Source organism: Aquimarina pacifica, assembly GCF_000520955.1.
Taxonomy (GTDB): domain Bacteria; phylum Bacteroidota; class Bacteroidia; order Flavobacteriales; family Flavobacteriaceae; genus Aquimarina; species Aquimarina pacifica.
Window position 1 is genome coordinate 1 of the sequence record NZ_JACC01000007.1, and the last position, 115,343, is coordinate 115,343.

The following is a 115,343-nucleotide window of genomic DNA, read 5'->3' on the forward strand; positions in this document are numbered from 1 at the left end:
TACCAATCGAGTCCTAGTCCTTCTTCTAATTCTGTATTATTGTATTTATAGGTATGGGATCTGCCGTTAATGGCGTTGTTATAGCCACGATGAGACAGCCCAAATGGATAGTAGTTGTTCTCCTCTATAATCTCATCAGCGCTTATGGTACCGCTATTGTCTTTATCTGAATACGCAAGTCTGGTGTTGCCTAAGTGGTCGGTATATTGGTAGATGTAGGTAAACCCTTCCTGATCCGGTTCGATATACCCTTCGGCAGTTGGTATAAACTGTAGTGCTCCGTTTTTATATTGGGCGCCTCCTGCATATTCGGTCTCTGTTATATCACTGCCATTGGTCAGTATCTTTTTGATCTTGCTCCCCGTAGCCGTATATACATATTCGATCTTTTTGGTCGCACTCTGCTCAAAAGTAATCTGGGTAGGCAGCTCAAAATGATTATAGGTAATACTGGTAATTCCTTTGTTACGATCTTCGATTAGACTTCCGCTGGTATTATAGGTATAATCAGTTCCTGCTGTATTGCCATCTGCAAATCCAAAAGTAGTATCTCCAGCATCACTAACACTTTGTAGTTTATGCCCTGCCCCATAGGTATAGGTCAGATCATCCATCACCCCAAAGGCAGTAGCATCGGCATTGGTATGTCCTTGGCGCTCTAAGGAGAGAATATTGCCCATCTTGTCATAGGTCACTTCACTCAGATCATAATTACCCTCACTACTGATGGCTTTGGTAAGCCTATCGGTAGTATCATACTGGTATCCATATGCACGTTTTGTATGGTCATTGGCTGTTTGCCAACTGATCTCACTGATATTACCATTGTATAAGGGAGTGGCACCCAGATTTTCGGTCGTGGTGGTATAATGTACGGCATACCCAAAGAGGTCTCCGTTATCGGTTTTTCCTTCATTAATGCTTTGTAACCATCCTCTGATATTAAAAGCATAGTCTATGGTTTGTAACGAAGAGACTGCCGCGCTACCGCTCGTAGTGACATTGCCTCCTACTTTTTTGGTGGTGGCTTGTCCCATTTCATCATATACATAACTGGCAAGAAGTTCTTCTTGCTGATCATTGATTTGTTGGGTTTGGGTAAGTACACGTCCCTGAGCATCATAGGTAAAATTATCGATCATTACAATCGGTTCATTATTGCCTTTGGTATGTATGCTGGTACTCTGGATCACCTTGCTAGTAAAATCAAGTTGGGTTTCTATAATATCTGTAGTGCTAAGATACTCATTTTTGCTTGCTGCATAGATCCCTCTGGCCTTTTTATCATAGTAAGGCACCGAGGTAATCCAATCATCGGTTCCTAGTACACGTACTTTGCTTCCGGTAGCTAATAATTTGGTGTTTTGGGTAATAGACTCGCCATAAACACTCCCAGGATTAGTGAGCCCTACTATATCAAAATTATAATCATCATAATAACTGATGGTATGTAGTGCTATATCGGTAGTAGGAAATATAGTGTTGGTGTAATAGATATCGGTACCATCAATCACTGCCGCTGTAGCACGCTCTTCGTGGTAGGTGCTCATCTGATCGACCACATCCTGTAATTGTCGACGACTTCGGGTATTGTTATATCTACCCGTATAGACCACTCTACCCAACACATCATATTTGACAAATAACCAAGCGGCTTCTGCTGCCAGTACTGCATTTTGTGTCAATACAGGTTGGTCCAACTCGTTATATACGATCTGATCCCATCCTTTTCCTGGATTTTTACTTCGAATCAGGCGATTGCGCTGGTCATACTGATACTGATACATTAATTCGTTGAGTTCGGTATCCGAAATCCCATCACTGATCACTACCGCTGGAGGAATCACAAAGGTAAGATTGCCAAAATCATCATAGATGTTATAGGTATCGGCAGTTTCTAGGGTGTTTGTAGCGGTCTCTACATAACTACGAGTCATGAGTACTTTTCCGGTTTTATCGGTAAAACTTTCTGCAGTATTGGCATGACCATCGGCCTTGACCCAGTTTTCATTTTTAATAATGCTTTTAGACAATTGTTGTGCTTCATACCTACCATTCTGTACCAAGGTCGGTGTACCATCTGTAGCTACGACCACATCAAATCGAGCAACTTCTGTTGTTGTATTAAGATCTTGAGCTGATTTTACCGTATGACTATCAGGGGTATCATAGTATATATTCTGATAGGTTACATATTCAATCTGAGTCAGATCATAAGTGATATCTACAAACAAGCCTCCGGGGATGTTTGCTGGAGTTGCTGTAGTAGCTGTAATGGTCAAATAATTATCTTCGATCCCAATGCGATAATCGGTATTGTTACCATTGGCATCGGTAAGGATTCCTAAATCGATAGAAGCTATAGGCGATGCGATAGGAAGGTGTCTTATTTTTCCTAAGGGGAGCGGATGCCCACTCTCATCTTCGGTGATGGTACGGATTCGCAAGGTTAATATCCCATCCTCGATAATCAAACGCGCCAGATTGTTAAGCATTAACATCCCCTCATCGTTATAGGCACTAGGCAGGTTATTTTCTCCAGGGATATAAAACAAATCCTGTGCTTCCCAGAACTGATCATAACTCAGCGTAGTCGGGAAATAGGTATATACCGGATCTTCATACTGTATACTTCCTTCTTTATACTTCCACACACTCCCTGGTGCACTTTGTTCTGTCACTCTACCGACAGGAGAGCGATCATAGATCTGCTCTGCATAGGCATTGACCTGCGTCGGATCGGTAATTCCTGCAAAATCATCTGGGTATTTGTTTAAATAATAGGCATTGATATCTTCTACCACATCTACCTCCTGATAACTCCCTGCCGCTCCTTTGCTGGTAATGGGCAGGTATTGTTTTGCTTGTCTACCAAAGTGGTCATATTCGATATGGGCTACAATATCGGCATTGTATATGGTTTCTTGTGTGGTGAGCTCCTCTTGTTTATGAGCGGCACCATCAACGATATGTACGGTGGGATTCCAGAAATACTGGCGTACACTGGTATCGGTACTATAAAACAAATAACTTCTAAAACTAGAAGTGGTGGCCGTACTGATCCATTTGAATTCTTTTCCGTCTAGTATTCGGGTTCCGTTGGTATCATAGACCCCACTAATCCCCTGATCTTCTCCGGTATAGTTATGAGGGTGAATAATACCCACCATTAGATACCAAGTATTTAATTGCGGGAGATCTCCTTCCCAAAAATACGGATTGCTATTGGCATCACCCGATAGATAGGTTACATTACGGGTTCCGTGATAGGTTTTTCCGTCTTGTGATCCGGTACGTTTTACCCAAACCGCATAGCGATAGGTTTTGGTATTATCGATCTCGATATACTGTGCGTTCCAACCCCCATCGGCATCACTGGCTGCATCATTACCACATTGCCATAATAAAGAATTGGCTCCTGTAGGGTCTGTGCCCCATAAAATTTGGTTTTCTGAGGTTTGTCCTTTTTGCTCAAAAAAAGGAGTTCCTCCTGATCCTTCGCTCCAATCCATGGTCAATTGATTGGTGGTAGGTGCCATGTCGGGGCTGACCCCAACAGCTACTTGTTGCTTGGGTCTTCCTAATCCATCGAAATAGGTAATACTGATGGCTTTTTGGTCGATGGCTGCTTGCTCAAATTCTGCAACCGTTTTGAGGGGCTCCTTGGCAGAGACCCGCATCGTATAATTCTCATTGCTTGGCACTACCTGTTGGGCAAACAACAACGATAGCGGTGCTAGTAATAGCAGGTAGCAACTATATATTTTTTTAATATGCATTTGATATTTTTTTTCTTGATTGTACGTTTTCTAACATCAGACTTTCTTAATGTACCGGGTTGGTAGGATCTGTAGGATCAACTATACCACTGCACCAGGAAGGATTAAAATAAAAACTCTTACTCTTGGTGTGTTTGAGTCCTGTGATCTTATCGGTCACGACACATTTAATGGTTTGCTGATCTCTACAGGTACTTTGGTATACGCCATAGGTAGCACCTGTCCAGCTACCATTATCTCCGGTCCACTTATAGGAATAGCTCCCGGATCCCAATGTTGGGGTCACGGTATACTTCTCATTACGCCAATAATTGGTGGATGTATCCGAGGTTTTTGTCCAGCTTTGTCCGAGTTGGGCACCGTTTACCGTAAATTTCTTATTAAAGGTAAAAGTGCGCCCCGTAACAGTATCTGTAGCAGTACAGATCAATGTTCTATTGGTTCCGTAGTAATTAAAGCCCATATTCAGGGTAAAGGATTTACTGGTTCTGTTATAATACCCAGATCTTCCGGATATTTTCCAGGTGTACTTAAAGTATCCTGATCCTCCGCTGGCATTCATAGTAAAGGTGGCAGTATTGTTTACCGTAGTCGTGCTTGGATAGGATGGACTCACATTATAGGCGCCGTGTACTTTTAGTGTTTGTGTACTACTTTTTTGATTTCCGGTTTCATTATCTGTGGTAATAAATCGTATGGTCAGCACTCCTACATGTGCGGCAGTAAATAATACTGAAATAGATCGCCCATTGTAAGTTTGGATCGTTTTATTAGGCAGTTCGATCTCCCATTTATAACTCAGATTATCAGATCCACCAGATACAGCTGCTACAAAATTAGCGGTTTCTGTAGCCACTCCATAACTCGGAAAAGTGGTCACACTGGTGGTCAAAGGGCTATACCCTTGTGCTACTTCTGTTTTGGCATAGTCGTAATAATATCGATCGATGATATTTTGTTCATCATCTCGGGTCTGTAACAAACGTCCTTTGGGATCATACTCATAATAGGCGGTATATCCTCTGGGGTCAGTGGTACTGGTAATGCCTATCAGGGGATCATAGGTGTAGGTAGTAACAAGGGCATCGGGTAATGCTGCTCTTAATGCTGCCAAGCCTGCTCGCAAGGCTCCTTCTTGACCAGATGCATCTTGTGTTCTATCACTATCATCATTTGATAAATCTTTTAAATTTGCTACATAACCGGCAACCTGATCATAAGTGGCATTGCCAATCTTGGCAATGGGGTATAGATCGTTATATCCCCAGATATAGACGGTATGCACGGTACTTTTTCCTTGGGATACCTCTAATGGGTTGGCATTGTTATCATACTTATGATAGATCGTTTGATCTCTTAGTGGACTTCCTTCTTTTGAGGCCTGTATTACTGAAGGCAAATAATGTCCATACTCCCAACTATCAAAATTTACAAGTGCGGTTCCTTGTTTTTGTGCATCGCTATAGGTTTCTGTTTTAACAGGAGATGCAATACGATATTGATTGATTAGGGTCGTATTATTGATCTCAGGATCATAGGGGTAATAATATCTTGATTTTTTTGTAATCCCTTTGGAGTCTGTAGCCGTTTGTGTGGTTACCTGATTATAGTGGTCATAGGTAAACTCCTGAATACTTTCTGAATAGACATTTGGGTTGAGATCAGAATAGGTTCTGCTAATCACTCGCTTTTGACGCGGCAATACATTCATGGTTTTGTAGGTCGAAATTTTATAAAATGCGTTTTCTTGTTGAGAAAAATCATTTCCGGTTTCTCCAACTCCATAGGTGAATTTCATCAAATTATTCCACAGAATACTATTGTTAGGTATTTGCGCAGCTCCCAGAAGCAAGGGTGCATAGGCTTCCATATCTGCTTGGGTACCATTGATATAAATATTATTGAAATTTACCAATGTATAATCGATGGTAGGGTTGACATAGCCATTGCGTTCCATCTGATGGGTCACTTCCCGATCTAGGTGCCAGTACCGTTTTACACCTTCGGCAGAACGTACCTTGAGTCCATAGGGGTAATTAGCTTCTTGTGAATTGCCTTGAGCATCAACCGCCTGAGGTACTTTTTCGTATTCATAGAATTGTTCTGAAATCAGTACATCATTGGCAGGGATTGTTTTGTAATCACTCTTATAGGTACGTACGGATTTCATTTTGATACCTCCCTCGACAATGGCAACAGGAGGTAAGTTGGCCTCGCTTAGGGATTCTGAAAAAGTGATATCTCTAAAGGTATCAGGATTGACAAAGGTATACACCGTTTTTCCGTTTTTGATCAGGCTTCCTTCTTCATCGATGGCAGCACTATATTGACTGACTTGTTCATAGAAAATACTGGCTTGTGCCTGATAGCTATCCCAAACCATGGCGACACCACTAGATGTTAAGTCATCATGGGTATATTCGTATCGTTTTTGGGTACATTCTTCTTCATTTCCCGGGCAGTTTTGTACCCTATGTACACGAATACCTCCATAACTGGTATTCTCTGGGGTGGTATTCTGCTCATAATACAGCTCGGTGGTTCCCCCGGTTTTATAGCCAATGGTTTGTAGGGCACCGCTACGGGTACCGACAAAGCTTCCCAGGGTAGCGGCATCACTGGTGATTTGGTTTGCGCTTTCTTCTTCGGATCCTTTGTAATATCCCCAGGCATCCATACGGGCGGCCACTTCTTGCTGATTGTATTCATACGCAGGAATACCATCTGTTTCCTCCTGACCGTAGTAATCAAAACGTACGGCAAATTCATCGTCTTTATACACATGGGTAAGTAACCTGCGATTACCCGCAGTAGTAAAATCATAGTGGTGAATCAGCTGCTCATGAAAATCCAACAGCTCAATTCCTGAATACTGATGATAGGCGCCTGATGGTACTGTATGGGTATTAAAAAGTAGACTTCCTTCAGCAAAGTTAATTCGTTCTAATACGGGTACCTCGACAGCAACCTCCAGATTGACATGGCTATAGACATAAGGGTCTGAATGGTCAAACAATTCAAAAGAACTTTCTTCTGTTTCTTCATCTACAATTATTTCTCCTAAGTCATCAATAAACTCCGATTGTGTAGATTTACACGAATACATTTTGGGAACAAAAGCGCGAGTAGTTTGTTGATGTGTGGCATACTCAAAGGTAATCTGTCGTGTCGTATTTTTGGGTTGTATGGCTGTTAGATACCAACTACGGGTATAGGTAGGCATTAATATACCCCAACCTAAGACACAACCCATCTCTGCTTCTCGTTGGGGAGCAAAGGTTTCTTTGGCGGTAAAAACATAGGTCACTCCCTCAGAATCAATCACCTCAATATGGTCCCAATCAAAACTTAATTTGATATTATGATGAGACATTAATACGGGCTCTCCATCGAGGCCTAACTTGAATGAAAAATTAAGACGACCCGCACTGACGGTAAATACATCGGGTTCGCCATCAAGTATCCCATTAGCCAAACGGTAGGCATCGTATTCTTTGAGAACTTGTTTGCCATTGGTATCGGCACTATTATTGGCATCAAAAAAATAATACGGATCTAGAATCGTCCCTCTCACATTTTCTGAGCCATGATAACCATAAGGGTGATCATCGGGTAATCCGCGAACTTCGCGAGATACCATACCCGTTCCTGCTAATCCCCAACCCAGTCCTATCGGTGAGGGTTCTTCTAGAACTTTAAGCCCCGAATAGCGGTATTGTAATCCGACTCCCCAGCTTACGCCATCTTGATTAATAGTATACACAGGTACCGAATATTGTGCGGCTCCTGTAGTGAGATCTACTGTAGCACTACTAGCTCTGGTGGCTTGTGCTGCTGTAGGGGTGGCTACTGCTCCGGCAGAGTATCCCCCTTGATAATTTTGTGCTCTACCTGTCTGTACCAGTAACAGCACTACTACGACTATATACAAATAGCGTACTCCAAAATACTTCATAAACATCAGTGTATTAACAATTTATTTTTTTCCCGGCGGCAAACCTACGGGTTTTTTAACTATCCATATGGGTGGATATTCCCCTTTTTTTATTTTTTAGTTCAACGGCTATAAACACCAGATCAATAACACATAAAAAAGAGCTATACTGCATTAATTTTATTGGTTATCAAAAATATTACGCTTGTATGCTACGCTTTTTTACTTGTTAATCTCTTTGTTTTTCCCTGTATAGCAGCTCATATGTATGAACTTTATATAGGTTTATGTCTCAACCCAAAGAAATGTTACAACCGATATGCAACTTTTTTTGTTTTTTTACTGCTAATGAGATCTTTCCCTTTTTGTTAGATCATTACTTCCTCAGTAAAATGCAATATTACAGCAGCGTAGTTTCATTTTTCGGAACTCGAAGATTTTTTTATTCTTTTTAGAAATTTAGAAATGCGGATTGGATGCTCTAATTCACAAAAATTAACATACACCTCTTCTCATTACTGATGCTTTCTTAACTTCTTCAATACGATTTGTGCCTCCCTTAACCTGAAACCCAAAACTAAAAGCAACCTCTGTCTCATAGACAAAACTCTTGATTGATATATTATAAATCAATGGCGCATCTAAGGCTCTCATCAAATGAATCACGCGATAGAGTTTGGTTTTAGAAATTCCCAAATGCGCTGATAAATCATCTGGAGATCCTGTAGCATGCATACGAATAAGCTGGTCAATTCGCTCTATCAATTCGATCTGTTTAATCATCGTGTTCATAATCTTCTTTTTTTGTTGTTATTGTTTTCTACTTATGGGGTATTATGAAAATTTAGCTTGTTTAAATGAGGTTTTTATTCTGGGATATTTTTCATTTTATGCTCTGTTTCTTTTAATCGTTCTTCTTCTTTTTTTAACTCCCATTTGATTTTGTGTTTGATGAGCTCTAGCGTACCATGCCATACAATGACTTCGCCTCCTATTACCTTGATCTGCGGATCCATCATTTCTAATATTTTTTGTATCAATTGCTCCTCCGCTCGGGTATGTTTTATAATTTTATAACAGACTAATGCCTTTTGTACTGTGGTCAATTGTGAATAGGTAGTTCGTATCATGTTTTTGTTTTGTTGTTGTTTGGTCGGGGGTTTGAGGTCCGGGGGCTGGTTTTTTGCTATCATCTCTTCCGTTTTTCGTCTTCCGTCATGAGACTCCTGATACCCCAACTCTATCACCCCACATCGAGCCTCTAATTTCTGACTTCTTACCTCTGATCTCGGTCTTCGAACTTCTGACTTACATCTTTAGTTATCATGCTACCCTCACCCAAAACACCCACTTCGTAAGTACCCCTCCCCACTTGCATATGTACCCTACCGTACTGCAATTGTTAAAGATGCAGGTAACTTTGTCAGTATACCCACATACATACCTCGAGGAGGGTACTTCGAAGCTGGGGGCAACCTGTAACCCTGTCAGTATACCCACTCGAGAAAGTGCATATCCCCACTTCATTACTGCTTGCTTTGGCTAACTTTGCTATTCACCCCATGATTATTGGGGTATGGTGTATGATTTTTGGTGCTTACTGTACGGGATCTGATCCCGTATCCGTAGTACTGGTATTCATGCTTTGTGTAAATCGGGTCTTGAGCAGTTCATGCGCAGTTTGTGCGCCTTCCATCGGCATTTTACGAGCAGCATCGGCAAGGCTATAGACCGATAGGGCAACGCGGTATACTTCGCTTCCTGCTATCATTTGGGTGTCTTTAAGCTGTCGTAGTAGGCTATCGAGCTCTAGAATAATAGGGTCTAGTTGCTCAAATAATTTTAGATCTTTTCTGGCTTCTTCTGCAGTAAGTGCTTCTGGAATCCATTTGGGTTTACCCTCTAGGATATGAATGCTATCTTCGGCAAAAATCTTATTAGAGCTATTGATCTTGGGTAAATTTTTACGCTCCTTTGGGGTTAAGTTTTGTAGAAAGTCTAATGCCCCTCTTAGGGTGGTCATACACTCCTGTACCGTTGTAACCTCTTCTGTAGTTAAGGTCTTGCTAATTCTATTATATTCACTCATTATTTTCAATTTTTGTTATTCGCTGTTTTGTTTTCTATTGTTCGAGGTCAGAAGTCAAAGGTCTGCGGCCTTTTTTTCCCTTAATCGCTTCAGGCTTCTTACTTCGAGCCTCTGATACTCATTTTCATTTCTCTTTTTTAATCCTTACTTTTGGTTTTCTGGTTGTGTGTCGGGTTTGTTTATAGTGACAGACGTACGGCACTTTATTTTGTCCTGCCCTAGCAACCAGAAGTGTCGAGCTCTATAGATTAACTGTATTGCATCATCGACTGATTTCCCTTTTTTATAGAGGGTAAGCATCCAATGGTATAAGATGGTCTCATAGCGTGCCTGATGGGCTACGTTGTATATAAAATCATCAAGCCGTAGGTGCAATGATTGTATAATACCTGCCATAAACAGGTGCTGATCAGGATGATGTTGGTGATCCATAGGTTTCGGTTTTGTTCCGACAAATGTAGGATCGGTTTTGGGTGGTGTGCAAGTGGAAGAAATCGGAATTATAGAATTTCGAGTCGAAATTCAAGAATTTCGATAATATAATTCTTAACTATTTTAAAAATGAAAAAGCTATCTATTCAATTAATGAAGTATTTTTACACCTCTAGATAATACATCTAATTGTTTGATAAAAAAAGACTTATGCTTTACATATTATTAAATTTTAAAAAGAAAAATTCTATAAAGGGATTTTTTATTCTCCTATGTTTTACATTTTTTTCATCCCCTAATTTAATATCCCAATCGTTTAAGGATAGGCTTTCTTTAAAAAGTAATCAAGAACTAAAAGTGCTATTTGAAAACAATAGAAAAAATACAAATGCTGTGATTATAGCAAATTACATTGTAAAAAAAGCTAAAGTAAATCGAGATACGTTTCTGTTAGCAGAAGGATATTACATGATTGCGTCCTTAAAAGACAATCAACATTCCATAGCTTTTTGTGACAGTATAATCAGATTAACTTCAAATCTAAATTTTATTGAATACCCAACAAATGCACATATATTAAAATCTAAGCTTCTAGGAAGAAAGGGGAATCTTGATGGTTCTTTAAAGGAATTAGTAATTGCTAATAAAATTGCACAAAGAAGAGATAATCAGGAACAAAAAACAATGATTAATTATTATATAGGAGCAATTAAACATATGTTAGGTGATTATGATTCGTCATCTAGGATTTTCAAAGAAACGGCAAATTACTATTTTGAAAAGGCCTTAAATACTCAAGATCGTTTAGACCCAAACTATTTTAAATCTGTATTCGCACTAAGCGAAGCATATAATTGGCAAAAAAAATATAAAGAGGCATTTAAACTCAGTTCTGAAAACATCATAAAATCTCTAAAGGAAAAGGATAGTTTTTATTATGGCCATTTATTACTAAGTAATGGTATTACCAGTATGCATTTAAAAAACTATAATGCAAGTATTGATAGTATAAATAAGTTTAAAGAAGTGTATAAAAATAGGATAAAAGATGGTAATCTTATAATCGCTGATTTGACATTAGGTAAAGTGTTCTATAAACAAAAAAAATACTCTAAATCGATACTTTACTTAGAAAAAGTAGATTCTATGGCATCAGGGAAGGATATTTATTTTCCCGAATTAAGGTCCTGCTACGAACTGTTAATAAAATCATACAACATTGAAAAACAAACGGAAAAACAAATATTGTATATTACTAAGCTTTTAAAAGTTGATAGCATAATACAAAAAGATAATAAAAATCTTTATCGAGAAATAAAAAATGAATATTCTACTCCAAACTTATTAATTGAAAAAGAGTTTTTAGAAAAGGAGTTAAAAAAGAAAAGTTCATCTACTTCCTTTTTAGTTGGGTTACTCCTATTTTTTATAGTTTTATTAGGAATCGTGTTATTTATAAATAATAGGAAAAGAAAAATTTATAAGAGAAATTTTTCCTCTTTAATGAACAAGACTGAAGACAAAAATTCAAACAAGGAAGTTGTTAAAAATAAAGGTTTAGATATTGCCGAAGATTTAGTCAAAGAAATACTCGAACTTTTAGATGTTTTCGAAAAAAATGAAGACTTTCTGAAATCTCAGATATCTTTAAGTTCGGTAGCCAAAGAATTTAAGACCAATTCACGTTATTTATCACAGATAATTAATACTTATAAGGAAAAAAATTTTTCCAATTATATTGCCGACTTAAGGATTGAATACATGATTAATAAATTAAAAATAGACAAGAAATTTAGAAATTATAAAATTCAGGTGATAGCAAAGGAAGCTGGATTTAATACTTCCGAATCTTTTTCTAAGTCATTTTTTAAAGCTACTGGGATTTACCCATCCTATTTTATTAAAGAACTGAATAATGAAAATAAATAAAAAACTGATCGTCAAAATATTTACTCGAGAACTCAAAAAAAGATTGCGTTTTAGAATTGTTTTTTAGCAGCGCTGTCACCTTAGAAGATGTATATACGGTTTTGTTAATTTCAAATGCCAAAATGATATCATCAGCCTCTGCAACTTTTTTAAGCATTAAATTATTTAACCTTGCTGCACTCTGATAAGAATTTCTAACCTTCTGCTTCTGCTCATTCCAATGTTTTTTATCAATCCAATATCTATTAGGACGTACGGGTTCAAGTCCCGTCTTCAGTACATTTGCGAAACCCCTTGTTTTTACAAGGGTTTTTTTTGGTTTTATAAAACAACGAATAAATGACCATTTTTTATTCCAAAACTACCTCGAAAAAATATCCTATACTTACAATACAGAATTCAAGAAATCTAAGAAAAAGAGGTAAGAGTAATTTGTCTATCCAAAATAATTTATCTTTGATTTATTATTTTTGAATATGATACGAAAAATTCATTTTTTACTATTCCTCTACCTCCTTAACCACAACATAAGCCACGGATTAACAACAACATACACCACTTTTTCAACGAATTACCAAGTCCCAGAAGCACTACAAGATAGTATTACAAAATATACAGAACTATCCAGAACTGCTTATAGAGAAGGGGATTTAGAATCCTTCAAAAAACATTGTACTTATGTACTTGGTATTGCCGAGGAATATGAACTAAAAGAAGTACAAATTAAATCTTTGGTGTATCTAGCAATTTATTACCAATCTACAGGTGAATACGAAAAATCTTTAACACGATATCTCGAAGCCGAAAAATTAGGTCATTCCTTACCCGAGAATTCCTATTCTAGAATTTTAGTACAAGTCAATTTAGGAAATTTATATAATCATATCGAAGATTATGAAAACGTAAAAATTTCTATGAACAAAGTCATTGAACTTACTACTCATCTAGAAAACCCTGATAATGTTTTAATGTCGGCATATAATTCTATGGGAACCGCTAATCTTAATCAGGGAAATTATTCAGAAGCACTCTCCTATATGCTTAAAGTAAAAGAAATTGCAGAAAAAACAGGTAGAAATGATAAAATAATTGGTGCGCTAATTAATATTTCAGAATGCTATAGGTACTTAGAACAATACAACAATGCGATAAGAAACAGTAAAAAAGCCTTAGAAAGAATAGATGAAAAAGAAGCTGCCGAATTAGAAGGTTCTGCCAATTTCATAATGGGAGTTTCGTATTATTTATCAAATCAACCTCTTAAGGGACTTAAAAGACTTAAAAAAGCAAAAGAAATAGCCACAAAAGGAGGGTTTCTTAGTCTAAAAATGGAGACGCATGAGTACCTAGCACAAACATATGAATCACTAGACAGCATCAAAAACTCTTTAGAAGAACAGAAAGCCTATACACAAACCCGGGAACAATATCTTAAAACGCTATCTAAAGCACAACGCTTAAAACTAGAAAAAGAATCTCAAACCAAATCTAAAATCATTACAGATCAACAAAAGTCTATTGTTTTTTTAAGTAAAGAGAAACAAATTTATTTGTGGATAGGAGGAGGACTATTCATCTTGCTAATAGTTTCTACAATATTGTACAGAAATCGACGCAAACGCCTTGCAAAACAGTCACTACTATTAGAAGGCGACAAAGAACTTCTAAAAAACGAAAACGAACTTTTAAGGGACAAATTAAATAAACTAGCAAAAAAAATACAGAACCAAGAGGTTTCAGATACTATAAAAAGTTCTCTTAAGAATAAAAAAACTTCTTTGACATTAGACGAACAAAAAGAGTATATGGATCGTATCTTAGAATTTATGGAACAAGAAAAACCATATCTCGATCACGAAATAAAGCAATCAGATATTGCCGATAAACTGAATATAAGCGTTCACCTTTTCTCTGAAGTATTAAATGTTTGTTTCCAAAAAAACTTTAATAATTTTATTAATCTATACAGAATTGACAGAGCCAAACAGCTTATGAAAAACCCCCAATATGCCAATTATAAAATCTTGGCAATTGGATATGAAGCTGGTTTCCCTAGTAAAACTTCATTTAATCGAATTTTTAAGAACCTAGTTGGACTTACACCTAGTGAGTTTCAAAAACGAAATATCTACACAGAAGCCTGATTTCTTTTCTACCCCTTTTTTCACTCCAAAAATACAATAAGCCCTTCATAATAATGCACTTATAAAAAAACAGCATTGTTTTTTAACTATCTCAATAGAGGTGCCATATTATAATTTGGCACGTTTTTCTGCATCCTCATAACTAATTTTGATAATAGAACTCAATAAGCCTGACATACACCCTTAGCTATACTAAGTACTTCTTACTTACATACATTTATGAATGACTTCTTGAATTCTCTTTGGTAAACGTAACCATATAGTTTTAGTATGAAAGTAAATGTATTTCAAATCATATTTCTCATTTTACCATTTGCAATTTATGCTACAGAAAAGGATTCTTTGGGCAGTAAACCAACTCGTAAAAAAGAGACTATTACAACATCTATTTCTTATCAGCAATCGCTGAAACTTTCTAAACTCGATAAACAATTTCCAATTCCGAATAGCATACAGACTGTTAAAAGTCCCGAGTTTACTTTTAAGAACATAGCAAAAGAATTTCCTCAAAATATTGAGAGTGTTAATGACTCCCGAAATGAAGCTGAAGCAGGTTTTAAAGAAATTGATAGTACAGGCAGATGGATCTCAAAATTTTCTAATGAAGACATTCAAGTATTACCAGTAGGGATTAAACATAAAATCAATGAAGTAGAATACCAACTTGGTTTTATGAAAGCTGAGTTTACCAAAGATTATACAGAATTAGTTGTATTTGTAAAGGTAATCCTACCACAGACCAAAGATGACGGATTACCTGTAGAACTATTTTTTGGTTCTAATAACGTAAAACTCTCTAATGAAGGAGGGATTATTGGTGGTGGTGATCTGGTATTGTTAGGAGATATGTTTATTCCCTTTGGTGGTGGTAACTGGTTATTACTTCTCAAAGGCGGTTTTGACTATGAAACTGCAGATATCCAAAACCGCTCATATGTAACCATTGATTGTAAGGGAGTAAAGGAAATGGCAATCGAAGGCGAAGTTCAATTCTCTAGAAATGTTGTGCTACCGTTAGACGAAAAAACAGGAGAGGTCGATGTGAATACAACTGTACCATATGACGGCGCTTATAAAAATACAATTCAAATCCCCAATCGAGTTAGAGGAGAATTTAGTACTGTTGCTTCTAGCTGGAATGATCTTATTGTAGAAATTAGTATTACTCCGTTTGTAATTACGGGTCAAGAGGACTTATTTACCTATGCTGCTAATAATGCAGTCTTTGACTTTAGTGATATTCGAACTGAAGGAGTCACTTTTCCTGATATCTATTATGAACGCGGATGGTTACTTAATCAAGAAACATGGCGTGGAGTCTATGTAGAGTCCTTAGAAATTGGTCTGCCAAAAGCATTCAAAAAAAGAAAAGAAAGCGGAAAAAGAGTATCATTTGAAGCGGCAAAACTTTTATTAGACAGTCATGGTGTGTCTGGATTTTTTACTATCAATAATTTAATCCCTATAAACGAAGGAATAACCTCAGCATCTAACGGTTGGGCATATTCTGTAGATAAAATGTCTATCGAATTAGTCGCTAATCGATTAGTTGGAGCAGGTTTTGAAGGAGAATTAATACTCCCAATATCAGATAAAACGGATCAGAATGCCAACGAAAAACTAGGTCTAGGTTATAAAGGTTTAATTTCTGAAGAAGAATTCATGATGTCCGTAGCTACAACAGACACCTTAGATTTTGATGTATTTAGAGCCAAAGCACAGCTCCTGCCCGATTCTGCTATAGAATTAAAAGTAGTTGATAACACCTTTAGACCCAAAGCTACCCTTAACGGAAGAATGGCAATTTCGGCTAGTCAAAAAGCTTCTTTACAAAATGAAGGTACTGAAGGTGAAACTAATGACAATGAAATTGTAGAATTTAAAGGGATTACGTTCCAAAACCTTGTCTTACAAACAGAATCACCTCTTATTACGGTAGATTCTTTTGGATATAATGACAAAGTAGAGTTTGCGGGGTTTCCCGCCTCTATTGCTAATATAGAATTAAGGACGAGTGACGTTACTATTCAATTAGATTTTGATCTGGCTATTAATTTAATGAACGAATCTGATAAAGGATTCTCTGCAAATACTCGCTTAGGTATTAAAGGAAAAAACGACGCCTCTGCATCCAAACAAAAATGGGAATATGATGGATTAGACATATCTGCCATCGAAGTTGAAGCCAATGTAGGTCTTGTATCTTTTGAAGGTAACTTAACAATACGAGATAATGACGAAGTCTATGGCGATGGATTTGTGGGAGAAGTTACTGCAACTTTTGGTAAAGTCAAAAAGGTAAAATCCCTTGCTATTTTTGGTAAACAAGAGTTTAGATACTGGTACGTCGACGCTGCCTCTCACGGACTTAATTTACCACCTATCGGCAATATAAAAATAACAGGAATTGCAGGAGGTGCATTTTACAGAATGACCAGAACCACTAGTTCTAGAGAAGAATTTGCTCCATCTGGATTATCATACATTCCTGATTATAATTCTCGTTTCGGTGTAAAAACTATGGTATTTGGTGCAATAGCCAATGAAAATGTCGTCTCCTTTGGTGCTGGTTACGAAATCGAATTTAATAACAATTGGGGAGTGAATCGACTTGGCCTCTACGGAGAGGCTCAAATAATGAAAGAATTTGGTTTTAGTAACCCCCTTGCCAAAATGAAAGAGAAGCTAAATGCTATGGTTGATTACGAAGTAATTCATCAAATATCAGATACCAAAGTGGGAAAAACTTTCTTAGAAAAAGCGCAAGAAGAATATCCTGCCAAAGAAAAGGATAAAGCCGCAATCTCAGGGAATATGGGAATGGAGTTTGATTTTGTTAATGATTCTTTCCATGCCACCCTAGATGCCTATGTAAATGCAACATTCATAAAAGGAACGGGAGACAAAGGTAGAGCAGGATGGGGAGAAATATATGTAGGAGATGGAGATTGGTTTGTATATCTCGGTACACCTACCAATCGCATGGGTATAAAAATGGGAATAGGTCCCCTTTTTGCCCAACTTGACGGTTATTTTATGACAGGAACCAAAATCCCTGGCAGTCCAGCTCCGCCAGATGCAGTTGCAGAAATTCTTGGTGTTGATGCTAGTAGTCTGGATTATATGCGCGACGAAAATGCATTAGGTACTGGTAGAGGTTTTGCTTTTGGAGCGGGCTTTAATTTTGACACAGGGGACATTAAGTTTTTAATGTTTTATGCACGACTTAGGGCAGGTATAGGTTTTGATTTAATGATGAAAAATTATGGCGATGCCACCTGCTCTAATACAGGTGATGAAGTAGGAATAAACGGCTGGTATACCAACGGGCAAGCGTATGCCTACCTGCAAGGAGAAATAGGGATTCGCGTAAAATTATTTTTTAAGAAAAAGAACATTTCCATTTTTAAAGGAGGAGCAGCTGTATTAATGCAGGCTAAACTGCCTAATCCTTTTTGGATGCGTGGTTATATGTCTGGAGATTTTGAGGTACTCGGCGGATTGGTCAGTGGACGATTTAGATTCAAAGTCACTATCGGAGAAGAGTGCGAATTCGAAAATGATTCTCCTCTAAATGGTATAAAAATGATCACTGATGTTTCTCCCAGTGAGGGAGATGCCGATGTTGATGTTTTTACTGCTCCGCAAGCTACGTTCTCTCTAAAAGTAAATCAACCCATAATTATCCCAGAAGATGATGGCGATCACACCTATAAAGTCCTACTAGAAAAATTTACCGTAACCAATGAAGCCGAAGAAGAAATTAGCGGAACTTTAGAATGGGCCTCTAATTACGATCGTGTAACTTTTATTTCAGACGATATTTTACCTCCGGCAACACCCCTAAAAGCAACAGTAGAAGTAAGTTTTCAGGAAAAAATCAATGGAGTATTTCAGACCATAATGGATGAAGGTAAAAAAGCGCTGGAAACAGAAGAACGAAATTTTACTACAGGAACTGCTCCAGATTATATCCCATTAAACAATATTCAATATTCATATCCTGTCGTTGATCAAGAATACTTCTACCCTGATGAGTATAATACTGGATACATACAATTAAAACAAGGGCAAGATTATCTTTTTGAAGATGACCAATGGCAAAGTAACCTTAAACTAGTAAGTTTTGGAGGAGAAATTAAAGAAACTGACCTTAAATATTTTACTGCCGAAAATAAATTACAGTACACGCTTCCCGATATTGATAGAGAAGAGAAATATACGGTATCCATTACTAGTTTCCCTAAAACGACTGAAGATATTAGAGAAACATCGAACACCACTACAGAAGAACAAAATTATGACGATGGTAACATAATAACGATAACAACTAATCAGGCAGAAGACGCTATTAGTGTTTCAGAAATTGAACGCCTAACCTATAGTTTTAACACCAGTAGTTATAGAACTTTTGCAGATAAAGTAAGCGCTATCGATGTAAACGAAGATAATTGGGGTAAAATTTCCTCTGAGGTAATTTACCTCTCCTCTAGAATACAAAATCATGAAGGATTTGACATTCTAGAATTAATAGGCAACGCATATACAGATCATGAAGCTATGGTTGCTGTAGCCTCTGATTTACAAGATGCATATTTCACTGATGATATTGATCCTATTTTATATCAAAAATATGCGCAAGGAACTAAATATAGTATTCGTAGGGATCCTACGATATATGGATATCGCCCTAAGAAAGCACTACCTATCCTTAGTAATTACATCACGAGTCTAGAAAATCGTATCAATATCGACTGGGTAGCCACCACTTTTCCTTATCGATATAATCTCCCAAAAGAATATCATAGTGATTACATGGATGTTCGAGGGCGAGTAATTAACGACTATGCCAATGGATTGCTGGGTAGCACAGCTCCAGAATTAAGTATTATTAATACTACATATACATTTATGCCTTATGGTAAATATAATGTCATCTTACAGTACACATTACCTGGCGGAATACAAGGAAGCTCAGCAGAATACACATTTAGAAATCCATTATCCATAAGTCAATAAAGAAGCGAACAAAAAATATGTTGATACATATAACAAACATACAACTAAAGATAAAGATTGCGTATCGTGAGACCTTAGTATACGTATTCCTATGCTTATGTATTTTTCAGGGGATTTCTCAAGGAAATCAGTCTGATGAGAATGCTGTTCAGGTAATAGCTCGCGCTCAAGAAAACTCAATGCTATTACGTTGGGCAGTTACTACCCCTTCTGCATGGCAAAAAGCAAACAAATATGGATATACGATTCAGCGACACACAGTGGCTAGAAATGGCGTTTTAGTATCTCCACCAGAAAAAATTACATTAACCCCTACTCCTATACTTCCTAAAGAACTTATGTCTTGGGAGCATATTGCAGATACCGATGACTATGCAGCTATTTTAGCGCAAGCCTTATACGGTGATAGTTTTATCGTAGATGGTTTGCAAAACCAAGATGCATTAACACAAATTGTAAACAAAGCTAAAGAATCAGAACAACGATTTTCATTTGCACTCTTTGCAGCAGATGTGAGTTTTGAAGCCGCAAAAATGGCCGCCTTGGGATATGAAGATACTACAATAACGATGGGAGAAGAGTATGTATATATTATTCATACAGCTATTCCTGATGAAATATTGACCGTAACTCCAGGAAATGTGGTTATCAAAGCGCAAAAACCAGAACCACTTCCTTCACCTATTGACCTTATTGCAGTACCCGATGATAAAACCATTGCTTTGACATGGGATTATGAAATGTTCAAATCTGTATTTACCTCTTATGATCTAGAACGATCCGAAAACGGAAAAGATTTTGTTTCTCTAAATGATCAACCCTTAGTTAATCTTAACAGCCAATCAAAAAGTGGGTATAAAAGAATGCGTTATCTCGATACCTTACCACAAAACAATAAGACATACTATTATCGCGTAAAGGGAATTACTCCTTTTGGAGAAACAAGTACTCCATCTACCATTGTTTCTGCACAAGGAATTAAAAAGTTAACAGCTCAACCTCAAATCACTGCATGTAAATTAAATGATTTAGGAGCAGTTAATATAAAATGGGAGTTTGATCCTACTATTGAAAAAGAAATCCTAGGTTTTCAATTATTATGGTCTGATAAACAAGATGGAAATTATACGATAGTTAAAGATCAATTAGCCTCGAATACTCGGCAAACGAGTTTTTCTAACCTAGAAAACTCCAATTATTTTAAGATTGCCGCTATCGGAAAAAACAAACAAAAAACAGTCTCTCTAGCCAGATTTGTTCAAACCGTTGACGAGACACCACCAAAAGCTCCTGTTGGTTTAGTAGGAGTTATAGATACATTGGGTATCGTACAATTACGATGGACGCCCAATCTAGAGAAGGATGTAATGGGATACCGCATCTATAGGAGAAATCGAGAAAAAGAAGAACTATCTCAAGTAACGATTTCTCCCATAACTCAAAATAGTTATAGGGATACTATACAAATCAAATCCTTAAACAAAACAGTGTACTATCGTGTAGTTGCTGTAGACAAACGGTACAACATGTCAGAGTACTCAGAAATATTAGAATTGGTAAAACCTGATATCATTCCTCCTAACGCCCCAGTTTTTTTAGCCTATAAAATTAAAAAGGACGGAATCTACCTCGAATGGAACAATAGTACCAGTGATGATGTTACTTTTCATCAATTATACCGACAAGATCTAAAACTATCAGACGCTCCATGGGAACTAGTCTTTAAAACAGATACAATATCTTCATATTTGGATAAGACAGTCAAGTCAAAACAAAAATATCGTTACGCCATTTTTGCCGAAGATACCCAAGGGCTAGTTTCAGAACCCTCAACTCCCCTAACATTAATATCCCCAGAATCTATGTCGGATAGTAAGAACCTAATTAGAGGTTTTACAGTTTCTGCAGACAGAGAAAATCTAAAAATCAAGTTGAGTTGGAAAAAAATGCCCGAAGAAGTAAATGAGGTTTTGGTGTATAAATCTATAAAAGAACAACAACCTGTATTATGGAAACAATTACAAGGATCAATCCATTCATTAGAGGATACATCAGTTTCACCTAATAACATATATGTATATCAAGTTGTGGCAATGACAGAAAATGGCAGTCATACATCAATGAAAAAGAAAGAAATAGAATTTTAAAGCTATGAAAAGGAATTATACAATTTTAATATCGCTTATTTTTATTTTATGCTCCTCTGTTCTTTTAGCACAGCAAACAAACATAAAAATAAGTGATTTTCAATACGAATCTATTTTTAGTGGTGAGGCATGTGAAGAGTACCTTATAGTTACAGCTCATTTTTCTACAGGAGAAGATCCTGATATAATCATTAATTATACTGGAGGGAATAACACTGATGTCTTTAATCAGGAATATATTGTAGATGGAATAGTTGAAAAAATTGAGGTTAATATATATGCCCAAAATAGTGATACTGGTGTCGTAGGATGTAGCACAAGTACAGAAATTATTGATGAACTTTATGAGGCCCCTATTACTCTAGACTCTTGTGACGAAAATGTAATTGCACATTTGAACACCCACACAACGGTTATAGAACAATCATTTTCTTTTACATATCAAGTAGCTCCATTTATAGAAGTAACAGCAAATGCAGTCTACGATGTTACTGATGACGATATCAGCTACGAAGGACTGCTTAACCTAACTGCAGACGAAGGTTTTGATGAGAGCATCTATCAATGGCAATATAGTACCGATCATACCAACTGGACTAATTTACCGTTACCCCCAAGTCGTGTCTTAGAGTTTAGACCCATTGACATTCTTGATGAGTCAGTTATAGATCAGGAATTATCCTTTAGAATAGCTTCTTGTGATGATTTTAGTTCATATGGCAGTATTTCTACAACTATCAAAGAACTTGGAGTAATCACAAAAATCGATATTAGTAATTTTGATTATGACCGTGATTTTAGACATGGTAGATGTAAAGATGAGATTAGATTAACTGCATACTTCAGTAGCGGAGAATCCCCTCAAGTTTTTCTTAGATATAGAAATGGTAGTTTCCGAATTGGTAATGGAAATGACAACACTTACTATCTCAATGGTGTACTGGATCACATAAGAGTCTATCTATATGGTAGAGATGATATGCCAAATGGCAAATGTTCTTGGGGAATTTTTGGCAGTAACGGAGGTTCTGAATCAAGTACGACTAGAATAACTCCCACATTAGAACCATGCTACAGTAATTCTTTTTATAAATATCAAACAGATTCTAATGCTATTGGAAATCGTCAATTAGAACAAACCCTAACTTTTGATTACAAAATCACCCCTCTTCCTAAACTTTATAAAGAGATAGAGACCAATATTATTGGTTATGAAGACGTCTTAACACTAAGTGCTTTAGAAGGCTTTGAAGATATCGTTCATGATTGGCAATATAGTTTTTTAGAAGTAGGGCAACCATTAAACTGGATTGATCTACCAGGAACATCGGCACTAACTAGAGATATTGTTTTGGCAGATTATCCTGATCATTTTGATGAATCTATAATTGGTAGAGATATCGTTTTTAGAACCCATTCTTGTGATGGTGATGGTTCTCAAAACGTACTAAACTATACTGTTAGAAGATCTGCTCCACGAATTGTTGATGTTACAGAAGCACCTGTTAGTTGCTATGATTCAGAAGACGGATCAATAACCCTGCAATTCGACAAACCTCTTATCGAAGGTGATGTTTTTGGCTTTGCAGTTTCTGACCTCAACGATCCCGATCTTGCCGTTGTAGCTAATCTAAATAACGTTACTGAGTTTGGAGCAAATAACGAAATTACCATAGAAGGATTACCACCAAGTACAACCAATTTTTTGGTAGAAATGGTAGGAGCATTATATGGTGATATTTATTTCACCAACAGTGATAATCGCAGAGCCGTTTTTACCATAGATAGACCAACACCTGTGGCTTTTGTTGATGAACCTACAGATAACTCTATCAATGTATTTTGTCATGGAGGACAAGATGGAGAAATTACTCTTACCGCAGAAGGTGGCGTTGGTAATTATGATTATAATATTAGTACCAATGACCAAATATGGAATGATGATAATTGGCTTCCTTTTTCAGAAGATACTTCGCACACCATTACAAGCTTATTTCCTACTACTTATTATATTAAAATAAGAGATGGTAATGGATGTATTGCCAAAGAACAGAGTTTAGTGAATGAAGAAATAGAATTAGGAATAGACATCATTAAAGAAGTTGTAATCACTCAACCAGATGCTCCTTTATCCGTTTCTACAGAAATATTGAATCACCCCACCGCCTATGGTTTCTCAGATGGTCGCATACTTGCTATACTTCAAGGAGGAACTCCATTAGCAGATGATTCATATACTTTTGAATGGAGAAATCAGAACAATCAAGTAGTAAACACGGTTAATTCTGAATATGTTAATGGTCAAGGGTATGTCATCACCCTGCATAGTGTAGGAGAAGGAGCATACACGCTTACGGCTACAGATGCTAATTACAATGCTGCTACAGATAAAGAGGGCTGTACCGTAACAACGACCACTATAAATTTAATACAACCGCCACCCATAGAAATAAGTATAGAAGTAACACCTATTTCTTGCAATGCCAATAATGAATATAGCAATAATATAGACACTAACTTTGATGGTATTGCGGATCAATTTCAGGATGGTGTTTTAGTAGCTACCGTTACTGGTGGGGTTCCTTTTGATATAGCCAATCCAGATTATAGCATCACATTACCCTCGAATGCAGATGGAACCCTCCTTCCCTATTTTTATCATTGGAAAATGCAATTGCCCAACGGCGCTTGGCAGGATATAGGTATTAATGACATATTTATAGATTTCTTAGATACTGCAACAACTTATTCTCTAAATGTTACAGATAAAAACGGAATTGTTTTGGGCGATTATGTCATTGCGCTAGAAACAGATGGTTCTCAATCTTATGTATTACAGCAGGCGCAAGATGTAGAAGAATATCTTTCTGTACCAGAGGCCTTAGAAATTACATTTACAAATACAGATGTAACCTGTGCAAATGGTAATGATGGAAATGCCGAGGTTTTTGTTTCGGGAGGTATCGCCCCATATATGTATGAATGGAGTACTGGTGCGACTACCAAAACATTAGATAATCTTATTGCTGGTGTATATCGCGTATTCGTTACCGATGCCAATGGTTGTGAGGTAGAAGGGAATGTGATTGTAGATCAATCTAACAATATAGAAATAGAAGATATCTCTGTAATTTCTCCGACTTGTTTTGAAGGAAATGACGGTTTTATTGATATTAACGTTACTGGTGGTACCGCTCCCTATACCTATTCTTGGAATACTGGAGCTACTACATCTATGATTCAAAATCTATCTGCGGGAGAATATATTATAGAAATCACTGATAATAGCGAATGTAAAGCTTTTAAGACTTGGACACTAGTCAATCCAGAACCTGTGGTAGTAAACCTAGAACAAAACCGATCCATATGTGATAATCAGATCTTAGATATAAACATTACTATAGATGACCCTAATGCCACTTACTCTTGGGCTTCTGAGAATGGTTTTACTAGTTCCTCTGCTAGTGTGAGTCTAATTGAAGCCGGAACCTATACCGCTACGATAACTAATGGTCTAGGGTGTATTGGTATGGGTACGATCGAAGTAGAAGCATTTGATCGCCCTATTGACTCTTATTTCTTGATCACTACTCAGGCATATGCAGATGACGAAATCATACTTATTAATGTCAGTAGTCCTATCGGAGAAAGAATTGAATGGACGCTACCCGACGTATGTGAGATTATTTCACAAACTAATGAAGAATTAATAATCAAGTTTGAGCAAGAAGGTACTTATGAAATAAACCTGAGATCGTATCAAGGGGATTGTTATGAGGATTTTTCTAAAACAATTTTAGTACAACCCGCAAGTGATATTCCTAGTGAATACTATTCATCTACCAACTTTATTGAAGAATTTATCGTATACCCAAGTCCAAATTCGGGGACTTTTAATACAAAAATTACGCTATCTGAAGAATCCAACATTTCAGTAAAAATTATCAGTATGGTATCTGGAGCGATTATGGAAGAAAGACGATTAGAAAACAATATAGAATTTTTACTCGATTATTCGATTTCCCTTCCTACAGGTATGTATTTAATGTTATTAGAAACAGCAAAAGGATCTGATACACGAAAATTAATTATTGAATAAACTATAGAATAATCATTTTTCTAACCCAAAAGAAGGCGCTAGTATTTATGAAAATAAAAAATCTAAATATGCATATAAAAAGGACGCTTTTCCTTGCAATACTCTATACACTAATTGGTTGTGTAAAAGAAGAAGCTATTCCTGTTATTGCTGATTTTGAATATGAAGTAGTTAATGAAGATTTTTCGGTTCCTGTACAGATTGTATTCTTTAACAGAACAGAAGGAGCAGAAACTTATGAATGGCGATTCTGGGGGGGATCGCCATCTGTTTCTATACATCGAAATCCCGGGATTATACGATATGACAAAGAAGGAACTTATGAAATTGAACTTACCGGAACCAATCAGGACGGATCGATTGACAGTAAAATTATAGAGATTCAGATCGATGCCCCGGTAACAGTAGATTTTGAAATTACAAACCTCATCGATAACTTTTCGCCAGCAGTATATACTTTTCAGGAAACTGCTTTAGGTGAAAATTCATATTTCTGGACTTTTAATAAAGGAGTCCCTTCGACCGCAACAGGTCAAGACCCGGGCGAGATTATATTTACTGAACCAGGAGAGCATATTGTAACTTTAGAAGTAAGTAATGGTAGAGAAACCTATACTACACAAAAAACAGTAACCGTAGCTCCTCATCTAAAAAGTGACTTTTTTTACCAACCCAATTTTGATGATGATGATTATCAAGTTCCTGTTAGCATTACATTAGAAAACACTTCAGTAAGTGCCACCTCATACGAATGGAGCTGTTCTGGGGCAACTCCTTCTTTTTCTAATGAAGTTCAACCAGAATTCACCTTTACTACTCCCGGTAATTATACCCTATCATTAACGGCATCGAATGGTAAAGAAACCGAAACGACTTCACAAAATATTGAGGTTTTTGAGAATACAAACCTACGTATATTAACCGATGTTCAACTAGGAATAAATACAGCACATGCTGCCAATACTGTAGGGAGTTTTTTTAGTATTGCTTCACGACAAACATACTATAACTCAGAAATAACAACAACTATCTCTGCAAGTATTGATCTAGTATTCTTTGGATTAAACGAAAATTTCACTCGTAATAGATTTGTCAGTCCCAATCAGTTAGAAAGCACCAACTTCTCCTCCTTGCTACAACCCAAAAACACCATTTTTATCAATTCGCAAGAGTTGTGTAACTGTTCTGCATCACTAACCTCTGACCAATTTGATATGATGACCGATGACACCCTCTTAGATGCTCTAGATATTGAAGAAACCGAAGGAGGATTAGAAGAATTTGATGGCACGCAAAACAATAGAATAGTTCTTTTTGAAACCCAAGAAGGAAAAAAGGGTGCTATTAAAATAAAAGATTTTATAAACGATGGACAAAACTCTTATATCCTTGTTGACATCAAAGTACAGAAAGAAAGTCTGTAACTAAAAAAGGTGTAGAAACACAATATACTCAAACTAATGAAACAATATATAAACCATTTTTTACTCCTATTCCTTCTCTTTCCTTTATTAGGAAATGCACAGGTATTTCCGGTACAGGTGACTCCTCAAATGATTCCTCCATATAGTTTAAAACTATCTGAATATAGCACGTTAAATTCAGAAAAATTAATTCTTAATCTGATATTATCAGATATAGCCGAACCGACTAGACAAGTACGACTAAAACTATATATCGAGAATAACGCTGGGTTATCGGTACAAAGTACAGATGTAGTCATTGGTGCTAATCCTATTTTTATTGATGGTGGAGTTCCTTTGAGGTTGAGTAATAGCGATCTGCAATCCTATTTTTTATTAGAAAATTTAGTCGGAATCACTCCCCAACAATATAGCAGTACGTTACCAGAAGGGTTGTATCGATTTTGTTTTGAGGTATACGATGTTTTATCAGGCCTACGAATATCTCGAAAAAGTTGTGCCACGGCTTATTTGGTCCTAAATGACCCTCCGTTTTTAAACATACCTTTAGAAGGAGAATATGTTTCATTCAAAGACCCACAAAATATTATTTTTCAGTGGACTCCTCGTCACCTCAACGCAACAAATGTATCCTATGAGTTTACGTTAACCGAACTATGGGACAACCAAATGGATCCTCAAGCTGCATTTTTGGCAAGTCAACCTCTATTTCAGACCACCACATTTGCAACGACTCTATTGTATGGCCCTACAGAAACTCCCTTATTAGAAGATAAAATGTACGGATGGCGTGTGCGAGCTATGGTAAATGGAGGAATCAGCGAAACCTCAGTATTCAAAAATGACGGCTATAGCGAAATTTATTACTTTACCTATACCGGTGATTGCCCAGAACCCGAACAAATTATATCTGAAGCTTCTGACACCACTACCGAAAAAATATATTGGCAAGGTGTAAACCATATCCAATACGATGTACAATACAGAAAAAAAGGAAACACAGGAACCAATAACTGGTTTAATGGTGGGACAATTAATGAATATACTACAATTTATAATCTAGAACCAAACACTTCTTATGAGTTCAGAGTAGGCGGACAGTGTATCGAAAACGGACCTTACACATATTCACAGATTTACGAATTCACTACAATACATCCAGAAGATGATGAAACGATGTATAATTGTGGGATCACACCAGAAATTGTTATTGCCAATCAAGATCCATTGCAACAGTTAGTGGCAAATGAAACCTTTATGGCAGGGGATTTCCCGGTGACAGTAAAAGAAGTTACCTCTGGTAATGGTAGCTACGAAATGTTTGACCCAGAAAAAGAAAATACTAACCAAGAATTAGAAACCCCAGTAAATGAGCTTTCAGAAACTTCATTTGGGTCACAAGACAAAACATATTCGGGTTGGGGGTTTATTGAAGTAAAATATCTCAATGACACCCGAATTAAGGTAAGTTTTGAAAATATAAAAATCAATACCGATTATCAACTCATCGATGGTGTTGTAAAAACCGATTATGACAAGAATTGGGGTGGTTTGGTTTCTGTTGATGAAGTATTAGAACCTTTTGAAGGGGACAATGACCTTAGAAATATTGATCTCGACTACGATATCACCATAGAAAATATCAGTATTGCTGATGATGGTAGTATTGTCATCACACATCCCACAAGTGGTGCGACTACAGAATATACAGGTGGTGACGACACAATAATTATGGATACCAATGTAGATGGAACCAGAGATATTTTTCATGTAGATGCAGATGGCAATATACGAGAAGGTGGACAAATGGCTCCTGGCGGAGGCATTAGTCCAGAGAACACCTCGGGGATTACAAGTAACGGAGAAGTTACAGCATTAACCGCCGAAGGAATCAAAGTTGAATTCTTAGAGTATACAGATTACACCTATGGTTTTGATCAGATTCCTAGTAAAGAAGCTAGTACTCTTGCCAAATATTATGATCAAATTAAAGATACACAAGGTAATCCTTATAACATCATAAACAAATCCGTAGGCAATGGCGATACAGATATCATCAGAGCCCGAGTTACGATCACAGATGCTAGCCTTTCAATGAATAATTTAGTCATTAAAACGCTACATGGTGAAAATATAGACTATCAAATCACCGGAGACAACGAAATTACCCTTAACCTAAAAGGCTATTACTCTTTTGAGCATGAAAATATTTATGCAACCCTACAACCTGAAGTAAATAATACAGATAAGCAAACCATTGCAGGGGTTTTTTCTCAATGGCATTTAGCCAATAAAGATGTGAATCTAACAGTGGTAAATGTTAACGGAGCAGACCTACCAAGTGCATCCGCACTACAATCACAAATCAATAGTATCTATAAGCAAGCGTCAGTAACATTTAATGTTTCTATTGAAAATATGAGCTTTTCAAAAAGCCAAATCGGTGTAGGTGATGGTAGTATCTTATCTAATAATTATACTGCAGATCAAAGCGAGATTATTGCACAATATAAACAACTACAATCCACCAATCCAAAATCATATTATGTTTTTGTATTTGGCAATTCGACCAAACCGAGTAAAAATATTGCAGGTTTTATGCCGCTAAAACGACAATTTGGCTTTGTCTTTTCTAGTAATTTATCTGATCAAACCGAAGGAAAAAGTTCTTTAGTGGGTACACTTGCACATGAATTAGGACATGGGGCATTTGCGCTAGAACATCCCTTTAGTAAATTAGGCACAACGCAAGGCAATACCGATTGGTTACAAGATTATGGTAATGGTACAAGATTATCCCACCTAGACTGGGCTCAGATTCATAACCCAGAGTTTAGGTTGTACTTATTTCAGGATAGTGAGGATGCGAGTTTGACACTTTCATTTCTTAATCCCAATTGGCATCCATTTACCTACACAGGAGAAGGTTCAGTGGTGTTTACAGAAACTATACCACAGCAAAGGAATGGGGCCGTCTATGCTATTAAACACAAAAATAAATTGTATGAATGGGTAGCCAATGAGTATAACATACTTAACGGAGCCTACATAAATAATGGGGAACCTTTATCGAATGAATTTATTAAAGAAGCAGAATATTCAGGCAATGATATTCCTGTTCAATTATATTGGAATAAAGGAGATTGTACAAAAAATGAAATCTACGCAACTACCTTTCTTTTTATTGAAAATTACATCGACCAACTTGATTTAAGCAACGGTGTAGATGGGTTAAATTCGGAAGAAAAAGAAAACATTGTTTTCATCGGAACTGCAGGATGCCCTACAAATGCCAATTGTGGCAATATAGTATTGACAGACCTACAACCCGAAATAAACGAATTAATTGCGATCAGTCATGCCATTAATACCACGCCAATAGCAAATATTGAAACAAAAGTAACGGATCTAAGTATTTGTGGACTTAAAGAGTTAGAGTATACAATTGTGCAAACGTTGCTTATTACAATAATGGCTCAAGAGACTTATACAGATAAAACTGAAAGAGCAATTGTAAAGTTGATGGAATGTATTCCTGATAATAAGAGTATTGATTTTTATAACACCCTCAAACAAACCAATGATCGCAAAGTGCTGACTAATGCTATCCAAAAAACAAACAACGTAGCATTTACAGAGTTTTCAGAAGGAGAATTCAGCAGTTTTATAAACATATTAGCAGAGATGGTTGTACAATCAGAGAGTGACACCGAAAAATGGTTCGTTCTAAATACGCTTATCAAAAATAAGTTTAACAACTTAGAAGAAGAAACTACACCATTAGGACTGCAAACTATAATAGCGTCACTTAAAGCTATGCAAGGAGAAGAAAACCAGGTAAAAGTGTCCCGAACATTTACCTTATTTATTGATATGCTCAAAGATTCTTATATAACAAATACTCTTAGTGACTTTAAATTAATATTAGACATTGCCAGTATTCGACATGAAAACAGAGAATTATTTAGACTATTTACCATCTCAGATTTTATAACACTTATTAAAAATCCTAATTACGTCCACCTAGGTTATACAACTCCTTCTGTAGAAAAGACGCAGGATTTGCAAATATCTTCAAAAGAAATCTCCTGGATATTACCCTATTTAAATTTTGAAACTTTTGAAAGTTATAATGAAGAAAGACCATGGGCTGAAGGTGAATATATTCTTGAAGATGACTATTTACAAAACAATTGTCCTTGGTATCGATATATGATCACTAATGATATTAATAAAAGTTTTTGGGATGCTAACCCTCAAGAATTTCTAACAATTTTCCATGAACAATTATTGTATTATTTGAATTTGGGAACAGAAAGTAATGCTGAGTTTTGGGCTAGAACAGTAACGGTAAACTGTGACAATATTGATAAGGTAATTAGACATATTAATTTAAATGAGAATACGGAGTCATTGGGAGTTGTAAGTGAAGAAACTAGATTTTCATTTATACAAGCGTATTTTGATCCGGAGTGTACTTATTTTGAAACAGCAGGTACTGATACAACTACAAATGATTTAGAAGGAGTGGGTAATAGTCTAATGAAAGTTTTAAGTAGTTTTTCCCCATCTGATCCTGCAATTATAGAACTTCTAGAAATTATCGGTTTAGAAAAAATAGATGATAGATTAAGAAATACTCAATTCGAAGAATTTGTTGTTTGGCTCGGCACACAAATTATAGCTTCTGATAGTGGACTCCCATTAGAGAAATCAAATGTAACCCTAAGTAAATCTGGAGATATCGTTACAGCTAACCCTATGAATTTGTTACAACTAGAAGCAAACATCTTTCAAAGACAAAACTTTAGTGGGAATTTAGTTGGAAATAAAATCTTAATAAATGGAACTCCCAAAGCCTATAATCAAATAGTGGCTGTTCATGTTCTTGGTAGTTTTACTTTTTTAGACCAAGAATATAGACATGGAGATATCCTACTCATTCCTCTTATACAGGCTTATGCTATGAGCGAAAGTAATCAACGCATAGTCCGATGGAATTCGGCCTTTTTAGCAGCAGATGTAGTCTCATTTGCAATACCCTTTGTGGGGGGTGGTATTCGGGTATTTAGAGTAGCGGGTTATTATGCAACAAAAGTCATTATGGCAAGTGATATTGTTGCATCTGCGGCCAGTGCTTTAGTAACAGCTTTAAACGCAGATAGTATTGATGCTGACCTCAGGTTTAGAATACAAATGGCAGCAATAGCAACTTCTATACCTGGTTTTTTTACAAAAATGCCAGATACCGATGTACTAAGATCTTTACGAAGTAATATCGATACAGACCTCAATGATTTGGCCAGAACAGGAGGCATCAGTTCGGAAGCTGCAACTATTCTTAAGAAATCCTATGGAGGAAGTATGACAAAAATCCCTGGTGTACCAGACGAATTAGAAGCCGCATTCAGAGCTGATTTTCCAAATCTTAGTAGAGCCGATGAGTTGGATGCTGATTTTTTTAACGGATGGGTAACATATAGGAGAAACCACCCTGACACAAATATTTGCAATTAAATAGAAAAAAATTATGTGGAATAAAATTCGAAGCTATACCGTCTTACTACTCTTAGTTTTTGGGATTAATCAAGGAATTGCCTGCGGAGATTGCTGGATTACAAGGCTAGAAAATATTTTTGAAGCCTCAGGGAATACGGGATTCAAAAATTTTATTAGAAACGATAGTGATGGTTTTGCAAAGTTTGAAAATCTCTATAAAGCTGTTGGTTCAAACAGAATTGATGAACTTTTAGATAGTAAAGTTCTAAATCTTTTCTACAGGTTAGATGATATCGCAAAAACTAGATTGACTAATGAATTGGATGATTTAGAACTATTACTATTTGCTGATGATTTTGTAGATGCTTCAAGCTCGGTTCTTAGACAGTTTAGCGGCACTAATACTAAAATCATTCGTAGCTGGAATGATTTTAATAAAATCGGACCAGAATTAGGAGGTATACAACGTGGGCATCAGATAAGAAAGAATATCGACTTTCTAGAAAAATATAGTGAATTAACTGAAGTAAAAAGAAATAAACTTTTTCAATATTTTTCTAACCAAGTAACTCCAGAAAGGAAAAAAGGGTTGATCAATTATACTCACACAAAAAACATCGAAGGTATTGGGCAAGTAACAATAAGATATGACGAATATGGTTTACCCAAATTTGAGGATTGGATTCCGGATGGCTCCTCAAGCAAATTTATTTACACTTCGGATAATTTGGGACGAAGTACTGATTTTAGTAATGCAAATAAGTTTGTTGCAGAAAAATTTGGCTATTCTGGAAGTTTCGGTTCAAATCAAAACATCAGATTGATAGATAACGATGGTACTATATTTGAATGGTCAACGGGTTCACAAAATTTCCATCTTACTAGACCAGGTGGAGAAAGAATTAAATATACCTGGCATCATCATCAGGATGGAAGAACATTAATGCCTGTACAATCAAGAGTTCACAGCCCCGGAGAAGGAGGGTTTAATCACTCTGGCGGCGAAGGAGTATTAAAACCATTAATAAATGAAGGAATTGATTTAAGAGGTTTTTTTGAGTCTCCGATATTTTAGAACAAAAAACATACAACCGAGTATCCTCTTTTCAAAACTATACATACATCCCCAACCATACAAATTAAACAAGAAAAACACCCATTGCACAAGCTAGCATACATACTCATGCTCTTATCTACTATTGCCCATTCGCAATCATTAGACTATGAAACGATTGCCAAAAGCAAGCCAATCAAAGTCATTGGACAAGTATCTGCCAATGGGATTTATTATAACTCTGATATCAATACAAGCAGAGCACCATTCACCTATTTTCTACAAGGTATACTTAATGTCAATATCTATAGTTTTTCTATCCCCATTTCGTATAGTTATTCTAATCAAGGAGAAAATATAGAATATCAATTGCCTTTTAACTTTAATCGCATCAGTCTTCATCCCAAATATAAATGGGTAACTGGGCATATCGGTACGGTGAATATGACCTTCTCCCCATACACCCTAAGTGGACATCAGTTTACAGGTGGTGGTGTCGATCTTACACCACCAGGTCCATTAAAAATTAGTGCTATGGCAGGGCGATTACTCAAAGCTACAGAAGATGATGACGATGCACGTACCATACCGGCTTATAATCGTATGGGATACGGAATCAAAACAGCATACCAAAAAGAACGGTACAAAATAGGGGTAATCGGCTTCTACGCCAAAGATGATCAATTTTCTATCGATTCTGTGCCAGAGGCAAAGGAGGTACTACCCAAAGAAAATTTGGTAGTAAGTCTAGAAGGAGAAGTAAAATTAGGATCAAGCTTTAATCTGCAAACAGAATATGCGACAACTGCTATTACTCAAGATATCAGATCAGAAGAGGTCCCTAATGACGGATTATCTCTACTAGGACAAGTATTCAATACTCGTGCTTCTACAGAATATTACAATGCCTTAAAAGCGCGATTAGGTTATGCTGTTGGGAGTATCAATATGGGGGTAAGCTACGAACGTATCGATCCTGGCTATGAAACCTTGGGAGCCTATTTTTTTAATAATGATTTTGAGAATATCGTACTCGATGCTTCTAATACATTTTTTAAAAACAAACTCACTCTGGCTATTAATATAGGATATCAACGTGATGATTTGGATAATCTAAAAGCCAATAATACAAGCCGTACAGTAGGTTCTCTCAATGCAACCTTTGCAGCATCAGAAAGACTCAATATTACAGGGGGCTATTCTAATTTCAGTACATTTACCAACATCAAACCAAATCAATTTGATGAGATTAACGATGCTGATCTCTTAGATGAACAAATAGAAGATCTGGACTATAGACAATTATCGCAAACCGCTACCCTAACACTTAATTATATACTTTCTAAAAAAGAAAAATCTAGGCAAAACTTAATGACTAATTACTCCCTAAACGACGTATTCAATGAACAAGGTGGTGTAGTACGCCTGGGAGATGCTTCTACTTTTCATAACATCAATATATCACATACTATTGATTTCTTAGAACGTAATCTAAATATTAGCACAGCAATCAATGCTACATATAACACCATAGGAAGAGAAGAATCTACCACTTGGGGACCTACACTAAGTTTAGGAAAACGGTATTTTGATAAAACTCTTAATACAAGGCTTTCTTTAGGTTATAATGGTGCCACTAGTGCAACATCAAATACCCAGGTTATCAACTTTAGAGGAGCTATTACCTATACCTTAAAAAAACAACATAACTTTAACCTTAATGCAATACAGGTATTTAGAAATACAGACAATACAGGTTCATTAAGCGAATTTACAGCTACTTTTGGGTACAACTATGCCTTTGGACTAAAGAAACCTAAACTTAACTTTAAAAAGAAGCAAAAAAAACCAAAAGAAGCTAATGACTCTATCAAAATTCAATACAAAAAATATCGATATGAAGGAATCCCAAAGGCAATAACACCGCAGTTATTAGAACTTCCTCAAAAAGAAGGGTTCGCTCATATTATCAGAGATAAAAAAGGAAGGCTAGTAGCACTAGGAGAACAACTAAGAGAAACTGAAGAAAAAGACAAAAAAGTATACAAAGAAATAGCTCTTTCCTATTTAACAGAAATGGAAGATTATCTTGATTTTACCGACTTTTATAACAAGAAAATCCATGAAGCCTATCTCAAACTAGTTCAGGAAGCCCGAGACATTGATAGACAAATACGAGATGAATATACCGTACTAAGTGGTAAAATCAATAGTGCAAAAAAGAAAAACCCCGAGGATATAGAAAGACAGACTATATTAGAAAAAAGATATGAGTCTCATAAAGAGCTGCTGCAGTCATTAATCAAATGGAATTTAAACCCTGTGGATATAGAAAATCCAGAAGGAACTATCAAAACACTAAAAATGAAAAATGCCTCTAAAGTTTTTACAATGTTTCAGAACAAAAAATCAGACGCAACTATAATCAAATTTATAGAGATACGCCTAGCTGATTTATTTCATAATGTTCTTAAAGAATAGGGGTTTACTGAGGGCCATATCCATATTCATATCCATAATTATATCCCGCTCTTTTATTAAACTTGACATCATTAAATACATATGCCATGTTTTTGAGTTTTTGGGTTTTGCTTAAATCTTTAGAAAATTGAATAAGACGTTTATCTGTATAGTTAGATCGGGTAATAAATATAGTGGCATCAGCATGATTAGCCATTAATAAAGTATCAGCTACAAGAACCGTAGGAGCTGTATCCAAAATAATAAAATCATATTCTTTTTTTGCATATTCTAAAAACTTCTCAAGATTATCTCCTGCAACTAACTCTGCAGCATTGAGAGGGATTGGACCGCTGAAACAAACATCAGGAAAAGAGTTCTCATCATCATGCGGTCTATAAATGCAATCTTCCCAAGCTATCTGAGAGTCGTAGAGGTAGCTAGACAATCCTACTTTATTCTTGTTCGAGTCAAAATAATTATGGAGCTGCGGGTTTCTTAAATCTGCACCGATTAATAACACCTTTTTATTAAGGCTCGAAAATGCCATTGCCAAATTAAGTGCAATTAACGTTTTACCCTCTCCTTTGATCGCGGATGTAATATATACCACGTGCCCATCACCGTTATTCTTTCTAGGCAATAAATAATTTACATTGGTACATAAAATACGAAAAGATTCTGCCTTTACAGATCTTTCATTGGTCTCAAAAATAGCCATGGGATCTTTTAAGGATGGAATTTCTGCCAAAACCGGAATTTCATTACTCAATTTCTCAAGATCTGATTTTGTCTTTAATTTCGTATCAAAAAAGAATTTTGTAAAAAAGAAAGCTAACGGAATAAAGAGTCCTAAAATAATCGAAAAACCTAAAATAATTATTTTTTTGGGAGATACCGGTTTGAGACTAGTCAAACCATAATCAACTACCTTAACCGAAGGAGCCGTAACCGCAAAATTTATAGCCGCTTCTTCTCTCTTTTGCAACAATAATAAAAATAGATTTTCTTTTATGAACTGCTGCCTCTCAATAGCCCTAAGTTTCTTTTCTTTTTCTGGAAGTCTTGTAAACATTGCCCCAGCGCTACTTTCTTTTTTTCGAAGTTGTCTTAACGATACTCTCAACTGATTTTGATAAGTAGTAACTGTATTAATGATATTTAGCTTTGCTTGAGCCAACTGTGAAGACAACAATTGTACTGTTGGGTTATTTGGCCCCGCACTAGTTATCAATTTTTCTCTTTGTAAAACTACTTGATTATATTCATAAACCAAGCTGTTAATACTTGTGTTTTCTACCCCTATATCCGCTGGCAACAAGCTAAAACTAGTCTGATCATTCAATGTACCTTTTAAAAGTTTAGACAATTCAATTTGAGTTTCTAATCTAAAAACTTCACTTTCTGCTATTGACTTCTTTTCTATCGTTATTCCTGCATCAGCCTCTATATATGACAAATTATTAGACTGTTTGTATTCTTTCTTATCAATCTCTATAGAATCTAACTCTTTTGATAAGTATAGAAATCTATCGTCAATAAAATCCAGTGTACGTTTTGATACAAGCTGGCGATCTAGTATACCATCAGTATTGAACTTAGCAATAAGCTCATTCACTATTGCTTCTGATAAATCAGAACTTTCATTTTTTATCGTAATAGATAAAACATCACTTTTATCTCCAAACGACTTTACATTCAATTCTTTGATAAGCTGAAGTATCGTTTCTTTTTTATTTTTTATTTTTATGAGAAAATCTTTGTCTTGGTGTTGCTCAACACCTTCATTTTTATTTAATGCTATTTTGATGGGGAAATTAGTCTGTGTAAAATTAACAGAAGCAGCATCCATTGAGATGGTTTTATTGGCAGGATTTGTGATTTTAACCACACCTCCTTCGATCGACACACTATAGATTAATGGTTTTTCGATATTATCATTTTCGAATAATTTCTCTACCATAACGGGACACTGAAAAACCCTTCTATTCTTTACATTACCAACCTCATAATATTCGACATCAAGATTAAGTGTGGTAACTACTTGTTCTAATAATCTATAGGATTTTATTACAGCAACTTCATTATCCAAATTAATTTTGGACCCTGCACCGAGCAACGAAAGGGCGTCTGTCGCGATATCAAATTCTTTAGAATCATCTATAATTTTTATTTTTGCTTCAGTCGAGAATATTACTGGGGCATATCTGATATACAAAAACCCAACAATAATGCAAAAGAATACTGAGGCCAAAAACCAAGGCCATTTATAAGCATAGCGTAACAAATTCTCTTTTAATGAAAGCGAATCTTCTCTTTCGTTATCCAGAATATAAATAGGATCCTTCATATTATCTCGAAATTAAAACTATTGAAGAAAGAAGTAACGATGCAATAGTTAGAACGATACCTGCATTTCCTATAAAACCTGCACTCTTCACCTTTGTATTATTAGGGTTTACGATAATTATATCGTTTGGTTTGATATAGTAAAAAGGCCCACTAAACCAGTCTGCACTTGTGAGATCAATATGATTGATTGTACGAACTCCGTTTTCTTCTCTAATAAACAAAATATCCTCTCTTTTTCCTGTAATGGTCAAATCCCCGGCATAACCCAACGCCTGAGGTAGTGTAATATTTTGTTCAGTAAAGCCATAGGTCCCTGGTCTAATAACTTCGCCTAGTATTGTTACTTTTGCATTTATCAACCTTATATTTACTGAAGCATCTTTTAGATGTCCCCCTTCTGCCAAAAGTCGCTCAATTTCTTTCTCGGCATCTTCTATGATCATACCTCCTAAGAGAAGTTTGCCTAACACAGGAAAATCAATACCTCCTTCTTGTGACACCAAATACCCTTGTAATTTCAATGCTTCTAAATCAAAATTAACAGCTCCTCCCAAAGACTTTATATTATATGGTATCGCTGCCTCGGGTATAGGAGAATCAACTACGATATTAAGAATATCATTCGGTTGTATTTTTGAGTTTTGATAAGAAATATTTTCTACATTGTAATTCTTAGCATCCTGAAAATATAATATATCCTTTTTGCTTGCACAAGATTGCATTAATACAATACTTAATACGATAAGACTATTTCGGTACATTTTTTTCTGTATAACTTTCAAAATCATTGTTTTGAGTTTGAAATTAATTAATATAAAATTACTTTTATTTACAATTTTAATGTGTTTATCCTTATTGTTTTATACACCTTTGCCTCTAAATTTGAAGCTTAATACTTCAAGAATAAACTTAGGGGTTGATACCAAATTACGTTCTGCAAGACGTTTTGGTTCTTTTAAGAAACGAGGAAGCCACTCTAGTCCAATTTTAATCCAAAACTCACTAGATCTTTTTACCGTTCCTGCATAAAAATCAAATACTGCTCCTATTGCACAAATGATTTCTGCATTGATTTCATTTCTATTTTGGAACCCCCATTTTTCTTGTTTTGGAGCTGTCATCCCTACAAATAATACAGTTGGTTTGCACGCGTTTATTTTTTTTAGCATTATGGCATTATCCTCTTCACTAAATACCTTTTTGTAAGGAGGAGAATAAGTAGAAACTTCTACATTCGGAAATTCATTTTTAGCTCTTTTTTTTATGAGATCTAAAGTAGTTTCTGCGGCTCCCAAAAAGAAACATGACCCACCAGTATTATCGAGATGCTGCATTAAAAACATAAACACATCAAATCCAGCTATTTTTTCGATCTTTCTTTTATTCAAAACTTTTGATGCCCAAACAATCCCAATCCCATCTGGCAGTAATACATCTGAGTTCTTAAGAACATACTCAAACTGCTCATCTTTCTTGCTCATGCAATAACTATGAGGGTTTATCGTATTAATAATACGGTTGGTTTCAAAATCAATATCGGATACAGTTTTACCAAAAACTTCAAATCCCATTAAAGAACCCATCTCTTTTCTTTTATAATTACACAAAATAACTCTTTTCCCATCTTACAACGCTTTTTTGAATAAACTCGTATTCATAACGCTACTAAAAAATTATATTTAAAATCTCTTTTCTAACATAAATTTAGAATCTACATCATCCTAACATTTTTTCATGTTGTAATATTTCGTCTTTATTAAATCTATACTTCAATAATTTTGCTGGATTTCCGCCAACGATAGCGTAAGCCTCAACATCTTTTGTCACAACACTTCCGGCAGCAATAATCGCCCCTTTGCCAATATGTATTCCTGACATAATGATAGCTCCATAACCTATCCAAACATCATCCTCAACAATAACTTTTGAGTTCAAGCCAAACCAATTATAATCAGCATCTCTAATTTGTGACGCTAAGCGAATAGGGACTCCTATCTCCTTATAATTATGATCATATTTACCCACAAAGGCTACATGATTTCCTATAATCACATTATCCCCTATGATTGCATCACACTCTATCTGAGAAAACCTTCCTATATAAAAATTATCTCCTATTCTGATTTCATTTTTGGCCCATAAATGTACCCCTTTACCACTGTGAAACCCTTTTCCAATCCTATAATTTCTATACTTAATGTTTTTAAGATAGTAATCTCTTAGTGCTACAATTTGGTTTTTAATTATTCTAAGCATTTCTTATAGATATCATATGTTTTCTTTCCCTTTTCATCCCAGTAATAATCCTTTATTCTCTCACTACATCCTTTCTTTAAATCTTTTAATTGTTCTGGATTTTCGATTAATTGATCAATTTTTTCACTGAACATCTCTATACTATTCGAAACATTCTCCAAAGGTATTTTAATACCGCAGCTATCATCTATAACATTACCAAACCCACAAGTATCATGACACAAGACTGGTGTATTTGCCTGTAACGCTTCGAAAACCACTGTACTTGTAGCTTCTAACACACTGGTGAAAAATAACATATCAGACGCTTCAATTAATTTTTTAGCCTCTTTATGGGTTACACTACCTAACCAATTCACATTGTCTAATCCGAGTTGTTCTGCCATCGTTTTATACAAATTTGCACTCGGACCATCACCTACAATATTCAAAATCAAATTATCTTTATACTTAGATTTGGCAATGGTCTTTAATGCTATTGGTAAAGCTTTTCTTCCTGTAATAAAACCCACCCATACAAGGACCAATTTTTCATTGTCAGTAACTTTTATGTTATAATCAATTGGCAATTTATGTGCACCCGTTTCTGGTATTATAATAGGGTTTGTTCTCGCGTGTCTAGACACATTTTCTTTTCCCGTAGGACTTGCCAATATTACATAATCGGCTCTCTTATATGCTTTCTTAGGTCGAGAAGAAAAAATCATCTGAATTCTGTTGATTATATTTCTTGTCAAGTAAAATAGTTTATTTCTAAAATCTAACACAGAAAAATAGCTGATCGGAAATTGATTGTACCCTCCTACAGGCCCTATGACATATGGTATATCATCTAATTTCCACAAATAACCGGGCTCTCTATACCCAATCATATTAAGCTGATGAACAATATCAAATTGTTCTTTCGAAATAAGTTCTTTTGCCAAGTCTAAGGCTTTTTTTTGCCACCTCTTGTAATGTGTATAAAAGCTCGCAGAACCTTGTTTCCAGAACAACATTCTTCCTCTTTCTCCTATGTCGATATAATGAAAATCAGGAACGAATTTAATATCGAGCTCTGATATTACCTCCTCTATATCTTTTTTAAAACCTAATTCAGTAATAACCGTAAGCTTACAATAATTGCTTATACTCATTACCCAGTTCCACCCCATACCTATTTCTGAACCCCAATTGGGTCCACAAGCATATGCCGAAACTAAAATATGCATCGGTTTACTCTCCATAAAGTACTTTATTAAATCCTGTCAACATGCATGCTGCCTGATGAGTTGGATTATAAATCTCTTTTATTACGTGTTGACAATTTATTCTATTGGTCTCTTTAGAAATACCCTTAGCAATCCAGTGTTTTAATTTTGAAACCATATCATCAAAATCACCATACTTATAAAACACTCCTGTCACACCATCTTCAATAGCCTCAACCTCTGGATTTTGAAATCTAAAATCATCATGTGTCAATACAGGAACACCATAAGCTAATGAATGCATACAATTAAGACCTACATTACCCGGAGAAAGTAACAAGTCTGCTTCTACGAAGTAAGGAGCGATACTTTCTTCATCATATAATGCCCCAGCAAAGTATACCTGATCATCTAATTGATTTTCTTTACAATAAGACTCCATCCCTTTCTTTTCTTGCCCTTCTCCGATAAAAATACAATTAGTAATAACTAAATCTTCTTTAAGCGTCTTTACCACCTTCAGAATATCAAGAACTCCTTTTGCAGCAGCCAATCTGCCTATAAAAATTAGGGTGAATGCATTCGGATCTTTAAACATCGTATGCTTTTTACCGGCTATTTTATTTGACTCATAGTCCTCTAGAATCTTAAACTGCTTATTAGGTTGAAGTGAATTATAAATAACATGTACCTTGTTGGGATTATACCCATCATTAATCATAATATTTCTCTGAAAATTTCCATAGAGAAATAGAGCATCTCCTAACCATCTAAAAAACACAATCCTTAAAAGTTTCTTTATACCTTTATCCAAACCTCTATTACCATGAGTCCAATAAATGACCTTTTTACCTCTAAGTTTACATAAGAAAGCAAATAACCATATTGGATAATGCCCTATTGCTCCTTCAAATACAAATACTTTAAACTTGGATTTAAAAATTTCTTTAATAATTCCCGTTTGCCATAGCAGTTTATCAGGCCTATAGAGGTAGTTTTTAGTTTTAATCCATCGTACCCTTTCTTTTCCTTCTGCACTAGCGTATTCATATGGTATAGGTTCAATACCGCCTTTCTTTATGGTATCTCCAAAAAAACTAAACTCATAGTGTTTATCTATACTACTCAGTTTTTGAAAAATCCCTAATCGATAGTAAGGCATTAATTTACAAACCATTGCAACATTTACTTTTTCCATGTGATACTTTTTTTATTGCGCATGTTCTTATTAATAACTCTTAAGCATTGACTTATCATGATGTTGTAGATCACTCTCTAATGTACTCTTTACAAAATTCTTGACCTCCATATTATTAGAAATAATTATTACATAAAACAAAGAGGCTATCAGCATAAAAGGCTGGACCAAAAAACTTTCAAAAGTCGCACCTACCAAGATACCTATCAAGATACTTTTTTCTATTGGTTCTAACTTTTTCCAGGTTTTTGATATGACCATAAAAAAACAAATGAGTACAACAATTCCTCCTCCTGATAGTATTTCGATATATGAACTATGAAATGATAAATTTTCTAGAGTATCCAAATAATAAAAGCCTATCCCTCTATTTTCTCTAAGTATGACATCATTAAGATTAAATAGTCCGTTACCCAGTAGCATGAAATTTTTCGTAAACATCTCTTCAAAAGCCAATGTCCAGATTTGATATCTCCCTGAGGTAAGTATAATAACATCTTCTTCTGAGAAATCTTGAATTATTAAACCTACAATTACGCCAATAATCATCAATGTAGACAGAGAAACCCTATAAAACCTATTCTTTATATTAGATATTCCAAAATAAAAAATCAGGGCTACTACTATTATAAGAAATGCATTTCTAGAAGTAAGTGTAGCTACTCCCCCATACATCAAAATAAGTAGGAGGTTAAAATAAGAGGTGTCTTTGGAGATTGTGTTGTATCTAAAATAAAATGATACCAAAAAACCAGTTACTACATAAAAACCAAAATGTATTTCGTCTTGAAAAAAGCCTCCGAATCCCCCATCGGTTTCATACATATTTACCCCACTGACAATAGCTAAGGCGAACCATAACAAAAAATTAGCGAATAAAGTTTTTCTGAAGATATCCAGAACTTTGAACTGAACCACCTTTGTAATTTTGATTCCAAATTTTGCTTGATAAACTCTGATTAATAATTTTATTAGGAAATAATAAAAAATGAAATATACGGGAAAAGCCAAATTAGGTAATAAATTAATTCGGGTATTGGTAATTAATGTAAAAGAAGCTGTAAAAAGAAGTAAAAAAGAGATCATAATAATCCACTCTTTTTTACTCAGAAATTTAATTTTGATTTTTTCTCGATCGACAAATAAAATAACCCCAAGAATAAAGATCAAGCAAAAAAGCAATTTACCGACACTTCCCAAAGTTGTTATTATACCAATGAATTTTATCGAATTCATTATTACTAATGTCAAAAAAATAATCAAAGATATTTCTAATACCCGCCTCTCTAATTTATCCATGGACCAACTTGGGATTAATAATTCTTTTATATAAAACAAAATAGGTTAATTGATAAAATAAATTCTCAATCATCATTGTATAAAACACACCTAAAATAGCGAATTTAGAAATAAGAAAATACCCTAAAATGACTGATATCATACTTCTCGGAATTAATATCCAAAAATTAACATCAGTTCTTTTTATTGAGTTAAGTGCTATTTTAATAGGTTGAAAAACAACATTAATAGCCTGTACAATAAATGGATATATTACCAACACTCCTAAGTTTTTATATTTTTCTCCGAATAATAGATCAATAATATATTGACCAAAAAAGAATCCGATAATCACCAAAATAACGGCCATAAATCCAAAAAGCAGCACCCATTTCTTAACCCCTCTATTGATTCTCGAATAATCATCATTCATTTTTACAAATAATGGAAGAAGATAAGAACTCAATGCGGTTAATATTGGGTTCACCAAATTGGCTACACTCATGAGTACTCCAAAGATTGCAATATCATCCTTGGTCGTTATATATAATAATAACCATGGATAAATATTTGAACTTAAATGAAATAAAAAATTAGATCCTAAGAGCCATTTCCCTATTTTCCAATTAACAAGCCAAAAATCGATGTATTGCTGTTTTAAGATTTTGGTATTGGTTCTATTTTTAAAAAAATATATCAAAGCAATCCCAATGTACACAGAAGACGTTACTCCTAAAAAAAATGACAAGTTCTGCGATTCTCTTATTAGAATTACGAGCAACAATGAAATAATACTGAGAGAACACACTAGTCCATATATCAAATTTTGTTTGGTTTTTCGCTCACTTAGTAATGTTTCGCGTACAAAAAAATAAAATGAATGTGCAACAACATATAAGAGAAAAAGAAAAAAAACCAGGCTATCTAAATTATCAAAGGAGAAATAATAGAGTATAGGAAATATAACTATAATACATACTGTAAAAACGAGTTTAAGATATAGATTAAAACCATGATAATCTTGCGCAAAAGAACCTTTAAAATCATTGAGATTTATAGCATAAGGCTTCGAGATAATTGCACTTTGAAACCCCAAAACAAAAAGTGTTATAGAAAAAAGTAATACTAAATCTGCATAGCTATCTCTGCTATAAGTTCTGGCCAAAACGACTGTTGTCAAAAGCGTTGTTACACTCATAAAAGCCTGATCAACCAAAACACTAAATAGTTTTGGTATTTCTTTATTATTTTTGAGATTATATTTTTTTAACACCTATTGCTTGTATTATGATAGAAGTAATTTCAACTGTAGATTAGTTCCTAAATATGAACTTCCTTGAAATTATTCTGATTCTCTAAAAACCACTGATATGTTAAAGTAATTCCTTGGTTTAACGATATTTCTGGTTGCCATCCTAGCTCATTTAATTTAGAACTATCCATAAGTTTACGAGGAGTCCCGTCGGGTTTAGATGTATCCCATACTATATTTCCTTGATGCCCCACAATTGATTGTACAGTCTCTGCAAGGTCTTTTATTGTAATATCTGTACCTGTTCCTACATTATATAAATACTCTGGCAAAACATTCTCAACAGCAAACAAGACAGATCTAGCCATATCATCTACATGCAAAAACTCGCGCATGGGTGTACCACTACCCCATAATATTACATCTGCATTGTTATTTAACTTGGCATCATGAAACTTTCGAATCATAGCAGGAAGTACATGAGAGGTTTGAAGATCAAAATTATCAAACAAACCATATAAATTGGTAGGCATCAAACTCACAAAATCTTTCTTGTACTGTTTTCTTATTGCTTGACATGCTTTGACACCAGCAATTTTGGCAATTGCGTACCATTCATTAGTTGGCTCTAATGGTGCTGTTAATAGATATTCTTCTTTTAATGGCTGCGGGGCTAACTTCGGATAAATACAAGAACTTCCCAAAAAAATAAATTTCTTTATACCATTCTGATGAGCAGCATCAATCAGATTATTCTGGATCTGAAGATTTTCCATCAAAAACTGATAGGGATATTCATTATTGGCCAATATACCTCCCACCCTAGCTGCTGCATTAATAATACAATCTGGATTTTCTTTAGAAACAAACTCATAAACAGACAATTGATCTCTTAAATCCAACTCGGCACTTCTTCGCCCTATCAAATTAGTATACCCATTATCTTTTAGAGCACGCCATGTGGCAGAACCAACCATTCCTGTGTGTCCTGCAATATATATTTTAGAATCTTTCTTCATTACTACTCAAAATAGTTAAAAGTTTCATAGCCTCCATTAAGGATGTGTTGATCTTTCTTCATTAAAACAAGATCACTTTTCATCATATCTTTAACTAATTCTGGCAATGTATATGTTGCTTTCCAACCCAACTTTGTTTCAGCTTTGGTTGGATCTCCTATTAATAAATCTACTTCTGTCGGTCTAAAATATTTCGGATCAACATTTAGAACCTCCTTACCTATTGGTAATTCATACATACTATTTGAGCAAGATGCTACATAGGCCTTCTCATTGACTCCTTCTCCTCTAAATTCGAGTTGTATACCTACTTCTTCAAATGCTAGGCGGACAAAATCTCTTACTGACGTTGTTTTTCCTGTTGCAATCACCCAATCTTCTGCTGTATCTGCCTGCAGAATCATCCACATCATTTTTACATAATCTTTAGCGTGCCCCCAATCTCTTTGAGCGTCTAAATTACCCAAATAAAACTTATCCTGTAAGCCTAATGCAATTCTAGAAACTGCTCGTGTTATTTTTCTGGTTACAAATGTCTCTCCTCGTATTGGTGATTCGTGATTAAACAAGATACCATTACATGCATACATATCATACGCCTCTCTGTAATTGACCGTTATCCAATATGCATACATTTTGGCAACTGCATACGGGCTTCTTGGATAAAAAGGTGTAGTCTCTGACTGCGGAACCTCTTGTACTTTACCGTATAACTCTGAGGTCGAGGCTTGATAAATTCTGGTTTTCTTCTCTAATCCCAAAAGACGAACCGCATCCAAAATACGCAATGTCCCGATACCATCTGCATTTGCAGTATATTCTGGAACTTCAAAAGAAACCTGAACATGACTCATGGCCGCTAGGTTATAAATTTCATCTGGTTGTATTTCCTGAATTATACGAATAAGATTCGTACTATCCGTCATATCGCCATAGTGCAATATAAAATTACGGTTTTCTACATGAGGATCTTGGTATAACGAATCTATTCTGTCTGTATTGAAAAGTGACGACCTTCTTTTGATACCATGAACAGTATATCCTTTTTTCAATAAAAACTCGCTCAAATATGCTCCGTCCTGACCTGTTACACCTGTTATAAGGGCTACTTTATTTTTCAAAATTTAAGTTATTTTAGTGAACATGATTTTAATTCAAATACTAAATTGAGTACATGAATTTCTAATCTTTCCTTGTTTATAAATAGCGTAAAAATTCTATCGATACAACTTCATTTTAATCCTCAAATTCTTAAAAAGTTAACTTAGGCTTTGCAAATTTCATGGTTCCCTTATCCTTTTCTTGTTCAATAAAAAATGGAAATAGATGTAATAGTGGTACTATGATCAATACTATCAATAACAGAAAATGAATATTAATATTAAGAAAATCAACAAAAAGTGTCAATGCTACAATAAGTGTATTAAAGGCACATATAATAATGGTCGCCGATTTATGGGTAAATCCTAAATCTAATAATCTATGATGTATATGGTTCCTATCAGCACTAAAAGGGCTTCTTCCCTGTTTTAATCTAATAAAAAATACTCTAGTCGTATCCAGAATAGGAAACGCAAAAACTGCCAATACTATTACCGGTAAACCGTTTAGTTTAAAATCTAATGCTTCTGAGCCACTCATCCCAAGAAGAGCGATACCCTGAAATGCCAAAATAAAACCGACAAACATAGATCCCGAGTCACCCATAAATATTTTTTGAGTGTCAGATAAATTAAATCGTAAAAAACCGACTAGTGAACTTACAAGGATAAACGATACAAATGTCATTAAGTAGCTCCCATTGATAAGAAAAAAGATACCAAATACAGTACTTGCAAAAATTGCAATAGAGGCAGCTAGTCCATCTATACCATCAGTAAGATTAAAAGCATTGATAATAAAGATAAAAATGAAAATCGAAAAAATAATCGAAAAAAATGGGTGAAGCTCTTCAATACCTAAAAGTCCTCCAAAATTATCAATACGAATATCGGTCATTAAGACCACCATAGTTGCCGCAAAGATTTGGCCAATGATTTTTTTTCTGGGTGACAAAACTAGAATATCATCTTTAATACCTAAAAATAATAGTATTGTGATGCCTCCCAATAAAGAGAGGAGTTTAATCAAATCAGTTTGTGATAAATCGGTAAAAATTGCAAACAAAATAATAGTAAGCGAAAATGCTATAAATATTCCAATACCTCCCAAAGTGGGTGTTTTGTTAACATGCATACTCCGCTCACCGGGAACATCCATTAAATTTTTAGTATTGGACAAATAAATAATAGCGGGGAATATTCTTGAGGATATCAGGAAAGCAATACATCCCGAAAAAATTACAAGAAAGTAAAAATCTGACAATAATAGTTTTAAGGCATTCATGACGTGTGTGGTGATGTGAAACAATATCTCGAAAAAAGAGAATAATTACTCTTGCTGGTTAACTATTGTAATTTTATATAAAACTAGTCTCTTTTAACGTTTGGAACATATAAATATTATTAAATTAGTATTAAATTTTGTTAATTAAAATAATATGAATTCGAAGCTAAAGTATAGAAAATACAAAGGTAAGACCTCTTCTTAATTCAAGAATAAAGGAAGAACTTCGATAATCTGACCTTATTTTCGTTGAAAAGCACTTTTGTATATTTTTAAACTAATTTTAACACTATTTACGCACTATACGTTCTTCTTAAATTCATGAATACCCTGATTATTCTTTACTATTTACATCAGAAGCCATATATTATATGTTAGTATCCGAAATTCTTTCCCTAAAGTACTAGGGTTTCTACCATAAATAAAACAATCACCCTAACCCAATACTATATAAAGCACTGTAAGACAAAGAACTTTAGTTAAGACTTTGAGATTTCCTATTTCAATTAAGGTATATTCAGTCCTACATCCAAAAACTTTATTACCTCCCAAAAATGACCTTTTTAGGGTAAAAATCACATATTTTTAAAACAAAAATTATGGTAAAACCGTAAAAACAAGGAGTTATAATTGCATTTTTTTGTTAAAAAATGAGTATTTCATCGTTTAAAAAATACGTTTGATCTAAAAATTAGGAAATGATTTTTTCTTAGTTACTTTTCATATTAAATTTGTTATCAGAATGTTATATTTTTCTTTAAAGCCCCATCTTATGAAAATTACTACACTACTAACTATTTTTATCTTAAGTACGATACATCTTAACGCTCAACAAACTGAGTTAATTACAAATAATGTTTCTTCGAACCAATCAATATCAATTGGCAGTGAAAATGAAACTATTTGTCAAGCTGAGTTATCTAAGATAGCATATTACAAAGCTTTAATAAATCAAAACAATTTAGAGATAAACGATACTGATGTTGTTAATGGCGTAGTACTTACAAATAAAGAGAACACTATTTATACCTCAAAAACAGCATACTATAAAGCCTTAATAAAGAAAAATAATTTAGAGATAAACGATACGAATACTATCAATCAAAGTGTTGTACTTAAGAACACAGAAGATATCATCTCTAATCCAAGAAGTAGAATTTCGTATTCAAATTAAGAAGCAAGAAGCACATTATAATACTTCACTAATTAAATCAGTAAAAAAGCACTTTTATGTATACATAAAAGTGCTTTTTTACTATCTAAATCCTTCATAACAACTCCGGAACGAAGAATCTAATAAACAACCATAAGAGATAAGACTCTCTATGTTTTGAGCATCTACACCACAAAACTTAGAAATGTGATATAGTAGAGTGTATAACTTCCAATATTTATCAACCTATTTATATGAGATAAGCGCAAGAGACTTTTGTCTTATTAGCCTAAACATAGTATATATAAGTAAAATTTAAAAAAAACGAAGCTCTCCCTAATTTATTGAAGCTTCGAGATAGGATAAGAATTCTTTTAGCATCATTGTTACTAAAACTAACATTGCTATTATTCAACTATTAATCAAATACATTCGCAATACTTAACTGAAAGACACGACTACAAAAGAAAAACAATTAAAAAAAGCTCTTTTATAAAAAGAGCTTTTTTTAAAATTTATATTACAACTTTTCTTATTTAAGAAACTGCTTTAAGTTTCTTAATTGTCGATTTGTTAAGTTTCTTTTCTGCGTAATCTTTAGTCACTCGCAATACCGATTCTTCACTCTCTGGTAATTCGTACATCGCATCTGTGAGAATAGCTTCACAAAGAGACCTAAGTCCACGTGCGCCAAGCTTATATTCCATCGCTTTTTCTACGATATACTCAAGAGCTCCATCGGTGATCGAAAAGTCTATGGCATCCATTTCAAACAGTTTTTTGTACTGCTTAATAATTGCATTTTTAGGTGCAGTTAAGATAGATCGCAACGTTTCTGCATCTAATGGATTCATATAAGTAAGCACTGGTAAACGACCTATAATTTCGGGTATCAAACCAAAATCTTTTAAATCTCTCGGGATGATATACTGAAGTAAGTTGTCCTTTTCTATAACATCCTCACTTTTAGAAGCACTATACCCTACTGCTTGCATATTTAAACGTTTCTGAATATTTTTTTCAATCCCGTCAAATGCACCTCCTGCTATGAAAAGAATATTCTCTGTATCTACCTCAATAAACTTTTGATCTGGATGCTTACGCCCTCCTTTCGGAGGAACGTTAACCACAGTACCCTCTAAAAGCTTAAGGAGCGCCTGCTGTACTCCTTCTCCTGAAACATCTCTGGTAATACTCGGATTATCACTTTTACGAGCAATTTTATCTATCTCATCAATAAATACAATACCTCTTTGTGCTTTCTCGAGATTATAATCTGCCGCTTGCAATAATCGCGTAAGAATACTTTCTACATCTTCTCCTACATATCCTGCCTCGGTAAGGACCGTTGCATCTACAATCGCCAAAGGAACATTAAGCATTTTGGCAATAGTTTTTGCTATCAATGTTTTCCCTGTTCCAGTTTGCCCCACCATAATGATATTACTCTTCTGTATTTCTATATCATCATCGGTCTTAGGCTGCAATAACCTTTTGTAATGGTTATAAACAGCAACAGACATCACTTTTTTGGTAAACTCTTGTCCTATCACATATTCATCCAAAAATTTCTTAATTGCCATCGGCTTACGCAGCATCAACTCACTACTCAGCTCACCTGTTTGTTCATCTTTTGCTTCTTCTACCACAATACCATTTGCCTGAACTATGCATCGATCACAAATATGAGCGTCTAATCCTGCGATAAGCAAATTGGTTTCAGGCTTTTTTCTCCCACAAAAAGAGCATTCTAAATCTTCCTTGGCCATAATTATTTAGTTTCAATTCATCAGACTACATCTTTCATTTTCGATAGTCTGATACATTTGTAGATGTGGTACATAGTTAATAAGTATCACCTACACATTTCACAAAAAATTCTTGTAAGTTCTGTAATAAATAAAATAAGACGAATACACCCCTATTTACTTACAAGAAAAATATTATTCTCTAGTCAAAATCTCATCAATCATTCCATATTCAAGAGCTTTATCAGCTTTCATCCAATAATCTCTATCACTATCTTCATAAACCTTATCATAGGTTTGACCTGAGTGTTTTGCTATAATATTATACAATTCTTCTTTTAATATTAAAATCTCACGCGCAGTAATCTCTATATCACTTGCTTGTCCTTGCGCTCCTCCCAAAGGTTGGTGAATCATCACACGGCTATGAGGCAACCCAGAACGCTTACCTTTTTCTCCCGCACATAATAGCACTGCTCCCATAGAAGCTGCCATTCCTGTACATATGGTAGCAACCTCTGGCTTTATAAACTGCATAGTATCATAAATCCCTAGTCCAGCATATACACTACCCCCAGGGGAATTAATATATATTTGAATATCTTTTGAAGAATCTACACTTTCTAAGAACAATAATTGCGCCTGAATAATATTAGCTACTTGATCATTAATCCCAGTACCCATAAAGATAATACGATCCATCATCAAACGCGAGAAAACATCAAAAATAGCTATGTTCATCTGGCGCTCTTCTATAATATTAGGAGTCATCCCAGTAGGATACATACTACTAATGATATCTCCGTAATAATTACTATTAATTCCGTGATGTTTTGTAGCGTATTTTTCGAATTCTTTACCGTAATCCATAGTTCTATTTTCTGAATTTTTATTTATAAGAAAAGGCGTCAACCTAATCATAGTTTAACGCCTTAAATATAAGTATAAATTCCTTAGTATTTTACAACATTAATTATTTGTAAACCTCTTTTATAAAATCTTCAAAGTTAACTTCTTTCACCTTTAACTTGGCATTTTCTTTGAAATAACCAAGCAATTTCTTACTCATTAATTGCTCAGAAATTCTCTTTACCTCATCTTGATTTGACAATATTCTTGCAGCAATATCTTCTAACTCTTTATCATCAGGAGATACTTGGCCAAATTGCGCCATCTGTCCTTTAATAAGATTTTTTGCAAATTCTTTTAATTCGTCAAAGGTAACTTGAAGATTGTTATCTGTGATTATTTTACCTTCAATCAATTGATAACGTAATCCTTTTTCACTCTTTTCATACTCATCCTTTGCCTCATCCTCACTTAAGGGCTGTTCTCCTGTTGTGCGAATCCATTTTTGCAAAAATTCTGAAGGCAGATCAAACTTGGTATTTTCTAATGCATTTTCAGTAATATCATTTAGCAATTGCTGATCAGATTGTTGTTCAAACTGAGCCTCTGCATCTTGCTTAATTCTTTCTTTAAGCTCTGTTACGGTCTTTACCGTATCCGGACCATATAGTTTGTCGAATAACTCTTTGTCCAAATCTGCTAACTCTTGTTGATTTACTTCAGAAACCGTAAAAACCACTTCTATATCTAAATCCTGAGCATCTTCATTACTTATTTTTAATGCACTAATTAAGTCAGCGTCATTATTAAACAATCCTTTTGTTTTTAAAGTAATAACATCTCCTACTTTAGATCCAATAAATTTTTCAGAATTTTTCTTCCCTTTTATTTTATCCAAAGAAATTGTTGCCGTGGTATCGATTGCTTTTTCTTCATTAACAAAAGTACCCGCAATTAAATCTTCTTTTTCAGCTGTTTCTTTTGGAGTAAGTTTTCCATATTGTTTTTGAATGGTTTTGATCTGATTGTCGATCATTTCTTCATTCGCTACAATCTTATAGTGTGTAATCGCTTTTTTTCCATTAAGCTTTACCTCAAATTTCGGAGCTAAACCTAGTTCGAATTCAAAAGAGTAATTATCAGTATCCCAATCAAAGTTCTCCTGCTCTTTAGGCAATGGATTTCCTAAAACATCGAGTTTTTCTTCTGTCAAGTATTTATTCAAAGCATCCTGCAATAGCTTATTTACCTCATCAACTAAAACGGCTTTGCCATATTGTTTCTTAACCAGTCCCATAGGAACATGTCCTTTTCTAAAACCGGGTATATTAGCATTCTTACGATAGTCGCTAAGAATTTTATCTACTTTATCGCTATAATCTTCTTTAGCTATATCTACAGTTACTACTGCATTTAATTCGTCTAATTGCTCTTTTGAAATGTTCATTATCTCTACGTTTACTACTAAATTTTGGGTTGCAAAAGTAACACTTTTTTAGGACATCACAAATTTTAACTCCCTGAAAAACAGTTAACGTAATAATCTACTTTCTTTATTTCTTATCTTTCTTCAAAATAGAATATAATATAGACTGAAGAACTGACAATAAAATACTAAAAACCAGTGCCCATAGCCATCCATCAACACTAAAACCTTCTATAAAATAATCGGCTAATAAAATTATCGCGGCATTAATAATTAAAAGAAACAACCCTAACGTAAGGATTGTTGCTGGCAAGGTTAATATAATTAATAATGGCTTCACAAGACTATTTAAAACAGCTAACACGACTGCGACTATAAATGCGCTCATATAACTACTAGTCTCAACCCCAGGAAGTATTTTTGCTAAAACAAGTACCGCAACGGCACTAAGAACAAGTTTCAATATAAAATTCATACATCAAATATACTCTTTATCAAGAACAATAAAAAGCCCACCGTAAAACGGTAGGCCTTTACAAAAATCAAGTTATTTATATATCTTTAGTTTACTTCGTCATTAACAGTAATAGTTCCGTAATCTAATATATCTACCCTAGGAAGTACTGTTTCATACTTTCTCTCAATAACATCAAGTATTGCATTTGCAGTAAAAGCGTGCGCTCTTGGTGTAGGATGAACTCCATCCAGAGAAAAGGCTCCTCCTGTAACAAAATCAGAAGTAAGCGATGCGCCACCAGAAAAATACCCTGTTGTTGCTACCTGCTCTAAATCAGCTGCTGCATCATAAAAAGCAAGGTCATAAACACCCGCTAATGCTTCTATAGTTGCATTATAAACATTACGTGCATTTTCTATTTCTGATTGTTCCTCAGGGAGCAACACATATTCATCTCCTAATGGAAGAGAGACTCCTATTACAGAGAACTGACCTGCTGTTTCCTCAGGCACATTAAGAGCAACCAACTCTGCAAATCTATCTGTATCTAATTGTCCTATTAAACTGCTACTCGTAAGCAGTAATAAATCATCTTCTGTAGCTTGTCTAGCCTGACCAAATTGAGCAGCGATAATAGGCGCAAGAGCACCAAACGTACCTGCCAAAACAGCCGAAAGACCATCTGTTATATCTGTAAGAGACTCATCTACAATCACCACAGGACTTGCTTCGGTCGTAGAGAACTCTATTGCTCGATCACCCACACCCAAGAAGGCAAATGCTGCATTAAGCCCAGCATATGTCTCATTAAGAGTTGGTATTTGAGGCCCAAAATTTGGATCCGCAGGACTTAAAGGCGCATAAGGAACAGTGGTAAAAAACGGAATCGATGTTACACTAGGCAAATTTAACACCACTCCTTTTGCTCCATTCGCAGTAAGCGCTTCAAGCAATCCATTATACGTTGCAGCAAATACATCTGTATTTGTAATGTCATTACCACCATATGTGGTAGGATCTAAGTTCCCTTCTGTGTCCTGATTAACTCCTGTACCACCAGAAGTTGCATATCCCAGAATATCATTATTACCAATCCACAGACTAAAAAATGTAGGATTCTGCGCTAAAGCATCCTCAATAACACTTGATGTTCCTGAAGAAGCAAACCTAGCATAATACGGATTCGAAAGACCATCAGCTACTAATGACACATTACCATACCCTGCAGCAGCTAAGTGAAAACTTTTTGCTCCGGGCACCCCCATATTATTAAAAGAACCTCCAAGATTAGCAGATATTTCTGTAGTTGGTGTTGCACCCGCATAAATAGCTGGCCCTACAGCATTTCCTTCTTCATCAAAAGCCAACACAAATCTATTGTCCAAAATCTGTGTACCTCCTAATAAAGCACCGCCAGTGTTATCAGACATTAACGGCTGTGTAAATTCACCACCTCCAGCAAATGCAAATTGTTGAGATAATATATTAGGATACGAATTTTCTTGTCCTGTAATGTATAATGCATTGTCTGCATAACCTGCAGTCAAAGAATTTCCTAAGGCTACATAGGTACTAAAGTCAGCTTCACCACTAGAATAAACTCCTACTTCATCAATAGGATTATCAAATTCTGGCTCACATGCCACTAATCCTAAAACAAGTATTGCTAAATATTTTATATTTTTCTTCATCATCGTTATTACATTTTATAAGTTAAACCAAGTCCAGGCGCAAATGCGCTTGATTTATATGTCCCTCCAAAAGATTCTACAGTCCCTGTAGAACTAGTACCAAAATCATAAGACTCGGTAATCTCACTAAATCTCAGGTAAAAGAAAGAGGCATCTATTGCTAACTTAGAAGTAATGGCATAACTAAAACCACCAGAGAATCCATCGGAATCATTACGTGGTGTTTCTGGAGCAAAATATCCTGATTGCACAGGAGACTCATCTCTATAATACCCCGCTCTAAGAGTTATTTTTTCTGTTGCTTCGTATTGCAAACCAAAACGAAATACCGAAGAATTCTTATAATTACGAGGATTTACAGAATCAGGATTTGCATCTGTACTACCAAAATCTATATCTAGAGACTCATAAACATCCCAGAACTGCCTGTTAAAATCAAATGCAAAAAGCCATTTTTTGTATTGATATGATAATCCAACGGTTAATTCTGCAGGCAAGGGTAATGATGCATCAAAAGTTGTTGTACCGTTTGTAAAACCTACTGCTGTTGAGTTAGGAACATTACTAAAAGTAGCCTCACCACCTTCTGCCTCAAGAGTTATTTCGCTTCGGTAACTAAATCCTAAACGAAAATTTTCACTAGGATTAAACATTGCACCAATACTCCATCCCCAATTTGTTACTCCAGAATCGTCTATCGTTACATTAGAACGATTACCTTCAAGATCCTCTGTTGTTCTGCTCAAATTACGATTAAAGTTTACAGAACCAGTAACAAAAATTGGACCTCCACCGATACTAAACTTATCAGAAAGTTTAAAAGAAAGAGTAGGTTGAATATAAATTGCCGCCAATTCTATGTTATTTACCAAATGAGAACCTGGCCAATCCGTCGGCCATGTAACACCACTACCATAAGGCGTATAAACTCCTAAACCAGCAGTAAACCAGTCATTTATCCTGTACGAACCATATAAATTAAGTGGCGTTCCTACACCATTATCTGTTTGTGAAGAAGTACCTAACTCTTCATTTTGATAAATTATGTCAGTAAAAATACCACTGGCACCAACACTCACATTTAGTTTGTCTTCTAAGTACACTAGACCAGCCGGATTAAAGAATACAAGTTCAGCACTATTGACTACTGCCACTCCCGTATGTCCCATAGCCATTGCCCTCTGACCTTGAACACTAACTCTATACCCACCAGCATACGACACCGCAGTGACCGTGGCAAATAGAACTAATAATAAAAGTTTTCTCATAATTAATTAGAATTGTTTTGTTTGTTATAGGGTTTGATAATTGAATTCTCAAAATTACTCTAATATACTAATAATACAACAAAATCATAAAAATATTATGCATACACAGTATTTTTTTGCTAATTTTTGATAAATTCTAATACTTTACTCAAAAACTCATCCGGGTTCTCTGCATGCAACCAATGCCCTGCAGCAGGTATTTTTTTTATAACAGCATTCGGGAATTGTATTTTTATGGTATCGATATCTTCATCCAAAATATAATTCGACTTTTCGCCTCTGAGAAAAATAGTTTTTCCGGTATACACATAAGCTTTGGAAAGCTCAACCCCTATTTCTTTAGCATTAGCAACCAATGCTTCGAGATGTATTCTTAGCCCTAGCTTTTCTTTCTCCTTCCAGTACAAATTTTTAAGAAGAAACATACGGACCCCACTTTCTGCGACATATTCACTAAGTTCCTTATCAGCCTCACTCCTAGAAGACACACTATCAAAATCCAAAGCACTTAACCCATCCAAAATATCCTGATGATGCAACGGATAATATTTAGGTCCAATATCAGCCACTATCAAATACGAAAGCTTATCAGGGTACTTAGAAGCAAATAACATAGCCGTTTTACCCCCCATAGAATGCCCTAAAAGACATATATCTGTAAGATTGTTGGCTGAACAATATTCTAAAAGATCTTCGGCCATAATTTCATAACTGAAATCTGAACTATGCGGACTTCTCCCATGATTACGCTGATCTAATAGATGAACCTGAAAACCTCGATCAGCAATCTTTTTACCAAGCGTTTTCCAGTTATCCCCCATCCCCAAGAAACCATGAAGAATTATAAAGGGTTTTCCTTCTCCAAAAACATTTGCGTGTAACTTCATTTGCTTTATTTAAGTCTGTGCATATACATATTTATAACATTCTCTAGTCCTAAATATATAGACTCACTGATAAGGGCATGCCCTATCGAAACCTCTAATAAACCAGGAATATTTTCTTTAAAAAACTTAATATTATCTAAGGATAGATCGTGACCCGCATTAACCCCTATACCAAGATCAATCGCTTTTTGAGCACACAAAGCGTATGGTTTCACAACATCTAGATCACCCTTACTATACCCTTCGGCAAATGCCTCAGTATACAGTTCAATCCTATCAGCTCCAACTTCCGCCGCGCCATCAATAATTTCTAACTTTGGGTCAACAAAAATCGAAGTTCGTATCTCATTCCGTTTAAATTCAGATATAACTTCTTTTAAAAAATGATGATGTTTTTTTGTATCCCAGCCAGCATTACTCGTAATTGCATCTTCTGCATCAGGCACCAAAGTAACTTGAGTTGGACTAATAGCTAACACCAAATCCATAAATTTAGAAATTGGATTTCCTTCTATATTATATTCTGTAACAACAATAGGCTTTAAATCATAGGCATCCTGATAACGTATATGTCGTTCATCAGGTCTCGGATGTATAGTAATCCCTTGACCCCCAAAATCCTGAATATCCTTTGCTACCTGAACTAAGTTTGGTGTATTTCCTCCTCTAGAATTTCGTAAAGTTGCTATTTTATTAACGTTAATACTTAACTTTGTCATAGTTTTTGATGTCTTTTACTAAAAATGTAAAAATACGAAGTTGAGAACGCCTCGATTGTATATTTTTTGATTATTTTGCATTTCGTAGCCCCCGTTAATTATGAAAACAAGTTTATACATAGTAAATGAAATTGAGCCTCTTGATGTATCTGCAAAAGTAACAGATACACAATTGTTATTTAATGAACTCACATACACTCACTTTCCTGTATTAAAGGAAGAAATTTATGTAGGGTGTATTTCTGAGGCCGATATCCGATGTTTTGAAATTGAAAAAGACTTACAAGAATATCAATATGCTCTAGAAGGTTTTTTTGTAAGAAAAGGTGATAATTGGCTTGATATCTTAGAATCATTTGCTCAGAATAACACTAACATTATGCCCGTCCTTGATGACGACAATAGATATTTGGGTTTTTTTGAGCTTGGAGACATTATCACTCTTTTTAACGAAACGCCATTTCTAAGTGAACCTGGCAATATTCTAATTGTAGAAAAGGGAATTTTAGATTATTCGTTTAGTGAAATTGCCCAAATCATAGAGTCCAATAATGCCAAAGTATTAGGGTTGTTTATTTCTAATATGAAGAATGATGTTACCCAAATTACTATAAAAATTAATGACAGTGACATTAATAATATTGTACAAACTTTTAGAAGATATAGCTACAACATTGTATCAAAACATCTTGAAGATTCATTTTTAACAAATCTAAAAGAGCGATCTGAATATTTGGCAAAATATCTTAATATCTAAAAAAAGAAGGAAATTATAACACAAATAAAACAAAAATGAAGATCGGTATATATGGCCAATTCTATCATAAAAACTCAGGAATCTACATCCAGCAGTTGCTAGAAACACTTGACGAGAACAATGTAGAGGTAGTAATTGAGAAAAATTTTTTAGAATTAATAAATCTTCATGACGAAATAGATAAGTCATACTCTCATTTTAGTACGTTCGAAGAACTCGATACTTCTTATGATTTATTCTTTAGTATCGGAGGGGATGGTACCATTCTTAGAACCATTACCTATGTACGTGATTTAGGCATCCCTATTGCCGGAATTAACACAGGAAGACTTGGCTTTTTAGCTACTATTCAGAAAGAAGAAATAAAAGATAGTATTGCCCTCATACTTGAAAAGAAATTTTACACATCTTCAAGAAGTCTTGTCACAATTGAAACTGTTCCCGCAAACAAAGAATTCGGAGTACTAAATTTTGCAATGAATGAAATTGCCGTAAGTAGGAGAAATACAACCTCAATGATTACAGTTCACACCAGTCTTAATGATGAGTTTTTAACCTCATATTGGGCAGATGGATTAATTGTTTCTACACCTACGGGATCAACAGGATATTCATTAAGTTGCGGTGGCCCAGTCATGATGCCAGAAGCAGAAAGTATGGTACTTACCCCAATCGCTCCTCACAACCTCAATGCAAGACCTTTAGTCATACCAGAAACAACAGAGATTGAACTGCAAGTGTCAAGCAGAGAAGACACCTATTTAGTCTCTCTAGATTCTAGAACTCATACCTTACCTAATGAAACAACTATAATTATAAAAAAAGCACCCTTCAAAATCAATATGGTAGTTTTACAAGACGATAGCTTTATAAAAACACTACGCAAAAAGATGCTTTGGGGAGAAGATAAACGTAATTGAACAATAAAAAGTACTAAAAAGTGTTTTTTATGCATACTATTTTACTCAAATTATTGTGTAGTAAAGTTAATTGTTATATTTGCAAACTTTTGAAAATCTATGAGATACTTAAAATCACTTATAATTGTTGTGTTTTTCGTACAACCAATTGCATCGCAAACCTATGAAGTAGGTTTGATGGCAGGGGGTGCTAATTTTATTGGTGACGTAGGTGCCACAACATATATCGCTCCGAACAACATAGCCATTGGCGCCATAGGAAAATGGAACCGAAGTAAAAGACACGCATTTAGAGCGTCTTTTTTATATGCTGAGCTAAGCGCAGATGACAGCAAAGGTGATGCAAGAAGAAAAGAAAGAGGATTGAGCTTTGACAATTCTATTAAAGAAATATCATTGGGAATGGAGTTTAATTTCTGGGATTGGTTCTTATATGATGGCGAATCTCAATCAACTCCTTATCTGTACACAGGATTAACTACATTTAATTATGGTGCATCTGCAATTGATGCAAATAATGAAATTAATGTACATTCGAATAAATGGAGCTTTGCTATCCCTATGGTATTAGGTATCAAAAAAACAGTAGGTCGAAAATTTGTACTTGCCGCAGAAATCGGTGCACGCTATACATTTACGGATAATATTGACGGTAGCGCCGAAGATGATTTTGGAGCAGGTTTTGGCAATTTAAATAACAACGACTGGTATGTATTTACCGGTATAACATTTTCATACACTTGGGGGAGAATCCCATGTCAGTGTGCTTTTTAAAAAAAATGATTGACAAAGAACAATTAAATTCTAATATCCCTCAACATGTTGCCATCATTATGGATGGTAATGGTCGATGGGCTAAAAAAAAGGGCTTATTTAGAGCAATTGGGCATGAAAATGGCACAAAGGCAGTTAGACAAGCTGTAGAAAGTTGTGCTGATATTGGTGTAAAAAACCTCACTTTGTATGCATTCTCTACAGAAAACTGGAACAGACCAAAGCTAGAAGTAGAAACTCTTATGAAGCTCCTGGTTAGCTCTTTAAAAAAAGAAATTAAAACCCTACAGGACAACAACATAAAGCTCAATGCAATTGGCAATCTTGAAACACTTCCTGAAAAAGCAAGAACAGAACTTTTAGAAGTAATCCATAAGACCAAAGAAAATTCGCATATGACACTTACTCTGGCTCTTAGTTATGGAAGCCGGGAGGAACTAACAAAAACTATACAAGAAATAAGTATTAAAGTTAAAAATGGTGTAATTTCGCCACATCTTATAAATGAAACAGTCATTAATGAGCATTTGTATACTAATGACCTGCCTGATGTAGACTTATTGATACGCACAAGCGGCGAGCAGCGTATCAGTAATTTTTTATTGTGGCAGATTGCGTATGCAGAATTATATTTTACAGAAGTATTATGGCCAGATTTTAAAAAAGAAGATTTGTACGAAGCCATATACAATTATCAAAAAAGAGAAAGAAGATTTGGAAAAACTAGTGAGCAGCTCAGTTAAAGAAATGGCAAAAAAATTACCTTTTAAGTATTTTACTTTACTTACCCTATTAATACAATCACTATCACTGTCAGCCCAAAATATACCTGGAGCAAATGGTAAAGAATATATTATTGGCGATATTAAAGTTACCGGCACAACCAGCTATAACGAAAGTACGGTAATCACCTTTACCGGACTAAAAAAAGGAGAGCGTATTTTTCTTCCCGGAAATCGTATTAGTGAAGTAATTAAAAAGTTATGGGATCTTGAACTATTTAGTGACATTAATTTTTATATCAGTAATGTAGAAGGAGAAGTTGCTGACCTCGAAATTAACATCAAAGAAGTACCAGAGCTAAATGAAGCCCGTATTGAAGGCGTTAAAAAGCGTAAAGCCGAAGAATTAATAAAGGACAATGGTCTTAAAAAAGGCGCAAAAGTTACTGAAAACCTTATTACTACTACGCGCAACTACATCACTAACAAGTATCGAAAAAATGGGTTTCTTAACACCAAAGTAGCCATTAACACCATAGAGGTAAAAGATACAGTGACAACTAATAAGGTTAACATGGTGGTGTTAATTGATAAAGGAGATCGTGTAAAAATTGATGAAATCGTTATCAATGGGAATGAGCAACTCTCTGACAAGAAAGTACGTGCTGCCATGAAAAACACCAAACGAAAAAAACGGTTGCGATTCTGGAAACGATCAAAGTATATTGCAGCAGATTATGATGAAGATAAAGATAACATCATTACAAAATATAAAGAAAAAGGATATAGAGATGCGCGTATAATTTCTGATAGCCTAATTGTTAAAGATAATAGTAGTATTTCATTAAGCCTTGATGTAGAAGAAGGAAATCGATATTATTTTGGTGAAATAAACTTCTTAGGAAACAGTGTTTATACAGATAGACAACTAGCAAGACAATTAGTTGTAAAAAAAGGAGATGTTTATAATGGTGTGTTATTAGAAAAGCAAATTGCCGATAACACAAAACCCGATGCTAATGATCTTACCAATTTATACCAAAATAATGGATACCTATTTTCCTCAATTGACGCTGTCGAGACAAGAGTATATAATGACACTATAGATTTTGAAATAAGAATTCGTGAAGGTAAACTTACCTATTTTGATCATATAACCGTTACAGGAAACGACAAAACAAATGATCACGTAATATATAGAATCTTAAGAACAAAACCCGGACAACGATATAGCAAGGATCTTGTCGTTCGAACAGTGAGAGAATTAGGACAACTAGGATTTTTTGATCCTGAACAATTAGAACCACAGTTTCAAAACGCAAATCCACAAGCCGGTACAATCGATATCAATTATCCACTAGTAGAAAAAGGATCTAGTCAAATTGAGCTGCAAGGAGGATTCGGTGGTGGTGGTTTTGTCGGAACTTTGGGTCTGGCTTTCAGCAATTTTTCAATACGTAACATTTTTAATAAAGAAGCATATCAACCATTGCCAATGGGGGATGGTCAAACCCTAAGAGTAAGAGCTCAGGCAAGTAGATTTTATCAAACATACAGTTTATCATTTGTTGAACCCTGGTTAGGAGGAAAAAGACCTTATCAACTGTCTACATCATTCTCTCATACGATACAATATCTATTTAATAGTTTTTCAGGAGATGTTGATAAAGACAGTAAATTTTTAATTACAGGAGGATCCATTGGTATTGCTAAACGATTAAATTGGCCAGATAATTATTTCACATTATCTCAAGCCTTTAGCATAAAACATTATGACCTTAAGAACTATAACACTAGACTGTTCACGTTTGGTAATGGATCTTCTAATGATTTATCTTACACACTAGGTATCAACAGAAATAATACAACAGTAAACCCTATTTTCCCTACAGGAGGTTCTGAATTTAATTTGGTAGCAAAATTATCCCTACCCTACTCACTTTTTGACGATGTTGATTATAAAGAACTAGCAGAACGCAGAGATGCTCTCGAAGAAGAGAACGAAACCCTTAATACTGCCAGTGAAGAATATAGTGACAATATTACAGAAATAGGAGAAATTGATCAGGAACGTTTTAAATGGTTAGAATATTATAAAATAAAGTTCGATGGTACTTGGTATACAAGTATTGCCAAAATAGGCAAAAACCCTCTTGTATTGAGAACAAAGGCCGAATATGGATTTTTAGGAGCATACAACAATGATAGAGGAACTATTCCTTTTGAACGTTTCTTCCTAGGAGGGGATGGATTAGGAGCAACAGCACTTGATGGACGTGAGGTTATTGGACTAAGAGGATATCTTGACCAGTCAATTATCCCACAGAGTAGAACCACCACAGAAGATTATAGTACAGATGGGGCAACAATTTATAATAAATATTCGTTAGAGCTTCGTTATCCTATAACATTAAAACCCGCTGCATCTATATATATGCTAGGTTTTCTTGAAGGAGGGGCTTCTTATGATAGTTTCAATAGATTTAATCCCTTCCAACTTAGTCGTTCTGCTGGAGCAGGTATACGTATATTTATGCCAGCATTTGGATTATTAGGTATAGATTTCGGATATGGATTTGATCCTATTCCTGGATCGGTAGAACCACATGGGTGGGAAACGCACTTTATAATAGGACAACAGTTTTAGTTTTGGCACGATTATTTCAATACACATAAAGAATTATGAAAACAAAGGGTCTTTTATTAGTTACGGCAATCAGTTGGATAGTTTTTACGCATGCAATTAATGCTCAAAAAGGAATCAGAATTGGCTATATAGATATGGACTACATTTTAGAAAATGTTGCAGAATATAATGAAGCCTCTTCTGAGCTAGAAACTAAAGTACAAAAATGGAAAGTTGAGATCGAAGCCGAACTTAAGGAAGTTGAAGAAATGCGAAAAGACCTTAACAATGAAAGAGTATTACTTACAAAAGAATTGATCGAAGAAAGAGAAGAAGACATTTTTTTTAAGGAAAAAGAAATTTTAGAATACCAACAAAAACGTTTCGGACCAAACGGGGATTTGTTTATACAAAAAAGAAGACTAGTACAGCCCGTACAAGATCAGGTTTTTGTAGCAGTTCAAGAAGTTGCAGAAAATAAAAAGTATGATTTTGTTTTTGATAAATCTGCTGATTTAGTAATGTTATACTCTGCTGACAGATATGATATAAGTGATCAGGTATTACTTAGAATAAATCGAGTTTCTAAAAGAAAACAACTAAATAATAAACAAGACAAGAAACGCTTAGAAAATGCCGAAAAACGAAATGTCGAACAAGAAGCAGAAGTAAGCGAAAGACAAGTAGCTGCCCAAAAGAAATTAGATGAACGTGAAAAACTTCTTGAACAAAGAAAAGCAGAACGCGATTCAATAAGAGCAGCAAAGAAAAAAGAATTTGAAGCAAGAAGAGCGCAGTTGTTAGAAATACAAAAAAGAAAAAAGGACTCTATAGCTGCTCTAAAATTACAAAAAGAACAACTTAATAATAACACCTCAGATCCAAACGAAGAGGGCGATAATTAGAAAATTAAACTTATAAATATATAACATCCATTAATATTACTTAAAAATGAAACAATTTAGAACATTACTAGTAGCTATTGCAATTACTATAGGAACATCAAGTTTTGTAAACGCTCAATCTAAGGTAGCCCATATCGCATCTCAAGAGCTTGTAGAAGCAATGCCTGCTTTCAAAGCCGCAAAAGGAGAAATTGAGAAGCTTAACAAAACGTATGATGCTGAGATCAGAAACATGGTGTTAGAATTGCAAAATACTATCAAAAAATATTCTCAAGAAGCTGAAACTAAAACAGATGAGGAAAACTTGAAAAGACAGCAAGAAATTCAAGCTACTGAGAAAAGTATCAATGATTATAGAACAAACGCTCTTCAAGATCTTCAGAAAAAAGAAATTGAATTAATGAAGCCTATCTATGAAAATGCACGTACTTCTATCCAAAAAGTGGCAAGAGCCCAAGGTTTCCAATATGTTTTGGATTCAACTACAGGTACAGGAGTAATCATGGCTGATGGTAAAAACTTGATGGCAGATGTAAAAAAAGATCTAGGTATCTAATATTAAGACATACCTATCTTTATTAGCAAACGATAAAAAAACAGTAAGTGTTACCTTACTGTTTTTTTATTTTTTAATATCAACTATATTGCAATTATGCAAAATCAAGCAATAGGCATATTTGACTCCGGAATAGGTGGAACTTCGATCTGGAAAGAAATCACCGCACTATTACCCCATGAAAACACTATTTATTTAGCAGATAGCAAGTATGCACCTTATGGCAAAAGATCCAGAGAAGAGATCATTAAATTAAGTATTAAAAACACAAAAAAGTTATTAGAGCTAGATTGTAAGTTAATTGTGGTCGCCTGTAATACTGCAACGACTAACGCAATTCAAATATTAAGATCTACTTTCTCCATTCCTTTCATAGGAATAGAACCAGCTATAAAACCAGCTGCTATTAATACTCAAACAAAAAACATAGGAGTACTTGCTACAAAAGGTACATTAACCAGTGAATTGTTTGCAAAAACGTCAGATCTCTACACTCAAAACATAAAAGTTACTGAAATCGTTGGGACAGGATTGGTAGAATTAATTGAGGAAGGAAAAGTATATACTCCAGAGATGTATAATCTATTATCATCATACATGCGTCCTATGATTGATGCCAATATAGACTACCTTGTACTAGGATGCTCTCATTACCCATATCTAATACCTGTTCTTAAAAAAATAGTTTCAGACAAAGTAACTATTATAGACTCGGGAGAAGCAGTTGCCAGACAGACAAAGACGGTTTTGACTTCAAGCAACCTTTTAAACACCTCATCAGAAAAAGGAAATCATCTGCTATATTCTAATACCGACATTAAAGCTCTTAAGGATATTATAACAACAAACAATCTCAATTATCAAATTGATACCCTCGCTTTTTAAGCTTAACATTGAGCACTCTTTTTATTTAAAATAATCAAGTAGCATTCCTTTTTTAGAAGAAGAAACACCTAGTTCTTTTCCTGAAGAAAGAACCACACTACCTCCTTTTCCCTTTCTGTAACGAACTATCTTACTAATATTAACCAAATAACTTTTGTGTATTCGTGCAAAACCGTGTTGATGTAAAGAATCTTCAAAATATTTAAGGGTTTTGCTCACCAGCTTTTGCCCTTTATCCAAGTATATCTTTGTATAATTATCATCGGCTTCGCAATACATAATATCACTAATTTGCAATACTTCAAAACCATCCTGTACAGGAATTGTAATTTTACCTTCTACTGCAGTGATATTAGGCACCAAAACTGTATCAAGCAGATCCGCTTCTCGTTTTTTAATATGAATTACATGATCAACTGCTTTTATAAGATTGTCTATTGCAATTGGTTTTAAAAGGTAATAAGTTGCTTGTGCATTTAATGCATCTACAGCATAGTGATCGTATGCCGTAACAAAGATTATTTCAAAAGTACGGTCAGGAATTTTTTCTAATAAATCAAATGCATTACCATAGGGCATTTCTACATCAAGAAACAATATATCCGGGGTATGCAATTCTAGTTGTTCTATTGTTTCTTTTACACTTGCCGCCTCTCCCAAGATATTTACAGAAGGGCAATATTTACCTAAATAATTTCTGATAATAGTTCTACTGTTTACCTCATCATCTACTATTATAGCAGTTAAATTCATATATCTTTTTTAAGAATTAGTGTTACTTGTGTACCTTCATTATTATCATTTAGATCTGATATTGATACATTAACTTTGTCTTTATGCATCTTATTAAGAATCTCAATTCTTTTTTTGATGTTACCCATCCCGCTAGACTTTTGCTTTTTTTGATTTAAAGTCTTTAATTCTTTCGATTTTTTACGTCCAATACCATTATCCAAAATCGTTATCTCTATACTATCCTTTGTTTTCTTTTTAAAACAAATAGACAACTTGCCTTTTTCAGACTTGTAGCGCAATCCATGCCAAACTGCATTTTCTACGTAAGGCTGTAACAACATTGGGGGTATTACATAATCATCTATATCTATTTGGGGATCTACATTGATCATATACTCGAATTTATCCTGAAACCTAAAATGTTCTAACTGCACATAAAGCTTTAGCAACTCTATTTCTTTTTCTAATAAAATAAAATCTTGTTCACTATTTTCTAAAACTGCTCTCATAAGCAGAGAAAAATCGGTAAGATATCTATTTGCCGTCCGTTCATCACTGGTAGCAATAAATGTGTTCACAGAATTTAAGGCATTAAAAATAAAATGTGGATTCATTTGCGAACGCAGTGATTTTAATGCAAGTATATTATTAGCATATCGCTGTTGTTTTATATTGCGATACATCAAATAAGCGACAAATAGTAATAAAAACATTAAACCAATTAAAAAGTAAATAATGATCCGTTGTCGTAAACTTTGTTGATTTATAAGTTCCTGTGATGCAAAGGCCAACTCGTATCGCGCCTCATTGAGTTCTCTATCTTTTTCGAGTGTAGTAATTCGATTTGCTCGTTGTGCCAATTCTCGACTAAAACGCGCTGCTTGCGAAATTTCCTGATCCTTTTGCATATAAAGCTTATCAATAATTACTTCATATTCTTCAAAAGCATTAGATGCCTTTTCTAGCTCTCCCCGCTCTCGATAAACTTCTCCTAATTTTCTGGTAGCATCTTTTTGAACTATTAAATCATTTCTTGATTCAGCTTCTTTAATACTTTCTTTTAAATAAGGTATTGCCTCTTCGTATTCTTCCTGAGCCGCAAAAGCTCGCGCTATCTTGTAATTCTGCACTTGTGGGGTAAGAGACTTATCCTCTTCTACAGGAGCACTATCATCTCCCTTAATGTCTTCAATATCCTCTAATGCCTCTTTCCTTAGTTGTATCTCTTTATCATAACTATTATTCTTATTGTAGAAATCAGCAGCAACTGTTCTTTGCCGAGCAGATGTTTTTTTATCTTTGCTTTGCGCCAATTGCACAGAATTATCCAAGTATTCTTCAGCGTCGATCATGTTCCCCTCTTGCTGTAAAACTTCTGCTAACTTCGAGTTCAATAAAATAATTTTATTATCTATTCCATTTCTCTTACTTAGCGAAAGTGCCTTATTATAATTAGATATGGCATTAGAATAATCCTGTAATCCCTTATAGCTATCCCCCATTCCTAGATATACATCCACTTTTTGAACAGAACTCAACCTAGACCGAATTAATTGATTAAAGGTTTGTAATGCAGGTTGATATTTTGCATTTTCGAGCTGTGCCATTCCCAATTTTATTTTTACTTCAGCACTGTATTGATTCTTGAGGCTAATTAAATAATTGCTTTCTGCAAGATCTGGTTGTTTCCAATGCGCATAAATATCGGCTAAGGACTCAAACAGTTCGGCCTTTTTATTATTAGCCAATGGGTCATCGTCCCGAATTGTTTCTAGAGCATTTGTTATAAAATCAATACTTTTAGCAGCATCTTTTTTTAAGTTTTGACGAGCTGCATTCAAATTTTCTCGATATTGGGATTCTAGTTTTTTCTTTTTAACAATAGTGCTTCTGTTTTCGAGTGGGTTATCCTTTACCAGAATATCAATCCTTTGATTATCCTTAATTGTATATCGCACTGTTTTAAAACTGTCATGCGAAATAATGAGTTCATCACCTATTTGAGCTTCTATTCTAAAATCGCCAAAAATATCTGTTATAACCCTACCTTTCCCTAATATACTTACTTCTGCATTCTTAATTGCTTTTAACGTATTTTCCTCCTTTACGGATCCTTTAATTGTAAGTTGCTTAGATCTTATTCCTGAATCATTTTCTTGCCCAACAACCATATTTGGCAGACAACAAAAAAACGCTACAAGTAAGATAATCTTCTTCATCATTTATTATTAAAATCAGGTAAACTTAACCCATTTTAATGGGATAATAAAATTCACATTTCTTGATTACGGCCTTTTTTAACTACATCCATATATAAAAAAGGACACTTCCTAATTCATTTGGTCAATTCACTCATTTATAAGCATTACTCCCTCATTATTGATTTTTATAAAAAAAAGATCGCAATACTTTTATCCAAAATAAAAAAAGAGATTATGAAGACATTATTTTTAGGAAGCACCTTATGTTTATTAAGCATTATTTCTTGTAATGCAAACCATAAACCCAACGCAAAGCTTGCATTAAATCAAGAAAAAAATCACTTGATACATACGACCAAAACAGATCCAAACTCACGTAATATACAAGTAGCACTATTATTAGACACCAGTAATAGTATGGATGGGCTTATCGATCAAGCTAAAGCACAACTTTGGGAGATCGTTAATGAACTATCATATGCCAAGTGTGGACAGAATGAGATACGTCTAGAAATTGCTCTATATGAATATGGTAATGATGGATTACCTGCTCAAGAAGGCTTTATTAGACAAGTACTACCCTTCTCAAATGATTTAGACGAAATATCAAAAGAACTTTTTGCCTTAACCACCAACGGAGGGAATGAATTCTGTGGCAAAGTAATTAACACTTCGATTAATCAATTACGTTGGAAAAAAAACAATGATCACCTCAAACTTATTTTTATAGCAGGAAATGAGCCTTTTACTCAAGGCCCAGTAAACTACAAGGATGCGGCTATAGATGCCCTAGAAAAAGACATCTCTATAAACACGATTTTTTGCGGTAATTATAGACAAGGTATTGAAACCATGTGGAAACATGGTGCAGATATAGCACATGGAGACTACAGCGCTATTGACCACAATCTAGAAACCGTTCATATTGTAACTCCCTATGACGATATTATACTACAACTTAATAGCCAACTTAACAACACGTATATTCATTACGGAAGAAAAGGTGCCGAAAAAAGAAGATTGCAAGCAGAACAAGATAGTAATGCAAAATCATATAGCCCGGCAAATGCAGTTAGTAGAGCTGTTAGCAAAAGTTCTGGGTTCTACAAGAATAAAAGCTGGGATTTGATTGATGCAGCAGACGATGAATCTTTTGAGATCGAAGAAGTTGCTAAAGAAGAATTACCAGCAGAGCTAAAAGAAAAATCAGGAACAGAACTCAAACAATACATAGAAGAAAAAAGTAGAGCACGAAAAGAAATACAAAACAAAATCAATGAATTAAACAAAAAAAGAGTTCTGTATCTAAAAGAGCATAAAAAAGATAGTGATGTTAATCTTGAAACAGCTTTGCTCAATGCTATAAAAAAACAAGGGAGAGAAAAATCATTTTCTTGGGACAACTAATAAAACTTATTTAGTCATGAAAAACCATATGAAAACAATATTTTTTATTCTTATATCAATACCTGTTATGTCACAAGAGAAAAAAAAATTACCCAATTCAAAAGTTGATTTTGATTCTTTCTTAGAAATATCAGAAGAGATTAAAGAGTATAGAAAGGACCGATTAATTGCGTTAGACACTTTTTTAAGCTACCTAAAGGATGAGCATACTATTTTATTAGACACTAGATCCAAAGAAGCATACAAAAAGAAACATATTAAAGGAGCAATCCACATTAATTTTTCAGATTTTACGCAAGAAAAATTACTTAAAAAATTAGGCCCAAAGACTACAAGAATATTAATCTATTGTAATAATAACATTGATAAAGATCCAATTAATTTTGCCACTAAAAAAATAGAATTAGCACTAAATATCCCAACATTTATAAATCTATATGGATACGGCTATAAGAATGTATATGAATTATCGTCTTTGGTATCTGCAAAAAATAAAAAATTACAATTCGAGGGCAGCGACATTCGATAAAAACAGTTATTTACTGCTACGCACATAGAAGTAAAACCCTATTATTCTATAAAATTAGCTGTCAATTAAGATTAAAAAGAAATAACAATACCTCAACATGGCTACAAGTTCGTAGCCATGTGTCTTTTTATATCTTGTTTTGACGACTGTATTATAACCGTTCTTTTTCTTGAACACCAACTAATTTGATCATTTTCAAAACCATCCCTTTGACTAAAATTTCAAATATCACTGAAAACCGTGTTTTCTATACGTTTAGGATATTTTAACTTTACCCTCACAAATCGAACTATAACTTTTACAAACCTAACAATCAAATCACAATGCCTCAAACATTTGACCCCAAAAAAATCAAGAAAAAACATACGACAAACATTCTTCCATCAATTAAGAGTAGTACTCTGTTTCAATTCGAAAACCTTGATATTCTGCAGATATTTCTATCTACTAAAATTAGACGTATAAATAACACATCGGTCTATACGTATCTTTAAACATCAAACAATTAATAGTACTTGATAATCGGCAAGAGTTTAATGTATGCTCCATTTTAAGGGCATAAACATTATATGTAAAACTAATAGGAAACACACACACTATCCTAATCTTTAGTAGAGCAGCAAAAATTTGAGCCGAAAACAAGTACATACCTTATAGTATATCCACCAAATTATAATATCTACTATAAAAGAGACCAATTAGCTATCATTTCTAATAATTACACACATTGTTGAAAATAAAAATTCACAAATTAAATTATTATTTAAAATGAAAAAATTAGCTTTTAGTTATTATCAAAAAAAGAGCATCATTGCTAGAAACTTACTCTATTTGTTTTGTCTCATGAGTTGTTACGCACCGATGCATTCACAGCAATTACCTGATCAAGAAAAACTGAGGATTGGAACAAATTTAGGAGGACTTGCAGATTATGGTCAAGAAATCCCATTTGTTGATTTAATGCGAACCTGTAGACAATGGTACTCTCAATCTATTGATGATCCCAATGCCGGTTATACTTCTGGTTTTGAAGATGAACTAACCTATCGAGAAGACGGATACCCCACACACATCCCACAATCAATAGAAGCGTCAGAGTTTGATCAAAGATTAGCAACAGTTTGGGCAATAACAGATGGTTGGCCTGCAGGAACGTATACTGTCCTATGGGAAGGTACAGGTGACTTAGGTTTTGTTTCTGGCCCCGGATTTGAAATTTTATCAGAAGAAAACCATAGGATTACTTTTTCATTCAGTGACCCAGGTGTTTTTATCGAAATGAGAATCAACGAATCACAATTATCCGATCCTATTCATAACATTCGTGTATTAATGCCAGGAACAGAGGAGACGTATCAGACCCAGCCTTTCTATCAAGTCTGGCTTGATAAGATTTCACCATTCAATGCTTTCAGGTTCATGGATTGGGGAAAAACCAATAACTGGGGAAGAACTTCAGAAGGCTGGGACACTCCTACTCTTTTTGACTGGGATGAACGTGCAAGAATGGACAACTATACCTGGACAGATTCAAAAGGTATTCCTTATGAAATGATGATACGATTAATGAATGAATTAGACGCCGATGGTTGGGTTTGTGTACCTCATAGAGCTAGTAATGAATATATCTCTAACATGGCTGCATTTTTTAGAGACAACCTAGAACCAGATCGTCACTTACATGTAGAATATAGTAATGAAGTATGGAATTGGGCCTTTGGACAGACGCAATGGGTAAATAAGTATGGAGAAGGTGATGGAGATTATGCCTGGGGAACCAGAATGGGATCTATGATGGATAATTGTCTAAGCATATGGACCGATGTTTTTGAAGGACAACTAGATCGAATAACAAGGGTCGTTGGTGTTCAATTATCCTGGATTGCGATCGGAGAAGAAGTTGCTGCGCGTGTAGATGACAGCCACTATGATGCCATTACCCCAAGTTTTTATTTTACATTTTCAGAAGAAGACGAAGCTAGATTAGACGAATTAGGTGCGGCAGCAACGGTTACCCATATTGCTGACTTTGCAAGGACTCATATGCCAACATATTTTGGGTATATAGAAGATGTAAATAATTTGTGTCAGCAATTAAATAAAAAAATCACCTTTTATGAAGGCGGACAACATTTTACACCCGTACCTTTTGGGGCATCCTCAACATATGATCATGCCCTAGAAGCTATACAACGGGATGATTCTATGTATGATTTATATAATGAATGGTTTGATATGATTAGAACCATTCAAACTGGTGATGAACCATTATTATTAATGAATTTCTCAATGATAGGAAGTATAGGTGCCCGCTACGGCAGTTGGGGAATATTAGAATCTATGTATCAAGACACTTCTGTAATCCCTGCTCCAAAATATAGGGCAGTTATCGAGAATAATGCTGGTTATCAAGGCAATCCGAATCCCGATACAGAACCTCCAACTATACCAACGGATCTTGTTTCGTCTCAAATCACCTCTAATTCTGTAACACTAGAATGGACTGCAGCTCTAGACAATGTTGGAGTAACTGCGTATAGAATCTCAATTGATAATGGTACTGAAATAATTATTACCGACACTTCTACAGAAATAGCAGACCTAACCGAAAATACTATTTATACATTTACCGTAGCTGCAAGAGATGCAGCAGGAAACTGGTCAGAAGAAAGTGAAAACTTAACTGTAGAAACTCTGGAGGACACAAATCCAGATACCACAGCACCAAGTATTCCTATGAATCTAACTGCCTCTGATGTAACATCAAGTTCACTTAGGCTATCATGGGAGCCATCTACAGATGATACAGGAGTTACTTCATATAATGTGTCTATTAACGGAACCGCTCCTGTAGAGGTTACTGATACATTTTTGGAAGTCGAAAATCTTACTGCTGAAACCGAATATACATTTACCGTAACAGCGGGAGATGCTGCTGGTAACTGGTCTGAAGAAAGTGAAAATTTAGTAGTAATGACACTCGAAGATCAGATCGTAGATATAACCCCTCCTTCAAGCCCAACAGAATTTAACGCAAGCGAAATAACTCAAAATTCTGTTAACCTAACCTGGAATGAAGCAACAGATAATATTGGGGTTACGAATTACTGGATATTTAATGTTATTGATAATTATTCTATCATTGAAGTTCAAGAACCTCAAGTAATAATTAATGATCTTGAACCAGCAACTTTATACGAGTTCGTATTAGTAGCATTAGATGCCGCTGGTAATCAATCTGAGATAATTTCTTTGACAATTACTACAGAAGAAGAATCTGGCGATGATACCACTCGACCAAATATGGTAACAGGATTATCATTAGTTAATATCACAACAAATTCATTGACATGCACTTGGGATGAAGCTACCGATAATGTGGGGGTAGTAAAGTATTGGTTCTTTCTGAACGGAGATAACCCTATAGAAGTATATGATACTGCGGTTACAGTAGAAGGCTTAACAAGTAATACAATGTATGAATTAAGTGTTATAGCACTGGATGCAGCCGGAAATTGGTCGCCAGAAAATGTAGGAATAAATGTTCAAACCCTCTCAGACGATAATCCAGATACCACAGCACCAAGTATTCCTATGAATCTAACTGCCTCTAATGTAACATCAAGTTCACTTAGGCTATCATGGGAGCCATCTACAGATGATACAGGAGTTACTTCATATAATGTGTCTATTAACGGAACCGCTCCTGTAGAGGTTACTGATACATTTTTGGAAGTCGAAAATCTTACCGCTGAAACCGAATATACATTTACCATAACTGCAGGAGATGCAGCAGGTAACTGGTCTGATCAAAGTGAAAATTTAGTAGTGATGACACTCGAAGATCAGATCGTAGATATAATACCTCCCTCTAGCCCAACAGAATTTAACGCAAGCGAAATAACTCAAAATTCTGTTAGCTTAACCTGGAATGAAGCAACAGATAATATTGGAGTTACGAATTACTGGATATTTAATGTTACTGATAATTATTCTATCATTGAAGTTCAAGAACCTCAAGTAATAATTAATGATCTTGAACCAGCAACTTTATACGAGTTTGTATTAGTAGCATTAGATGCCGCTGGTAATCAATCTGAGATAATTTCTTTGACAATTACTACAGAAGAAGAATCCGGGGATGATACCACTCGACCAAATATGGTAACAGGATTATCATTAGTTAATATCACAACAAATTCATTGACATGTACTTGGGATGAAGCTACCGATAATGTAGGCGTAGTAAAATACTGGCTCTTCTTAAATGGAGATAATCCGATTGAAGTATATGATAATTTCATTACTGTAGACGGGTTAACACCCAATACGACATATGAATTAAGTGTTATAGCACTAGATGCAGCAGGAAATTGGTCGCCAGAAAATGTAGGAATAAATGTTCAAACCCTCTCAGATGATAATCCAGATACCACAGCACCAAGTATTCCTATGAATCTAACTGCCTCTAATGTAACATCAAGTTCACTTAGGCTATCATGGGAGCCATCTACAGATGATACAGGAGTTACTTCATATAATGTGTCTATTAACGGAACCGCTCCTGTAGAGGTTACTGATACATTTTTGGAAGTCGAAAATCTTACCGCTGAAACCGAATATACATTTACCATAACTGCAGGAGATGCAGCAGGTAACTGGTCTGATCAAAGTGAAAATTTAGTAGTGATGACACTCGAAGATCAGATCGTAGATATAATACCTCCCTCTAGCCCAACAGAATTTAACGCAAGCGAAATAACTCAAAATTCTGTTAGCTTAACCTGGAATGAAGCAACAGATAATATTGGAGTTACGAATTACTGGATATTTAATGTTACTGATAATTATTCTATCATTGAAGTTCAAGAACCTCAAGTAATAATTAATGATCTTGAACCAGCAACTTTATACGAGTTTGTATTAGTAGCATTAGATGCCGCTGGTAATCAATCTGAGATAATTTCTTTGACAATTACTACAGAAGAAGAATCCGGGGATGATACCACTCGACCAAATATGGTAACAGGATTATCATTAGTTAATATCACAACAAATTCATTGACATGTACTTGGGATGAAGCTACCGATAATGTAGGCGTAGTAAAATACTGGCTCTTCTTAAATGGAGATAATCCGATTGAAGTATATGATAATTTCATTACTGTAGACGGGTTAACACCCAATACGACATATGAATTAAGTGTTATAGCACTAGATGCAGCAGGAAATTGGTCGCCAGAAAATGTAGGAATAAATGTTCAAACCCTCTCAGATGATAATCAAGATACCACAGCACCAAGTATTCCTATGAATCTAACTGCCTCTAATGTAACATCAAGTTCACTTAGACTATCATGGGAACCATCAACAGATGATACCGGAGTTACTTCATATAATGTGTCTATCAACGGAACCGCTCCCGTAGCGGTTGCTGATACATTTTTGGAGGTAACAAATCTTACTGCTGAAACAGCCTATACATTTAACGTAACTGCAGGAGATGCAGCCGGTAACTGGTCTGATGAAAGTGAAAGCCTAACTGTAGAAACTTTAAATTATAACAATGATGATGTAACCCCTCCTTCAAACCCTACAGATTTTATCGTGAGTGAAATAACTCAAAACTCTGTTAGTTTAACATGGAACGAGTCTACCGATAATATAGGAGTCATAAATTATTGGGTATTTAATGTAACTAACGGGTATACAGTAGTTGAAGTTCAGGAACCTCAGGCAATCATTACTGATCTTGAACCAGACACTTTATATGAATTTGCATTAATAGCCATAGATGCTGCAGGTAATCAATCTGAAACAATCTCTTTAATGGTTACCACAGAAGAAGCATCAACAATAATAGATGTTACAGCACCCAGTATTCCTGAAAATCTAGTAGCATCGGATATAACCGAAAATTCTATACGAATATCCTGGAATCCGTCAAGTGATGATACCGAAGTAACTGCATATAGAGTATCCGTAGATGGAGCTACACCAATACAGGTAACAGATACATTTTTAGAGGTAGAAAATCTTGCTTCAGAAACAGTATATACATTTACCGTGACAGCAGGAGATGCCGCTGGTAACTGGTCTGAAGAAAGTGAAAATCTAGAAGTACAAACAGCAGAAGAATCTGGTGAAGATACAACACCTCCATTGGCACCAACTTCTATTACACTCAACGGAAGAACAGAAAATTCTATAAGTTTAATCTGGGATGAGGCTATTGATAATGTTGGCATCGCTCGTTATTGGGTTTTTAACATTACTGATGATTATGCTGTTCTTGAAGTTAATGCACCAGAAGTTACGTTTACAGGTCTTGATCCTGCAACTTCTTATGCATTTGAAATAGTCGCTTTAGATGCAGCCGGAAATATCTCTCCTTCTACAGGCTTTACTGTTAGAACACTATCTGATGGCCCTCTAGAAGAGCTCAAGACTTACTATTTTGGACATAGCCTTGTAGCACATACTTTTGGTAATCAAAGTATACCTCATTGGTTTTACTTATTAGCTCAAGAAGCTGGATACAATTATACAGCTGATGGTCAATTTGGCTTCCTACCACTTCAGACATTGCCTCCAACTCATACGTGGCATTTTGATATTGTTCCCAATGCATGGGATCAAACTTTTGCAGTTTCTGATTTTGATAACGTGGTTGTTACCGAAGCTAATTTTAATCAATATCAGGATCCTTCGGATTTATTTATGGATAGTAGCTCTTATGAAGCGACGTTGAGAGTATTAGATTATGTGAGATCAGAGACAGCAAATATTCCTTTTTATATCTACGAAAATTGGCCTGATGTAGCGGATAAAGATATACAAAACGTTACTGCTCAGGATTTGATTGATTTTAACACCTTAACCAGAGGTAGTTTCCATGATTGGTGGGTATTGTTACAAGATCAGGTAAATGCTAACCCCGATGCCAATGTTAAACTAATACCTGCCGGTTCAATAGTTAGTGGGTTACTTACCGATTTTCCAGCATTAGCAGCAATTACAGCTCCTGATTTGTTTGAAGATAATGTTCACGGACAACCCATTATGTACTTCTTAACTGCATTAGTTCATTATATGGCTATCTATCAAGAGAAACCTCCATTATCTTTTGTTATCCCTAGCGAAATCCCTGTAGGAGTCAATAATAATTACGAAGATATTATTGATTACATATGGGATGAATTAGTAGATTTCAATGATGAAAACGGAAATAGTAGAGTTTGGTTTGATGATGCAAATAAAACGCTTGATTCGTTTTCTAATCAAGATTATGGTTTTACGATTTACCCAACCATAGTAGAGGGAAATTCAATAGTGTTACACATAAAACCTAAGGATTCTTCTCAATTAACATTAGATAGGGATATTACTATACATTCAGTTGACGGAAGACAAGTCTATAATACTGTATTACATAAAAAAGCAACGATATTACCTTTAAAAAATCTAGTGTCGGGAATGTACGTACTAAAAATTAAAAATGGTAAAACGATAACCACTCACAAAGTAATGGTTAAATAAATTTATTACCGCATATCATAAGAAAAGCGCTCAATTATTCATAGAATAGTATGAGCGCTTTTTATTTTGTATTCGTCAAGCTTAGTTCTCATAAATATTTCTACTACCGAATCTCATGATAAAGCAAAATCTAATTGTAAGTGGTAAAGCATCATTCTTAAACCTTAAGAAACAATAAACTTCGGTACGTTATTAGTTTTGGTATAATATTGTAATATCACATTAAAAGGTAAAGTGATACCGTTAGGCTTAGATCTTACTCCTATTAATAGATTTTTAAACCGCATAATGGGGTTAAATAATATCTCATTAAATGAATTTATCCTATTCTACCCAAAAATTTAGTGCAAATTTTCAACAAAAACAGCATCATACTTTTAATACAAACTAATAATGCTAGTTTGATTCTAAACGAATTGAGTGTTTTGATTGCATTCGAGAGTTAAACCTCAAAAACAAATTTTACAATAAATTAGAATATAAGAAAACGTAATTTTATTTTGAATTAACAGCTGGACAATTACAATCCCATCTTTCTTTGAGCTTACCAAAATTGTATCCTAAGGTAAGTTGATGAAATCCTCCATCGCTTATCACAACATCGTTCTGCTGATAACTATAAGTATATCCGACGATCCATTTTTTATAATTCACACCCAAAAATGGGGTGAAATATTGCAATTGCTGATTTCGTATAGTCAATCCGTCATTAGAATATTCTGCACCGTCTAAATTACGACGATATGACATTCCGCCCCACAGTGTTGTATTATCATTTAATTCATAATACGTCTTTAAATTTCCATCGAGAGAAGCTTCTTGGGTTTCATCTGTGAGTAAATACATAACTGAGGGCTCTAAGCTAAAATCCGTACTTCCCAAACCAAACAAATATCCCAAAGAGAATACATATCTACGTTGGTTACTAGAATCTCCAAACTCTCCGTCTCTTTCTGCATTATCAAAAGTATCTCTGGTAACAGGTAATAAACTCTTAACAGTAAAATGGGCGTACCATTCTAAATAATTATAAGAAAATCCAACATCTATATTATAATAGGAATCTTTCTGAATCCTATCTAGTACAACGGGGTCAGGATCAAAAGAATCGAATAAATCAGTAGTATTCACATTGGATTGAATAAAACCGGCACTTAGTCCAAAGGACAACATATTAAGATCGGTTCTATCACGTGAAAATAACAAGTGATAAGCATATGTAGCATAAAAACCAGTTTGAGAAAAACGACCATTTTCGTCTTTGAAAATAATTCCTCCCCAACCCGACTTTTGGCCAGTTCTAAAATTAATATTTAATGTTTGTAAATTCGGAGCGTTGTTAACATCGAACCACTGCTTTCTAGCAGTAAGGCGAATCTTATTCGCATTCGAGGCTCCCGCCATCGCAGGGTGCACCAAATATAAATTATCAGAAAGATAATCTGCATACACTGGTATACCCTCTTGCGCTGTTACAAACTGAGAAGTAATCATCACAAAGCATACGATACAAAATGTTTTTAAGTTCATTTGGACTCTATCATTAAAGGGGGCTAAATAGATTTTTCTGAAAAACCAACTAAACTTAAACTCTAAAAAAATAGTTTATATTGTTGATCTTCAATATTTTTTTTAAAAGTACTATAGTAGGTTAATCTCTCAAATATATAAATTTTTGTCAGAATATAAGAGATATAGGCTTTTGAAGTGTTCTATTATGGTAATTCTAACAGTAATTAAGCAATATCTCATCCTACTTATAAAGTGCATTATATACTATTATACCTAGAGTATCCTAATGCTTTTTAGTAAATTTGCAAAAAAATTAGCCCATGGAAAAGATTTTCGAAATAAAAACAGAAACTACCTCTAATCCAGGTATTATCAAATTTGAAGCTAACTACTTTTTAACGCAACATACCAGCTATGAATTCGACAATATAGATCAGGCTAAGGAATCGCCATTAGCACAACAATTATTCTATCTACCTTTTGTAAAAAGAATTTTTATTGCTCAAAATTTTATAGCCATTGACAAATATGATATTGTAGAATGGTCAGATGTGCAGGATGAAGTGGCAGAACAAATTAAAAATTACCTTAATAGTGGTCAACCCGTTATTAGCGAAACAGATATTAAAGTTGCCAAAAAAACAGCAATTACCATATATGCAGAAAGCACTCCAAATCCAGCGGTATTAAAATTTGTTGCTAATAAAAAATTAGTAACTGCGGGACACGAGTTCAAAAATATTGATGAAGCCACAGATTCACCACTGGCTAAAGAATTGTTTCATTTTCCGTTTGTAAAAGAAGTCTACATTAGCGAGAACTATATCTCTATCAGTAAATATGACATGGCCGACTGGAACGATATCACCTTAGAGATTCGAGAATTTTTACGTAGTTATCTAGAGCAAGGAAAACCAGTTTTATCTGATAATGCCACTCTGGTCAAAAACAGTATAGAAGAGCAAGCTGATATAGATTTTGAAAAATTAGATGACACCTCAAAAGATATTGTAAATATTATAGAAGAATATATAAAACCTGCAGTAGCTAGCGACGGTGGTAATATTTTATTTGATTCTTATGATCCAGAAAGTAAAGCTGTAAAAGTAATCCTGCAAGGTGCATGTAGCGGATGTCCATCTTCTACCTTTACCCTAAAAAACGGAATAGAAAGTATGCTCAAAGAAATGCTAAAGGACAAAGTAGAAACAGTAGAAGCAATAAATGGGTAGTTTACCGAAAAAAATTAGCTGTCATCGGAAATACTGTTAAAATATTCACTCTATTTACTTTATTAAGAATAAACAATCCCGTATATTAGAGATTCACATAAAGTAATAACTAAAAAATATTAAAATGGCAATTGTTAAAGTAATAGAGATTATTGCAAGTTCTGAAAAAGGTTGGGAAGATGCCACCAAAAATGGTATAAAACAGGCTTCAAAAACTGTAAAGAATATCAAGTCTGCTTGGGTATCTGATCAAAAAGTTATGGTAAAAGATGGTGAAATCTCTGAATATAGAATAAACCTTAAAGTGTCTTTCGAAATAAAGTAACTTAATTAAGACGTATTCAAAATTATATTCTAGTCATCTTTCTTAAATAGATACTACAAAAGGTAGTATTTAAATTTATGAAATAATATCAAAGAGCATCTCAATATTCTTGAGATGCTTTTTATACTTTTATACTATATTAAAATTATCCTAAATGAAATACTGGTTTCTACTGTTATCTATCCTTGCCATTTCTTGTACAAGTCAAAAAAAAACTCCCATGCCAGAACATGAATACACAAATGACTTAATTGAGGAAACGAGTCCTTATTTATTGCAACACGCTCATAACCCTGTTAATTGGAAACCCTGGGGAGAAGAAGCACTACAGCAAGCAAAAAAAGAAAATAAACTAATCATTGTAAGTATAGGATATGCTGCATGCCATTGGTGTCATGTGATGGAACATGAAAGTTTTGAAGATCCAAAGGTTGCAGAAATTATGAATACTCATTTTATTAATATTAAAGTAGATCGCGAAGAACGTCCCGATGTCGATCAAGTATATATGAGTGCGGTACAATTAATGACAGGTAGTGGCGGATGGCCCCTTAATACAATTACATTACCAGACGGAAGACCTGTTTGGGGTGGGACTTATTTTAAAAAAGGCGCATGGATTGATGCACTAAAGCAAATGGCTGATTTACATCAAAAACAACCAGAAAAATTAATTGATTATGCATCAAAACTCGAACAAGGGATTAAAGCAACCTCTATCGTAGAAGTAAACACAGAAGAAGTTAATTTTAATAAAGAGTTTATTGATTCCTCAGTAAATGAATGGAGTACACACTTTGATCACCAAAAAGGAGGTACAAAACGAGTACCAAAATTTATGATGCCCAATAATTATCAATTTTTACTTAGGTATGCATATCAAACCAAGGATGAAGAATTATTGACTTTTGTAAAAAATACATTAACAAAGATATCCTATGGAGGCGTTTATGATCATGTTGGAGGAGGTTTTTCTAGATATTCTACTGATGATAAATGGCATGTACCCCATTTTGAAAAAATGTTATATGACAACGCCCAGTTAGTGAGTCTATATTCTGACGCATATTTGATTACCAAAGACCTTTGGTTCAAAAACGTAGTATATGAGACATTAGATTTTGTATCAAGAGAACTAACTAATGAAGAAGGTGCTTTTTATTCATCATTAGATGCTGATAGTACAACGGCAGAGGGCGAATTAGAAGAAGGTGCATTTTATGTATGGACTAAGGAAGAGCTTAAAAGGCTTTTAGAAGATGATTACGAACTTTTCTCTAATTACTACAACATAAGTTCGTACGGCTTCTGGGAAAAAGATAATTATGTCCTCATTAGAAAAGACAGCAATTCTGCATTTTGTGCTCAGTATAAAATTGACAATAAAACATTGCAAGCAAAACTTGCTTATTGGAAAAACCATCTTCTTGATGAGCGTTCTAAACGTTCAAGACCTCGATTAGATGACAAAACATTAACCTCCTGGAACGGATTAATGATCAAGGGATATCTTGATGCCTATAGAGTCTTTGGAGAACAAAGGTTTTTAGACGCAGCTCTAAAAAACGCAGAATTCATTAAAAAGAATCAGTTAAATAAGGACCACTCCTTATTTCATAATTACAAAAACGGAAAAAGTAGTGTTAATGGATATTTAGAAGATTATGCCACCATTATAGAGGCTTTTATTAACCTGTATCAAAATACATTTGATCAAAAATGGCTCAATGCGTCAAAACAACTTACCGAATATGCACTAACCCATTTTTATGATAAAGAGAAAAATATATTTTACTTTACGTCTGATAAGGATCCTGACCTAATAACCCGAACTGTAGAATCAAGTGATAATGTTATTCCTGCTTCTAATTCTATTATGGCAAAAAATTTATATTTATTATCTCATTATTATGATCGATCAGACTATAAAGAAATAAGTAAGTATATGCTTCATAATATTAAACCAGAAATCAAATCATATGCATCTGGGTATTCTAATTGGTTAGATCTTATGCTTAACTTTTCGTTCGATTTTTATGAGATAGTAATCATTGGTGAAAATGCCAAAACCAAACTTAAAGAATTTAATACAAGCTATATTCCAAATAAATTAATAGCAGGTGGTATATCAAACTCTGAGCAAGTTTTGTTAAAAAATAGATTTGTCGAAGAAAAAACACTCATTTATACTTGTGTCAATAATGCCTGTAAATTTCCTGTAGAAGAAATAGACAAAGTTCTTAAAATAATACAATGACAAACTAACACTTGTTATACTTGAAAATCAAATTTTTAGAATTAAAAAAAACGTTTTCGCTCTTAAAACTCGTCGTTTTTGGTGATTTTCTTTACTAAAAAGCACTTCTATTTCACTCAAATTGTTCTTTTTTACGGTTTTACCGTAAATATTTTATGCGAATAAACTGTTAAAATTACTGTTTTTCTTATTATTTTTCGGTGATTTAAGTGATTTTAGTTAAAATTCCGTAAAAGTTATCAGCTAAAACCCTTATTCATTGCTTATATCCAAGCATTTAGCTACTTTTATAAAACCTAAATCTATTGAATTATGAAAAAAACTTTACTCTTATTTTGTGCCCTAATCTCAACTACTTTAGTAGCACAATTACCGCGAAATTTACTTGTTTCTACCGAAAAAATTACCATGTATGATGAATACGAGGGTAGTATATATATGAAGAGTCGTTACAAAGAATCAAGTGTTATTGACGAAAAATCAGGAACATTTGATGCAAAGTTAAAGTATAATGTATATAGTGACGCTCTAGAATTTACAACCCCATCAAACGAATTATTTGCCATTACTCAGAGTCCTACTATTCACGCAAGAATAGATGGTGATTATTTTTACTATTGTAATTTTAAAAATCAAAGAGGAATGAATAAAGATGGTTATTACATTCTTGTAGAACTTAACGACAGATATCGTATTTACAAAAAGTTAACTACAGATATTATAGATCCTGTTGCACAAACATCAATGGTTAAAAAATCTACCGATGGTGAAGATGTAGGAAAGGTTAAAATTGCAACCACCTATTATCTTGAGGAATCAGGTGTGATTATGGAGCTACCTATGAACAAAAAAGAAATGCTTGCTGCATTCAACGATAAGGAAAATGAATTAGAGCAATATTTGAAAAAAGAGAAACTTCGTCTTAGAAAGGAAGAGGATCTAATTCGCTTAGTAGCTCGCTACAATGCCTTGAAGAGTTCTGACTCAGGAATATCAAGAAGCTTACTAAGCAACTCAGGAACAAACTAACAACTGATTCAATAGGTAGTATATGGTTATATACTTACATTAATAAAAACGCGATACCATCTGTAGCATATACAGGTGGTATTTTTTTTCAAAATAGTTAGTCCTAATATTATTTTCTAAAGTGAAATTTTATTGAATAGTAAACAAACTAGACTATCCAGCCACAAAATCCTTTAAATAGTATGGCTCAAAATAACCAACATCCTCAAAATCCTTGTTCAAAAACTTAGCATAACTTAATACCCCCATTTCTTTTGCTGAAGGTAATTTGTTCGTAATAAATACCGCATCACTGTAAGTACAAATAGTAGTATATTTATCAACACCATTTCCTATAAAATATACTTTTTTATCCGTTAAAAACGGAAGAAAAGAAGTGTCAGTAAGTATCTCGGCCTTTGTTTCTCTGACTTGCTTATTAGAGTCAGAAGAGAAAACTGCAGAATACACCTCCATTCTTCTCGCATCTATCATTGGAATTACATAATTCTCATCTTGATCCTCTACTTGTAAAGCTAATGATTGTAAGGTCGATATTGCAATCAGCGGAATATCTAGTGCATAACACAACCCTTTTGCTGCGGATACTCCAATCCTAAGTCCTGTATAGGACCCAGGGCCCATACTTACAGCTACAGCCGAAAGATCTTTAAGAGACAATCCTGCTTCTTTTACAACTTTATCGATAAAATTATGGAGTTGTTCTGCATGAGAATATGTAGTATTATAATCTTCCTCTAAATTTACTATTTCGGATCCTTTTGCTACGGCAACAGAACAATTAGTAGTAGAAGTTTCTATACAAAGAATGTAGTCCATCTTTTCAAAAAAATTTGTTCAAAGATACTCTAATTAACCATATTATACTCGCACAAATACGAAACTAACAACACTTAATAAACTATCCAGAAAACCTGATAGATACCTCCTGCCCGTTAGAGTTTAATATCTGCCACTTTTATACCAAAATAAAGCTCAAGTACTTTTAATTTAAAAATGTAGTCAAACTTGTTTTGTACTTCCTGACTTTGCGCATTTTCGAGTCTAAACTTTGATTGGTTAAAATCAAATGCATTGGTTAATCCTACATCATATCGATCCTTAGCATATTCATAAGCTCTTTCTTGGGCCTTTACTGATACCTGAGCAGCTTCAAACGCTTCTGCAGCTCCCTTTGCATCTAAATAAGCTTGATACACATTACTATCAAGATCTAGCTCTGCCTGCTCTAATTGAAACTCGGTTCTTTTGACATTAATCTTACTTCTTTTAACAGCATTTTTTACAGAAAACCCATTAAATATAGGAACTGAAAGAGAAACTCCGTAGTTCAAACTATAATTATCAGAAAATTGATCAAAAACTGGAGAAGGATTACCGATTATTGGGTTTCCTGAAGTATCTACACCAATAAGTCTTTCTGCATCTGTTTCAAAAGTACTAACCCCAAAGGAACCTGTCAATGTAGGGTAATATCCTGCTTTGGCGATTTCTACATCTTTTTCTGCAATTAACTTACTCTGCTCTGCAATTTGAACTTCGTATCTTGCCTCTCTTGCTCTAGACCTTATTTCATCAATGGGTTTATCTAAAATATCCGCATTAGGGACCAAGTATTCCTGTTCTGCTATATTAAACTTCTCGTAGTCCTTTATCAAAAGAGTTTGAGCTAAACTAATTAAAGAAATTTGTACTGCATTTTCTGCTTGAACTATTCGTGTTAGTTCATCTGCCGAAGTGGCTTCTATCTCTAAAAGATCTCCTTGCGGTAAAACCCCCGCTTCTACAAGATCTTGTGTTCTTTGTTGTTGCTCTAGGGTAATCTCATGTTGTTTTTGAATTACCTTTAGAGACTCTTTATTTAATAAAACTTGCAAATAACTATTTGCTACGAATAATGCAATATCATCTTTAGACTTTCCTAAATTATATTTACTCAAGAGTATATTTAGCTTAGCTCGCTGAAGTTGGCGTAAATTACTTAATCCATCAAAAATTGTAATTCCGGTGCTTGCCCCATAAGATGAACTTCGAAATGTTTGAATACTATTAGTTCCCGTCTGAGGGTCATTTGCCAATCCCGAACTCCAGGAATTAGAAGCCGAAGCATTTAACGAAGGTAAGAAATTACCTATGGCATCTAATTTATCAATCTTTGTAGTTTCGAGATCCAATGCAGATTGTTTTATCGAGATATTATTCTCTAATGCGTACTCAACGCATTCTCTCAAAGTCCAATTCTTTTCTTGTGCATATGAAGATATCCCTATAAAAAACACAAAACACACTTGTAACGTTCTTATAATCATTTTTTTAGTACTTAAATCACTTTTTTGAATAGAAAACTTGTTCTTATTTTTTATTATTTTCATTAGCCAAAATTTAGTAGTGCCCTGAAGTTTATAAATCAGTTTTAATTTCTTGACACGTCACAGTCGCATTTTTATTTATATAATGAGAGTTCTATTATTTTAAGCCTAGTTCTCAATACTTGTATTTAACAATATTGTATAAGTAACTCTTCTACTAATATTGTTACATGTTTTTTATTAAAGTTTGTATTTATTTATCTAATACCATAAATCAAATCCGAACATCTTAAAATCGAAATAAGACACAAACAACTAAAAAACAAACCTTTAAGCCTCAATTAATAGCCACTTTTATATTGGTATTAATTATTTTTATTTTCTGCATCTCTTTTTATAGGCTCTGTTTTATTCCAGACCTTTATCTCATCTTCCTCTGTGATACCAGAAGTAATTTCGACATTAATACCATCAGACAACCCTATTCTTATCTCTCTTTTTTCGAATTCCTGATCACCAGTTTTAATCTCTACAAAGGGGTCTCCGTTTTCTTCATCAAACTGCAACAATGCTTCTTTAATAGCCAAAACATTATCCTTAGTACCTAATATCATAGCAGCATTGGCACTATAACCAGCTCTTATAAAATAAGAATCATCTAAATACACTTCACCTTCGATTTTAAATTGTACTGCTCCTTGTTCTTCGGTTCCTTTAGGAGCTACAAATTTTAGTTTTGCCTCAAATTCTTTATCCCGAATTGCGCCTAAACTTACCTTAAGAGGCATTCCTATCTTAAGCTTGCTTACTTCTGCTTCATCTACCTTTCCTTCAAAAATCATTTTATCAAGATCTGCAATACTTGCCACCGTAGTCCCATCATTAAAATTGTTACTTTGTATTACCTGATCGCCTTCTTCTACTGGAATTTCTAAAACGGTACCAGAAACCGATGCTCTTACATTAGTTATAGCTTGGGCACCTCCTGTTGAACCCTGACGAATTATTTGTAGATCGTTTGCAGCGTTTCTGACCTCTTGTTCTGCCTGGTTATAACGTAATTTTATATTCTGAAAATCCTGAGTGGATATTACTCCTTTATCAAACAGCGCCTTATTACGATTATATTCTTGCTGTGAATTATCTAGTGCTATTCTAGCATTTTGTACTCGTCCTCTAGCACTATTCAATGATTGTTCATTTGGCACAACTTTTACCTTTGCTATTAAATCACCCGTTTTTATGAAATCCCCTTCTTTGACAAATATTTTCTCAATAATTCCTGATACTTGAGGCTTTATTTCTACCTCTTCTTCGGGAATCACTTTTCCCGTGGCGACGGTTTTCTCCTCTATCGATGTCTTAAATGCTTTTTCTGTAGTAAATGTAATCGGTGATTTACTATTAGAATCGATAAGATATTTACCAGAAAAACCTAGTAAAGCACCCAAAATTACTAGTGCAAAAATTTTAAAAAACTTTTTCATTTTGATTGATTATTTCTTTTTGATTGTTACTTTATTCTTCCCTTAATGCTTCTATGGGTTTTATACTAACAGCTTTTTGAGCTGGTATTAATCCTATTAATGTACCCAGTACCACAATAGACAATAATGCCCCGACTACAGCAAAAAAATCTACAGTAGGGTTAAGAATAGGTATATCCTCATTGGTTCCTATTGCGTTATTAATCCCCCAAAGCAGCATAGTTCCTAATATAAAACCTGTCAATCCTGCTACAAAGGTGAGTAAAATAGACTCTAACATAATTTGTCCTCTAACCTCTCCTGGCGTTGCACCCAAAGCTCTTCGCACACCTATTTCTCGGGTTCGTTCTTTTACTGTAATTAACAAAACATTACCTATGGCAATGACTCCTGCAATAAGTGTTGCAATTCCTACAATGTATGTAATCAAACGCATGCCTGTAAGAAATCCATTTGTTTTGGCAACTGCTTCTCCCATATTAAAACTCCCAAATGCCTGATCATCTGCCTGATGCACATCGTGTAATTGCTTTAATTTTGTTTTTATGGTAGCCTCTGTTTGAACAATATCTTTATCTGGCTTTGCAGTGATTACCATCCAGGAAATCTTCTTTCCTTGATTAAAAATCCCTTGAAAAGTTGTAAACGGAAGAAAAATAGAGTCATCTCCTTCGAATCCCATTTGCGTCGGCTTATATACACCAATTACTTTAAAATAAATACCATTGACTTGCACATAATCCCCGATAGCGTTTTCGTCCTTCTCATAAAACTGCTTATAAATATCTTCGCCAATAACACATACCTTCCTTTGGTATTTAATATCTTCCTCATTAATAAAACGCCCCCCGTCAAAGATCTTTTTCTTTGACACTTTATCTATTGTAGGATAATCTCCGTATACCGAAAATGCACCTGATTTTGAACCTCTCACAAATTGACCGGGAGGTGTCCCCCAACGTCCTGTAACATTTCTGGGAGCTATATATTCTATATCATCAATCTGTGATTTTAGAACATCAACATCATCTAGTGTTAATTGGATCCCTTTACCTCTTTTAAACCCCTTGTTAGGCATACTGGTTTGTTCTCCCCAAACAAACATTGTATTGGTTGCAAAATCATTAAACTGACTTCTAAAACTATTATCTAATCCTTTGGCCATTCCCAAAAGAAACACAAACAAAAAGACACCCCATGTAACACCACTAATAGTAATAATAGTTCGTATCTTATTTTTGCGAATAGCACCATATATTTCTTGCCAGGTATCTCGTTCGAAAATAAATTTCATACCAAAATAGTTTTTTAAATTATTCATCTCGCAATGCAATTATTGGTTTTATCCTGGCCGCTCTTCTTGCGGGTATATAGCCTGCTAATAATCCAAAAAGTATTAATGTCATTGTTGCAATAACAATAATATTGGTATCTACTTTTGGATTAAGAATAAAGAATTCTTCAAGATTATTACCGATTAGTTTTAAAATAAGAATTCCTAAGACCAAACCAATGTAGCCGGCTATAGATGTGATCAAAACAGATTCTTGAAGCACCATTGCTATAATTGATCTTGGAGATGCTCCTAGGGCTTTTCTAATACCCAACTCTTTGGTTCTTTCCTTTACACTAAAAGTCATAATATTACCAATACCTATAACTCCCGAAATTAAAGTCCCAATACCTATAATAAATATAATTGCATAAATCCCTCCTAGAATAGCCATCGTTTGCTTAATATCTTCTGCAAAACTTCGCACTCGTATCGCACTTTGATCATTAGGCGCTACATCAAATTTTTGCTTTAAATCTTTCTCTATTTGCTTCGAAAAATCAATGGCCTGTTGTGTACTCATCGCCATATTGTACGATAAATTTATTCGATCCAAATGCTCATTATTTCCAAAAAGAAATTGAGCCGTTTTATAAGACATGTAGATAATTCTTTCTTCATTATCTCCTCCACTATCCTGAAAAACCCCTACAACCTTAAATGCTATACCATCTACATCAAGTATTTTACCCAGTGCATCTTCTTCCTTAAAAAGGTCCTTTTCTACCAACCTACCAATAACAATATTTTTAGTCTTATTTTCGACATCTACCTCATTAATATACCGACCTTTCATCATGATCGTTTTTTCTATATATTGATGATCCTGATTTACTGCCCGAACTTGATAATTGCCTGACTCACCCAGATACTTTGCCAATCCATTGCGATAAATTCTTGGGGTCGAATATTCTATTTTCCCCTTATAATTAGTATTTACAAACTCAAAATCTTCGTTCTCAAACTGTATTTTTCTATTTTCCTGAAAACCTTTATATGCCATTGATGTATTTCCTCCTCGAACAAAAATGACATTTTGTGCATCATCAACAAAACTGGTCAAAAAACTATTCAGCAGTCCATTGCCCAAACCAAGAAGAATGGTGAATATCAAAATCCCTAGGGATACTGTAAACCCAGAAAGAAAAGTACGCAACTTATTCTTTCCAATAGCCTCGAATATTTCTTGCCATCTATCTCTATCAAACATATTGAGACGCTCTTACTTGTTCTACTTTTCTATCTTCGACAATAACACCATCCTTAAGATGTACAATACGCTTACACATATCCGCAATATCTGGCTCATGTGTTACTACCAAAATTGTTTTACCTTCATCATTAATTCCTTGTATGAGATCCATTACCTCGTATGAAGTGGTACTATCTAATGCTCCCGTTGGCTCATCTGCTAGTAATACCTTAGGGTTAGCCGCCAAAGCTCTTGCAATAGCGACCCTTTGTTTTTGCCCTCCAGATAATTCACTAGGCAAGTGGGTGGCCCATTCTGCCAAACCTACCTTTTCTAAGTAAGACATTGCTCTTTCTGTTCTTTCTTTACGCTTTTTTCGTTGATAATATAGTGGTAGTGCTACATTCTCTAAGGCTGTTTTGTAATTAATTAAATTAAAAGACTGAAAAACAAATCCCAAAAATTGATTTCTATATCGGGCTGCTTTAGTTTCATTTAATGCTTTTATAGGTACATTATCCAAAACATAGCTTCCTGCATCTGGTTCATCAAGCATTCCTAAAATATTAAGTAATGTAGACTTACCCGAACCTGATGATCCCATAATGGCAACCAACTCACCTTCTTTAACACTAAAATCTATTCCCTTGAGTACATGAAGCGAATTGCTCCCCATTTGATATGACTTATGTAAGTCCTTTATTTCAATCATACTACTTTTGATTAAGATTTCTGAGGTAGAATATCTTTTACACTTTGATTTCACCTCAATAAAACACCCTATTCTTCATTAAGAATTACTAACATATAATTACAACTCGAAGAAAGACGATTGTTTTTCTTACTAAAAATAATTTTGAACAGTTAGTATTATCTTATCCCATAAGACGGAATATGTTAGAATTTCGTTACAGTTATTCCTGTTATGAAAATGTTAAAAAGATACGATTATAAGAAGTAAGCCTAACCTTCTTCATCAAATTTGACGCTAAACTTAAAAAAATAATAGATAATACTCTAACACCTATTTTCTTGTCACACCCTATTTTACTTCTAATTTACACAAAATAAAACATCAAAGTAGCATGGTTTTAACCAAATTAACAGAGGTACCTCATATGAAGAATTATTACATTAGGAAATATAACCTCGTTAACAAAGTTTGAAAAAATGATGTTCTAGTAATTTTTACATGACACAATCATGTATCGTGTGGTACACTCTGATTACTTTGCTTTAATTATAATAATTATAAAAAACAAAAGATCCTAAAGGTGATATTTATAGCAGAATATTCTCTAAAAAACTAAATCTAGTATGGTCCTAAAAAAGATATTTCTTAGTCAAACTAAAAAAACCTACTTTTTCTTACTTCGATAAATAAAAAAACCTACCAAACCAATTAATATATAGGGAATAACCATGAGATACACAATTCCATTATTGATTCCTTTTGCAGTCTCTTGCCCTTCTTCACTTTCTAAAACAGCCCTACACATTGCACACTGAGCCTCTACCGGAAGAGTCGCTAGAAATAATACAACAAATATGCCTGCTATTCTATAGTTCATTAAAGATCAAATTAGGTATAATATGGCGAAATCATACAATATACTATCACGCCAGTAATCGCAACATATAACCAAATTGGGAATGTAATTCGTGCTATCTTCTTATGTTTATCAAAACGTTCTGCTAGAGCCCTAACATACGTAATTAATACTAATGGAATCACTGCAATAGATAATACTATATGCGTAACAAGAATAAAATAATACACATATTGAATACCTCCTTCGCCTCCAAACTTTGTAGAATCACTAGTCATGTGATATGCTATATAAAGCAATAAAAACAATACTGAACAAAAAATTGCTGTTTTCATTAGTCGCTTATGTAGCACAATGTTCTTCTGTTTTATTGCCCATAATGCAATTAATAAAAGAACCGCTGTCAAACCATTAATTGTTGCATATATTGGTGGTAAAAAAGTAAGTGGTTGTACATCAAAACCCAATCTCCTGAGATTAACCCCAAACAATGCCGCCACTGCCAACGGAATTACAATAGACAAGGTGACAATCCATTTTTTATACTTTTTCTCTACGTCTGATGATGAACTTTTACTCATTGTTTTTTAGTAATTTCTTTATATCTTCTAATAGTATTGAAACTTGCTCCTCTTCTCCATTTTCATCCATCTTCTCTTCTATACCAATGGTACCTCTATAATAAACGATTGGATTTCCCGATGCGTCATATCTCGACCTAACATACCCGTCCTGATCGATTAATGCAAAATAGCCATTATGCTCAAAGCCTCCTGGAACATCAGGGTTTTCGGCAGCATAAATATTAAAACCAGCATTCGCAAGTTCATAAATATCTTCTCTTTCTCCTGTCAAAAAATGCCAATCAGGATCAGTAACCTTATAGTTTTCAGCATATTTTTTGAGTCTTCTAGGAGTATCATGCTTTGGGTTTATGGTAAAAGAAGCTACGCCAAAATTCTCATACTCCTTTAATTGATCCTGAAGATATACCAAATTACGGCTCATTCTAGGGCAAATAGTAGGACAACTGGTAAAGAAAAAGTCAACTACATACACTTTTCCTTTGTAATCATGATTTGTAATCAAAATACTATCCTGATCTAAGAAAGCAAAATCAGGTACTTTTTTTGGGATATTATTAAGTTTTATATAGCCGAGCTTCTCATTGGCTACAGGATTATTTGCACTCATCCTATCATTTTTTATGACAGAGGAGCCTTTGACTCTTTTTACAATTCTGGGAACGAAAATAATACCGAAGAGTAGTATTATAAATGATATCCCTACATATGAGTATTTTTTCATGAACTATCTATTGTAACGAAACTGTTTATCCATTCTTAAGATTCTATATCTTATTTTAGTTTTCTGTGCGATCCGCTTTATATTTTTTTAGTGCTAAACGATATTCTGCAAGAATTACTTTTATATCATCATTCATGACATTTGACAAATCAGCTACTGAGCTTGCATCATATCCATAAACTTCAATTTCATTTTCTTTTAATTTCCCATCTCTCCCTCTCAAGCTTCCATTCTTGTCTATGATATACACATAATTCGTTGCTAAATTTTCATCTAACGTGTGTGGCCCACCAAGACTATGAAACAAGGTTTTTATACGCTCAGGGGTTCCGAAAACAAATTTCCAACCTGAGACATCTGTTATATTATCTAACTCATCTAACAATTCTTTTGCCTCATCCTCACTTCCGAAAGGCAGCGCCATCACAAACTGAAAATCTCGAAAACCAGCATTCTTTTTGTATATTTTTTGATTTAGATTAAAGGCATTTCCTTGCTTATTAAAAATATCATTCCCTAAAAAACCAAGCACACTTATTTTGTCCTTAAACATTACTTGTTCATCAGAAAGTGCTTCAAAATTATTAAGATCCCCTATTTGATCATTCAGCACTGGTAGTTTAGAAAAATTATGTACTCCAGAAGCAAAAAACAAATAAGCTACTAATGGTAATATAAATAGAACACCTAAAACAAGAAATTTTTTCATGTAACGAATACCTTTTCTTATGGTCATTTACAACCATTTGATTAATTCGTATCTCTGATTAAAACAAGAAATAACATCTCTTTACTAATCATTTTGAATACGGTACAAAAATAAAAAAGACGGTTCAAAAAACCGTCTTTTTACAAAGCTTTTAACGTATTATAAAAAGAATTAAAAGTCCCAGCTTTTATGTCCTGCTTTAAATACTTCATATATATAATCTCCTTCTGTAAGGAGGATGAAAATCAAATAACTTACTAAGAAAATTCCTGTCCAAACTACAGATCTTCTTAATCCTTTTGTTTCTCCTTCCATATGCATGAATGACCAGGTAATATAATATGCTTTCCATATGGTAAGAATAATAAATATCCAGTTTAGTAATTTCATACTAATAAAAGTAGTATCTACTAAAAATGCTGGTTTTATAATTCCTAAGAATACTTCTACGATTGTAATTACAGAAAGTATAAAAAATACTTTCCAAATTAGCTTAGTATTTGATTCATGATGTGCTGTATCGTGTGCCATGTTATTAAACTTCTAAATTGTTATTAAACCAGGTAAAAGAATGTAAATACAAATACCCATACCAAATCTACAAAGTGCCAGTATAAACCAACCTTTTCGACCATCTCATAATTCTTTCTTCTTTCATAAGTACCAAGAATTACATTAATGAAGATAATGATATTGATAATTACCCCTGAAAATACGTGGAAACCGTGAAAACCAGTTATAAAGAAAAAGAAGTTAGCAAATAGCGGTGTTCCGTATTCATTATGAACTAAGTTTGCTCCTTCTACAATACCAATTGCGTCTTTATTTAATCTCTTTAGAGATTCTTCTCTTGAAAGTATTGTCTTTTCACCTTTATCCGTAAGGATCTGTGTTCTTAAAACGATATCCTTTCGTTTTGTAAAACCTGCTTTTATTTCTGCAATTGTATAGGTAGGAAGTGTTGCCTCCTTATCATACCAAATACCATTTTTACTTTCATGCTGTGCTCTATCACTATGATGATCCACAATAGCAATGTCTTCTAACTTCACTCTATGACCATCTGCATCAACAAACTGTAGAATCTGACCTCCTCTAGTCTCTATTGCACCATATTCTCCTTTGATAAAGTTTTTCCACTCCCATGCTTGAGAACCAACAAAAATGGCACCACCAATAATAGTAAGAAACATGTACAAAATCACCTTTTTCTGTTTCATCTGATGACCTGCATCTACAGCTAATACCATTGTAACTGATGAAAAAATCAGAATAAAGGTCATTAAAGCTACATAATACATAGGCGCATCAACGCCATGTAAGAATGGGAAGTGATTAAATACTTCGTCGGCAATTGGCCATGAATCTATAAACTTAAATCTCGAAAAACCATATGCGGCAAGAAAACCTGAAAATGTAAGGGCATCCGAAAGGATAAAAAACCACATCATCATTTTACCATAACTCACCTTGAGTGGCTGATTTCCACCTCCCCAGATTTTATCTTCAGTGCCTGTTTTAGTAACAGCTGTTTCCATATAAAGAATTTGGTGTTGTTAAATTTTCCACAAAAATAATCAATTTTATCATTTCAGATGCTCAATTTTATTTTTTAATTAAACGGATTATACTTTGCAGAAACAATCTATTTTCTGAACATCATTACTATGTTTCGCCTTATTTGACAAAAAACAAGAACAAAAATAGATAAACCCACAGAAAATCAACAAAATGCCAATACATAGCACCTAGTTCTAGACCTAAAGTTTCTCCTCTTTTATATTTTTGTTTAAAATGATTATAAATTACAACTAAAAGCATAATAATCCCTCCAAAGATATGAGCAAGGTGGGTAACTACGATTACAAACATAAATGTAGTAACAATTGTAGAAGTAGGCCCTGTAAAGTGATACCCCTGACGAATCATATCACTAAATCCTTCGAATTGCATGCTAATAAATACAATACCCAGCATAAGTGTTGATAGCAGTAATAATGTTGCTAATTTTCTATTATCTTTTTCTATTGCTTTTTTTACCAAATGAAAAGTAACACTACTAGCAATTATAACTAATACACTATAAATAAAGACTTGAGGAAACACTAAATCTGTCGCCCAATCTTTTCTACTCTTACTAACCACATAGGCACTCGTAAGTCCTGCAAATACCATTGCCATGCTAATCATAGCAAACCACATCATGGTTTTCTTCGATTTTTTTACTTTTTCCTGGGTAGTTCCCTGAGTTAAATCCATATCCGAATAAATTTATCAGCTACATAAATGATTTGTAATAGGGTAATATACAACACACTCATCAACATTAATTTTTTTGCTGTTTTGGCATCTCTTTCGTTATAAAGGTGAACAGCGGACCTTAACAAAACCAACCCCAATACTAAAATAATCACTCCAGACACTGGTGTCAAATACAAGCTACCTGTAACTCCAAAAACCGGAATTAACGAAGTAACGATGGTCCATACGGTATAAATTAACACCTGAACAGCGGTTCCTTTATCTTTTTTTCCTGTCGGAAGCATAAAAAAGCCTCCTTTTTTATAATCATCATATAAAAACCAACCAATTGCCCAAAAATGCGGAAATTGCCAAAAGAACTGGATCATAAAAAGTGTCCCCGGTTCGATCCCAAAATTATCAGTTGCTGCAACCCAACCTAACATAAAGGGAATAGCCCCCGGTATAGCACCTACAAAAACAGATAATGGGGTTTTGGTCTTTAGTGGTGTATACAAACTCACATAGATAAAAATAGAAATCGCACCAAACATGGCTGTTTGTGGATTAATAATATATAATACAATAATCCCTGCCAGCGTAAATAGTGTCGCAATTGCAAAGGCTGTATTAACAGTCATTCTCCCTGAAGGAATCGGTCTATTCTTAGTGCGATCCATCAATTTATCCAAATCTCTTTCTATAATCTGGTTAAAAGCATTTGAGGCTCCGACCATAAAATAACCGCCTATCGCAAGAAGCAATACGGTACTCCATGAAATTGTATCTACCCCTAATAGATAACCAGCTACAGAAGAAAAAACCACACTCAATGCCAAACGCATTTTTGTGATTTCCTTAAAATCCTGAATAACAGAAGTTTTTACGGTATTAATTTGGGTTACGTTCAAGTCTTGCACGTTTTCTGATAGCATTTTTGTAAAAGTGGTGCAAAGATATAGCTTAAAAGCATTTTAGACAACTTATAACTAAGTATAATTCACCTTTTAACAAGCCGATGGAGACATGATAAAAGGTCTATAGCGATTGCACCTAGTAACTAAAAAACAAAGGCACCATACATAGTGCCTTTGTTGTATCATCTTATAAGAATAAACGTAATCTAGATTTCTCTATACTTGATAGTATTTTTATTATATCAGTCTTGAATCTGAAAAACAATAGGTAACTGATATTTTACTGGCACCGGTTTTCCTCTTTGTTTACCCGGTGTCATTTCAGGGAATAGATCAATCACTCGTTTTGCTTCTCTTTCTAATCGAGGATGTGGTGCCCTTATCTGGATATTAGTAATTGCTCCGCTTGCATCAACTTCAAACTGGGTATATATTCTCTGAATTCCTGCCAAGCCATATTCCTGCCCCAATCCAGTATTAAATCTTCTTGAAACAATCCTTGCAATTTTTTTTGAAAAACAAGCTGCCCTTTCTTTGTTTGTACTAAGCTTCTCACATCCCGGAAATATAGGAGCGGATTCAATCCGATCAAAAGGGACTACAATTTCTACCTCTTCTTCTTTATCGATGATATCACTAGATCTAATAGGAGCAGACTCTGTAGGCTGTACATTTTTAAAGATCTTATCTATATCCTTAAGGACATCAGTATCTTTTGCAATTTTAAATTCTTGAGGATCTACGACCGGCTTGGTATGCTTTGCTGCAATCACCTCTTTTGGTTTAGGCTCTTCATAAACTTTGAAATCATGACTCCATTCTACCGGAGCATCATCAATTGTAATTGGCGGATCTACCACAATATCATTGGGTATTGCGGTATATACTTCGAACATAAAAAATGAAAATAATAGACTTGCGATTAGTCCAATCTGAAAATTCACCAATGTATTTTTACGTACATTAGCGTCGTGCTTGTTACTCATAATATTTAGTTTTAACGTTACAAGTATCACTAAATCAACAAGCATACCAAAAAAGAATCCCGTCTACATATTTGTAGCGGGATTCTGATATTTTAAAGCTTCTTATTTTATTATAGAGACGCATAATTAATTATCTAATACTATAGGCAAAGCGTAGAGCATATCTACTGGTTTTTCATCGTAGATTGCTGACCCAATAACATATTGCGATAACAAATTAATTATACGACAAGCTTCTTCCTCTAATTTTTGATGATGGGCACGCGCTCTTATATCAGTGACTCCTCCGCATTCAGAGATTTTAAAACGTACAAATATTTTATTTTCTCCATGAATCCCTGCATTATCAACCATTTTTTTGTCAAAATTTTTACGTACGAATTTCACAATTTGTTTACTCATACATTTTTTAAACTGAGCATCATATTTTTCTGATTTCTTACAAAAAGAAAATTGAAATGGAATCAATTTATCATGATCCATCTTATTATTGGACCTATCTTCAGAAACATGAACATCATATTTATATTTAGAAGACATTGCATCTATTTTTTTCTTACCTAGCAAATTAAAGCCTTTCGTGTAAAGAACGTTTACTCTGACCCCATCTTGCTCACCTGGCTTCATATTTGGCGTGTGTGACAAAACCTCATAAACAGCATCTCTTATCTTCGTATTACCACCACTTACATCTGACACCATTAAAGTTCCATCGGTATCAATCATAAGTTGAATTTCAATTTTCATCTTACCCATAATAGCCATACTATCTTTTTTTGCAAGACGACTTAGACCTACCTGAATTGCGTCTATGATCTTTTTATCTACGCAATTTCTTTGCTCACAATATTGACTAAACCCTAAACATTTCTGAAAAACTGGTGGCACTTCTACCTCTTCAAAAGGAATGGTTTCTTTAGCTTCTTTTTTTAGATTTTCGTTTATTTTTTTACTTTTTATTCCTTCACTAGGAAATCCAACATAGCATGATGTAATCACAATAGATAGTACTAATAAACGTTTTATATATATTTTCATTTACCTTTTAACTTTTGTTTTTTAAATAAAGAATGTATCTATAAACAGGATGCATTTTTTGTAAATTATAACAAACGCCAAGTACATTTTTAGTTATGCACCTCAAATACAATAGGCAAAGAAAACATTTGATCTATTGGCTTTTGGTTATAAGTAGCTGGTTCTAAAACATATGAAGAAAGTAGTAAAACTATACGTTGCGCCTCTTTTTCAAACTCAGGATGTGGTCCTCTCGCCTTAACATCTGTAAGATTCCCACATTTAGAAATCGTAAAACGTACAAATATCTTATATGTTCCTGAAGAAACTAATTTCCCCGTCCTTATTGTATTAAAATTTTTAATCACAAATTTTTGAATTTGTTTACTAATACACTCATTAATTACAAAAGTACTTTTTGTATACTTCTTACTACATAACGAAAAATGAAATGGTATAATATCATCATTATTTAAACCAAGATTACCCTGCCCAACATCCTCTGTTATCTCGACAAAATCCTCAATTTTACCATCTAGATTTTTTTGCCTTTTGATAAAAAAATTCCTATCGTATAGAACATTGACCTGTGCTCCATTTTCTTTACCCGGTGTAATATCCTTCATTTTCGACAAAAAATTATAAATCAGTTTATTTATTTTGTCATTCTCCCCTTTCACACTTAATAGCGTAACATCTCCATTTGTATCAATCACAAAACTTGCATGACTTCTTGCAACTCCCTGGAGAAAATCACTATCATTTTTCAAAACCCTATCTATATATTTTTTCAACCCATTATCAATCCTTTTATCCACACAATTTCTTTGCTCACAATATTGACTAAACTCTAAACATTTTTCAAAAACTGGCGGCACTTCAACTTCATTAAAGGGTATAGTATCCAAAACGGAGGGCGCCATGGTACTCTTTTTTAAAAAAGCATCTTCGAAATCAGAAATATTATCAATAGCACCAAAACGTTCTGACCTACTAGTAAACCCTTGGTTAAAAAACAAAATCACCAATAACAATACTACATAAGCAAGCCTATATTGTAAACTTTCTTTCCTTATTCGTATTTTTATTTCTTGCATCGTAGTAATAATCAAATTACCTAAAGTTAAACAATAAAAAAATCCCATCTTATTCAGATGGGATTTTTTTAAATTATAAATAAGATATTATCTGTATCCTTAATTCTGTACTTGAAATACAATTGGCAAAGAATATAATACCCCTACAGCTTTTCCTCTTTGTTTACCTGGCGTCATTTTAGGCAACATTTTTACAACACGCTGCGCTTCTTTTTCTAATCTTGGGTGTGGTCCTCTTGCTTGAACACCTACAATATTACCTGTTCTATCGATCTTAAATCGCACGTAGATTCTATTTACACCTGATAAACCAAGTTCACTACCTAATTCTGTGTTGAATTTACGGTTTACGAACTTCTTAACCTTATCACTCATACACTTCTTCTTAGCAGCATTTCCTCCAACTTTTTCACAACCAGGAAAAACTGGTACATTTTCGATCACCGCAAATGGAACATCAGAGATTTCTTCTTCCTCTTCTACATCTTCCACTTCTTCTACCTCAACAATTTCTTCTTCCTGATTTGTTTCTGTAGATTCTATAATTGTTTCTTCTACTTCTTCTTCATCTTCTACTACATCAATAACTTCTGGAGCTGGTGGCGGAGGTGGAGGTGGTGGAGGTGTGTTCAAGTTTTGTGTAATTGGCACATCTTCTTCCTCTAATTCATCAAGATTTACCTGACCAATGTCAATATTACTTTTATCATAAGTCTTCCACTCGATTCCTCTCCAGGTTATAAAAAGAACTAAAATAAGGCCCAATTGAAGGAAAAGAGCACTTCGTTTAGTTAAATCTGCTTTAGGATTTTTCTTTGGTTCCATAATATATAATCGTTATAGTGTTGCTAAAATAGCTAATTTCTTTTGTAATTTCCTACTAAAGACGAAAATGTAAAACAAAAAATTTTTTTTTTAACTTTTATTCCTTTCTCAAACACTCGATAAAAAATCTTATCCTACTGATTTACCGATTGTTTCCTTTAATTTTATCACTTTACTTCTAAATACACTAAAAATAAGTAGCGCAAAAATCGTACCGCATGTATTTGCAACTGCATCATACCAATCAAAACTTCTATACGCAGTAAGCACTAATTGAAGTATTTCCATCAAAACACCATAAGAAATGCATATAGCTGCTGTGATAAACATACTTGTATTAAGACTTTTATTCCATTTTTTTGAAAAGAAAAGGGGTAAAAACCAACCAATAGCAAAAACGAAATAAGCTATAAAGTGTGCAATTTTATCTCCTCCATCAAAATCAACTTGTATTGGATTGGCAATTTTGGCCAATGAAGCCCAAGTCAATCCGCAGGTTAACCCAATAAGTAATAAAAAAAGGATTTTATCCTCCAATAACTTCTTTATAATCATCCGCAGATATTAACTCCTCTATTTGAGAGGCATCAGAAATCTTAATTTTAACCATCCATCCATCACCATAAGGGTCTGTATTCACTAATTCGGGATCATTCTCTAGCACCTCATTAAATTCGATAATCTCCCCTGTTAAAGGCTGAAACAAATCTGATACCGTCTTCACAGCCTCTACTGTTCCAAAAACCTCTTCTTTTTCTAATGTCTCCCCTATTGTTTCTACTTCGACATAAACGATATCACCCAATTCGCTTTGTGCAAAATCGGTAATTCCAACGGTAGCTACATCTCCATCAATTTTTATCCATTCGTGATCTTTGGTGTATTTTAAATCTGCAGGAATATTCATTGTAAATGATATTTATCAATTTGTTATTATCTGAGGACGAAAATAAATCTATTTTATTAGATTTTATATAATACATCTAAAAAAAAACGAAAAAATCAATCTCTTTGTAAAAATCAACAAACTCATAACAAGACAACATGTTTTGTTTATGAATAAACATATTGATTTTGACACAATCTATAGAAACTGAAACGCTGCATCTGAAACGAAACACAATATAACCTACATTAAGCAGAAGTAGGTTTTGAACTCACTATTACACAATTGTAATAAAAAATGAATCTATTTTAATTCCCAAAATTATACCTCAAAGTAAATCCTCCTCTAATAGTAGTTTGAGGAAAAGCGGTAGAAATTGAATATTCTGAGAAGGTATGATCATAAAATAATAATGCTGTTAAGTTTTTACTTAACGCATAATCTGCTGTAAACTTAATTCCGTAAATATCCTGACCGGCTGTTATCTGTACATTATCGAGATCCAAGTAACGCACCAAAGTTTCATTTTGCCTAAGAGACACATCGGCTCTAAGGTTAAGATCACTTTTTATTACTTGTTTTCTCCCACCTACTCTAGTGACAAAAGTAAGATCCTCTAGCCTATACCCAAGTCCAATTATATATTCATTTCCTTGAATTTCTGTAAGCAAATTATTATCAAAACTTAACGATAAAGCGCGGTCTTTTTTCCACTCTGCAAGAATTTTTATCGAATTCTTCATCTCCATATCCAATCTAATAAGCGGACTAAACTGTTCTGTTAAATTTACATTAGAGTACAACATTGGATTAATAAAATTATCCGATTCATCTACAGCATCGCGGTTATTAGCATTGTATTCTAAATTTGTCTGAAATTGATTAATGGTATAATTTGCTCTATACCCATGGGCCATAGAGAAACGTTTAAACCTTTTCTTAAACCATTTAATATTCATCAATCCCGTATACTTTATATCCCAATTCGGAAGTGGTATATCCCTAAACGCACCTTTCTGAACTTTGGAGGCATCTGTCCCAGAATATGCCGCCAAAAATGCAGGCAATAGGACAGCTTGATTTGTACCACCAAATCCGTCAGGAAAACCATCTCTGTCTCCATCAGCATCAACAAAACCATCTCCGTCTGAGTCACTAAAAGGATCTATCCCTCTTTCGACTGCCAGACGCTGTGCTATGATAAGCCTATTGTTTTTAAAATCTTCAAATGCTTCAGAATTAAATTGATCACTTTTACTAAAAGCAGTACCTATCAGTACCGTTGAGGATGTAAAGTTACCATATACATTTGGCGTCAAAGAGTTATACTCAAGATCACTGTTTACAACAAAATTTTCTGTATATGTATCAGAATAGTTTCTATTTGCACTAATATCAATCTTAAGATCATCTAAAAGCCCTAAAGTAGCCTGAACGTTAAGCTGCCTTCCTTCTACCTCTTTATACTGTTGATTAAAGTCCTGATACAAGGTAAGCCATCCGTTACGAGCAGCTATATCACGTATCTCAGATTGACTACCAAAAGTAAATCCAACAGTTGGTTTTAATGTCCCTACAAAACCAGGCTCTCTGACATATCCAGGTAGAAAAATCCCATTATCTTGTTGATAATTTACATTTACTTTTTTTACAGCCGTAACCAAACCAATTAAAGTATTATATGCTTTATCGCCAACACTTAATTTCCCTCTTCTATTTCGCGTATTGTTTTTTGGTGCGGCCTTGGACTTAGATTCTTCTTCATTTTTATCATTTGAATCCTTCTTATCCTTTGATTTTTTCCTTTTTGTACTTTTCCTACCAGGCCTCTTTTTGGTAAGACCAACATATTTATAAAGGGTATTCATATCTAAAGACCCATTTACAGAATGAACATTCGCGTTTTGAACTGTATTTCCTAAATCTGGAATATCATCTAATGTTTTGAAAACCTCACTACCTTTTACCCATTGAAAATCTGCACTATACGAATATGTTGCACGCATAAACTTGAATAATGGTATTTTGTTAAACGGAATTTCATAGTTTACCTGAAGTTGTTGACTATGTGTATTAGCGTCTCCTATATCAAAAAACCCACTCCATAAATCAATAGAATTATCTACTTCATTATTCTCATCTATAAAGTTTTTAACAATTCTATTATTTGCAGAAGTAAAATTAACACTTAATGACTTGGTTAAATTATAGTTGATTCCATATTGCCAATCATAAAGAAAATTACGTTGGTATAATGTTGGTAATCCTATATCGTCAGGCCCTAGAGTTATATCCCTAAAAATTTGCTCATTGTATTGCCTAGATATATTAGTACTAGCAGAAATACTCGTTGGCAATAAATTAAAGTTGAAATCTTTTAGTAAGTTAAAATATTTACTCTTTCCTAAGAGCTTAATTTTTTTGAAAGGTTCTACTTCTTTAGGCTGAAAACCGAAATCATAAGTAGCGCCTACTCTCACATTTTGGTCTAATGATTTCTCGATCTCAAAATCACGATGATCTGTCTGATTATAGGTTCCCGAAAATGTAAAGTTTTCTACATCATATGGCATCGGCTTAGCATCGCCCATTCTTTCTTTTCGCAATCCGATAACATTAAAACTTTGTCGTTCTGTATAATCTGTAGACTGCTCTTCGACACGTTTTTTCTCTGCTGGATCTGTTATATTATCGAGTCTCGCTTGAAGTTCTAAATCTAAAAATTCAGGATCATACTGCGGTGTTATCAACTCCTCACCTCTACTATAATTAAACGGTAACTGTATCCCCCATTTCTTAGGAAGTAATTGTCCCAAATTTACGTTTGCAGTTAGGTCATATTGCTTAACATCCTCTAGACTACGCTCATTAGGACCTTGTTCAATACCTCCAAATCCAATAGTACTAACTCTTCCCGAAGCACTTATATTGGCAAAATCTGCAATATTAGCATCCATACTTCCTATAGCGGCCCAACCTCCTTGGTTCTTAAGATCTGTTAGACGCATTTCATTAAACCAAACCTCTCCTGATTTTTCGCTTCCACTTTCATTTTTGACTCCAACCATCATCACTCGAACATCTCCAAAATTAGGATTACCCTTCACCCCAATCCTTAAATTACCAAGACTATTGTTTGGCCCAGGATTAATAGTAGGAGTATCACCATTCGCATTAAAATAAACAAGTGATGTCGAATCAAAATTTGCGTTTCCGATAACGGCTGATTTTATTTTTTGTAATAGACTTAAGTCTAAATTCAATCGGTTATTACTTGGCCAAACACCATCTGGAGATTGATCATTACTACCCGAAACCTGCAATGGCAATTCTATTTGATAGAAGTTATTTGTAAAATCACTTCCCATTCTAATAAAAGCTACCAAATTACCATCTCTAAGCTCTGCCTGGCCATCTAATGATTCTGCATGAAGGAACATTTCTAAGTTTTCATACTGTCGCATGTCTACATTAAAATTCTTATACACACCACGAGCATCTCCTGTCTGTAATTGATTTACCTCAAGAGAAAGCGCCCTTTCATCTTCTCTAATAATATTGTTATTGGTATTTAACTCTTCTCTTACTACCCCAGGTGGAGTTGCATAATTCTGAGTATCCTCCTCACTAACAGAAGTTACAATAACATCAAAAATTTCACTATCTCCAGAAAAACCATCTGCATTCGTATTAATACCGCTATTAGGATCATTTACCCCTGTTCCTGAAACAGCATATCGCCTATAATCTCCCCTAACCAGATCCATATTACCAAACCTCAATAATGTTGGTTGCTCAAAACCTGTTAAATACATTCTCATAAAACGTATAGACCTATAATCACTGATCCCATTTACTGCTCTATCTGGTTCATATATCGGAATCTTAAATCGTACCCAACGTGTATTAAATTGCAATCCAGACACTTCTATTGGAACATTTGGAATTACATCAGAAATATAACCTGTACCCCCATCATTACCTGCATCCATTCCTCTAAAAATAGGAATCTCATACTCAAAATAACTATCAATGGTATTCATTGTATTATCCCTATTTACATCTTCTGCTGTTGGATAGGTAGTATTCCCTCTATTAGTATCAGTCACCTCAGTTGGAGAATTACCTTCTACACCGTTATAATTACTATATCGCTCTAACACATCTCCATCAGCTTGAAGAAAATAGGTGTAATTATCTGCTGCCGGATCATCTAACGACTGAAATGCTGCAAATTCTTCTTTCTGCTTTTCTTCTGCATCTGTTAACCCATCAAATCCTGCATCCTGAGCAGTTCTGTCTGCTCCTTCAGAATCAAAAGCGTATATCAAAGATTGATTAACAGGGACTCGTGCATATTCTGTATCAACAAAACTTTCACCATTTGAAGAAGTAGGCAATCCATTTTCATATTGTTTTCTACCATCTCTTAGCACATCCTCACTAATATTCCCTAGGTTAAAAACAATAGTTCCTCCCGGATTATCCACATCATCAAACTGAAAAGGATCCATCAACCAAAACTCAATAAACTCTACATTAGACTGTTCAAAGTTGGTTGATGTTAATTGTCGTGTTATTCCTGCAAAATTATTTCTAGGATCCGGAGCAGCATCACTGCTATTAGGAGCGTATGCGGGATTAAAGTTATAAGGACCTCTGGTACCCGGATCATAGTTTAAATCCAACGTTTGTATTGCCAACGATTGCCCAACAACCACATCAGTGTTTTCAAATATCTCCTGTAGAAATACTCTTCTGGTAGCATTAGAAGCCAAATCAAATTCTGAAATACCACTAGGTCTACTATTACTATAAAAAATAGGATCAATAGAATACCAGGAAAGCTTCGCTCTTCTATAGCCAGACTCGATCCCATCTATAATCACATCACTAGCTATATTATCAGGATCTCCAAAACCAATAGGAACACTCGATAATTCCCAAGAAAGTGGTGAACTAATATCTATCTGAGTTTGAGCTCCTTCAAAATCATCAATATACGTTGTAACCTTACCTTCAAAATCAGCGCCCTTTGGTGCTCCTGCAATAAGATAAGCTGCTTCTGCTCTCAGTGATATATTTGACGGCACATCAGTATCTATATTTGGCAATTTATTTACCATTCTTGTTAGAAAAGGAACCTCGGTAGCATAAGCGACATTAGTACCTAATATTGTATTATTGATTGGCTCAAAATCATAACTGGATTTTTGGGTGATCGGACGCTCATTCAAGTTTAAAAAAGTACCTCCTACTATAAAATCATCACTAAATTTATGCTCTATGTTTATACCTGTAAAACGTTTTGTTTGTTGACCAAAAACAGCATTGTTTTCTGTAGACACTTCGATCGGAGTATCAGAGGATGCCAATGCTTCATCTAGAATAGTCACTCTACCTAACTGATAATTCACCGTATAATCAACTCCTTCTTGCAGTACTCTACCTCCTGCGGTTACCGTTACAGAACCTTGTGGCACATTAAATGCCCCTAACGAAATACCGCCCTGACCAGAAGATTTATATCGTCCTTTTAACTGAAAATAGTTTTTATCTGCTGATTCTTGTTCTGCAATAACCTTTGTCTTGGTATATAAGTCTCTAAATACGTACTTCTCTTGATTTGGATTATATGTAGTTTCGTTTGTATAGTTTGTTACTGACGAACCATTATCCAACTTATTAAAGAGATGCTCTCCAAAAGGCTCTACTGTTGTAAAAATAATTCGACCATTTTGTGTATCAACAGTTATTCCAGAAGTATAATCAAAGAACCCGTCTCCTCCTTGCACCGGATCATTATTTGTGTTAAGTCGATCTAAATTAAAAACCTTAAGCAAGGTAGTTTGCTCAACATCTTCGGGTAAAGCGAGTGATGACCCCTCTGCTGCCGTAATATAATTTACAGGAGAAGGATTAGAATATAAGATATTAAGTACAAAATCATTTTGCTCAAGACTATATGCACCAGTGTTGTAAATATTTTTCATCATTAGATCCCACATTGGTCTTGTCACATCAACAATAGGGCTCTTAAGCATTCTAACTACTAAACTTTGACTAGAACCAGCTGCAACATCATCTGTTTCTGTACTTTCTCCCACCGTAGCATCTACCCCATCATTGGCAAACTCTCCTACCTGAAAAACTTTACCTCCTACAGTATATTGAAAGGCAACTGCCAATACCTCATCGTTATTCAATCGTTGATTAAGAGAAATATACCCTAACTGTGTATTTAAGGTATACTCATTCGTCCCTAGCTTTTTTGCATTTTCTAAAATGGCATAATCCGTTCCTTCATTAAACGTCGCTAACGGGCCAATAAACCCTTGTCTAACGGTCGATATTTGTCTTACTGACTCTGTAATTGGTCCTGAAGCATCTATTTCTGAAGGATCCAAATCATTATTACTATTATCTGGAAATGCTCCCGAACCTGTATTAAATAATGTTGAAGGGATACTAAAATTTCCTGCATCTGGTGATTCACCAAGATCTTGTAATGCAACTATATTACGTGCATTCGTCAATGTCTGCGTACTTGCAGCATTATTTGTTACCCAAACCTCGATCCTTGTAATCTGAATATTATTATTTATAAAAGGATAACTCTCTAAGGCTTCATCATAATTATCTCGAAAATAATGCGATAAGAAGAAATGCCTATTTTCATCATAATCCAACGCAAAAACTTCAAAATCTTCTACTGTACCACCTCCTTCAACACTTACTGATTTTGTTTCAGAACGCTGCTCAGAAAACACTCCTGTTATTGTAGTTCTACCGAACTGGAATCCCATTTTAACCCCAAAAAGACTCTGGGCACCCTGAATTAATGAGCTGTTAATAGGCATGCTTACGTTACCCACTTCTATACTCTGTATTATATCGTCTTCTGTAGGTGTATATTCTAACTTTAATTGATTCTGAAAATCAAAAGTAGATTCTGTATCATAATTGGCTGTCACCTGTAACCTTGTTCCTATTTTTCCTAATAAGCTCAAACTAATTCTTTGATCAAAATCAAAGGTAAAATTACTCTGATTTCGAGGTGAAAATGCAGGATTGTCTTGTTTGGTATATAACAATCCTAAATCCATTTCTACAGATCCTTGGGGAATAATTTCTATTTCACTTCCCCCGAAAACCGATTCAAAAAAATTAGAATTCACATAAAATATAGGAAGTAAATTTTTTCGCTTTTCTTCACTACCATCCTGTTTACCACTGAAGGCTGCAATTTTTTCTTTAAAATAAGCTTTGCGTTGTTCTTCTTCTACCAGGGCCTCAAATTCTGCTGGGGTTAAAAACAACGGATATTTTACATTAAAATCACCCAGCATTTCCCTATAAATATATCTATTGGTAATAGGATCATATTCATATTTAGCAATAATACTATTTGGATCTGGTAAGGAAATCTCGCCCATAGAAAACGTAGTACTTGTAGAATCGCGAACAGTTTCATTTTCCTGACCATGCAAAATACTACTACCAAGCATCATCAAGCATACTAATATCCTAAAAAAACCAAAGTGTAAATAACTAGAAGAACTCAATGTTTTTATAAATTTTTTAGTGCTTGTTTAATAATATTTTCAACCGTTTCTTTAGGACTCACTCTTAAGACTTTATCAACTACTTTTTCCGCAATTTTTCTATTAAATCCGAGGGTTTCTAATGCTGATAACGCTTCATCTTTATTAGTATTGTTTTGTGATGGAGAAACTTCGTCAATATTATAAACTTTAAGAATTTTATCTTTCAAATCTATAATAACCCTTTGTGCCGTTTTTGCGCCAATACCTTTGATTGACTGAATTGTTGCAACATCATTAGAAGCAATCGCTTCTTTTATTTGATCTGGGTGCAAGGATGACAACATGGTTCTTGCTGTGCTAGCACCTATCCCAGAAACAGAAATTAAAAGTCTAAAGATTTCTCTTTCTGACTTCTCTGCAAAACCAAATAGTGTATGAGAATCCTCTTTAACTTGTAAGTGTGTATAGAGCTGTAGTGCTTCTCCTTCAGGGATTAAAGAATATGTATGTAATGAAATATGTAAAAGATACCCTACTCCATTACAATCTAGTACTACATCAGTAGGATTTTTTTCTACAAGCCTCCCTTTGATATGTGTGATCATTTGTTAATTTGATGTTAAGCGTCCAAATGTAGTGAAATTCTTCTACATATGTTTAATAAAAACAAGCTTTACAGGATGGTTTCTAAGGGAAATTATACCCTTTTATTTCCTGAACAAGAATTAAATAAGCCCTTACTTAGATTATATTTATAAACATTCCTATTCCATTAATTGTAACTGCAGTTCTCTTTTTTCTTTTTCTTGCGCATCAATTACAGCAACGGCTGCCATATTAATCATTTCCTCTACACTTGCTCCTAATTGTAGTATATGTACTGGCTTTCTCATACCCATCATGATAGGACCAATAGACTCAGCATTGTTTAACTCACTTATAAGCTTGTAATTACTATTTGCAGAATCTAAATTCGGAAATACTAATGTATTTACTTTTTGACCATTAAGCTTTGAAAAAGGAAATTTATCTTTTCTCATTTCTTTATTTAATGCAAAATTCATTTGCAACCCTCCATCTACGATCATATCAGGATAATACCTATGCAAATGCGCAACAGCTTCTTGAACTTTGGCCGCTCCTGGATGTTTTGATGACCCAAAATTCGCGTATGAAATCATTGCTACAATAGGCTTTATACCAAACATTTCGATGGTTTTTGCCGTCATTTGAGCAATTTTTGCTAACTCTCTTGACGAAGGCTCTATGTTAATAGAGGTATCACTAATAAACAGAGGACCACGATCGGTCATCATAATATTCATTGTGGCAATACGATTCACTCCTTTGGCCAATCCAATAAGGTCTAGCATCGGTTTTACAACGGTTGGGTAACTTCGAGAATACCCTGACAGTAACGCATCAGCATCTCCTTCATTTACCATCATTGCTCCGAAATAATTACGTTCTCGCATTAATTTTTCTGCGTCATATTTCGTAATTCCTTTACGCTTATTACTTTTCCAATATTTCTTAGCGTATCTATTCTTTCGTTCGAACTCCTCATCCGCCTTTGGGTCGATTATAGTAACTTCTGATGGATCAAAGTCAATCTCCTTCATTAGTTCAATAATAATATCTTGTCGCCCTAATAATATAGGAAAACCTATTCCTTCTTCTTTTACTGTTTGAGCAGCTTTTAAGACCGCAAGATGATCTCCTTCTGTAAAAACGATTCGCTTAGGATTTGTTCGCGCTCTATCTATAAGTAGTCTCACTAGTTTATTATCGTTGCCCATACGTTCTAGCAATTCATCTTCATATTTCCCCCAATCTGTTATAGGAGCGGTAGCTACACCACTTTCTATTGCAGCTTTTGCTACTGCCGGAGGTACTTTAGACATAAGTCTTGGGTCAAATGGTTTAGGAATAATATATTCTTTCCCAAAATTTAATCGTGTTTCTCCATAGGCTATATTCACTTGTTCGGGCACAGGTTCTTTGGCCAATTCTGCCAATGCTTTTACGGCCGCCATCTTCATTTCTTCATTAATTGCAGTTGCTCTCACATCGAGAGCTCCTCTAAAAATAAAAGGAAACCCAAGTACATTGTTTACTTGATTAGGATGATCACTTCTTCCTGTTGCCATGATAACATCTTTTCTTGTTTTGACAGCAAGATCATATTTTATTTCAGGATCTGGATTTGCCATGGCAAAAACAATAGGATCATTTGCCATCGTTAGGAGCATATCAGGAGTCACCAAATCGGCCATTGACAAACCTATAAACACGTCTGCATAATGCATCGCATCTTTTAACTCATGAAGGTCTCGACTTGTCGCAAACTCAGCTTTCTCCTTGGTAAGGTTCTCACGATCCTTACGGATCACTCCTTTACTATCAGTCATTACGATATTTTCTGCCTTGGCCCCAAAAGCCTTGTACAATCTAGTACAAGAAACGGCAGCAGCTCCTGCACCGCTGACTACTATTCTAACATCTTCTATCTTTTTCTTTGTTAACTCTAATGCATTTAACAAAGCTGCTGCTGAAATAATCGCAGTGCCATGTTGATCATCATGCATTACAGGTATATCGAGCTCTTCTTTTAATCTTCTTTCTATTTCGAATGCCTCAGGAGCCTTTATATCTTCTAAGTTTATACCTCCAAATGTCGGGGCAATGTTCTTGACAGTTTCTATAAATGCATCAACATCTGTGGTATCAACCTCGATATCAAACACATCTATATCGGCAAAAATCTTAAACAACAAGCCTTTTCCTTCCATCACAGGTTTTGAAGCTTCTGGACCTATATTACCTAGCCCCAATACAGCTGTACCATTAGATATAACAGCTACAAGATTACCTTTTGCTGTGTATTTATATACATTGGCTTTTTCTTTTTCTATTTCTAAACAAGGTTCTGCTACTCCTGGAGAATATGCTAATGACAGATCTCTTTGCGTTGCATACTTCTTCGTAGGCACCACTTTTATTTTACCTGGTATTGGTTTAGCATGATACACTAAAGCCTCTCTTCTTTTACTTTCGATACTCATATTACTTCAAGATAAATGTGCTAATAAAAATAAATTGATCTTAAACTTACGTCAAATAAATCTAAAAACACAAACATGAACATTTGTTTTAGGATTTATTTTAGAACAAAAACCCATACAAGAACTCATCATTTGACAAATAACAAAAAACCAGACACCTCAATCTTCCTGAAAACAACATAAAAATGAAGCGGTTACACATTGTTGAGAAATTCTATTCTTTCAAAAAATCAATATTTCTATTCAACCCCGAGAACTTTGTTCTTTTAACAGCAGATTTCTGAAAAACTTTTGAAAAGACTTCTTGAGTAATTTCCTCCCAGTCTTTTTTTGTCATCTCAAGCAATTCAGGTTTTGGATTAAAAAGTGGTTCATTATGTGATTTCGAAAAACGATTCCAAGGACACACATCCTGACATACATCACAACCAAACATCCAATTATCAAATTGTCCTCTATAGCTTGATGGTATTTCTTCTTTGAGTTCTATTGTAAAATATGAAATACACTTACTACCGTCTACTACGTATGGATCCACAATAGCCTGTGTTGGACATGCATCTATACAGGCTGTGCATGTACCGCAATGATCGGTAACTGGTGTATCATAATCTAATTCTAAATCTATTATTAACTCAGCAATAAAATAAAATGATCCAACTTTTTGAGTGATTAAGTTGCTATTTTTACCAATCCAACCCAATCCACTTTTTGCCGCCCAAGCTTTATCAAGTACAGGTGCAGAATCTACAAAAGCTCTACCACTTACCTCACCGATATGGTCTGAAATAAACTCCTGAAGCTGTTTAAGTTTCCCTTTAATAAC

At 34.5% G+C, this 115,343-nt stretch carries 77 protein-coding genes and 2 pseudogenes (1 of these 79 running past the window's edge); 25 read left to right on the plus strand and 54 right to left on the minus strand.

Annotation, left to right across the window (positions count from 1 at the left end; all coding sequences use genetic code 11):
- From DZ60_RS22500 to DZ60_RS0104700, 6 genes are all read right to left on the minus strand, one after another.
- Nucleotides 1-3,779 (minus strand): DUF6443 domain-containing protein (locus tag DZ60_RS22500; RefSeq protein ID WP_241448719.1); only part of this gene is annotated, 3,779 nt, incomplete at its 3' end.
- Nucleotides 3,780-3,825: 46 nt separating this feature from the next.
- Nucleotides 3,826-7,734, minus strand: a complete 3,909-nt coding sequence (locus DZ60_RS0104675; protein WP_025740890.1) for a hypothetical protein — start codon at nt 7,732-7,734, stop codon at nt 3,826-3,828.
- A gap of 474 nt (nt 7,735-8,208) precedes the next feature.
- Nucleotides 8,209-8,505 (minus strand): hypothetical protein, encoded by a 297-nt coding sequence (locus tag DZ60_RS0104680; RefSeq protein WP_025740892.1) that lies wholly within the window; start codon nt 8,503-8,505, stop codon nt 8,209-8,211.
- 74 nt (nt 8,506-8,579) lie between these two features.
- Entirely contained in the window at nt 8,580-8,906 is a 327-nt protein-coding gene (locus DZ60_RS0104685; RefSeq protein ID WP_025740894.1) for a hypothetical protein, read from the minus strand.
- A gap of 404 nt (nt 8,907-9,310) precedes the next feature.
- The gene (locus tag DZ60_RS0104695) at nt 9,311-9,802 is read right to left on the minus strand and encodes a hypothetical protein (protein WP_025740896.1); all 492 of its coding nucleotides are present in this window, start codon (nt 9,800-9,802) and stop codon (nt 9,311-9,313) included.
- 144 nt (nt 9,803-9,946) lie between these two features.
- Nucleotides 9,947-10,234 (minus strand): hypothetical protein, encoded by a 288-nt coding sequence (locus tag DZ60_RS0104700; protein WP_025740897.1) that lies wholly within the window; start codon nt 10,232-10,234, stop codon nt 9,947-9,949.
- A gap of 210 nt (nt 10,235-10,444) precedes the next feature.
- On the opposite strand from DZ60_RS0104700, the gene DZ60_RS0104705 reads away from it, so the two are divergent.
- On the plus strand, nt 10,445-12,163 hold the full coding sequence (locus DZ60_RS0104705) for a helix-turn-helix domain-containing protein (RefSeq protein ID WP_025740899.1): 1,719 nt from the start codon (nt 10,445-10,447) through the stop codon (nt 12,161-12,163).
- Here the strand turns inward: DZ60_RS0104705 and DZ60_RS25730 are convergent.
- Nucleotides 12,135-12,500 carry a hypothetical protein gene (locus tag DZ60_RS25730; RefSeq protein ID WP_081740392.1) on the minus strand — a complete coding sequence of 122 codons (366 nt, stop codon included), beginning with the start codon at nt 12,498-12,500 and terminating at the stop codon, nt 12,135-12,137. The two genes, DZ60_RS0104705 and DZ60_RS25730, sit on opposite strands and share 29 nt — an antisense overlap.
- 139 nt (nt 12,501-12,639) lie before the next feature.
- On the opposite strand from DZ60_RS25730, the gene DZ60_RS24015 reads away from it, so the two are divergent.
- The 8 genes from DZ60_RS24015 to DZ60_RS0104750 all read left to right on the plus strand — a co-directional run bounded on the left by DZ60_RS24015 (nt 12,640) and on the right by DZ60_RS0104750 (nt 36,030).
- Nucleotides 12,640-14,307, plus strand: a complete 1,668-nt coding sequence (locus DZ60_RS24015) for an AraC family transcriptional regulator (RefSeq protein ID WP_025740902.1) — start codon at nt 12,640-12,642, stop codon at nt 14,305-14,307.
- Nucleotides 14,308-14,577: 270 nt separating this feature from the next.
- Nucleotides 14,578-19,326, plus strand: a complete 4,749-nt coding sequence (locus tag DZ60_RS0104720) for a hypothetical protein (RefSeq protein ID WP_025740904.1) — start codon at nt 14,578-14,580, stop codon at nt 19,324-19,326.
- A 17-nt stretch (nt 19,327-19,343) separates the two neighbouring features.
- Nucleotides 19,344-21,473 (plus strand): fibronectin type III domain-containing protein, encoded by a 2,130-nt coding sequence (locus tag DZ60_RS0104725; protein WP_025740906.1) that lies wholly within the window; start codon nt 19,344-19,346, stop codon nt 21,471-21,473.
- Between the two features lie 4 nt (nt 21,474-21,477).
- On the plus strand, nt 21,478-25,572 hold the full coding sequence (locus DZ60_RS0104730; protein ID WP_025740907.1) for a T9SS type A sorting domain-containing protein: 4,095 nt from the start codon (nt 21,478-21,480) through the stop codon (nt 25,570-25,572).
- Between the two features lie 68 nt (nt 25,573-25,640).
- Nucleotides 25,641-26,996: a PKD domain-containing protein gene (locus DZ60_RS0104735; protein ID WP_025740909.1), complete on the plus strand. Its 1,356-nt coding sequence runs from the start codon at nt 25,641-25,643 to the stop codon at nt 26,994-26,996.
- Nucleotides 26,997-27,032: 36 nt separating this feature from the next.
- On the plus strand, nt 27,033-32,513 hold the full coding sequence (locus DZ60_RS0104740) for a hypothetical protein (protein WP_025740913.1): 5,481 nt from the start codon (nt 27,033-27,035) through the stop codon (nt 32,511-32,513).
- A gap of 13 nt (nt 32,514-32,526) precedes the next feature.
- Nucleotides 32,527-33,570: an HNH endonuclease signature motif containing protein gene (locus DZ60_RS0104745; protein ID WP_025740915.1), complete on the plus strand. Its 1,044-nt coding sequence runs from the start codon at nt 32,527-32,529 to the stop codon at nt 33,568-33,570.
- Between the two features lie 84 nt (nt 33,571-33,654).
- Nucleotides 33,655-36,030: a hypothetical protein gene (locus DZ60_RS0104750; RefSeq protein ID WP_025740917.1), complete on the plus strand. Its 2,376-nt coding sequence runs from the start codon at nt 33,655-33,657 to the stop codon at nt 36,028-36,030.
- A 4-nt stretch (nt 36,031-36,034) separates the two neighbouring features.
- On the opposite strand, the gene DZ60_RS0104755 is transcribed toward DZ60_RS0104750, so the two are convergent.
- From DZ60_RS0104755 to DZ60_RS0104805, 12 genes and pseudogenes are all read right to left on the minus strand, one after another.
- Nucleotides 36,035-38,359 (minus strand): GumC family protein, encoded by a 2,325-nt coding sequence (locus tag DZ60_RS0104755; protein WP_025740919.1) that lies wholly within the window; start codon nt 38,357-38,359, stop codon nt 36,035-36,037.
- A 1-nt stretch (nt 38,360) separates the two neighbouring features.
- Nucleotides 38,361-39,149 (minus strand): polysaccharide biosynthesis/export family protein, encoded by a 789-nt coding sequence (locus DZ60_RS0104760; RefSeq protein WP_241448720.1) that lies wholly within the window; start codon nt 39,147-39,149, stop codon nt 38,361-38,363.
- A gap of 72 nt (nt 39,150-39,221) precedes the next feature.
- A complete protein-coding gene (locus DZ60_RS0104765) occupies nt 39,222-39,944 on the minus strand; it encodes a WecB/TagA/CpsF family glycosyltransferase (protein ID WP_025740923.1) in 723 nt (240 codons plus the stop codon).
- Nucleotides 39,945-40,077: 133 nt separating this feature from the next.
- Nucleotides 40,078-40,281 (minus strand): annotated as a pseudogene (locus DZ60_RS25735) (DapH/DapD/GlmU-related protein); the annotation flags it as partial.
- 123 nt (nt 40,282-40,404) lie between these two features.
- Nucleotides 40,405-40,617 (minus strand): annotated as a pseudogene (locus DZ60_RS25740) (hypothetical protein); the annotation flags it as partial.
- Complete coding sequence (locus DZ60_RS0104775; RefSeq protein ID WP_051477574.1) at nt 40,605-41,843, minus strand: glycosyltransferase family 4 protein; 1,239 nt, start codon at nt 41,841-41,843, stop codon at nt 40,605-40,607. The gene DZ60_RS0104775 and the pseudogene DZ60_RS25740, both read right to left, overlap by 13 nt.
- Nucleotides 41,833-43,005 (minus strand): glycosyltransferase, encoded by a 1,173-nt coding sequence (locus DZ60_RS0104780; protein ID WP_025740929.1) that lies wholly within the window; start codon nt 43,003-43,005, stop codon nt 41,833-41,835. The genes DZ60_RS0104775 and DZ60_RS0104780 overlap by 11 nt, the downstream gene beginning before the upstream one ends.
- Nucleotides 43,006-43,035: 30 nt before the next feature.
- The gene (locus DZ60_RS0104785; protein ID WP_152537367.1) at nt 43,036-44,241 is read right to left on the minus strand and encodes an O-antigen ligase family protein; all 1,206 of its coding nucleotides are present in this window, start codon (nt 44,239-44,241) and stop codon (nt 43,036-43,038) included.
- 55 nt (nt 44,242-44,296) lie between these two features.
- Nucleotides 44,297-45,556: a lipopolysaccharide biosynthesis protein gene (locus tag DZ60_RS0104790; protein WP_025740933.1), complete on the minus strand. Its 1,260-nt coding sequence runs from the start codon at nt 45,554-45,556 to the stop codon at nt 44,297-44,299.
- Nucleotides 45,557-45,603: 47 nt separating this feature from the next.
- The gene (locus DZ60_RS0104795) at nt 45,604-46,554 is read right to left on the minus strand and encodes a GDP-L-fucose synthase family protein (RefSeq protein WP_025740935.1); all 951 of its coding nucleotides are present in this window, start codon (nt 46,552-46,554) and stop codon (nt 45,604-45,606) included.
- 2 nt (nt 46,555-46,556) lie between these two features.
- Nucleotides 46,557-47,675: a GDP-mannose 4,6-dehydratase gene (gmd, locus tag DZ60_RS0104800; RefSeq protein WP_025740936.1), complete on the minus strand. Its 1,119-nt coding sequence runs from the start codon at nt 47,673-47,675 to the stop codon at nt 46,557-46,559.
- 130 nt (nt 47,676-47,805) lie between these two features.
- Complete coding sequence (locus tag DZ60_RS0104805; protein WP_025740938.1) at nt 47,806-48,939, minus strand: MraY family glycosyltransferase; 1,134 nt, start codon at nt 48,937-48,939, stop codon at nt 47,806-47,808.
- A 772-nt stretch (nt 48,940-49,711) separates the two neighbouring features.
- On the opposite strand from DZ60_RS0104805, the gene DZ60_RS0104810 reads away from it, so the two are divergent.
- A complete protein-coding gene (locus DZ60_RS0104810; protein ID WP_152537369.1) occupies nt 49,712-50,113 on the plus strand; it encodes a hypothetical protein in 402 nt (133 codons plus the stop codon).
- Nucleotides 50,114-50,628: 515 nt separating this feature from the next.
- On the opposite strand, the gene clpX is transcribed toward DZ60_RS0104810, so the two are convergent.
- From clpX to DZ60_RS0104850, 8 genes are all read right to left on the minus strand, one after another.
- Nucleotides 50,629-51,861: an ATP-dependent Clp protease ATP-binding subunit ClpX gene (gene clpX, locus DZ60_RS0104815; protein WP_025740941.1), complete on the minus strand. Its 1,233-nt coding sequence runs from the start codon at nt 51,859-51,861 to the stop codon at nt 50,629-50,631.
- Between the two features lie 174 nt (nt 51,862-52,035).
- Nucleotides 52,036-52,710, minus strand: coding sequence for an ATP-dependent Clp endopeptidase proteolytic subunit ClpP (gene clpP / locus DZ60_RS0104820; RefSeq protein ID WP_025740942.1), 675 nt, complete (start codon nt 52,708-52,710; stop codon nt 52,036-52,038).
- A 103-nt stretch (nt 52,711-52,813) separates the two neighbouring features.
- Complete coding sequence (gene tig, locus DZ60_RS0104825; protein ID WP_025740943.1) at nt 52,814-54,136, minus strand: trigger factor; 1,323 nt, start codon at nt 54,134-54,136, stop codon at nt 52,814-52,816.
- A gap of 106 nt (nt 54,137-54,242) precedes the next feature.
- Nucleotides 54,243-54,590, minus strand: coding sequence for a phage holin family protein (locus DZ60_RS0104830; protein ID WP_025740945.1), 348 nt, complete (start codon nt 54,588-54,590; stop codon nt 54,243-54,245).
- A gap of 86 nt (nt 54,591-54,676) precedes the next feature.
- Nucleotides 54,677-56,266 (minus strand): G-D-S-L family lipolytic protein, encoded by a 1,590-nt coding sequence (locus DZ60_RS0104835; RefSeq protein WP_316929837.1) that lies wholly within the window; start codon nt 56,264-56,266, stop codon nt 54,677-54,679.
- A 5-nt stretch (nt 56,267-56,271) separates the two neighbouring features.
- Complete coding sequence (locus DZ60_RS0104840) at nt 56,272-57,531, minus strand: OmpP1/FadL family transporter (RefSeq protein ID WP_025740948.1); 1,260 nt, start codon at nt 57,529-57,531, stop codon at nt 56,272-56,274.
- Between the two features lie 119 nt (nt 57,532-57,650).
- Entirely contained in the window at nt 57,651-58,418 is a 768-nt protein-coding gene (locus DZ60_RS0104845; protein ID WP_025740950.1) for an alpha/beta fold hydrolase, read from the minus strand.
- Between the two features lie 5 nt (nt 58,419-58,423).
- On the minus strand, nt 58,424-59,137 hold the full coding sequence (locus DZ60_RS0104850) for a pyridoxine 5'-phosphate synthase (RefSeq protein WP_025740951.1): 714 nt from the start codon (nt 59,135-59,137) through the stop codon (nt 58,424-58,426).
- 100 nt (nt 59,138-59,237) lie between these two features.
- Between DZ60_RS0104850 and DZ60_RS0104855 the strand changes: the two genes are divergently transcribed.
- From DZ60_RS0104855 to murI, 8 genes are all read left to right on the plus strand, one after another.
- Nucleotides 59,238-59,894 carry a CBS domain-containing protein gene (locus DZ60_RS0104855; RefSeq protein ID WP_025740952.1) on the plus strand — a complete coding sequence of 219 codons (657 nt, stop codon included), beginning with the start codon at nt 59,238-59,240 and terminating at the stop codon, nt 59,892-59,894.
- A gap of 35 nt (nt 59,895-59,929) precedes the next feature.
- The gene (locus tag DZ60_RS0104860; protein ID WP_025740954.1) at nt 59,930-60,814 is read left to right on the plus strand and encodes an NAD kinase; all 885 of its coding nucleotides are present in this window, start codon (nt 59,930-59,932) and stop codon (nt 60,812-60,814) included.
- A 99-nt stretch (nt 60,815-60,913) separates the two neighbouring features.
- Complete coding sequence (gene porG / locus DZ60_RS0104865; RefSeq protein WP_025740955.1) at nt 60,914-61,588, plus strand: type IX secretion system protein PorG; 675 nt, start codon at nt 60,914-60,916, stop codon at nt 61,586-61,588.
- A 5-nt stretch (nt 61,589-61,593) separates the two neighbouring features.
- The gene (locus DZ60_RS24655) at nt 61,594-62,331 is read left to right on the plus strand and encodes an isoprenyl transferase (protein WP_025740956.1); all 738 of its coding nucleotides are present in this window, start codon (nt 61,594-61,596) and stop codon (nt 62,329-62,331) included.
- Between the two features lie 4 nt (nt 62,332-62,335).
- Nucleotides 62,336-64,957, plus strand: a complete 2,622-nt coding sequence (locus DZ60_RS0104875) for a BamA/OMP85 family outer membrane protein (protein WP_081740394.1) — start codon at nt 62,336-62,338, stop codon at nt 64,955-64,957.
- A 35-nt stretch (nt 64,958-64,992) separates the two neighbouring features.
- Entirely contained in the window at nt 64,993-65,841 is an 849-nt protein-coding gene (locus DZ60_RS0104880; RefSeq protein WP_025740958.1) for an OmpH family outer membrane protein, read from the plus strand.
- 46 nt (nt 65,842-65,887) lie between these two features.
- Nucleotides 65,888-66,397 carry an OmpH family outer membrane protein gene (locus DZ60_RS0104885; protein ID WP_025740960.1) on the plus strand — a complete coding sequence of 170 codons (510 nt, stop codon included), beginning with the start codon at nt 65,888-65,890 and terminating at the stop codon, nt 66,395-66,397.
- 96 nt (nt 66,398-66,493) lie between these two features.
- Nucleotides 66,494-67,282 (plus strand): glutamate racemase, encoded by a 789-nt coding sequence (gene murI, locus DZ60_RS0104890; protein WP_025740961.1) that lies wholly within the window; start codon nt 66,494-66,496, stop codon nt 67,280-67,282.
- A gap of 21 nt (nt 67,283-67,303) precedes the next feature.
- Here murI and DZ60_RS0104895 read toward each other — a convergent pair whose 3' ends face one another.
- Together DZ60_RS0104895 and DZ60_RS0104900 are read right to left on the minus strand one after the other, a co-directional pair.
- Nucleotides 67,304-68,035: a LytR/AlgR family response regulator transcription factor gene (locus DZ60_RS0104895; protein ID WP_025740963.1), complete on the minus strand. Its 732-nt coding sequence runs from the start codon at nt 68,033-68,035 to the stop codon at nt 67,304-67,306.
- Nucleotides 68,032-70,236, minus strand: a complete 2,205-nt coding sequence (locus tag DZ60_RS0104900; protein WP_025740964.1) for a tetratricopeptide repeat-containing sensor histidine kinase — start codon at nt 70,234-70,236, stop codon at nt 68,032-68,034. Before DZ60_RS0104900 ends, DZ60_RS0104895 begins: the two co-directional genes overlap by 4 nt.
- A 216-nt stretch (nt 70,237-70,452) precedes the next feature.
- Between DZ60_RS0104900 and DZ60_RS0104905 the strand changes: the two genes are divergently transcribed.
- From DZ60_RS0104905 to DZ60_RS0104915, 3 genes are all read left to right on the plus strand, one after another.
- Nucleotides 70,453-71,625, plus strand: a complete 1,173-nt coding sequence (locus tag DZ60_RS0104905) for a VWA domain-containing protein (RefSeq protein WP_025740965.1) — start codon at nt 70,453-70,455, stop codon at nt 71,623-71,625.
- A gap of 16 nt (nt 71,626-71,641) precedes the next feature.
- Entirely contained in the window at nt 71,642-72,154 is a 513-nt protein-coding gene (locus DZ60_RS0104910) for a rhodanese-like domain-containing protein (protein ID WP_025740967.1), read from the plus strand.
- Between the two features lie 768 nt (nt 72,155-72,922).
- A complete protein-coding gene (locus DZ60_RS0104915; protein ID WP_025740969.1) occupies nt 72,923-79,693 on the plus strand; it encodes a fibronectin type III domain-containing protein in 6,771 nt (2,256 codons plus the stop codon).
- Nucleotides 79,694-80,188: 495 nt separating this feature from the next.
- Here DZ60_RS0104915 and DZ60_RS0104920 read toward each other — a convergent pair whose 3' ends face one another.
- Nucleotides 80,189-81,223 (minus strand): PorP/SprF family type IX secretion system membrane protein, encoded by a 1,035-nt coding sequence (locus DZ60_RS0104920; protein WP_025740971.1) that lies wholly within the window; start codon nt 81,221-81,223, stop codon nt 80,189-80,191.
- Nucleotides 81,224-81,525: 302 nt separating this feature from the next.
- Between DZ60_RS0104920 and DZ60_RS0104925 the strand changes: the two genes are divergently transcribed.
- The 4 genes from DZ60_RS0104925 (at nt 81,526) to DZ60_RS0104940 (ending at nt 86,048) form a co-directional block, all read left to right on the plus strand.
- Nucleotides 81,526-82,437, plus strand: coding sequence for a NifU family protein (locus DZ60_RS0104925; RefSeq protein ID WP_025740973.1), 912 nt, complete (start codon nt 81,526-81,528; stop codon nt 82,435-82,437).
- Between the two features lie 124 nt (nt 82,438-82,561).
- Nucleotides 82,562-82,762, plus strand: a complete 201-nt coding sequence (locus tag DZ60_RS0104930; RefSeq protein ID WP_025740975.1) for a dodecin family protein — start codon at nt 82,562-82,564, stop codon at nt 82,760-82,762.
- Nucleotides 82,763-82,916: 154 nt separating this feature from the next.
- Nucleotides 82,917-85,019 (plus strand): thioredoxin domain-containing protein, encoded by a 2,103-nt coding sequence (locus tag DZ60_RS0104935; protein ID WP_081740396.1) that lies wholly within the window; start codon nt 82,917-82,919, stop codon nt 85,017-85,019.
- A gap of 312 nt (nt 85,020-85,331) precedes the next feature.
- A complete protein-coding gene (locus DZ60_RS0104940) occupies nt 85,332-86,048 on the plus strand; it encodes a hypothetical protein (protein WP_025740979.1) in 717 nt (238 codons plus the stop codon).
- A gap of 153 nt (nt 86,049-86,201) precedes the next feature.
- On the opposite strand, the gene tsaB is transcribed toward DZ60_RS0104940, so the two are convergent.
- The 24 genes from tsaB to queG all read right to left on the minus strand — a co-directional run.
- Nucleotides 86,202-86,867, minus strand: coding sequence for a tRNA (adenosine(37)-N6)-threonylcarbamoyltransferase complex dimerization subunit type 1 TsaB (gene tsaB / locus DZ60_RS0104945; protein WP_025740981.1), 666 nt, complete (start codon nt 86,865-86,867; stop codon nt 86,202-86,204).
- A 116-nt stretch (nt 86,868-86,983) separates the two neighbouring features.
- Entirely contained in the window at nt 86,984-88,420 is a 1,437-nt protein-coding gene (locus DZ60_RS0104950; RefSeq protein ID WP_241448721.1) for a TolC family protein, read from the minus strand.
- 302 nt (nt 88,421-88,722) lie between these two features.
- Nucleotides 88,723-89,844, minus strand: a complete 1,122-nt coding sequence (locus tag DZ60_RS0104955) for an efflux RND transporter periplasmic adaptor subunit (RefSeq protein WP_025740983.1) — start codon at nt 89,842-89,844, stop codon at nt 88,723-88,725.
- Nucleotides 89,845-89,875: 31 nt separating this feature from the next.
- Nucleotides 89,876-91,138, minus strand: coding sequence for an ABC transporter permease (locus tag DZ60_RS0104960; RefSeq protein ID WP_025740985.1), 1,263 nt, complete (start codon nt 91,136-91,138; stop codon nt 89,876-89,878).
- Nucleotides 91,139-91,157: 19 nt separating this feature from the next.
- A complete protein-coding gene (locus DZ60_RS0104965; protein ID WP_025740986.1) occupies nt 91,158-92,387 on the minus strand; it encodes an ABC transporter permease in 1,230 nt (409 codons plus the stop codon).
- Nucleotides 92,380-93,081 (minus strand): ABC transporter ATP-binding protein, encoded by a 702-nt coding sequence (locus tag DZ60_RS0104970; protein WP_025740987.1) that lies wholly within the window; start codon nt 93,079-93,081, stop codon nt 92,380-92,382. Before DZ60_RS0104970 ends, DZ60_RS0104965 begins: the two co-directional genes overlap by 8 nt.
- 646 nt (nt 93,082-93,727) lie before the next feature.
- A complete protein-coding gene (locus DZ60_RS0104975) occupies nt 93,728-93,940 on the minus strand; it encodes a hypothetical protein (RefSeq protein WP_025740988.1) in 213 nt (70 codons plus the stop codon).
- Between the two features lie 11 nt (nt 93,941-93,951).
- Nucleotides 93,952-94,500: a DUF420 domain-containing protein gene (locus tag DZ60_RS0104980; RefSeq protein ID WP_025740990.1), complete on the minus strand. Its 549-nt coding sequence runs from the start codon at nt 94,498-94,500 to the stop codon at nt 93,952-93,954.
- Nucleotides 94,493-95,227: an SCO family protein gene (locus DZ60_RS0104985; protein WP_025740991.1), complete on the minus strand. Its 735-nt coding sequence runs from the start codon at nt 95,225-95,227 to the stop codon at nt 94,493-94,495. The genes DZ60_RS0104980 and DZ60_RS0104985 overlap by 8 nt, the downstream gene beginning before the upstream one ends.
- Before the next feature lie 55 nt (nt 95,228-95,282).
- Nucleotides 95,283-95,936, minus strand: a complete 654-nt coding sequence (locus tag DZ60_RS0104990) for a membrane protein (RefSeq protein ID WP_025740992.1) — start codon at nt 95,934-95,936, stop codon at nt 95,283-95,285.
- A 171-nt stretch (nt 95,937-96,107) separates the two neighbouring features.
- Nucleotides 96,108-96,467 carry a cytochrome C oxidase subunit IV family protein gene (locus DZ60_RS0104995; protein WP_025740993.1) on the minus strand — a complete coding sequence of 120 codons (360 nt, stop codon included), beginning with the start codon at nt 96,465-96,467 and terminating at the stop codon, nt 96,108-96,110.
- 23 nt (nt 96,468-96,490) lie between these two features.
- Nucleotides 96,491-97,474 (minus strand): cytochrome c oxidase subunit 3, encoded by a 984-nt coding sequence (locus tag DZ60_RS0105000; protein ID WP_025740994.1) that lies wholly within the window; start codon nt 97,472-97,474, stop codon nt 96,491-96,493.
- A gap of 139 nt (nt 97,475-97,613) precedes the next feature.
- Nucleotides 97,614-98,195, minus strand: coding sequence for a cytochrome c oxidase subunit 3 (locus tag DZ60_RS0105005; RefSeq protein WP_025740995.1), 582 nt, complete (start codon nt 98,193-98,195; stop codon nt 97,614-97,616).
- Nucleotides 98,186-99,112, minus strand: coding sequence for a heme o synthase (gene cyoE / locus DZ60_RS0105010; protein WP_162831959.1), 927 nt, complete (start codon nt 99,110-99,112; stop codon nt 98,186-98,188). The genes DZ60_RS0105005 and cyoE overlap by 10 nt, the downstream gene beginning before the upstream one ends.
- Before the next feature lie 224 nt (nt 99,113-99,336).
- Nucleotides 99,337-100,080, minus strand: coding sequence for an energy transducer TonB (locus tag DZ60_RS0105015; protein ID WP_034228790.1), 744 nt, complete (start codon nt 100,078-100,080; stop codon nt 99,337-99,339).
- A gap of 126 nt (nt 100,081-100,206) precedes the next feature.
- Nucleotides 100,207-101,118: an energy transducer TonB gene (locus DZ60_RS24020; RefSeq protein WP_025740998.1), complete on the minus strand. Its 912-nt coding sequence runs from the start codon at nt 101,116-101,118 to the stop codon at nt 100,207-100,209.
- An 89-nt stretch (nt 101,119-101,207) separates the two neighbouring features.
- Complete coding sequence (locus tag DZ60_RS24025; protein ID WP_161634366.1) at nt 101,208-102,194, minus strand: energy transducer TonB; 987 nt, start codon at nt 102,192-102,194, stop codon at nt 101,208-101,210.
- Between the two features lie 99 nt (nt 102,195-102,293).
- Nucleotides 102,294-103,019 carry an energy transducer TonB gene (locus DZ60_RS0105030; RefSeq protein WP_025741000.1) on the minus strand — a complete coding sequence of 242 codons (726 nt, stop codon included), beginning with the start codon at nt 103,017-103,019 and terminating at the stop codon, nt 102,294-102,296.
- A 129-nt stretch (nt 103,020-103,148) separates the two neighbouring features.
- Nucleotides 103,149-103,574 (minus strand): VanZ family protein, encoded by a 426-nt coding sequence (locus tag DZ60_RS24030; protein ID WP_025741001.1) that lies wholly within the window; start codon nt 103,572-103,574, stop codon nt 103,149-103,151.
- The gene (gcvH, locus tag DZ60_RS0105040; protein ID WP_025741002.1) at nt 103,546-103,926 is read right to left on the minus strand and encodes a glycine cleavage system protein GcvH; all 381 of its coding nucleotides are present in this window, start codon (nt 103,924-103,926) and stop codon (nt 103,546-103,548) included. The genes DZ60_RS24030 and gcvH overlap by 29 nt, the downstream gene beginning before the upstream one ends.
- Before the next feature lie 287 nt (nt 103,927-104,213).
- Nucleotides 104,214-111,416, minus strand: a complete 7,203-nt coding sequence (sov, locus tag DZ60_RS0105045; protein WP_081740397.1) for a T9SS outer membrane translocon Sov/SprA — start codon at nt 111,414-111,416, stop codon at nt 104,214-104,216.
- A gap of 59 nt (nt 111,417-111,475) precedes the next feature.
- On the minus strand, nt 111,476-112,057 hold the full coding sequence (ruvA, locus tag DZ60_RS0105050) for a Holliday junction branch migration protein RuvA (RefSeq protein WP_025741004.1): 582 nt from the start codon (nt 112,055-112,057) through the stop codon (nt 111,476-111,478).
- Between the two features lie 159 nt (nt 112,058-112,216).
- Entirely contained in the window at nt 112,217-114,517 is a 2,301-nt protein-coding gene (locus DZ60_RS0105055; protein WP_025741005.1) for an NADP-dependent malic enzyme, read from the minus strand.
- A gap of 214 nt (nt 114,518-114,731) precedes the next feature.
- Nucleotides 114,732-115,343: the 3' portion of a tRNA epoxyqueuosine(34) reductase QueG gene (gene queG / locus DZ60_RS0105060; RefSeq protein ID WP_025741006.1), read on the minus strand. It continues 315 nt past the right edge of the window; 612 of the gene's 927 nt are visible here — the last part of the coding sequence; the start codon falls outside the window, past its right edge; it ends in the stop codon at nt 114,732-114,734.

Bases quoted from the DNA above. Each gene is read 5' to 3' on its own strand.
- clpP (WP_025740942.1), bottom strand. From the start codon at position 52,710: ATGGATTACGGTAAAGAATTCGAAAAATACGCTACAAAACATCACGGA.
- DZ60_RS0104965 (WP_025740986.1), bottom strand. From the start codon at position 92,387: ATGTTTGATAGAGATAGATGGCAAGAAATATTCGAGGCTATTGGAAAG.
- DZ60_RS0104880 (WP_025740958.1), top strand. From the start codon at position 64,993: ATGAAAACAAAGGGTCTTTTATTAGTTACGGCAATCAGTTGGATAGTT.
- DZ60_RS0104960 (WP_025740985.1), bottom strand. From the start codon at position 91,138: ATGAAATTTATTTTCGAACGAGATACCTGGCAAGAAATATATGGTGCT.
- DZ60_RS24025 (WP_161634366.1), bottom strand. From the start codon at position 102,194: ATGCAAGAAATAAAAATACGAATAAGGAAAGAAAGTTTACAATATAGG.
- DZ60_RS0104810 (WP_152537369.1), top strand. From the start codon at position 49,712: ATGAAAATTACTACACTACTAACTATTTTTATCTTAAGTACGATACAT.
- DZ60_RS0105055 (WP_025741005.1), bottom strand. From the start codon at position 114,517: ATGAGTATCGAAAGTAAAAGAAGAGAGGCTTTAGTGTATCATGCTAAA.
- DZ60_RS0104860 (WP_025740954.1), top strand. From the start codon at position 59,930: ATGAAGATCGGTATATATGGCCAATTCTATCATAAAAACTCAGGAATC.
- DZ60_RS0104760 (WP_241448720.1), bottom strand. From the start codon at position 39,149: ATGATTTTGAAAGTTATACAGAAAAAAATGTACCGAAATAGTCTTATC.
- DZ60_RS0104725 (WP_025740906.1), top strand. From the start codon at position 19,344: ATGTTGATACATATAACAAACATACAACTAAAGATAAAGATTGCGTAT.
- DZ60_RS0104885 (WP_025740960.1), top strand. From the start codon at position 65,888: ATGAAACAATTTAGAACATTACTAGTAGCTATTGCAATTACTATAGGA.
- DZ60_RS0104895 (WP_025740963.1), bottom strand. From the start codon at position 68,035: ATGAATTTAACTGCTATAATAGTAGATGATGAGGTAAACAGTAGAACT.
- gcvH (WP_025741002.1), bottom strand. From the start codon at position 103,926: ATGAATATTCCTGCAGATTTAAAATACACCAAAGATCACGAATGGATA.
- DZ60_RS0104940 (WP_025740979.1), top strand. From the start codon at position 85,332: ATGAAAAAAACTTTACTCTTATTTTGTGCCCTAATCTCAACTACTTTA.
- porG (WP_025740955.1), top strand. From the start codon at position 60,914: ATGAGATACTTAAAATCACTTATAATTGTTGTGTTTTTCGTACAACCA.
- DZ60_RS24015 (WP_025740902.1), top strand. From the start codon at position 12,640: ATGATACGAAAAATTCATTTTTTACTATTCCTCTACCTCCTTAACCAC.
- DZ60_RS0104805 (WP_025740938.1), bottom strand. From the start codon at position 48,939: ATGAATGCCTTAAAACTATTATTGTCAGATTTTTACTTTCTTGTAATT.
- cyoE (WP_162831959.1), bottom strand. From the start codon at position 99,112: ATGCTATCAGAAAACGTGCAAGACTTGAACGTAACCCAAATTAATACC.
- DZ60_RS0104845 (WP_025740950.1), bottom strand. From the start codon at position 58,418: ATGAAGTTACACGCAAATGTTTTTGGAGAAGGAAAACCCTTTATAATT.
- DZ60_RS0104695 (WP_025740896.1), bottom strand. From the start codon at position 9,802: ATGAGTGAATATAATAGAATTAGCAAGACCTTAACTACAGAAGAGGTT.
- DZ60_RS0104745 (WP_025740915.1), top strand. From the start codon at position 32,527: ATGTGGAATAAAATTCGAAGCTATACCGTCTTACTACTCTTAGTTTTT.
- DZ60_RS0104935 (WP_081740396.1), top strand. From the start codon at position 82,917: ATGAAATACTGGTTTCTACTGTTATCTATCCTTGCCATTTCTTGTACA.
- DZ60_RS0104675 (WP_025740890.1), bottom strand. From the start codon at position 7,734: ATGAAGTATTTTGGAGTACGCTATTTGTATATAGTCGTAGTAGTGCTG.
- DZ60_RS0104915 (WP_025740969.1), top strand. From the start codon at position 72,923: ATGAAAAAATTAGCTTTTAGTTATTATCAAAAAAAGAGCATCATTGCT.
- DZ60_RS0104700 (WP_025740897.1), bottom strand. From the start codon at position 10,234: ATGGATCACCAACATCATCCTGATCAGCACCTGTTTATGGCAGGTATT.
- DZ60_RS0104875 (WP_081740394.1), top strand. From the start codon at position 62,336: ATGGCAAAAAAATTACCTTTTAAGTATTTTACTTTACTTACCCTATTA.
- tsaB (WP_025740981.1), bottom strand. From the start codon at position 86,867: ATGGACTACATTCTTTGTATAGAAACTTCTACTACTAATTGTTCTGTT.
- DZ60_RS0104985 (WP_025740991.1), bottom strand. From the start codon at position 95,227: ATGAAAAAATACTCATATGTAGGGATATCATTTATAATACTACTCTTC.
- tig (WP_025740943.1), bottom strand. From the start codon at position 54,136: ATGAACATTTCAAAAGAGCAATTAGACGAATTAAATGCAGTAGTAACT.
- DZ60_RS0105005 (WP_025740995.1), bottom strand. From the start codon at position 98,195: ATGGATTTAACTCAGGGAACTACCCAGGAAAAAGTAAAAAAATCGAAG.
- DZ60_RS0104975 (WP_025740988.1), bottom strand. From the start codon at position 93,940: ATGAACTATAGAATAGCAGGCATATTTGTTGTATTATTTCTAGCGACT.
- DZ60_RS0104840 (WP_025740948.1), bottom strand. From the start codon at position 57,531: ATGAGAAAACTTTTATTATTAGTTCTATTTGCCACGGTCACTGCGGTG.
- DZ60_RS24020 (WP_025740998.1), bottom strand. From the start codon at position 101,118: ATGAAAATATATATAAAACGTTTATTAGTACTATCTATTGTGATTACA.
- DZ60_RS0104905 (WP_025740965.1), top strand. From the start codon at position 70,453: ATGAAGACATTATTTTTAGGAAGCACCTTATGTTTATTAAGCATTATT.
- ruvA (WP_025741004.1), bottom strand. From the start codon at position 112,057: ATGATCACACATATCAAAGGGAGGCTTGTAGAAAAAAATCCTACTGAT.
- DZ60_RS0104685 (WP_025740894.1), bottom strand. From the start codon at position 8,906: ATGATAGCAAAAAACCAGCCCCCGGACCTCAAACCCCCGACCAAACAA.
- DZ60_RS0104785 (WP_152537367.1), bottom strand. From the start codon at position 44,241: ATGAATTCGATAAAATTCATTGGTATAATAACAACTTTGGGAAGTGTC.
- DZ60_RS0105030 (WP_025741000.1), bottom strand. From the start codon at position 103,019: ATGGAACCAAAGAAAAATCCTAAAGCAGATTTAACTAAACGAAGTGCT.
- DZ60_RS0104705 (WP_025740899.1), top strand. From the start codon at position 10,445: ATGCTTTACATATTATTAAATTTTAAAAAGAAAAATTCTATAAAGGGA.
- DZ60_RS0104775 (WP_051477574.1), bottom strand. From the start codon at position 41,843: ATGGAGAGTAAACCGATGCATATTTTAGTTTCGGCATATGCTTGTGGA.
- DZ60_RS0104925 (WP_025740973.1), top strand. From the start codon at position 81,526: ATGGAAAAGATTTTCGAAATAAAAACAGAAACTACCTCTAATCCAGGT.
- DZ60_RS0104900 (WP_025740964.1), bottom strand. From the start codon at position 70,236: ATGAAGAAGATTATCTTACTTGTAGCGTTTTTTTGTTGTCTGCCAAAT.
- DZ60_RS0104780 (WP_025740929.1), bottom strand. From the start codon at position 43,005: ATGGAAAAAGTAAATGTTGCAATGGTTTGTAAATTAATGCCTTACTAT.
- DZ60_RS0104830 (WP_025740945.1), bottom strand. From the start codon at position 54,590: ATGAATTTTATATTGAAACTTGTTCTTAGTGCCGTTGCGGTACTTGTT.
- DZ60_RS0104765 (WP_025740923.1), bottom strand. From the start codon at position 39,944: ATGGGTTCTTTAATGGGATTTGAAGTTTTTGGTAAAACTGTATCCGAT.
- DZ60_RS0105000 (WP_025740994.1), bottom strand. From the start codon at position 97,474: ATGGAAACAGCTGTTACTAAAACAGGCACTGAAGATAAAATCTGGGGA.
- DZ60_RS0104720 (WP_025740904.1), top strand. From the start codon at position 14,578: ATGAAAGTAAATGTATTTCAAATCATATTTCTCATTTTACCATTTGCA.
- DZ60_RS0104835 (WP_316929837.1), bottom strand. From the start codon at position 56,266: ATGATGAAGAAAAATATAAAATATTTAGCAATACTTGTTTTAGGATTA.
- DZ60_RS0104735 (WP_025740909.1), top strand. From the start codon at position 25,641: ATGCATATAAAAAGGACGCTTTTCCTTGCAATACTCTATACACTAATT.
- DZ60_RS0104955 (WP_025740983.1), bottom strand. From the start codon at position 89,844: ATGAAAAAGTTTTTTAAAATTTTTGCACTAGTAATTTTGGGTGCTTTA.
- DZ60_RS0105015 (WP_034228790.1), bottom strand. From the start codon at position 100,080: ATGAGTAACAAGCACGACGCTAATGTACGTAAAAATACATTGGTGAAT.
- DZ60_RS0104755 (WP_025740919.1), bottom strand. From the start codon at position 38,359: ATGAAGGATCCTATTTATATTCTGGATAACGAAAGAGAAGATTCGCTT.
- DZ60_RS0104920 (WP_025740971.1), bottom strand. From the start codon at position 81,223: ATGAACTTAAAAACATTTTGTATCGTATGCTTTGTGATGATTACTTCT.
- DZ60_RS0104910 (WP_025740967.1), top strand. From the start codon at position 71,642: ATGAAAAACCATATGAAAACAATATTTTTTATTCTTATATCAATACCT.
- murI (WP_025740961.1), top strand. From the start codon at position 66,494: ATGCAAAATCAAGCAATAGGCATATTTGACTCCGGAATAGGTGGAACT.
- DZ60_RS0104740 (WP_025740913.1), top strand. From the start codon at position 27,033: ATGAAACAATATATAAACCATTTTTTACTCCTATTCCTTCTCTTTCCT.
- DZ60_RS0104980 (WP_025740990.1), bottom strand. From the start codon at position 94,500: ATGAGTAAAAGTTCATCATCAGACGTAGAGAAAAAGTATAAAAAATGG.
- DZ60_RS0104855 (WP_025740952.1), top strand. From the start codon at position 59,238: ATGAAAACAAGTTTATACATAGTAAATGAAATTGAGCCTCTTGATGTA.
- DZ60_RS0104680 (WP_025740892.1), bottom strand. From the start codon at position 8,505: ATGAACACGATGATTAAACAGATCGAATTGATAGAGCGAATTGACCAG.
- clpX (WP_025740941.1), bottom strand. From the start codon at position 51,861: ATGGCCAAGGAAGATTTAGAATGCTCTTTTTGTGGGAGAAAAAAGCCT.
- DZ60_RS24030 (WP_025741001.1), bottom strand. From the start codon at position 103,574: ATGATTATAAAGAAGTTATTGGAGGATAAAATCCTTTTTTTATTACTT.
- DZ60_RS0104990 (WP_025740992.1), bottom strand. From the start codon at position 95,936: ATGAAAAAATTTCTTGTTTTAGGTGTTCTATTTATATTACCATTAGTA.
- DZ60_RS0104930 (WP_025740975.1), top strand. From the start codon at position 82,562: ATGGCAATTGTTAAAGTAATAGAGATTATTGCAAGTTCTGAAAAAGGT.
- DZ60_RS0104950 (WP_241448721.1), bottom strand. From the start codon at position 88,420: ATGAAAATAATAAAAAATAAGAACAAGTTTTCTATTCAAAAAAGTGAT.
- DZ60_RS0104795 (WP_025740935.1), bottom strand. From the start codon at position 46,554: ATGAAGAAAGATTCTAAAATATATATTGCAGGACACACAGGAATGGTT.
- sov (WP_081740397.1), bottom strand. From the start codon at position 111,416: ATGATGCTTGGTAGTAGTATTTTGCATGGTCAGGAAAATGAAACTGTT.
- DZ60_RS24655 (WP_025740956.1), top strand. From the start codon at position 61,594: ATGATTGACAAAGAACAATTAAATTCTAATATCCCTCAACATGTTGCC.
- DZ60_RS0104995 (WP_025740993.1), bottom strand. From the start codon at position 96,467: ATGGCACACGATACAGCACATCATGAATCAAATACTAAGCTAATTTGG.
- DZ60_RS0104850 (WP_025740951.1), bottom strand. From the start codon at position 59,137: ATGACAAAGTTAAGTATTAACGTTAATAAAATAGCAACTTTACGAAAT.
- DZ60_RS0104730 (WP_025740907.1), top strand. From the start codon at position 21,478: ATGAAAAGGAATTATACAATTTTAATATCGCTTATTTTTATTTTATGC.
- DZ60_RS0104970 (WP_025740987.1), bottom strand. From the start codon at position 93,081: ATGATTGAAATAAAGGACTTACATAAGTCATATCAAATGGGGAGCAAT.